Origin of the sequence: Polaribacter aestuariivivens (assembly GCF_005885675.1) — a bacterium.
Taxonomy (GTDB): domain Bacteria; phylum Bacteroidota; class Bacteroidia; order Flavobacteriales; family Flavobacteriaceae; genus Polaribacter; species Polaribacter aestuariivivens.
In genome coordinates, this window is record NZ_VANR01000001.1 from 173015 (window position 1) to 288357 (window position 115343).

At 30.2% G+C, this 115343-nt stretch carries 102 protein-coding genes and 1 tRNA gene (2 of these 103 running past the window's edge); 53 read left to right on the forward strand and 50 right to left on the reverse strand.

Translation table 11 applies throughout. The annotated features are described in order from the left end of the window. The 5 genes in view from FDT66_RS00730 to FDT66_RS00750 are tightly spaced (at most 59 nt apart) and all read left to right on the forward strand, a layout consistent with a single transcriptional unit that may run on beyond the window. Positions 1-4 carry the 3' portion of a M14 family metallopeptidase gene (locus FDT66_RS00730; RefSeq protein ID WP_138534235.1) on the forward strand. 1742 nt of this gene lie to the left of the window's left edge, so the window shows 4 of its 1746 coding nt (coding positions 1743-1746); its start codon lies off the left edge, out of view; its stop codon occupies positions 2-4. Between the two features lie 2 nt (positions 5-6). Then, positions 7-1125, forward strand: coding sequence for a lactonase family protein (locus FDT66_RS00735; RefSeq protein ID WP_138534236.1), 1119 nt, complete (start codon positions 7-9; stop codon positions 1123-1125). A 47-nt stretch (positions 1126-1172) separates the two neighbouring features. After that, positions 1173-1637, forward strand: coding sequence for a (2Fe-2S)-binding protein (locus FDT66_RS00740; protein ID WP_138534237.1), 465 nt, complete (start codon positions 1173-1175; stop codon positions 1635-1637). Then, complete coding sequence (locus FDT66_RS00745) at positions 1634-3850, forward strand: xanthine dehydrogenase family protein molybdopterin-binding subunit (protein ID WP_138534238.1); 2217 nt, start codon at positions 1634-1636, stop codon at positions 3848-3850. The genes FDT66_RS00740 and FDT66_RS00745 overlap by 4 nt, the downstream gene beginning before the upstream one ends. 59 nt (positions 3851-3909) lie before the next feature. Next, positions 3910-4674: an Eco47II family restriction endonuclease gene (locus tag FDT66_RS00750; RefSeq protein ID WP_138534239.1), complete on the forward strand. Its 765-nt coding sequence runs from the start codon at positions 3910-3912 to the stop codon at positions 4672-4674. Here the strand turns inward: FDT66_RS00750 and dcm are convergent. The 3 genes from dcm to FDT66_RS00765 form a co-directional block, all read right to left on the reverse strand. After that, on the reverse strand, positions 4647-5891 hold the full coding sequence (gene dcm, locus FDT66_RS00755) for a DNA (cytosine-5-)-methyltransferase (protein WP_138534240.1): 1245 nt from the start codon (positions 5889-5891) through the stop codon (positions 4647-4649). The two genes, FDT66_RS00750 and dcm, sit on opposite strands and share 28 nt — an antisense overlap. A gap of 77 nt (positions 5892-5968) precedes the next feature. Further along, entirely contained in the window at positions 5969-7861 is a 1893-nt protein-coding gene (locus tag FDT66_RS00760; RefSeq protein WP_138534241.1) for a SulP family inorganic anion transporter, read from the reverse strand. Positions 7862-7915: 54 nt separating this feature from the next. Then, positions 7916-8512 (reverse strand): NUDIX hydrolase, encoded by a 597-nt coding sequence (locus FDT66_RS00765; RefSeq protein WP_138534242.1) that lies wholly within the window; start codon positions 8510-8512, stop codon positions 7916-7918. 7 nt (positions 8513-8519) lie between these two features. Here FDT66_RS00765 and pyrE point away from each other — a divergent pair, with 7 nt between their 5' ends. After that, positions 8520-9161, forward strand: coding sequence for an orotate phosphoribosyltransferase (gene pyrE, locus FDT66_RS00770; protein WP_138534243.1), 642 nt, complete (start codon positions 8520-8522; stop codon positions 9159-9161). Positions 9162-9174: 13 nt separating this feature from the next. Continuing rightward, positions 9175-9564, forward strand: coding sequence for an SRPBCC family protein (locus FDT66_RS00775; RefSeq protein ID WP_138534244.1), 390 nt, complete (start codon positions 9175-9177; stop codon positions 9562-9564). Here FDT66_RS00775 and FDT66_RS00780 read toward each other — a convergent pair. After that, the gene (locus tag FDT66_RS00780; RefSeq protein WP_138534245.1) at positions 9561-10292 is read right to left on the reverse strand and encodes a biotin--[acetyl-CoA-carboxylase] ligase; all 732 of its coding nucleotides are present in this window, start codon (positions 10290-10292) and stop codon (positions 9561-9563) included. The two genes, FDT66_RS00775 and FDT66_RS00780, sit on opposite strands and share 4 nt — an antisense overlap. Before the next feature lie 87 nt (positions 10293-10379). Here FDT66_RS00780 and rsfS point away from each other — a divergent pair, with 87 nt between their 5' ends. From rsfS to FDT66_RS00825, 10 genes are all read left to right on the forward strand, one after another. Further along, positions 10380-10748 (forward strand): ribosome silencing factor, encoded by a 369-nt coding sequence (rsfS, locus tag FDT66_RS00785; protein ID WP_138534246.1) that lies wholly within the window; start codon positions 10380-10382, stop codon positions 10746-10748. 30 nt (positions 10749-10778) lie between these two features. Beyond that, a complete protein-coding gene (gene ftsH, locus FDT66_RS00790) occupies positions 10779-12767 on the forward strand; it encodes an ATP-dependent zinc metalloprotease FtsH (RefSeq protein ID WP_138534247.1) in 1989 nt (662 codons plus the stop codon). A 21-nt stretch (positions 12768-12788) separates the two neighbouring features. Further along, positions 12789-13373: an LUD domain-containing protein gene (locus tag FDT66_RS00795; RefSeq protein ID WP_138534248.1), complete on the forward strand. Its 585-nt coding sequence runs from the start codon at positions 12789-12791 to the stop codon at positions 13371-13373. 1 nt (position 13374) lies between these two features. Further along, positions 13375-14169 carry a phosphatidate cytidylyltransferase gene (locus FDT66_RS00800; protein ID WP_138534249.1) on the forward strand — a complete coding sequence of 265 codons (795 nt, stop codon included), beginning with the start codon at positions 13375-13377 and terminating at the stop codon, positions 14167-14169. A gap of 2 nt (positions 14170-14171) precedes the next feature. Further along, positions 14172-14828: a phosphatidylserine decarboxylase family protein gene (locus tag FDT66_RS00805; RefSeq protein WP_138534250.1), complete on the forward strand. Its 657-nt coding sequence runs from the start codon at positions 14172-14174 to the stop codon at positions 14826-14828. Then, on the forward strand, positions 14829-15104 hold the full coding sequence (locus FDT66_RS00810) for an acyl-CoA-binding protein (RefSeq protein WP_138534251.1): 276 nt from the start codon (positions 14829-14831) through the stop codon (positions 15102-15104). Further along, a complete protein-coding gene (locus FDT66_RS00815; RefSeq protein ID WP_138534252.1) occupies positions 15101-15724 on the forward strand; it encodes a YceI family protein in 624 nt (207 codons plus the stop codon). The genes FDT66_RS00810 and FDT66_RS00815 overlap by 4 nt, the downstream gene beginning before the upstream one ends. Positions 15725-15834: 110 nt before the next feature. Beyond that, on the forward strand, positions 15835-19416 hold the full coding sequence (locus FDT66_RS00820; RefSeq protein WP_138534253.1) for a T9SS type A sorting domain-containing protein: 3582 nt from the start codon (positions 15835-15837) through the stop codon (positions 19414-19416). 14 nt (positions 19417-19430) lie between these two features. Next, entirely contained in the window at positions 19431-19595 is a 165-nt protein-coding gene (locus FDT66_RS13965; protein WP_171032286.1) for a hypothetical protein, read from the forward strand. Positions 19596-19649: 54 nt separating this feature from the next. Continuing rightward, positions 19650-20123, forward strand: coding sequence for a hypothetical protein (locus tag FDT66_RS00825; RefSeq protein ID WP_138534254.1), 474 nt, complete (start codon positions 19650-19652; stop codon positions 20121-20123). 85 nt (positions 20124-20208) lie between these two features. Here the strand turns inward: FDT66_RS00825 and FDT66_RS00830 are convergent, their stop codons facing one another. After that, positions 20209-21084 (reverse strand): TIGR01777 family oxidoreductase, encoded by an 876-nt coding sequence (locus FDT66_RS00830; protein ID WP_138534255.1) that lies wholly within the window; start codon positions 21082-21084, stop codon positions 20209-20211. 63 nt (positions 21085-21147) lie between these two features. After that, complete coding sequence (locus tag FDT66_RS00835; RefSeq protein WP_246034718.1) at positions 21148-23691, reverse strand: zinc-dependent metalloprotease; 2544 nt, start codon at positions 23689-23691, stop codon at positions 21148-21150. Between the two features lie 314 nt (positions 23692-24005). On the opposite strand from FDT66_RS00835, the gene FDT66_RS00840 reads away from it, so the two are divergent. Together FDT66_RS00840 and FDT66_RS00845 are read left to right on the forward strand one after the other, a co-directional pair. Next, entirely contained in the window at positions 24006-25130 is a 1125-nt protein-coding gene (locus tag FDT66_RS00840; protein ID WP_138534257.1) for a vWA domain-containing protein, read from the forward strand. 92 nt (positions 25131-25222) lie between these two features. Continuing rightward, positions 25223-26689: a MoxR family ATPase gene (locus tag FDT66_RS00845; protein ID WP_138534258.1), complete on the forward strand. Its 1467-nt coding sequence runs from the start codon at positions 25223-25225 to the stop codon at positions 26687-26689. A 39-nt stretch (positions 26690-26728) separates the two neighbouring features. Here the strand turns inward: FDT66_RS00845 and FDT66_RS00850 are convergent, their stop codons facing one another. The 6 genes from FDT66_RS00850 to FDT66_RS00875 all read right to left on the reverse strand — a co-directional run bounded on the left by FDT66_RS00850 (position 26729) and on the right by FDT66_RS00875 (position 31549). Continuing rightward, positions 26729-27217: a YdeI/OmpD-associated family protein gene (locus FDT66_RS00850; RefSeq protein WP_138534259.1), complete on the reverse strand. Its 489-nt coding sequence runs from the start codon at positions 27215-27217 to the stop codon at positions 26729-26731. A gap of 2 nt (positions 27218-27219) precedes the next feature. Continuing rightward, positions 27220-27795 (reverse strand): YdeI/OmpD-associated family protein, encoded by a 576-nt coding sequence (locus tag FDT66_RS00855; RefSeq protein ID WP_138534260.1) that lies wholly within the window; start codon positions 27793-27795, stop codon positions 27220-27222. A 125-nt stretch (positions 27796-27920) separates the two neighbouring features. Then, positions 27921-28520, reverse strand: a complete 600-nt coding sequence (locus FDT66_RS00860) for a hypothetical protein (protein ID WP_138534261.1) — start codon at positions 28518-28520, stop codon at positions 27921-27923. Between the two features lie 129 nt (positions 28521-28649). Next, positions 28650-29450 (reverse strand): M23 family metallopeptidase, encoded by an 801-nt coding sequence (locus tag FDT66_RS14195; protein ID WP_138534262.1) that lies wholly within the window; start codon positions 29448-29450, stop codon positions 28650-28652. Beyond that, entirely contained in the window at positions 29451-30776 is a 1326-nt protein-coding gene (locus FDT66_RS00870) for a M28 family peptidase (protein WP_138534263.1), read from the reverse strand. A 137-nt stretch (positions 30777-30913) separates the two neighbouring features. After that, positions 30914-31549 (reverse strand): hypothetical protein, encoded by a 636-nt coding sequence (locus tag FDT66_RS00875; protein ID WP_138534264.1) that lies wholly within the window; start codon positions 31547-31549, stop codon positions 30914-30916. A 252-nt stretch (positions 31550-31801) separates the two neighbouring features. On the opposite strand from FDT66_RS00875, the gene FDT66_RS00880 reads away from it, so the two are divergent. Then, positions 31802-32242: an FKBP-type peptidyl-prolyl cis-trans isomerase gene (locus FDT66_RS00880; RefSeq protein ID WP_138534265.1), complete on the forward strand. Its 441-nt coding sequence runs from the start codon at positions 31802-31804 to the stop codon at positions 32240-32242. Between the two features lie 15 nt (positions 32243-32257). Further along, positions 32258-32785 (forward strand): hypothetical protein, encoded by a 528-nt coding sequence (locus FDT66_RS00885; RefSeq protein WP_138534266.1) that lies wholly within the window; start codon positions 32258-32260, stop codon positions 32783-32785. On the opposite strand, the gene FDT66_RS00890 is transcribed toward FDT66_RS00885, so the two are convergent. Further along, positions 32758-33006 (reverse strand): hypothetical protein, encoded by a 249-nt coding sequence (locus tag FDT66_RS00890; protein ID WP_138534267.1) that lies wholly within the window; start codon positions 33004-33006, stop codon positions 32758-32760. The two genes, FDT66_RS00885 and FDT66_RS00890, sit on opposite strands and share 28 nt — an antisense overlap. 76 nt (positions 33007-33082) lie before the next feature. Between FDT66_RS00890 and FDT66_RS00895 the strand changes: the two genes are divergently transcribed. Continuing rightward, complete coding sequence (locus FDT66_RS00895) at positions 33083-33628, forward strand: sigma-70 family RNA polymerase sigma factor (protein WP_138534268.1); 546 nt, start codon at positions 33083-33085, stop codon at positions 33626-33628. A gap of 89 nt (positions 33629-33717) precedes the next feature. Here the strand turns inward: FDT66_RS00895 and FDT66_RS00900 are convergent, their stop codons facing one another. Together FDT66_RS00900 and FDT66_RS00905 are read right to left on the reverse strand one after the other, a co-directional pair. After that, positions 33718-35685, reverse strand: a complete 1968-nt coding sequence (locus FDT66_RS00900; RefSeq protein WP_138534269.1) for a YgiQ family radical SAM protein — start codon at positions 35683-35685, stop codon at positions 33718-33720. Between the two features lie 228 nt (positions 35686-35913). Beyond that, on the reverse strand, positions 35914-36672 hold the full coding sequence (locus FDT66_RS00905) for a DJ-1/PfpI family protein (RefSeq protein ID WP_246034721.1): 759 nt from the start codon (positions 36670-36672) through the stop codon (positions 35914-35916). A gap of 184 nt (positions 36673-36856) precedes the next feature. Here FDT66_RS00905 and FDT66_RS00910 point away from each other — a divergent pair, with 184 nt between their 5' ends. From FDT66_RS00910 to FDT66_RS00940, 7 genes are all read left to right on the forward strand, one after another. Continuing rightward, positions 36857-37459, forward strand: a complete 603-nt coding sequence (locus FDT66_RS00910) for a hypothetical protein (RefSeq protein WP_138534270.1) — start codon at positions 36857-36859, stop codon at positions 37457-37459. A 57-nt stretch (positions 37460-37516) separates the two neighbouring features. Further along, positions 37517-38056 carry a hypothetical protein gene (locus FDT66_RS00915; RefSeq protein ID WP_138534271.1) on the forward strand — a complete coding sequence of 180 codons (540 nt, stop codon included), beginning with the start codon at positions 37517-37519 and terminating at the stop codon, positions 38054-38056. A gap of 66 nt (positions 38057-38122) precedes the next feature. Beyond that, positions 38123-40048, forward strand: coding sequence for a CocE/NonD family hydrolase (locus FDT66_RS00920; protein ID WP_246034722.1), 1926 nt, complete (start codon positions 38123-38125; stop codon positions 40046-40048). A gap of 16 nt (positions 40049-40064) precedes the next feature. After that, on the forward strand, positions 40065-41882 hold the full coding sequence (locus tag FDT66_RS00925) for a Xaa-Pro dipeptidyl-peptidase (RefSeq protein ID WP_138534272.1): 1818 nt from the start codon (positions 40065-40067) through the stop codon (positions 41880-41882). 44 nt (positions 41883-41926) lie between these two features. Beyond that, complete coding sequence (locus tag FDT66_RS00930) at positions 41927-42343, forward strand: DUF4174 domain-containing protein (RefSeq protein WP_138534273.1); 417 nt, start codon at positions 41927-41929, stop codon at positions 42341-42343. Positions 42344-42354: 11 nt separating this feature from the next. Then, positions 42355-43422, forward strand: coding sequence for a VOC family protein (locus tag FDT66_RS00935; protein WP_138534274.1), 1068 nt, complete (start codon positions 42355-42357; stop codon positions 43420-43422). Positions 43423-43426: 4 nt separating this feature from the next. Then, positions 43427-43888, forward strand: a complete 462-nt coding sequence (locus FDT66_RS00940) for a DMP19 family protein (RefSeq protein WP_138534275.1) — start codon at positions 43427-43429, stop codon at positions 43886-43888. Here the strand turns inward: FDT66_RS00940 and FDT66_RS00945 are convergent. Then, the gene (locus FDT66_RS00945; RefSeq protein WP_138534276.1) at positions 43876-45093 is read right to left on the reverse strand and encodes an MFS transporter; all 1218 of its coding nucleotides are present in this window, start codon (positions 45091-45093) and stop codon (positions 43876-43878) included. The genes FDT66_RS00940 and FDT66_RS00945 overlap by 13 nt on opposite strands. A 260-nt stretch (positions 45094-45353) precedes the next feature. Between FDT66_RS00945 and FDT66_RS00950 the strand changes: the two genes are divergently transcribed. Next, positions 45354-45968, forward strand: coding sequence for a DUF1684 domain-containing protein (locus FDT66_RS00950; RefSeq protein ID WP_138534277.1), 615 nt, complete (start codon positions 45354-45356; stop codon positions 45966-45968). Between the two features lie 122 nt (positions 45969-46090). Here FDT66_RS00950 and FDT66_RS00955 read toward each other — a convergent pair whose 3' ends face one another. The 4 genes from FDT66_RS00955 to FDT66_RS00970 are packed head-to-tail and all read right to left on the reverse strand — an operon-like array spanning position 46091 to position 48742. After that, positions 46091-46792: a crotonase/enoyl-CoA hydratase family protein gene (locus tag FDT66_RS00955; RefSeq protein WP_138534278.1), complete on the reverse strand. Its 702-nt coding sequence runs from the start codon at positions 46790-46792 to the stop codon at positions 46091-46093. Between the two features lie 55 nt (positions 46793-46847). After that, the gene (crcB, locus tag FDT66_RS00960) at positions 46848-47219 is read right to left on the reverse strand and encodes a fluoride efflux transporter CrcB (RefSeq protein WP_138534279.1); all 372 of its coding nucleotides are present in this window, start codon (positions 47217-47219) and stop codon (positions 46848-46850) included. After that, positions 47216-48181, reverse strand: a complete 966-nt coding sequence (locus FDT66_RS00965; protein ID WP_171032287.1) for a BT_3928 family protein — start codon at positions 48179-48181, stop codon at positions 47216-47218. Before FDT66_RS00965 ends, crcB begins: the two co-directional genes overlap by 4 nt. Before the next feature lie 24 nt (positions 48182-48205). Then, the gene (locus FDT66_RS00970) at positions 48206-48742 is read right to left on the reverse strand and encodes a DUF1599 domain-containing protein (protein WP_138534281.1); all 537 of its coding nucleotides are present in this window, start codon (positions 48740-48742) and stop codon (positions 48206-48208) included. Positions 48743-48830: 88 nt separating this feature from the next. On the opposite strand from FDT66_RS00970, the gene FDT66_RS00975 reads away from it, so the two are divergent. From FDT66_RS00975 to cdaA, 4 genes are all read left to right on the forward strand, one after another. Beyond that, on the forward strand, positions 48831-49412 hold the full coding sequence (locus tag FDT66_RS00975) for an LOG family protein (RefSeq protein WP_138534282.1): 582 nt from the start codon (positions 48831-48833) through the stop codon (positions 49410-49412). After that, entirely contained in the window at positions 49412-50236 is an 825-nt protein-coding gene (gene folP / locus FDT66_RS00980; RefSeq protein WP_138534283.1) for a dihydropteroate synthase, read from the forward strand. The genes FDT66_RS00975 and folP overlap by 1 nt, the downstream gene beginning before the upstream one ends. Before the next feature lie 233 nt (positions 50237-50469). Continuing rightward, positions 50470-51075, forward strand: a complete 606-nt coding sequence (locus FDT66_RS00985) for an ExbD/TolR family protein (RefSeq protein ID WP_138534284.1) — start codon at positions 50470-50472, stop codon at positions 51073-51075. Positions 51076-51129: 54 nt separating this feature from the next. Next, positions 51130-51900, forward strand: a complete 771-nt coding sequence (gene cdaA, locus FDT66_RS00990) for a diadenylate cyclase CdaA (RefSeq protein ID WP_138534285.1) — start codon at positions 51130-51132, stop codon at positions 51898-51900. Between the two features lie 27 nt (positions 51901-51927). On the opposite strand, the gene FDT66_RS00995 is transcribed toward cdaA, so the two are convergent. Next, positions 51928-53643: an ABC transporter ATP-binding protein gene (locus FDT66_RS00995; protein WP_455430481.1), complete on the reverse strand. Its 1716-nt coding sequence runs from the start codon at positions 53641-53643 to the stop codon at positions 51928-51930. A 54-nt stretch (positions 53644-53697) separates the two neighbouring features. After that, on the reverse strand, positions 53698-54423 hold the full coding sequence (gene truA / locus FDT66_RS01000) for a tRNA pseudouridine(38-40) synthase TruA (RefSeq protein ID WP_138534287.1): 726 nt from the start codon (positions 54421-54423) through the stop codon (positions 53698-53700). Positions 54424-54520: 97 nt separating this feature from the next. Here truA and FDT66_RS01005 point away from each other — a divergent pair, with 97 nt between their 5' ends. Continuing rightward, positions 54521-55018, forward strand: a complete 498-nt coding sequence (locus FDT66_RS01005; RefSeq protein ID WP_138534288.1) for a metallophosphoesterase family protein — start codon at positions 54521-54523, stop codon at positions 55016-55018. Here the strand turns inward: FDT66_RS01005 and FDT66_RS01010 are convergent. The 4 genes from FDT66_RS01010 to FDT66_RS01025 all read right to left on the reverse strand — a co-directional run bounded on the left by FDT66_RS01010 (position 54993) and on the right by FDT66_RS01025 (position 59098). Next, positions 54993-56795, reverse strand: coding sequence for a tetratricopeptide repeat-containing sensor histidine kinase (locus FDT66_RS01010; RefSeq protein ID WP_246034725.1), 1803 nt, complete (start codon positions 56793-56795; stop codon positions 54993-54995). The two genes, FDT66_RS01005 and FDT66_RS01010, sit on opposite strands and share 26 nt — an antisense overlap. Positions 56796-56813: 18 nt before the next feature. Then, positions 56814-57524, reverse strand: a complete 711-nt coding sequence (locus FDT66_RS01015; protein WP_138534290.1) for a hypothetical protein — start codon at positions 57522-57524, stop codon at positions 56814-56816. Positions 57525-57689: 165 nt separating this feature from the next. Next, a complete protein-coding gene (locus FDT66_RS01020; RefSeq protein WP_138534291.1) occupies positions 57690-58355 on the reverse strand; it encodes a response regulator in 666 nt (221 codons plus the stop codon). A 311-nt stretch (positions 58356-58666) separates the two neighbouring features. Continuing rightward, the gene (locus FDT66_RS01025) at positions 58667-59098 is read right to left on the reverse strand and encodes a DUF4293 domain-containing protein (protein WP_138534292.1); all 432 of its coding nucleotides are present in this window, start codon (positions 59096-59098) and stop codon (positions 58667-58669) included. A gap of 198 nt (positions 59099-59296) precedes the next feature. On the opposite strand from FDT66_RS01025, the gene rho reads away from it, so the two are divergent. Continuing rightward, on the forward strand, positions 59297-60982 hold the full coding sequence (rho, locus tag FDT66_RS01030; RefSeq protein ID WP_138534293.1) for a transcription termination factor Rho: 1686 nt from the start codon (positions 59297-59299) through the stop codon (positions 60980-60982). A 158-nt stretch (positions 60983-61140) separates the two neighbouring features. Here rho and FDT66_RS01035 read toward each other — a convergent pair whose 3' ends face one another. The 6 genes from FDT66_RS01035 to FDT66_RS01065 form a co-directional block, all read right to left on the reverse strand. Continuing rightward, positions 61141-63231 (reverse strand): peptidylprolyl isomerase, encoded by a 2091-nt coding sequence (locus tag FDT66_RS01035; protein ID WP_138534294.1) that lies wholly within the window; start codon positions 63229-63231, stop codon positions 61141-61143. 123 nt (positions 63232-63354) lie between these two features. After that, positions 63355-64620 carry a hemolysin family protein gene (locus FDT66_RS01040; RefSeq protein ID WP_138534295.1) on the reverse strand — a complete coding sequence of 422 codons (1266 nt, stop codon included), beginning with the start codon at positions 64618-64620 and terminating at the stop codon, positions 63355-63357. Between the two features lie 225 nt (positions 64621-64845). After that, positions 64846-65409, reverse strand: coding sequence for an LPS export ABC transporter periplasmic protein LptC (gene lptC, locus FDT66_RS01050; protein ID WP_138534296.1), 564 nt, complete (start codon positions 65407-65409; stop codon positions 64846-64848). A gap of 4 nt (positions 65410-65413) precedes the next feature. Next, the gene (locus tag FDT66_RS01055; RefSeq protein WP_138534297.1) at positions 65414-66733 is read right to left on the reverse strand and encodes a tetratricopeptide repeat protein; all 1320 of its coding nucleotides are present in this window, start codon (positions 66731-66733) and stop codon (positions 65414-65416) included. Positions 66734-66749: 16 nt separating this feature from the next. Further along, positions 66750-68036, reverse strand: coding sequence for a hypothetical protein (locus FDT66_RS01060; RefSeq protein ID WP_138534298.1), 1287 nt, complete (start codon positions 68034-68036; stop codon positions 66750-66752). Positions 68037-68038: 2 nt separating this feature from the next. Then, positions 68039-68761 carry a type III pantothenate kinase gene (locus FDT66_RS01065; protein ID WP_138534299.1) on the reverse strand — a complete coding sequence of 241 codons (723 nt, stop codon included), beginning with the start codon at positions 68759-68761 and terminating at the stop codon, positions 68039-68041. 100 nt (positions 68762-68861) lie between these two features. Here FDT66_RS01065 and FDT66_RS01070 point away from each other — a divergent pair. Next, a tRNA-Phe gene (locus FDT66_RS01070) sits at positions 68862-68934 on the forward strand. Positions 68935-69033: 99 nt separating this feature from the next. Here the strand turns inward: FDT66_RS01070 and FDT66_RS01075 are convergent. From FDT66_RS01075 to FDT66_RS01105, 7 genes are all read right to left on the reverse strand, one after another. Then, complete coding sequence (locus FDT66_RS01075) at positions 69034-69432, reverse strand: heavy-metal-associated domain-containing protein (RefSeq protein ID WP_138534300.1); 399 nt, start codon at positions 69430-69432, stop codon at positions 69034-69036. A 35-nt stretch (positions 69433-69467) separates the two neighbouring features. Further along, positions 69468-71240: an efflux RND transporter periplasmic adaptor subunit gene (locus tag FDT66_RS01080; RefSeq protein ID WP_138534301.1), complete on the reverse strand. Its 1773-nt coding sequence runs from the start codon at positions 71238-71240 to the stop codon at positions 69468-69470. A 1-nt stretch (position 71241) separates the two neighbouring features. After that, positions 71242-71979, reverse strand: a complete 738-nt coding sequence (locus FDT66_RS01085) for a heavy-metal-associated domain-containing protein (RefSeq protein WP_138534302.1) — start codon at positions 71977-71979, stop codon at positions 71242-71244. After that, positions 71979-73205 (reverse strand): TolC family protein, encoded by a 1227-nt coding sequence (locus tag FDT66_RS01090; protein WP_138534303.1) that lies wholly within the window; start codon positions 73203-73205, stop codon positions 71979-71981. The genes FDT66_RS01085 and FDT66_RS01090 overlap by 1 nt, the downstream gene beginning before the upstream one ends. Continuing rightward, entirely contained in the window at positions 73202-77026 is a 3825-nt protein-coding gene (locus tag FDT66_RS01095; protein ID WP_138534304.1) for an efflux RND transporter permease subunit, read from the reverse strand. The genes FDT66_RS01090 and FDT66_RS01095 overlap by 4 nt, the downstream gene beginning before the upstream one ends. Positions 77027-77296: 270 nt before the next feature. Beyond that, complete coding sequence (locus FDT66_RS01100) at positions 77297-77710, reverse strand: HYC_CC_PP family protein (RefSeq protein WP_138534305.1); 414 nt, start codon at positions 77708-77710, stop codon at positions 77297-77299. A gap of 367 nt (positions 77711-78077) precedes the next feature. Beyond that, positions 78078-78956, reverse strand: coding sequence for a LysR substrate-binding domain-containing protein (locus tag FDT66_RS01105; protein WP_138534306.1), 879 nt, complete (start codon positions 78954-78956; stop codon positions 78078-78080). An 81-nt stretch (positions 78957-79037) separates the two neighbouring features. On the opposite strand from FDT66_RS01105, the gene hutH reads away from it, so the two are divergent. From hutH to hutG, 4 genes are read left to right on the forward strand one after another with little or no spacing between them, the layout of a single operon-like run. Then, on the forward strand, positions 79038-80528 hold the full coding sequence (hutH, locus tag FDT66_RS01110) for a histidine ammonia-lyase (RefSeq protein ID WP_222927906.1): 1491 nt from the start codon (positions 79038-79040) through the stop codon (positions 80526-80528). A gap of 7 nt (positions 80529-80535) precedes the next feature. After that, positions 80536-82533, forward strand: a complete 1998-nt coding sequence (locus FDT66_RS01115; RefSeq protein WP_138534308.1) for a urocanate hydratase — start codon at positions 80536-80538, stop codon at positions 82531-82533. Beyond that, the gene (gene hutI / locus FDT66_RS01120; RefSeq protein WP_138534309.1) at positions 82533-83774 is read left to right on the forward strand and encodes an imidazolonepropionase; all 1242 of its coding nucleotides are present in this window, start codon (positions 82533-82535) and stop codon (positions 83772-83774) included. The genes FDT66_RS01115 and hutI overlap by 1 nt, the downstream gene beginning before the upstream one ends. Positions 83775-83776: 2 nt before the next feature. Continuing rightward, positions 83777-84742, forward strand: a complete 966-nt coding sequence (hutG, locus tag FDT66_RS01125; RefSeq protein WP_138534310.1) for a formimidoylglutamase — start codon at positions 83777-83779, stop codon at positions 84740-84742. A 76-nt stretch (positions 84743-84818) separates the two neighbouring features. Here hutG and FDT66_RS01130 read toward each other — a convergent pair whose 3' ends face one another. From FDT66_RS01130 to FDT66_RS01160, 7 genes are read right to left on the reverse strand one after another with little or no spacing between them, the layout of a single operon-like run. Next, positions 84819-85673 (reverse strand): pseudouridine synthase, encoded by an 855-nt coding sequence (locus tag FDT66_RS01130; RefSeq protein WP_138534311.1) that lies wholly within the window; start codon positions 85671-85673, stop codon positions 84819-84821. A 30-nt stretch (positions 85674-85703) separates the two neighbouring features. Further along, a complete protein-coding gene (locus FDT66_RS01135) occupies positions 85704-86621 on the reverse strand; it encodes a geranylgeranylglycerol-phosphate geranylgeranyltransferase (RefSeq protein ID WP_138534312.1) in 918 nt (305 codons plus the stop codon). A gap of 7 nt (positions 86622-86628) precedes the next feature. Next, on the reverse strand, positions 86629-87555 hold the full coding sequence (locus FDT66_RS01140) for a mevalonate kinase family protein (protein ID WP_138534313.1): 927 nt from the start codon (positions 87553-87555) through the stop codon (positions 86629-86631). A gap of 55 nt (positions 87556-87610) precedes the next feature. Continuing rightward, on the reverse strand, positions 87611-88012 hold the full coding sequence (locus tag FDT66_RS01145; RefSeq protein WP_138534698.1) for a toxin-antitoxin system YwqK family antitoxin: 402 nt from the start codon (positions 88010-88012) through the stop codon (positions 87611-87613). Between the two features lie 23 nt (positions 88013-88035). Next, entirely contained in the window at positions 88036-89115 is a 1080-nt protein-coding gene (locus FDT66_RS01150; protein ID WP_138534314.1) for a diphosphomevalonate/mevalonate 3,5-bisphosphate decarboxylase family protein, read from the reverse strand. Positions 89116-89148: 33 nt separating this feature from the next. Further along, positions 89149-89865: a LytR/AlgR family response regulator transcription factor gene (locus tag FDT66_RS01155; protein ID WP_138534315.1), complete on the reverse strand. Its 717-nt coding sequence runs from the start codon at positions 89863-89865 to the stop codon at positions 89149-89151. Between the two features lies 1 nt (position 89866). Further along, positions 89867-90796 (reverse strand): sensor histidine kinase, encoded by a 930-nt coding sequence (locus FDT66_RS01160; RefSeq protein WP_246034727.1) that lies wholly within the window; start codon positions 90794-90796, stop codon positions 89867-89869. A 319-nt stretch (positions 90797-91115) separates the two neighbouring features. On the opposite strand from FDT66_RS01160, the gene FDT66_RS01165 reads away from it, so the two are divergent. The 7 genes from FDT66_RS01165 (at position 91116) to FDT66_RS01195 (ending at position 94595) form a co-directional block, all read left to right on the forward strand. Beyond that, complete coding sequence (locus FDT66_RS01165; RefSeq protein ID WP_138534317.1) at positions 91116-91457, forward strand: MotA/TolQ/ExbB proton channel family protein; 342 nt, start codon at positions 91116-91118, stop codon at positions 91455-91457. Between the two features lie 62 nt (positions 91458-91519). After that, a complete protein-coding gene (locus FDT66_RS01170; RefSeq protein ID WP_138534318.1) occupies positions 91520-92125 on the forward strand; it encodes a thiamine diphosphokinase in 606 nt (201 codons plus the stop codon). Between the two features lie 4 nt (positions 92126-92129). Further along, positions 92130-92369 (forward strand): hypothetical protein, encoded by a 240-nt coding sequence (locus FDT66_RS01175; protein ID WP_138534319.1) that lies wholly within the window; start codon positions 92130-92132, stop codon positions 92367-92369. Positions 92370-92505: 136 nt separating this feature from the next. After that, positions 92506-93189: a tetratricopeptide repeat protein gene (locus tag FDT66_RS01180; protein ID WP_138534320.1), complete on the forward strand. Its 684-nt coding sequence runs from the start codon at positions 92506-92508 to the stop codon at positions 93187-93189. Beyond that, positions 93189-93728 (forward strand): YfiT family bacillithiol transferase, encoded by a 540-nt coding sequence (locus FDT66_RS01185; RefSeq protein WP_138534321.1) that lies wholly within the window; start codon positions 93189-93191, stop codon positions 93726-93728. The genes FDT66_RS01180 and FDT66_RS01185 overlap by 1 nt, the downstream gene beginning before the upstream one ends. 60 nt (positions 93729-93788) lie before the next feature. Next, positions 93789-94253: an Mpo1 family 2-hydroxy fatty acid dioxygenase gene (locus tag FDT66_RS01190; RefSeq protein WP_138534322.1), complete on the forward strand. Its 465-nt coding sequence runs from the start codon at positions 93789-93791 to the stop codon at positions 94251-94253. A gap of 3 nt (positions 94254-94256) precedes the next feature. After that, a complete protein-coding gene (locus FDT66_RS01195; protein WP_138534323.1) occupies positions 94257-94595 on the forward strand; it encodes a tRNA-binding protein in 339 nt (112 codons plus the stop codon). Positions 94596-95024: 429 nt separating this feature from the next. On the opposite strand, the gene FDT66_RS01200 is transcribed toward FDT66_RS01195, so the two are convergent. Beyond that, on the reverse strand, positions 95025-102947 hold the full coding sequence (locus FDT66_RS01200; RefSeq protein WP_138534324.1) for a choice-of-anchor D domain-containing protein: 7923 nt from the start codon (positions 102945-102947) through the stop codon (positions 95025-95027). 231 nt (positions 102948-103178) lie between these two features. Between FDT66_RS01200 and FDT66_RS01205 the strand changes: the two genes are divergently transcribed. Continuing rightward, positions 103179-105275, forward strand: a complete 2097-nt coding sequence (locus FDT66_RS01205; protein WP_138534325.1) for a hybrid sensor histidine kinase/response regulator transcription factor — start codon at positions 103179-103181, stop codon at positions 105273-105275. Positions 105276-105491: 216 nt separating this feature from the next. Here FDT66_RS01205 and FDT66_RS01210 read toward each other — a convergent pair whose 3' ends face one another. The 3 genes from FDT66_RS01210 to FDT66_RS01220 form a co-directional block, all read right to left on the reverse strand. Further along, entirely contained in the window at positions 105492-105650 is a 159-nt protein-coding gene (locus tag FDT66_RS01210) for a YqaE/Pmp3 family membrane protein (RefSeq protein ID WP_138534326.1), read from the reverse strand. A 68-nt stretch (positions 105651-105718) separates the two neighbouring features. Continuing rightward, positions 105719-107374 (reverse strand): arylsulfatase, encoded by a 1656-nt coding sequence (locus FDT66_RS01215; protein ID WP_138534327.1) that lies wholly within the window; start codon positions 107372-107374, stop codon positions 105719-105721. Between the two features lie 161 nt (positions 107375-107535). Next, entirely contained in the window at positions 107536-110031 is a 2496-nt protein-coding gene (locus FDT66_RS01220) for a M14 family metallopeptidase (protein ID WP_171032288.1), read from the reverse strand. Between the two features lie 81 nt (positions 110032-110112). Between FDT66_RS01220 and FDT66_RS01225 the strand changes: the two genes are divergently transcribed. The 4 genes from FDT66_RS01225 to FDT66_RS01240 all read left to right on the forward strand — a co-directional run. Next, positions 110113-111216: a bestrophin family protein gene (locus tag FDT66_RS01225; protein ID WP_138534328.1), complete on the forward strand. Its 1104-nt coding sequence runs from the start codon at positions 110113-110115 to the stop codon at positions 111214-111216. 115 nt (positions 111217-111331) lie between these two features. After that, positions 111332-111985 (forward strand): porin family protein, encoded by a 654-nt coding sequence (locus FDT66_RS01230; protein ID WP_138534329.1) that lies wholly within the window; start codon positions 111332-111334, stop codon positions 111983-111985. Positions 111986-112147: 162 nt separating this feature from the next. Next, positions 112148-112681, forward strand: coding sequence for a dihydrofolate reductase family protein (locus FDT66_RS01235; protein ID WP_138534330.1), 534 nt, complete (start codon positions 112148-112150; stop codon positions 112679-112681). Positions 112682-112904: 223 nt separating this feature from the next. Further along, positions 112905-115343 carry the 5' portion of an FAD-binding and (Fe-S)-binding domain-containing protein gene (locus FDT66_RS01240; protein ID WP_138534331.1) on the forward strand. 459 nt of this gene lie beyond the right edge of the window, so 2439 of the gene's 2898 nt are visible here — the first part of the coding sequence; it begins with the start codon at positions 112905-112907; its stop codon lies beyond the right edge, outside the window.

The window sequence follows — 115343 nt, forward strand, 5'->3', positions numbered from 1 at the left end:
TTAATCATGAAAAAAATTGTACTATTTCTTAGTTTAATAGTAGCTTTTGGATGCAAAAATGCTAAAAAGGAAACTGAAATAAAAAATGAGACAAAAAACATGACTTTTTACGTTGGAACCTACACTAAAAAAGACAGCAAAGGAATTTACAAATATGCAATTTCACCAGAAGGAAAATTATCTAAAATTGGGTTGATGGCTGAAGTTATAAACCCTTCTTTTTTAACAAAATCAAAAGATAATAAAACACTTTTTGCTGTTGGAGAAACCGATATTAATGGAACAGGTTTTATCAGTGCTTTTAAAATAGAAAAAGACACTTTACAACTCATAAATAAGGCTGAAACTGGTGGTGCAAATCCTTGTTTTGTTGCAATCAATAATGACAATTATATTGTTACTGCAAATTATTCTGGTGGTAATGTTGGTTTGTTAAAAGCAGATAATTCTGGAAAATTAGCGCCTTTATTATTTGTACAACAACATTCTGGAAAAGGAACAACAAAAAGACAAGAAAGTCCACATGCACATTCTGCATGGTTTCATCCAAATAAAGAAAAGATAATTTCAGTAGATTTAGGAACCAACGAACTATGGTTTTCAAAAATCGATACAAATAAAAATGAATTGGTTTTCACAAATCAGAAAACTTTAAAAATGGCAGATGGAGCTGGCCCAAGGCATTTAACCTTTCATCCAAACAACAAATGGATCTATGTTTTAAATGAATTGAATAACACAGTTTCATTAGTAAAAGAAAAAAATGATGTGTACTTTGTTGACAGCTCAATTACAACGCTACCAAATGATTTTACAGATTTTAGTAAAGCAGCAGATATTCATATTTCTGATGATGGTAAGTTTGTGTACGCTTCCAACCGCGGACACAATTCCATCGCAATTTTTAAAGTAAATTCAGAAAACGGAAATTTAGAAATTACAGGCTATGAAGACGTTTTAGGAGATCATCCAAGAAACTTTTCTCTATCTCCAGATAATGATTTTTTAATAGTTGCAAATCAAGATACCAACAACATCATATCTTTTAAAAGAAATACTACAACAGGAAAACTAACCTTTGTAGATGAAGTTTTTGCGCCAACACCAGTTTGCATTTTATTTTAGATTTTCTAAGTATGTTTCCGTAACTTGTAGTTTTAAAATTTCTACAAGTGGATGTAAATTTATCAATTAACGGAAAATCTTATGCGATACAAGCGCAAGAAGATATGCCTTTACTTTGGGCTATTAGAGATATTGTTGGTTTAACAGGAACAAAATTTGGCTGTGGCGTAAGTCAATGTGGTGCGTGTTCTGTTTTAATTGATGGAAATCTCACAAAATCTTGTGGAACTCCAGTTTCAGCTGCCATTGGAAAAGAAATTTTTACGATAGAAGGAACTTCCGAAAATTTAGAACTTTTAAGACAAACTTGGAATGATGGAAATGTTCCACAATGTGGTTATTGTCAATCTGGGCAACTAATTGCAGCGACTTTTTTATTAGATAAAAATGAAAATCCTTCAGATGAAGACATAGATAACGCCATGAGTTCGAATATTTGTAGATGTGGAACCTACTCGCGCATTAGAAAAGCAATTCACGAAGCAGTTGCACTTAAAAACGAAAAAATATGAGCAAAATTCAGCAAATAAACAGACGAGATTTTGTAAAAATATTTGGTTTAGCCTCAGGAGGAATCATTTTAGGGTGTAATGCTTCAACAGTTGAAAAAAAGTTCAAACCAACTATTCATAAAGATTTTTTTGAACCAAATTTATTCATTCATTTAGAAAAAAACGGAAACGTAACTTTAATTGCTTCGCGATCAGAAATGGGACAAGGAATTAGAACTTCTTTAGCTTCTGCAATTGCTGATGAAATGGAAGCAGACTGGAAATATATTTCAGTAAAACAAGCCATTGGACACGAAAAATATGGAAACCAAAATACGGATGGCTCTAGAAGTGTACGCACAAAATTAGAACCCATGCGTAAAATGGGTGCAACAGCAAAATTAATGTTGATTTCTGCTGCTGCAAAAAAATGGAATGTCGTAGAAAGTGCTTGTAAAGCTGAAAATCATTATATAATTAACACCAATAATAACGAGAAAATTTTCTTTGGCGATTTGGTGGAAGAAGCCTCAAAAATTGAAATACCTACTGAAGAAAACATACAACTTAAAAAAGTTGAAAATTTTAAATTCATTGGAAAAACCTTAAAAAGTGTCGATTTAAAAGATTTCACGCATGGAACAGCAACTTACGGAATTGACGTTCGCATTCCAAATATGAAATTTGCTGCAGTTGCAAGATGTCCTGTTACTTTTGGAAATGTAAAAAGTTTTAACAAAGCCAAAGCTGAAAAAGTTACGGGTGTAGAAAAAATAATTCAATTAGACAGATTGGTTCCTCCAACAGGAAAGTTCTTTGGAATGTTGGGTGGTGTTGCTGTAATTGCAAACAATACATGGTCCGCTTTTCAAGGAAAATTAGACTTAGACATCGAATGGAATTATGGTGAAAATAAAACATTTAATTCTGAAGAATTTACAAATACACTAAAAGAACGTGTAAAAAAAACAGGAAAATTAGTTCCTGGAAGTAGAGGAAATGTAAGTTCTGCTTTTAATGATTCAGAGCAAACTGTGGAAGCTACATATACAGTTCCTTTTTTGGTTCACGCTCCAATGGAAGTACCAAATGCGACTGCTTGGTTTCAAAAAGATACAATTGAAGTTTGGGCACCAGTACAAGATCCACAAACTACCAGAAGTGAACTTGCTCACTTTTTTAATATTCCTGTTGAAAATATTACTATCAATGTTACTTTTTTAGGTGGTGGATTTGGAAGAAAATCAAAATCTGATTTTGTTGTAGAAGCTGTTGCTTTGTCCAAAGAAATAAATGCGCCAGTGCAAGTAGTTTGGACACGCGAAGACGATATAAAACATAGTTTTTACCACGCAACAAGTGTGCAATATTTAAAAGGTGGATTAGATAAAAACGGAAACGTAACTGGTTGGTTGCAAAGAGTGGGCTTCCCTTCTATTGTCTCTTCTTTTAAACCATTATCTGATTATGCATCTGGTTTTGAATTAGGCCAAGGTTTTACCAACAATCCTTATCCTTTAGAAAATTTTCGATTAGAAAACGTAAAAGCCGAAGCAAATTTAAGAATTGGCTGGTTGCGTTCTGTAGTTCATATTCATAGTGGGTTTGGAATTAATTCTTTTGTAGATGAATTGGCTTTTGCAGCCAAAAAAGATCCAGTTCAGTTTCATTTAGATTTGTTAGGAAAAGATAGAATTATCAAAGGAAAATCCAATTATCCTTTTAATTCAAGACGTTTAAAAGATGTTTTAAACAACACTGCTAAAATGGCAAATTGGGGGAAAGAATTACCAAAAAACCACGGTTTAGGAGTTTCGATTCATTATAGTTTTTATAGTTATGTAGCAACTATTGTAGAAGTTTCTGTAAATGATGAAAAAGTAAAACTAGAAAATGTTTGGACCACCATAGATTGTGGATTGGCTTTAAATAAAGACAATATTAAAAACCAATTAGAAGGTGCAACCATTTTTGGAATGTCCATTGCTTTGTACGGAAAAATTTCTACAAATAATGGTGCAGTTGAACAAAATAATTTCTTCGATTACCAAATGACACGAATGAAAGATGCTCCAAAAATTCACATCGAAATTATGGACAAAATGCACGAACCACCTACTGGAGTTGGCGAACCTGGAGTTCCTTTAATGGCTCCAGCAATTTGTAATGCTATTTTTAATGCAACTAGAAAACGCGTTCGAAGTTTGCCTTTGGTAGATTTGGGGATGATTTAGATATCGTTACTTAAAATAAAAATTATTGATTAAATTCGTTGATTCTAAGAAAAGGAAAAATGGCAAACAATTATTTAAGTTATATTTCAGATGAACATCTTTTATCTTGTATAGGAAACCTTCATAATTCTTATTTAAAAGCGAAAGCCAACGTAAGCAAAAAGAAATTTTATAAAAATAAAATTGACACCATAAAACTTACATTTGATGCTAAATTCAATGATTTAGATGAAGAAACTTTAATTAAAACTGAAATAAATCGACAGATTGATAAATCTATTAATAACTCAATTGGAACTTTTCATGAGCAAATTTTAGGTGGTATTAATAATTTTGAAATCGGGAATTCAAGCGGTTTCGATATCAAAGCAAAAGACGATACACTTTTTGCTGATATAAAAAACAAACATAACACCATGAACAGTAGTTCTGCAGAAAGTTTGTTTCAAAAATTAGCATATTATGCAGACACTTATAAACAAGCGAAATGTTATTGGGTACAAATCTTAGCTAAAAATAGTTTTTGTGAAAAGTGGTTTGGAGAAATTAATGGAAAAGAATACAGCCACAGTCGAGTTTATAAAATTTCTGGCGATCAATTTTATAAATTACTTTCGGGCAAAGAAAATGCTTTATTTGAACTTTACGAAGTTTTGCCAAAGGCTATTTCAGACTATTTAAGTTTACAAGAAAATAAAGCTACTCAAGCAAATTCGGCTCTCGATGAAATTTCAGCAAGTTCTAATATCTCAAAACGAAGTATTTTAGATGAAATTACTTTTGAAAATTATCCTTATTATTTAGGTTTTGATAAATTAGAATAATATTCGTTTAAAAATTTAATAATAGAATATCCAATTTCTTCTCCTAAATTACAAGGAACAGCATTTCCTATTTGTTTGTATTGCTGTGAAACAGAACCTAAAAATTTCCACTCATCAGGAAAAGTTTGTATTCTTGCATATTCACGAACAGTAAATGGCCTTGTTTCTTCTGGATGACATCTTTCTGTTTGTTTTTGAGCAGGACTACAAGTTAAGGTTAAACTTGGTTCGTCCCAACCAATTCTTCTTGCGATTCCCGTTTTTCCACCACCCAAATAAAAGCTTTTTCCCATATATTCTTTTTGAATATCAATAGGTAAATTTCTCCAATATCCTTTCTGAGGGACTAAATCTAATACAGCTTTTTTATGTTCAGGATATTTAGAACCTTCAGATTTAGGAACATTAGAATCATACAATTCTCCTTTTTTGAGCGCATCAACTAAATTATAAATTTTATTATGTGGCTTTGGATATTTATATTTTAGATCGATATCTTTTCTAATACCAACCAAAATTACACGCTCTCTTTTTTGAGGAACTCTATAATTAATGGCTTTTAAGACCTGAACAGGAACAACATTGTATCCAATTTCATCTAAGATTGAAATCATTCCTTCAATCGTTTTCCCTTTTTCGTGGGATAATAAACCTTTTACGTTTTCCCCAATACAAATAAGTGGATTCACTTCTTTTACGACTCTAGCGAATTCGTAAAAAAGCGTTCCTCTTGCATCTTTAAAACCTAATTTTTTTCCTGCATAACTAAATGCCTGACAAGGAAAACCGCCAGTAACAATGTCTACTTTATTATTGTATTTAGTAAAATTAAATGAAGAAATATCTCCTTCTAAAACATTCCAGTTTGGTCGATTTTCTCTTAAAGTTTGGCAAGCCCATTTATCAACTTCATTTAAAGCAACACACTTAATACCGGATTTTTCTAAACCAACAGCCAAGCCTCCAGCCCCTGCAAATAATTCTAAAACTTTAAATTCTTTTATTGGCTTCACAGAATTATCTACTGTATCTTCGTAATCGATGGATAGTTGCTTTAACAAATCGTTTATTTGCTCTTTTTTGTAGATTCGATATTGACTAATAGGTTCTCTTACAGCTGTAAATTTCCCATCTCTGTCCCAACGTCTTAGAGTTTCTTTACTTTTTCCCAAAATTTGAGAAACTTCATTTAACGAATAATAATCTTTTGTAACCATATTATACAACCTTATACAATGGTTACAAATTTAATTAAAAAAAGAATATGAAAAATTATTTTTTTTAGTATAAAATTCTAAAACTTATAATCTCCCAAAGGTTTCGGAAATTTCTCCGGGTTTGCAGCTAAATGATATCTTGGGTCGTCAATATCTTCAATAATTATGTCTGCAAAAATTGGAGAAGCTTTGTATAGTAAAACTTTACAATCTTTACTCAAATGTTTTAAAGTTACTTTTTTACCTGCAGCTTGGTATTTTTCTACCAAACCAAAAATCGCTTCAATCGCAGAATGGTCGGAAACACGTGCTTCAACAAAGTCGATTTCTATAGTATCTGGATCGTTTTTAACATCGAATTTTGCATTAAAATCGGTAATACTTCCAAAAAATAATGGTCCCCAAATTTCATAAATTTTTGTTCCATCTTCTTTAAAACGCTTTCTTGCTCTAATTTTCTTTGCACTCGTCCAAGCAAAAGATAAAGCAGAAATAATAACCCCCACAAAAACCGCAATTGCCAAGTCAAAGAAAACGGTTACTGCTGAAACGATAATTAAAACAAAAGCATCTGAAACCGGAATTTTCTTTAAGATTCTAAAACTCGACCAAGCAAAAGTTTCAATAACCATCATAAACATTACTCCTACAAGGGCTGCAATGGGTACTTGTTCTATATATTTATCTGCAAATAAAATAAAAGTTAAGAGCGTTAACGCCATCATAACACCAGATAAACGTCCACGACCACCAGCATTAATATTAATAACGGTTTGCCCAATCATTCCACAACCACCTGTTCCTCCAAAAAGACCACTAAAAATGTTTCCTGCTCCTTGTGCAACACATTCTCTATTTCCATTTCCACGAGATTCTGTTAATTCGTCTACCAAATTCATGGTCATTAAGGTTTCTATTAAACCAACAGATGCTGCTAAAAACGCATAAGGAGCAATAAATTTTAAAGTATCTAAATTAAAAGGAAGACTGCTCCAAAGTTCTAAAATGTTTAGCTTGCTTGAAATTTCATCAATTCCATTTAAACCTGCTCCTCCACCATCTCTAATAAAATCACCTACATTTATAGAACTCAATCCACTAAAAATAGAAATTAAAGTTACAATTAAAATAGCAGTTAATGCTGCTGGTACTTTTGTTGTTAATTTAGGTAAACCCCAAACAATTAGCATAGTTAGCAATACCAAACCAATCATTATATACAAGGTTTCGCCTTCCATGGTCGTTTTTACAACTCCTTTATCTTTTACAGAATAAAAACCTTCATCAGTAGCATTAAAAACAACTTTTTTCGTTTTTGCATCAAAAACCTGTCCTTCTGAAAGAATAAACACTTCTTCACCTGTACTACTATTTTTTATAGAATTACCTTCAATAGTAAACAAAACTGTATTAGAGGTAATGTCTTTTACTTTATTATCAGAAACATTATATACTAACTCTTTAGACTGTGTTTTACGCATATTTTGACCGAAAAAATCTTTCTTATTTTCTTTAAACATGCCTAGTTGCGCCATGAAAATTACAATAGCCAAACCGTTTACAAAACCCATCATTACTGGATGAGGAATTAAACGTACAAATTTTCCTAATTTAAAAACACCTGCAAAAACTTGAATAATTCCCATTAAAACAACAGCTGCCAATAAATAAAAATATCCCATATTTTCTACAGGTGTATCAAAAAGTAATCCTTTTGCATGCCCTTCTTGAATCATGGTAACAAAAATTACAGCCACAGCACCTGCAGCTCCAGAAATTAAACCTGGTCTACCTCCAAAAAGAGCAGAAATAATACCTACCACAAAGGCTCCAAATAAAGCTACAATTGGGCTAATTTGTGCAACAAAAGCAAATGCTACCACTTCTGGAATCATTGCAAGAGATACAGTAATACCTGCTAAAACATCGTCTTTTGCATTCGGAGTAATTTTTTTAATAAATTCAGTCATAATATTTTGGCACTTATTTTGAAGTCGGCAAAGATAGTATGTTTTTTTAGAAAACTACCCTTCTTTGAAACTATCATATACCATTTGTATATTCTTGTAAGAGTTTTGTAAAGCAATTTCAATTGCTGAACTATTTTTAAATACAACTTTAGTGATACCTTCTTCTAATTGAGGAGTTAAAACACCTTTAAAATCAGAAGTCATTAAAAACCAAAAGGTTTCTTTTAGTTTAATTTCATCTTCAAAATAAATATGATATGTGGTTAGTAATGGTTTTACCAACTTTAAATTTGTAATTCCGCATTCTTCTTCTACTTCGCGGACAGCAGTTTCTGGTATTGTTTCACCTTTTTCAATTCTTCCTTTTGGTAGGTCCCAAGTACCATTTCTAAAAATGAACAATACTTCTTTTTTATCATTTAGCACCAAACCACCAGCTGCAGAAACTATTTTAAATGACTCTAAAAAAAGTTCCCAGCCTTTTTCTAGATCTGGGGTATATAAATTAACCCCTTTTATCTTGCCATTTCTTAATTTATGAACAATCTCTTCAGAAACTGTATTCTTTAAAAGATGAACAGGAAAATTATTTTCTTTTTTTTGAGAAGAAGTAATAATTATTGGTTTATCATTTACAAAAACTTTATACATTTGCGCTATGATTTTGAACAAAGATACTGCAAAAAAAACTGCTGAACTTTTACTGCAAGTAAAAGCGATAAAGTTAAATCCAAATGAGCCTTTTAATTGGGCTTCAGGTTGGAAATCTCCTATATATTGTGATAATAGAGTAACACTTTCTTATCCTCCAGTGCGCGTTTTCTTAAAAGAAGAAATTGCAAAAATTGTAGAAAATAATTATGGGAAACCAGATGTAATTGCAGGTGTTGCAACTGGTGCTATTGCCATTGGTATTTTAGTGGCACAAGAATTGGGTGTTCCTTTTATTTATGTGAGACCAGAACCCAAAAAACACGGAAGAAAAAACCAAATTGAAGGCCATTTAGAAAGCGGACAAAATGTTGTGGTGATAGAAGATTTAATAAGTACAGGAAATAGTAGTTTAAATGCTGTAGATGCTTTAAAAGAAGCAGGTGCAGTTGTTAAAGGTATGGTTGCTATTTTTTCGTACGGATTTGATATCGCTGAACAAAACTTTAACTCTAAAAATGTAGCATTGGCTACGTTAAGTAATTATGAAAATCTTTTAGAGCAAGCTTTAGACAGTAATTATATTACTGACAAAGAACTAATAATGTTGCATGAGTGGAGAAAGAATCCAAGTACATGGAAACAATAAAAATTAAAGTTATATGAATATAGAAGGAAATACGGTAATTGTAAATAAATCTCAAGAAGAAACATTTAATTTTTTCAGTGACTTAAATAATTTTGAAAAAATTATGCCAGAAAACATCAATAAATTTGAAGTAGATGGAGATTCTTTTATATTTGGTTTACCTGGAATGCCTGAAATTAGATTGGTCTTAAAAGAAAAAACACCTTTCTCTAATATCACATTGGGTGCTGCAAGTAGTAAATTACCTTTTACATTATCAGCAGACATTTCTATGTTTGAAGAAAATAAAAGTGAAGTATCGTTAAACTTTAATGGCGATTTTAATCCAATGATGGCAATGATGATTAAAAAACCATTGACAAAGTTTGTAGAAACTTTATCAGAAAATATTGGTAAACTTTAAGCAAAAGAAACCTCTTTTATTCCAAATTCTTTTATGGTTTCGTCTTCTAATTCAATTTGAAGCAAACCATCTTTTGAAATTCCACAAATTATTCCCATAAATAAACCATCGCTACTATTTTTAAACATAGTTGGGGTGTTTTTTTTATACAATACACTTAAATAATTATCTTCTAACTTTTTAAAATCCTGGTTTTCTAACTCCCGTATTCTACTTTTTAATTTCAAAATAATTGAATTCAAAAAAACATCTAAATCATATTTTTTTTGAGTAATCAATTTTACGGAAGTTACTTTATCAATTGCCTCTGAAAAATTAGTTTGATTTACATTTAAACCAATTCCTATCACAGAATATTTAATTTTTGTTTTCTGAATGCTATTTTCCACTAAAATACCACATAATTTTTTATTTCCTGACAGAATGTCGTTAGGCCATTTTATAAAAACATCATGTTTTATCTCTTCAATAATAGCCTCATAAACCGCTAATGAAACAGCAAAAGTCAAGTATTTTTTGTTACTAATTTCAAAATTTTTAAATGATACAAAAACACTAAAAGTAAGGTTTTTAGAGGGTTCAGATAACCAAACACTACTTTGTTGCCCTCTACCTTTTAATTGACTTTCTGTAGTTACAATAGTAAAATTTTCTAAACAAGAATCTTGTGCCAAGTCCTTTAAAAAAGAATTGGTAGAATCAATGGCACTAAGTTTGATTATTTTCAATTGTTAAATAATGTGTAAAGTAGTTCAATAATACACAAAATACTCGCAAAAAAATAATAACTTTGCGATTAAATTAGAAAAAAATTAATGGCTAAAAAACAAGTAAGCACAGACGATTTAATCGCTGTTATAATTCAAGGAATTGAAGATGTTAAAGGAGAAGATATCCAATTACTAGACTTACGAGAAATAGAAAACACCGTTTGCGATTATTTTATAATTTGCTCTGGTAACTCTAACACACAAGTAAATGCAATTGCTGGTTCTATTCAAAAAGTAGTTAGCAAGCAAACAAAAGATAAACCTTGGCATGTTGAAGGACAAGCAAACTCTGAATGGGTTTTAATGGACTATGTAAATGTTGTAGTACATGTTTTTCAAAAACATATTCGTGATTTTTACGACATAGAAAGTCTTTGGGGTGATGCAAAAATCACCGAAATAAAACCTGCTTAAACAATATTCAAAAAACATTATTCATAAAAGATGAAAGAATCTAATAAAGATAACAACTCTAACAATGCGCCCAAATTTAAGTTTAATGCTTATTGGATTTATGGTGCTATATTTTTACTACTAATTGGTTTTCAGTTTTTTAGCAGTGGAGACTTAGCTTCTAAAAGTATTTCAAAAAATGAATTTGGTGAAGTATTAAGAGAAAATGATATTGATAAAATTATTGTTGTCAACAAAAATATCGCTCAAATATTTATTAAAGAAGAGGCAATAAAAAAACCAAGATATCAAAAACTAGTAAATTCTGCATTTTACAGAAAAGGTACAGCTTTGTATGAATACAATTTTGGAGATCTTCAAAATTTTGAAAATGATTTAGAAGAAGCCAGAAAAGAAAATGATTTAACATTCGACTTAAAAAACGAAAGTAGAACAAGCATGTTAGATACTTTTATAGGCTTTTTACCATTTATAATTTTAATAGCTATTTGGCTGTTTTTTATGAGAAGAATGTCTGGTGGCGGTTCAGGTGCTGGTGGTGGTGGACAAATTTTTAGCATCGGAAAATCAAAAGCAAAATTATTTGATAAAGACACTAAAGTAAAAACCACTTTCGAAAATGTTGCTGGTTTAGAAGGAGCAAAAGAAGAAGTACAAGAAATTGTAGATTTCTTAAAAAGTCCAGAAAAATATACTGCTTTAGGAGGTAAAATCCCAAAAGGAGCTTTATTAGTAGGACCTCCAGGAACTGGTAAAACCTTACTAGCAAAGGCTGTAGCTGGTGAAGCAGAAGTCCCTTTTTTCTCATTATCTGGATCCGATTTTGTTGAAATGTTTGTTGGTGTTGGTGCTTCCAGAGTAAGAGATTTATTCAAACAAGCTGCACAAAAATCACCTTCTATCATTTTTATAGATGAAATTGATGCCATTGGAAGAGCTAGAGGTAAAAATAGTATGACTGGTGGAAATGATGAGCGTGAAAACACACTAAACCAACTATTAACAGAAATGGATGGTTTTGGTACAGATACAAATGTAATTGTAATTGCTGCCACTAACAGAGCAGACGTTTTAGACAGCGCATTAATGCGTGCAGGACGTTTTGACAGACAAATTTATGTAGATTTACCAAACATTAATGAACGTAAAGCAATTTTTGAAGTACACATAAAACCTTTAAAATTGGCAGACGATGTAAATGTTGAGTTCTTAGCACAACAAACTCCTGGTTTTTCTGGAGCAGATATTGCCAATATGTGTAACGAATCTGCATTAATAGCTGCAAGACAAAGTAAAAAAGCAATTCATCATCAAGACTTTTTAGATGCTGTTGATAGAATTGTTGGTGGTTTAGAAAAAAAGAACAAAGTAATTACACCAAAAGAGAAAAAAGTAATTGCTTTTCATGAAGCTGGTCACGCAACTATCAGTTGGATGCTAGAACATGCTGCTCCATTAGTCAAAGTTACAATCGTTCCAAGAGGGCAGTCTTTAGGTGCTGCATGGTATTTGCCTGCAGAAAGATTAATCGTACAAACAGAGCAAATGTTAGACGAAATGTGTGCAACTTTAGGTGGTAGAGCTGCAGAAAAAATTATTTTTAATAAAATTTCTACAGGAGCTTTAAGTGATTTAGAAAAAGTAACAAAACAAGCTAGAGCCATGGTTACTGTGTATGGTTTAAATGACGAAGTTGGAAACATAACGTATTATGATTCTTCAGGAAATGATAGTTTCGTAAAACCTTACAGTGAAGATACTGCCAAAAAAATTGACGAAGAAATTTCTAAAATGATTGAAGCTCAATATCAAAGAGCAATTGATTTATTAGAAAAAAATAAAGAAAAACTAACTACTTTAGCTGAATTACTTTTGCAAAAAGAGGTTATTTTTAAAGATGATTTACTAAAAATATTTGGTAAAAGACCTTTTGAAGCATTAGATGCAGAGATTAAAGATGAAAAAACAATTGAAGAAGAAGTAAGTGTTCCACCAGTTAAAAATGAAACTGAAGAATAATTAAAACTCTTTAATTAAAAAATGAATTTTTTTAAAAAAATATTTAATATAAATACTAAAGAAACAAAAGAAATCCAAAGACAAGAGGTAGAGTTGTCTTTGGATGACCTTTTTGTGCATAATTTTATTGAAAAAGGAGGGAAATTCTTGTATTGCTTAAAAAAAGAAGAGATTTCTGAAAGTTTAGATAAAATCTTATCTGAAAACAAATGGGAATCTTTGGTCCTTTTAAATGATAAAATTGCCTCTTTTATTAAAAATAAAAAAATAAAAACCAAAATTACATTAGATACTAATACTCCTGTTTTTACAACTTGTGAACATTTAATTGCTGATAAAGGAGAAATCCTTTTTTCTTCCAATCAATTAAAAAGCACAAAATTATCTGAACTTTCTGAAGACTTTATAGTGTATGCCAAAACAAGTCAACTAGTTAAAAATACTGGACAGGGGCTTACAGGCATTAAAACAAACAACAAAGGCAAATTACCAACCAATATTTCTTCAATAAAAAATTATAATGTTCATAATAATGACGATAATTTTTTAAACTACGGTAACAGTAACTCAAAAAACTTATATTTGCTCCTGTTTGAAGATTTATAATATGCGTAACCTTTTAAGAAGGAGTTTTTCTGGAATTATTTATGTGCTAATTTTTATAGCCGCAATTCTTTTCTCTAAAGAATCATACATTACACTTATTTCATTATTTGGTGTTTTGTGTATTTGGGAGTTTTCTAAAATGATACAATATAAAAATGTTGTACCCTATTTATTTTTCGGGTTAACATTATTTTTAATGATTAAGAGACCTTTTAGCTATGCAATTACAGGAATTTTAGGCATTACTATTTTATCATCAATAATTTTAATCTATCAACTTTTTTCAAAAAAAGAAATCACTTTTTCTAATGAAAGATCAAAATTAGGTTTCACCATTAGATATCCTATATTTTCTATTTGCTTTTTGGTTTTATTACCTTTTTGCACAACAGGATATTCGCCTTATTTAATGATAAGTATTTTAGTTTTAATTTGGGTAAATGATAGTTTTGCCTTTTTAGTTGGTAAAAACCTAGGACGCAGAAAGCTGTTTGTTTCTGTTTCACCAAAAAAAACACAAGAAGGTTTTTTAGGTGGTTTAATTTTTTCATTAATCGCAGCATATGTTATTAGTAAAATAAATACCGATTTTACTTTATTAAATTGGTTAATTATTGCTGCTATCATTTCTATAATAGGTACTATTGGCGATTTGGTAGAATCAAAATTAAAAAGACAAGCCAATATTAAAGACAGTGGAAATATCATGCCAGGTCATGGAGGTATTTTAGATAGACTTGATAGCTTGCTTTTTGCAGCTCCATTTGTATATTTGTATATTAACTTTATAATTTAAAAATGATTCGTTTTCATAAAGAAGGGTATAAAATTATTGTAATTGCCTTTATATTAGCCATTGCTGGTATTTTATTAGCAGAAAAATTATTAGAAACTAATTGGTTGATTAAATCGATACAAGTAGTTATTGTTTTCTTATTAATAATCATTTTGCAGTTTTTCAGAAACCCAAAAAGAGCCACTAATATTGATGAAACAACAATTATTGCTCCTGTAGACGGAAAAGTTGTAGTGATAGAAGAAGTTGAAGAACCAGAATATTTTAAAGATAAAAGACTACAGGTTTCAATTTTTATGTCACCTATAAATGTACATGTAACAAGATATGCTATGAGTGGTTTGATTAAGTACAGTAAATATCATCCAGGAAAATATTTAGTTGCATGGCATCCAAAAGCATCAACTGAAAACGAAAGAACAACTATTGTTATAGAAAATGATTCTTTTGGTGAAATTTTATATAGACAAATTGCTGGGGCTTTGGCTAAGAGAATTGTAAATTATGCTATAGAAGGCGAAACCGTAATTCAAGGTACTGATGCTGGATTCATAAAATTTGGCTCAAGAGTAGATTTATTTTTACCATTAAATACAGAACTAACCGTAAAGTTAGGTGATAAAGTAAAAGGAGGTATACAAGTTATTGCCAAAAAATAAATGAATAACGAGTTAGATATAGAATTTTCTGAGGCGTTTGAAAAAATATCTTGTTTAAAAGAAGCTGTTGCTCCTGATATTATGCTAAAATTTTATGCCTATTACAAACAAGCTTATTATGGAAGCACTTTTTCTTTTAATAATGAACTAGATGTTAGAAATGCGTTTAAAGCAAATGCTTGGATGCAATTAAAGGACATGTCTTCGCAAGAAGCTAAGAAAGAATATATAAAATTAGCCAAAATTGTTTTAAATAATAAAATAAATAAAAAATGAAAAAAATAACGCAAATATTCTTATTACTAGCATTTGTAATAAACTTTACTGGTTGTAAATCAGAAAAAAAAGAAAACACAACAACTATTGATACAAAACCAAAAAGTACTGCTGCGTATTCTTTAAAAGAAGCTACTAATGAGATAAATTTTACAGCATACAAAACAACTGAAAAAATACCTGTAGGAGGTCAATTTAAAAAAGTAAATATTATTTCTGGAGGTGAAGGAAACTCCATTAACGAAGCAGTAAACAATACAGAATTTTCAATTCCTGTAAGTAGTATTTTTACTAAGGATTCTAGTAGAGATTATAAGATTAAGAAATTCTTTTTTGGGGTAATGGATGAAACAAAACTATTATCTGGTAAGTTAACTATTGAAAATGACTCTATTGGATATGCAAATATAAAAATGAACGGAGTTACAGAAAAAGTACCCTTTAAGTATACAATTACAAATAATACATTTGCAATGAAAGCAACTATGAATGTTACAAATTGGAATGCTACAAAAGCCTTAGCTTCTTTAAACAAAATTTGTGAAGCTTTACATACTGGTTCAGATGGTGTTTCTAAAACGTGGAGTGAAGTAGAATTAAATATAACTTCAAAATTTTAAGAATTTTATTTCTTAATTAAAAAAAAAAACTATATTTGGCTATTGACAATTTGTTGATAGCCATTTTTTGGTTTCAATAAAGAATCAAAAAACTTTTTAACCCCTAATAAATGACTAAAAAAATTACCCCTAATTTTTTAAGACATGTTCTTGTCTTAATTATTTTTTCAAAATCATTAACTTTCTTTTCGCAAAACGTAGATGTTACCATAACTGTAGATTGGAATCAATGGTCTACTGAAAACAAAATTGAATTATTTTCTCCTTCAAACGTTAAACTCTTAACTATTCAGCATCCTGACGGTTATATTGCAGGAACTTCTGGAGCAACATATGATGCAACTTTACCAAATCCTGCTTTAAACTTAGAAGTGAATGATAATGTACCAGCAAACTCTGGCTACTATTTTATTTTATATGATAGATATGGAGATGGTTGGAATGGTGGTGGTAATATGTCAGTAACTATTGATGGTGTTGCAAATGCATTTACTTTTGATGGTAACTTTTCTACAAGTGCTACAGATTCTGAAATAACTCAAACAGAATACTTCGCAGTAAATAAGGCAGTAGTTTTAGACGATGCTTCATTTTCTTATGCGAATAGCTCCTATTCAATTTCAGATGCAGACCCAATTCCTACAATTACAGGAGAAACTGGTGGTAGTTTTTCTGGAACTACTGGTTTGGTAATTAATACAACAACTGGTCAAATAGATGTTTCAGAGTCTACTATTGGTAATCATACAATAACTTATACTACAACTGCACCAGATCAAAATAGTGCGCAGCAAAACGTAAATATTACGTTTGCAACATCACAATATTTTAACTCTAGTAAAAAGTATATCGAATATATTCCTGGAACAATGCCAGTAATTATTTCTGCACCACATGGAGGTGTTTTAAATTCAGGTAAAACTTTTGGTGGAGTATTTTATCCTGATAGTGACAGCAGTATGTCTGATAGAAATTGTGGTACTAGCGAACAAGATGACAATACAGATGTATTAATAAGAGAAATTCAAAAAAGATGCTATGAGCAATTTGGTGTTTATCCTTATATAATTATTAATAATTTACATAGAAGTAAGTTAGATCCAAATAGAAATAAAAGTGTTGCAACTTGTGGAAATTCTAATGCAGATCCATACTTTGATGCATATCATGGTTTTATTGATCAAGCAAGTGCAGATGTAAATAATAAATTTGGAAAAGGATTGTACATTGATTTACATGGACAAAGCCATACAATTCCAAGAGTAGAAATAGGGTATAATTTAGCAAGTAATTCTTATGATGAAAATTTGAATAATACTTCTACAAATGCTTCTGAATTAGCAAGTGTAACTATAAAAAATTTAATAGAAAATAATTTACAAAACTTAACTTTTGAAGATTTAATTAGAGGCTCTCAAAGTTTTGGAGGCTTATTACAAACTACTGGAGGGAGTGAATACGCAGCCTTTGGATATGCAGGTTGTAGTAGATCTGAAGGATATAGAGCTGTACCAAGTCATATTTCTTCAGGAACAAGTCAAGGTAGTTGTGACGATACAAATCCTGGTAGTAATGCTTATTTTGCAGGAGATTATTATAGCAATATAAGACATGGTTCTGGAAATACAGCTACAGCTAACACTGTTGTAGAAGGTGGTGGAACCGTAAATGGTGGTGGTGGAACTATAGATGGTATTATGACAGAAGTAAATAGAAGAGTTAGAGATTTAGGAAACACTTTAACTGAATATGATGGAAGACAAGATACTCGTTCTGGAAGTGCAGGAACCATCCCTCCTTTTTCAAGAGATTACGGAAAAGTAATTGAGAAATATATTGATTTACATTACAATGATTTTTCTAACTTTTCTTACGCTGAAAATACACATTCAATTTACGGGGTTGATGTAACACCAACAATAACAGGTATTTCTGGAGGTTCTTTTGCGAGTACAACAGGTTTATCAATAAATACCACAACTGGAGCTATAGATGTTTCAGCTTCTACTCCAGGTACATATACTATTAGTTATACTGCACCAAATGTTGGTAATTATTACAAAAAAGATTTTCAAATAACAATTAATACAGATGAAGTAACTAATGAATTTACAGCCAATTCTGGTAATTGGTCTGTAACGTCAAACTGGAGCTTAAATAGAGAGCCAATTGCGACAGACAATGTTTTAATTCCAACAGGAAAAACTGCTCATTTAGATGGAAATCAAAAAACAATTAACAATTTAACAGTAGTTGGTAATTTTATTATTGATGCAGATAAATCTTTAACCGTAAGTGGAAATATAAGTAACACAGGAACTTTTACTATAAACTCTGGAGGATCTGTAATTGTAAACGGAACTTCAACTGGAAATTTAATATATAAAAGAAATTTAGATGCTAATAAATGGTATTTAATTGGTGCGCCACTTTCAAATCAATCTGTAGCAAATTTTGCTTTAGCACACCCAAACATAACAAGAGGTTCTGGAACTGGAAACGATAGAAATATTGCTTTGGCAGAATTTGATAATACAAAATCTTCACAAAAGTGGAGTTATTACAAAGTAGGACAAGTAAACGGAATTGATGGAGATGATACTACTGACGAAATGAGCTCTGGTTTAGGTTACACTACAAGGTTAACAACTGCTGGCGATGTTTCTTTTACAGGAACTTTACAAACGGAAAATGTAGCAAAAGCTGTTTCTCAAGGTGCAAATTCATTCAACTTAATTTCAAATCCTTATCCTTCTTATATTAATAGTGCTACTTTTTTAACTGAAAATACAGGAACAGGAAAAAGCTTGAAAACGCAAACTCTATGGGTTTGGGATCAAAGTTTAAATGGTGGCGCAGGAGATTATGATACAAGAATTACCATACAAAATTTTAAAATTGCTCCAGGACAAGCATTTTTTGTGGAAGTAGATGATAATATTGACGTTAATTTTTCTGAATCTTCTCAAAGTCATCAAAATACAGATACTTTCTTAAAAGAAAATAGACCAGAAATTAAATTAAATATTACTGATGGTACCAATAGCAAATTTACAGAAATATACTATATAGATGGAGCTACAACAGGATTTGATGATGGTTATGATGGTGAGATATTTAATGGAATTGCCTCGAGCTTTCAAATATTTTCAGGTTTAGTTTCTAATGAATCAAACAAAAAACTTAGCATACAATCCATCCCAAATTCAAATCATGAAGCCATGATTATTCCAATAGGAATGAATGCAAAATCTGGATCGGAAGTTGTTTTTTCTGTAGAAAGCAAAAATATTCCAAATGGTTTAAATATTTACTTAGAAGATAAAGAAAAAAATACGTTTACAAAACTAAGTGAATCATCAAAAAATTATAAAGTAATTTTGAATGAAGATTTTAATGGTTTTGGTAACTTTTACTTACACACAAAATCAAATGTATTATCAACAGATAGTGAAAATTTAAAAACAGCAACTATTTTTAATAATGATAATAATGAGCTTGTAATTTCTGGTGTTATTGCTAACGAAAATCAAATTCAATTATTTAATATTTTGGGTAAAGAGGTATTTACTACAACATTTTCATCAAATGGAAATTCTAAAGTTCAGTTGCCTAAATTACCTTCTGGTGTTTATTTTTCGAAATTAAAAAACAATACAACAGAAATTACAAAAAAAATAATCATAAAATAAACCCCTAATTACAAATGAAATCAATCAAGGAACAAAATAAAATCAACAGAAAAGAAGCAATAAAAAAAATTGGAAATTATGGTAAATATGCAGCGTTAACAGCATTGGGTACTTACTTAATTTTGAATCCTCAAAAAGCGCAAGCACAATCTCCTGAAGCACCAGGAACAGGTTTTTAAGTTGTTTTATTGTAATTTAATACCCCTAAATATTTAACCCCTAAATAAATAACAGTGAATACAATTAAAAAAAAGTTAAGCCTATTTATTATTTTAATTAGTTTGTATGCAAATGCACAAAACCCTTTAATGAAACTTGGTTTTCAGTCTGCCAATATAGAATTGACGGAAAACGAAACAGTGTATCAGGAAGAGCCTATTATTAATAACCAAACATTTACCTACAAATATAAAGGTGGAGATGTAGTGGTTACCTTTAATGGTGATGAGCACGTAGAAATGTACAACAACAAAAGAAACCACATAAAATCTAGTATTGTTTGGATTAGTAAAAATGAATGTATTATTACTTTAGATGAAATAACTTTACCAGATTTTCCTTTCTCACCTGGAAATAGCTTAAAGATGAAAATTACTGAAGTTAAAGGAAAAACAATTTATTACGAATCTACACTTGCAGGTAGAACTTGGGAAGGTAAGATGACTCAAATAGAAAATTTACAAGAAGATATGATAGCTTCTAATTAAATAATTCTTAATATTTTAAAGTTAAAAAACCCCAGATGCTTTAAATTTAAAGAGTAAAAAGACGAACTGTATGTTCGTCTTTTTTTTATAAATTTTCTAAAGCTTCTTTTAAATTGGCATACTTAAAATGAAAATTATTTTCTTGTATTTTGTTTGATGATAATCTACTACCTTCTAAAAGTATTACTGCCAATTCACCAAATATTAGTGTTAACAGAAAACCTGGTACAGCAATTGGTAAATACGGTCTTTTAATTGCTTTTGCTAAGGTTTTAGAAAAGGTTTTACTCGTATGGAATTCTGGAGCAACTGCGTTGTATACGCCTGAGAAATCATCTTCTACGGCTTTTATATAAGCTGCACACAAATCGTTAATATGAATCCAAGACATGTATTGCTGTCCAGAGCCTAATGGTGTAACTATAGGTGTTTTCATTCTATCTAAAGCACCACCTTTTTCAGATAAAACAACACCAGTTCTTAATATGGTTACTGGAATATTTAAAGTAGAAAACTGGTTTGCAGCAGCCTCCCATTTTAAGCAAACCTCACCTAAAAAATCATTTCCTGCAGTATCAGTTTCTTTAAAAATTTTATTTGTAGTTTTTGCTCCGTAATAATTACTTCCAGAAGCAGAAATAAACCCTTTTAAAACAATGTTTTTTTCTTTTATTTTGTTAAATAATAAGTTGGCTGTTTCTACTCTACTATCAATTATTATTTTTTTACGTTCGTCTGTCCAACGTTTATCAGCTATTCCAGCACCAGCTAAATGAATAACATAATCAATATTTTCTAGGGCTTTCTCATCAATATAATTCTTAGAAACATCCCACTTAAATTCATTTTTTCCTTCAGGATTTCTTGATAAAATTCTTGCTTCGTGATTTCTTTCCGTTAAAAATTGAGTTAATTTAGTTCCTACTAAACCTGTACCCCCTGTAATTAGTATTTTTGCCATATTGTAAAGATAAAAAAACCGCAATCTATTAAATTGCGGTTTGTATAAATAATATTGATTTTATTATTTAATTTCCTTTAATGCATTTGTTATTAATGTTTTCAAATGAGCTTTGTGGGCTCTAGTTGCAGTATCTCCTCCACTTCTACTAACCCAAGATTTAATTGTGTTTAAATTGTAAATTGCCATAGACTGTGCTGCAATAGAATACCTACTACTTGCTCTACCAGTTACAATACCAATTAAACCTTTTGTATATGCTGCTTGTAAATTTTGACGGAATGAATTTACGTTTCCATAAATATCTGCTTTAAACATTGTATTGTTTAAATCTGTCATAAATTCAGACAACTCATATTTATTACCATATAACTCAGAATTAGAAATTCTTTGCAGTGTATTAGGATGCATAATATGAGCTAAAACTCTTGTTTGATAGCTTAAAACTTGTTCATGAATTTTTGGATCTTCTGGTCCTCCAAAAAAGTTATAACCCCTTCTTTGTCTTGCCAAATAATTGTACAAGTCATTTGGAGCTGTAAAAGCATCTGGAGCAAAAACATATTTCTTTAAAGCATCCATTGCTCTTTTTTGATCTTTTAAACTTACAGGTGTGTAAGGTTGTGTTCCTCCTTGTTGGTTTGGTGCAGCTCTATCTACATAAACCCCACCAATAAATCTTGAAATAACTCCTGCTGCAGTTGCAGATTGTCCACTTAAAATATAATAAGCTTGTCGTAATTGTTCATAAGATTCTCCTTTATCACCAAAACGAGTTTTAATATCTTTCATCATTTTGTTAACCAACTCAATTCTATCAATAGAATATCCTATTTGATCATTAGATAAATCTCCAATCATTACTCTTGGGTCAATTGCTTTTCCAGGAGCTCTCATATCGTCTGCATCATTACCAAAAATTAATTCTGGTTTTGTAGACTGTGCTAATAAAGCATTTTTTTCTGCAGCTGTTTTAAAAGGTGTATACCCAAATTGAATTGCCCAAACATCATAAGGTCCAACAGCCATGTCATAATATTGCCCTTGCTTAGATCTGTCTGAAGTAAGGTTTATACCTGCATAATCCATTACAGAACCTGTTAATGCTTTTCCTTTAATAAAATCTGCATCTGCTAATTGTTCAGGAGAAAATAACTGACTTGCTTTCATGTTATGGTTTAATCCTAAAGTATGACCAACTTCGTGCATTATTAAAGATTTCATACCTTCTTTTTTCATACCCTCCATTTCTAAATCAGATGCTCCAGCGGCTGCTAAAACTGTTTGTCCAAATAATGTGTTTTCATGCATTAGATGTCCCATAGAACAGTATAAGTGATTTTGTTTATTTTGAAAGAATTTTGCCTTTTCTTCTTCTGCTGTTAAAATATTTAAATTTAATGCTGCTGCATTGTCAAAAACTCTGTCATAATATACTCTGTTTGTAAAATGCACATATTCTAACATAATATCTGCCCCTAAAATTTCACCAGTTCTAGGGTTTACAAAACTTGGTCCGTAACCACCAAAAGGAGGATTTGGAGAAGATGTCCATCTTAAAACATTGTAACGTACATCTCCAGCATCCCATTTAGCAGTGTCAGATTGTACCTTTACAACCATCGCGTTATTAAAACCAGCTTTTTCAAAAGCTTTGTTCCAAGCTAAAACACCTTCTTTTATGGTTTCTCTAAATTCTACTGGTGTTGTATTTTCTATCCACCAAGTTATTGGAGTTACAGGATCAGACATGGTTGCATTCGGGTTTTTCTTTACCAACTTCCATCTGTGAATAAAATCTCTGTAGTTTACAACATCTGTAGATGTCATATCATTAGTTTCTGTAGTAAAGTAACCTACTCTAGGATCATCAAGTCTTGTTTCGTAATCATCTTCTGGCATATTCATAAACGTGTGAAAAACCTTTATAGAAACATTTCTTCCATCTGTAACTTCTCTACCTCCACCACCTAAAACTGATGGATTACTATAAACATACTCTGTTTTAATATTTGTATTTTCTGGATAATTTTTAATTTCATTTACTTTAGATTTTGTTTTATCTAATCTTCCTAAAGTAAAAGCGAAAGGAGACTGACCTGGAAATCTCGGATTTTTTACTCTTGTAAATGTTTCCGACAAAAACAAACCATCTGCATCAATTAAAAATTGTCCTTCTTTTTCATCTTCTGCTAAAACTTTTCCTGAAGCTACTACAGCATCACTAATATTTGCTTCTGAAGATTTAGAAATTGCATTATTCTCATCAAAATAGAAAGAAGTATTTGGTGCTATAAATTCTATTCTGTTAAAATATTTTTTAATGTTAAAAACAGATGAACCCATATAATTACCTCTAAAACTTCCAATAGGTGCAATACCATCAGCAATTTGAGAGAAATAAATAAAATCTTTATCTAATTGATCTTTTTTTACTAATAATTTTAAAGAACCTGTTACAGTATCTTGATAAATAGTAAATAAACCTTCTATTTTTTTACTGCTTTTTGTTAAGTCTTTAATAGACTTCCCTTTTTTCTTTGGAGGTGTTTTTTTTACCTCCTTTTTTACTTCTTTCTTTTTCTTTTTCCAAAATTGGGCGTTCATATCTTGTACTCCCAAAAAAGCGAGTGTCAAAAATAAAGAACAAAATACTTTTACTAAACTAAGTTTGTTTGCTTTCATAATGATTTTGAGTTGGTTAAATAATTTTGCTAAAATTAATTATAGAAAATTAATTTCTTGTTAATTTATTAATAAAATTAGTTTTATTATACTAATGACTTGAAAAATTAAATAACGTTTCATTTTATATTTAAAAAATTACGAATTATTCAATTATAAAAATTCGCAATCATTCCATACATTAAAGCTATGTTAATCTTTTTTTAAGTGTATAATAAAGCCGTATTTTTATAGTGATGAAAAATAATAAGAAAAGAAAAGGCTTTGTTTTTAAAACGTTTGAAGCTGAAAATCAATCTCCGTTTGAAATGCTTTTTGAAATTTTCAAAGAGTTAATTACTCATACTTCTGGAGATTTTGATGAAGCTATAGACTGGTTACGTTCTTTGGACAAAGAATATAAATTAACAGATGAAAATTATACCATTGATGATTTTATTGAAGACCTAAAAAAGAAAGGCTACATCAAAGAAGAAATTAATGGTGATGGAATTGGAGGCACAAAAATTACCTCAAAAACAGAACGCGCAATTAGGCAACAAGCTTTAAACCATATTTTTGGAAAAATAAAAAAAAGTGGTGCAGGAAATCATAAAAGCAAATCTCCTGGAATTGGAGACGAACATACTGGCGACTTTAGAAATTACCAATTTGGTGATGCTTTAGACAAAGTATCCATCACAGAAAGCATTAGAAATGCACAAATTAATAATGGAATAAATAATTTTAGTTTAACAGAAAATGATTTGGTGGTTGAAGAAACACTTCACAAAAGCCAAATGAGTACTGTTTTAATGATTGATATAAGTCATTCTATGATTTTATACGGTGAAGATAGAATTACACCTGCAAAAAAAGTTGCAATGGCTTTGGCTGAATTGATTACTACACGTTATCCAAAAGACACGTTAGATATTATTGTTTTTGGAAATGATGCTTGGTCCATTAAAATCAAAGATTTACCTTATTTGCAAGTGGGTCCATATCATACAAATACAGTTGCTGGTTTAAATTTAGCGATGGATTTATTGCGAAGAAAAAGAAATACCAACAAACAAATTTTTATGATTACAGATGGAAAACCAAGTTGTTTGCGTTTGCCTGATGGACAGTATTATAAAAACAGTAATGGTTTAGACAAATATATTGTTAACAAATGTTATGCTATGGCACAACAAGCTAGAAAATTACACATTCCTATCACCACTTTTATGATTGCTCAAGACCCTTATTTGATGCAATTTGTTAGAGCTTTTACACAAGCAAACCAAGGAAAAGCATTTTATACAGGTTTAAAAGGCTTAGGAGAAATGATTTTTGAAGACTACGAAACGAATAGAAAAAAGAGAATTAAAGGATAAGGAAAAAAAGCTTTTAGCTATTGGATTATAGCTATTAGAAAACATAAGAGTAAAAGCCAAAGGCAAAAAGCTGATAGCAAAAAGCAATTTACATGAATTTAGAAAATATAAAAACATTAGGAGAATTAAAAGAATCAGGATATCAAACAAAATCTATTAAAGATGAGTTACGTGAAAACTTAATCAGTAAAATGATGAGTAAAGAAACCATTTTTAAAGGTGTACATGGTTATGAAAACACCGTAATTCCTGAATTAGAACGCGCCATTTTAAGTAAACATAACATCAATTTACTTGGTTTACGCGGACAAGCAAAAACACGTTTAGCAAGATTGATGGTTGATTTATTAGATGAATACATTCCAGTTGTAGAAGGTTCAGAAATTAATGATGATCCGTTAAATCCGATATCGAGATTTGCTATTGAAACCATTAAAGAAAAAGGTGATGAAACACCAATTTTTTGGTTGCATAGAAGTGAGCGTTTTGCAGAAAAGCTAGCCACTCCAGATGTTACTGTTGCTGATATTATTGGAGATGTAGATCCTATAAAAGCAGCAAATTTAAAATTGAGTTATGCAGATGATAGAGTGATTCATTATGGAATGATTCCTCGTGCAAACAGGTGTATTTTTGTAATTAACGAATTACCAGATTTACAAGCCAGAATTCAAGTTGCCTTATTCAATATTTTACAAGAAGGCGATATTCAAATTAGAGGATTTAAACTTCGTTTACCTTTAGATATGCAATTCGTTTTTACAGCGAACCCAGAAGATTACACCAACAGAGGAAGTATTGTAACTCCTTTAAAAGATAGAATTGGTTCGCAAATTTTAACACATTATCCAATAAATATTGAAACTGCTAAAATAATTACGCAACAAGAAGCTAATAAAGTAAGTTCTCAAAAAGATTTTATTGCAGTACCAGAACTAGCAAAAGATTTATTGGAGCAAATTGTATTTGAAGCCAGAGAAAGTGAATATATAGACGCTAAAAGTGGTGTAAGTGCTCGTTTAAGTATATCTGCTTTCGAGAATTTATTAAGTACAGCAGAAAGGCGTGCTTTAATTTCTGGAGATGAACAAACCATGATTCGCTTGAGTGACTTTGATGGAATTATTCCTGCCATTACAGGTAAAGTAGAATTGGTGTATGAAGGTGAACAAGAAGGTGCACACGTAGTAGCAGAAACATTAATTAAAAATGCCATTAAAACCTTATTTCCAGATTATTTTCCAGAAATTAAAAAATTAGAAAAACAAGATGCAGAAACACCTTATGACAATATAATTTCGTGGTTTTTTAATGCTGAAGAAGATTTTGAATTGCTAGATGAATATACAGAACAACAGTACAAAAATGAATTGGATAAAATAAAACCTTTAGATGATTTTATAAAAAAACAGCAACCAAATATGAATGATGCTGACACTTATTTCATGAAAGAATTCGTGTTGTGGGCTTTAGTGGAGTTTAAGAAATTAAGCAAACACAGATTTACAGAAGGCACACAATTTAAAGATCCTTATGGAAGTTTTATAAGTGGGTTATAAAACGATTATAAAAAAGAAGTGAGAAATCACTTCTTTTTTTTATGCTAGTTTAAACATTTTCATAGGTTCATGATTTCCTCGTTTTAAGTTCTCACACATAATTAATGCTTTATCAATTTTTTGCTGGCTACTTTTAAAACGAAGAACACCATAAATTATACTTCTTTGTTTTCCTTTGGTAAACGATTCAAAAATTTGATATGCATCATAATCACTCATTAACACAGCTTCTAATTCTTCTGGCATTTCAACTCCGTATTTAGAAGTATCCTCAAAAAGTTGTATTTCAAATTCATCACCCAAAGACAAACCCAATTCTTGTTGCTTCTGTTTGCTAATCATCATTTTATAATCTCCAGAAATTTTGTCTTTTTTTACAGCCGCATAAAAATCAAGTTTGGTATTATTAAATAGAAGTTCCACTTTTACACGACTCATTTTTTTATCAGCAAAAGGTTTAAAAATTTCGTTCGAAACAAATATATTATGCTGATTTGTGTGGATAAGTTTAAATTTTTCTGTTTTCATAATTATCTATTTCCTCTCGATTTTACATTTTTTTCACAAAGAGTAATAATTTCTGCAATTCTTTTTTCTCTCGTTTCTTTTCTTTTAGCTTGATTAAGCCAGTACAAATAGCTCTTTCTATAACTTGGAGCAAAATTATTGTAATTGGTAAAAGCTGTTTTATTTTTATCAAATTCTAGCTGTAAATCATTTGGAATTATTCCTTTTTCAACATTATCTAAAGCTGTCCAAGAACCATTTTGTTTACCAACTTCAATTATTTTTAGTCCACTTTCGTGCATTAAATTTTGTGCTAACAATTCTTTGATGTATTTTTTATTTAAAGCACTCCAAACACTTTTAATATTTCTAGGGCAAAAATATTGTCTTCGTTTTCCATTACCTAAACTTTTCACTGTGGAATCTATCCAACCAAAACAAAGCGCCACTTTTACAGCTTCTTCCCAACGCATGGATTCTTCATCATTTTCTACTTTATAAAAAATGAGATAAACACCAGTAGAAGAATCATGGTTTTTAGACAACCATTTTCGCCATTCTGCATCATTTTTAAAATAAAATTCTTTTACCTGGTTCATTCATCTAAATTGTAGATATTTTATAAAAATAGAAATAAAAAACAAAAATTGACACCTTAAAAAAATAAGATGCCAATTCTACAATCAATCAACCAAATAATAATAAATTAAATATTTTAATGTTGTTAGAAATTTATTGCCAATAGATTCAAGCTATTTTGTAATGTTCTATCCAATTCTGTTTTGTTTATTTTTTTCAAATAATTATTCAAATTCTTACCTATTTGAATTTCAATTATAGAGTTTAATGAATATGTTTGGTTTAAAACATCTTTATCAACAGTAATAATTGATTGTTCGTCATTTAAACTATTTTTTATTTGAAATTCTTTAACGTACGTAATATTGGAGTTGTTTTCTTTAATCTTTTTAATAATTAAATTTTCAATAAATTCAATTTGTTTTTGAGCTAACAAAGAATTTGTTTCTAAGGCAATTTTATCTTGTTTAGACCTTGTATCTTTTAATTTAAAATCTTTTGTAAACTCCGTTTTCAATTGCTCATTATTTAATGTGTATAATGGAAACTTTCCTTCAGAGTTATTTGTAGGTTTTAATATTTCTTCGAATTTTATTTCAAAAGTAGTTTGTAAAGAGTTATTACCAAATTGGTAATGATTTTCTTCAATATTAATTACAGTTTGTTGTAAATTAATTTTATCTACTTGTGCGTAAGAAATGTGAACAATCAAGATAAATACGGATAAAAAAATAGTAGCTCTCATAATTAAAAGTTTGTTTCTCAAATATAATAGTAAAACTATTAAATAAGAAGCAAAAGCTATTGTTTTATCTTATTAAATAATAATTAAGATTTATAATACACTGATAGTTAGAGTAAAAAGAATTACAGCTTATTTATTAACTGCATATTTTCCTTTTTTATAATTTTTGGAAGGAATGGAGTCTAAAATAAAAGGTATAGAAATCAAACCATCTTTTGAAGATTTATAAAGTACAAAATGTAAATGTGGTTGTGAAGAATACCCTGTATTACCTGAATAGCCTATTGGTTGACCCTTTTTTATAGAGTCTCCTTTTTGTACCAAAACGCCATCTTTTTTAAAGTGTGCATACTGCACGTAAGTTCCGTCTTTGTGAAAAACAAATATTTTATTTGCTTTATCCATATATTTCTCAGAATTACCTCCTTCATCAGAGTCGCTTTTTGTTTGAATTACTACGCCATCTCTTATTGCACAAACTTCTTGACCAATTTTCATTTTAAAATCTATAGCGTATCTAGAAGTCGGCTTTCTATGACTAAAACTGCCATTATTTCCTTGTAAAACTTTATAACGTTTTCCTTTTAAAAAAGGGAGACCATAATTGTACAACGTATCGTAAGCTTTAGGTATAGAATTACCATATTGCAATTGAAATCTGTAGTGTTTATCTAACGCTATTGTATCAATTTCTGATTTATGAAACTTTAAAACGGTTAAAGTATCAGGTTTCGTGAAATCTATAAATTGGGTTTTATTTTTATTTAAATTTTCTATTTTTAAAAAAGAAGTAGAAATCACATTATTGTTAATTATCACAAAAACAGAATCTTTTTCAGTTTTAAATTTTATATAATTTGGTCTTTTATAAGCTTTTTTTTGAGCACAAGAAATTAATAAAAAACAGATTAAAAGAGCTCTAATATACATTTACCTCATAATTTTATTTGGAAAAACAACTACACTTTCATGTCCGTTTTCACCAACTGCAGCAACCCCAAAAAAGAAATTATCTATTACAATTCCCTCTAACGTAAATTCTGTAGTTTCTACATATCTAGAGTTGTCCCAAGTTGGTGAAGTTGTATCTCTCCAATAAATTTTATACCCTTTTGCACCCTCAATTTTATTCCATTTTAATTTTGCTGAAGCCTCTACAATACCACCAATAGCAACTTCTTTTGGAGCTTCTGGAGCCCAAGCTAAACTTGCTAAATTTATGGCATTTACAGCTGTTAATTTTTTAGCATAACCAAAATTTACATGCTCAAAAGTATCACCGTATTTAATTCCATTTTCTGTTCTAATATCTTGGTGTTGTTGCGTGTAATTTTCATGCGCTTCCATAATTCTGATGCCTGCAAAACCTAGATCATTAAAAGGTCTGTGATGACCTCCTCTACCAAATCTATCCAATCTGTAAATCATCATTGGGTTCATTTCTGGCATATATGTTTTTGTTGTTTTGTGAATATATCTTGCTAATTGACGTGAAATTCCATCAACTTCTCCACCATAAAAACGACGCATTCTTCTTTGTCTTTCTGTTTCGTTTGCTGGCACTGGTTCAGAAAAAATTCTAAAGCTTCTATTATCAATAACACCATCTACACCTTCAATATTTCCAATCATATCGTTATTTAAAACTCCAATAATTTCCCAGTTTTTATCTTTTGCATATTTTGCTAATCCTGCTCCACCAAAAAGACCTTGTTCTTCACCAGACAAACCAACATAAATAATACTACTTTCAAACTTATATTTGCTTAAAACTCTTGCAGCTTCAATAGTTCCTGCCATTCCAGAAGCGTTATCATTGGCACCTGGAGCATCTTTTGTAAAGTCTGAACCATTGCTGTTTCTAGAATCAATATCACCACTCATAATCACAAATCTGTTTGGATATTTTGTTCCTTTTTGAATTGCTACTACGTTTACAACATACGCATCATGAGGTACTCTATTACTCATTTTTGTTGTTACCAAATCTTTTTGATAAAAAACATTGATACAATTGTTACAGTTTTTAGAAATGGTTTCAAATTCAGATTTTATCCAACGTCTTGCAGCTCCAATTCCACGAGTATTAGAAATGGTGTCTGAAAAAGTATTTCTTGTACCAAATTCTGTTAATGTTTTTACATCTGCCTTAATCCTATCTGCAGAAACTGCGTCAATTATATCATAAATTTTAGCATCTGTTTGTGCAAATGTAACTGCTGTAAATAGTGTAAGTAAAAAAGTTATTTTTTTCATTTGTAGTGATTTTTTCTTTTATTTAAATACCTTTAGAAAGGTTTTAGAAAAACTTTGTATTTATTTCAATAAAGATAATAACTTTAAAACGTTTATAAATAGTTTATACTCATTTTTTAGAGTTGAAATAATAAAACTTAATATTTTTTGTAGGTAGTTTTTCCAGACTGTAAAAAGTTAATAATATGATTTATAGACCTTTCTTTAGCTTTTAGTAACGTTTTTGTAAAATCGAATAAGAAAACTGATTCTTCACCTATTGAAACAAAATCTAAAATTTCTTTATCCGTTTTTGCATCAAAAACCTCTACTTTTACAGTAACAACACAATATTCTACAGATGTTGGAGCTTGCATTCCCATTCCATTCATATTCATTCCTCCAGCAGAAGTCCACTCTACTCTATTAGAAATATGAACATTTGAAAAGTAGATAATATAGTCTGCATTTTCCTTTTTTAATGAAGTATAGCTTGTGTTTTTTGTATCAATAAAAACTTCAGAAAATAAATTGCTGGCAATTGCTTGTTGCTTAAAATCATTTAAATAGCTTGATGTAAAGTCATTTGTAGTTGTAAAATTTTTATCAAATGTTTTTGTAAAGTTACTTACTTGAACATTTTCTGTAGAAAAAGCGAGAACTTTTTTTGTTTTTGGTGCTACAATATCTTCTTTTTTAGAAATAAATTGCACATAGTTTTTTGAGACCTTGCAAGAAGTCATGTTAAAAATGAAACTACTTAAAGCGATTACTAGAATAATTTTTCTTTTCATGTTTTTATATATAAATAACAAAACTAGTTAATTGAATATAATTAATTTGAAATGAAGTTACATACTTTTAATTTATAAACACAGAAAAGAAAACTACACTCATATAAATCCAAAAAAGTGTAAATAATATGTGCATTATGGTCTCAAAGTTTTTTCCTTTCCAAAGTTTTTTGGAATAAACAATTCAATAAAAAACCAAACCAATTTCTACTTCTTTTAAGAAAGATTTATATTTACAAAAATATTTATTTTATGAAAAAATTACTTTTTACGTTACTTTTAATAATTGGTTTTTCTTGTTCTAGTGAACAAACAGATTTTAATGCAGAAAACATTGCAGAAATTGAGGCATACATATCAAAAAATAATTTAGATGCTAAAAAAACGGTTTCAGATTTGTACTACATTATTAATTCTTCTGGCAATGGTAATTTTCCTACTTTCAACTCAAACGTAACAATAGCGTACAGAGGTTACTTCTTAAATCAAGAAACTTTTGATGCTTCAGACAATGCAACATTTAACTTACAGGGTGTAATTCCAGGATTTAGTGAAGCTGTTACCCTTTTAAAACCTGGTGGTTCTGGTACGTTTATTTTACCTTCTAAAATTGGCTATGGAAATAGTGGAGCTGGTAAAATTAAAGGTGGTCAGGTTATCATTTTTGATATTACTTTAAAAAGTATTAATTAAATAATATAGTAAACAATGAAATTATTAGGAATAGGCTCAAGAATTAATCATGATGAGTATGGTTTTGGTGTTGTAACAAATGTAGATAGCAAACAATATTGGGTAACATTTCAAAAAAACGGATTGGAAACAATTCCTTTAAACGATGGTTTTGAAGTTATTGAGGCTGTTGAAAACGAAGTAGATTCAGTTTCGTTTATGGATGTAGAAAGTAGTTTGAAGAAAATTTTAAGACAATGGTCTGACGTTACTGAAATTGCTCCAATTGCAGATAAATGGAAAAATGGTACTTTAATTTTACAACCAGCAGATTCTAATTTATCCAATAAAGAAATTCCAATTGATACTTTTTTTCATAAAATCGTAATGGTTAGAGATAGAGTTCGTGTAATGGAACAAAAAATAAATTCGAGCAAAACTTTAAACGATCAAGATAAAATTGATTTGCAACAATACATCACCAGAATTTATGGGAGTTTAACTACTTTCAACGTGCTTTTTAAAGTAAAATCAGATCAATTTACAGGAGTAAAATCAAAATAAATACCATTAGTTTGATTGATTTTTATTGATTGAAAAAAATTTGTTTTAAAATTTTGCATCTTTTTTGATACTTTTTTGTCTACTATATGAACATTAAAATAAATATCATGAAAAATAATAATTGTACTTGTAACTGTGAAGGTTGCAAAACTGGAGATTGTAAAAATTGTAGCTGTACAAACTGTACTTGTAGCAATTGTAATTGTTAATATTTCTGTCATTTCGAGCGCAGTTTAAAAATCTTTAGAGTAAAAAGACCTTGCGACTGCGCTCAAGGTGGCAAAGTAAAATTTAAACATGACTACAAACCAAGTTTGGATAAAATATCACTTAGATTTACAAAAATTTATCATCAGCAAAGTGCAAAACAACACGATTGCTGATGATCTTTTACAGGATACCTTTTTAAAAATTCATACAAAACTGCATACTTTAAAAGATGATAGCAAACTAAAATCTTGGTGTTTCTCTATCGCTCGAAATTCGATTTTGAATTATTGGCGAGAAAACAATAAAACAATAGAAATTGCCAATCTAGAAACTGAAACTGCTTCAGATATAACGAAGAACGAACATACAGAACAAGATTGTTTACGAGGTATTTTAAGTAATTTACCAAAAAAATACAGAACTCCTTTATTTTTATCAGATATCAAAGGTTTAAAACAACAAGAAGTTGCAAACCAGTTGAATCAAACTTTATCTACAACAAAATCTCAAATTCAACGTGCGCGAAAATTAATTGCTCAAGGTTTTATGGATTGTTGTGGTTTTGTAATGAATGAAGATGGAAATTTGGTTGGCGAAATTCAAGAAAAAGAAAACTGTAAGGTTTGTAATTAAATTTACTTCACTTTTTTATTTGTCTTGGTTGAAAGTATATGTTTAAATACTTATAAAGATATCCTGTAATTTTGAAAATCGCAAAATATTTACCTCCTCTTCTTACTCTTAGGAGCTCTACTTGCTTTCTTTTTTCTTCTATTAAAAGGTATTGCGTCATCAAAAGTGTGTTGCGCAGTTTTATGAGTTGTTTTATTCTTTTTCCAAGAGTTGTTTTCTGGCAAAAGTTTTTGCAATAAATCTTGTCTTCCAACTTTGTTTAAGGTGTTGCGAATCCAATCTTTGTTTTCTTTTTTATACCAGAAGAAAAATTTATGTTGGTCTTCACGTTCCTTTTTCGTTTTTGGAGTTCTAGTAGGTTTTAGCGTATAAGGATGATAACCAGAATAATAAATAACAGTGGCAACTGTCATTGGAGTTGGCGTAAACCCTTGAACTTGTTCTAATTGAAAACCCATATCTTTGGTTTCAGCAGCCAAATTTGCCATATCTTCTACTTCACTTGCAGGATGACTAGAAATGAAATACGGAATCAACTGTAAGTTCAATTTCTTCTTGATATTTATCTTATCAAAACGTTCTTTAAACTTATGAAAATAGGTAAATGATGGTTTTCGCATCAATTTCAAAACAGGATCAGATGTATGTTCTGGAGCTACTTTTAAACGCCCAGAAACGTGTTTGGTCATTACTTCTTCTGTATAATCATCGAGCTCTTTGGCATCTGCATTTTTATTGAATTCTGGCACTAACATATCATGTCTAATACCACTTCCAATAAACGATTTTTTAATTTTCGGATGCTTATCAACAGCTTGATATAATCCCGTTAAAGGTTTGTGAGAAGTATCTAAATTAGAACATATTACAGGCGAAATACAACTTGGTGCGACACATTTATCGCAGATGGATTGTACTTTCCCTTTCATTTGATACATGTTTGCAGAAGGTCCACCAATATCAGACAAATAACCTTTAAAATCTGGCATATTTGCCACTTTATCAACTTCTCTTAAAACAGATTCTTTACTTCTACTTGCAATAAATTTTCCTTGATGTGCGGAAATAGTACAAAAACTACAACCACCAAAACAACCTCTATGGATATTGATAGAAAATTTTATCATTTCAAACGCAGGAATTGAACCTCGCTTATCATATTTTGGATGAGGAAGCCTTGTGTAAGGCAAATCAAAAGAACCATCAATCTCCTTTTCTGTCATTGTCGCAAAAGGTGGATTAATAACCAACGTTTTTTCACCTACTTTTTGAAAAATTCTTCTTGCTTTTAATTTGTTTGATTCTTGTTCAATCGTTTTAAAATTCGATGCAAACGTTTTTTTATCCTTTAAACACGCTTCATGAGAGTTAATGGTAACATCTTCCCAATCGTTCACAACTGGTATTTTCTCTATTTTAGTATCAATTAAAACAGCTGTTTGCTTAATGTTTTTTAAACTAGAAAACGGAACTCCTTTTTGTAATAACTGAACTATTTCACGCAAAGGTTGTTCTCCCATTCCATACACCAACATATCTGCTTTAGAAGTTTCTAAAATGGTTGGTAGTAATTTATCTGACCAATAATCGTAATGCGTTACACGTCTTAATGATGCTTCAATTCCGCCAATCAACACAGGAACATCAGGAAACTTTTCTTTCAGTATTTTAGAATACACAGAAGTTGCATAATCTGGTCTAAAACCCTTATCACCATTTGGTGTATAGGCGTCTTTGTCTCTTCGTTTTTTACTGGCTGTATAATTAGAAACCATTGGATCCATACAACCACCTGTACAACCAAAAAATAATCTTGGTTTACCTAACTTTTCAAAATCTTGTAAATTATCATTAACATTAGGTTGTGGCACAATTGCCACACGTAATCCGTAACTTTCTAAGATTCGTCCTATTACTGCAGGACCAAAAGACGGATGATCTACATAAGCATCTCCACTAAATAAAATCACGTCTAAGTAATCCCAACCACGAATTTTAACTTCTCTGTTTGTAGTTGGTAACCAATCCGTTAACTGATGTTTTTTAGTTTCTTGCATAGTTTGCAAATTTAAGGAGAAAAAAAATTATAAAATTGTTTTTTAGAAGCTATTTCCTGCTTTTCGTTATATCTTTTTATGCTGAATTTATTTAAATAGCTTTTATATTTAAAAGTAAGCGATTTTTTTGTTGTAGGTGCTAGTTCGAATTAAGCATAAAAAGGATGCCACTTCAATCAGGGCTAGACTTGTTTGCTAGCCAATAGCATTAAAAATAAAGTATGTAAGTTATTTAACAACCAAATGCGGAACTTCATTAACATTCCAATCAATTACCAAACCTCCAGCTAAAGATTTTGCAATTTCTTTTCCGTATAAAAATTCACACAAATACAAAGCAGCTTCAAAAGATTTTGCACCACCAGCAGAAGTAATGTATTTTCCATCGTGTACAAACAATACTTCTTTTCTAATATCTAAATCAGGAAACATTGCTCGCATTTTATCTATATCACTGGGAAAAGTAGTAGCAACTTTATCCTTTAACAATCCTGCTTTTGCCAATACAAACGCGCCATCACAATGTGAAGTTACAAATTGTGCTTCTTTATCTACTTTTTGCACAAAATTTATCATAGCTTCATCTTCTAAATCAGAATCTAAATGATGTTCTGCAGAGGGAATCACCAAAATATCAATCTTCGGCAATGAATCTTTCAGATAATTAAAATCTGGTAAAATTCGCATGCCTTCAAAAGTGGTAATGGGTTTATCTGTATTGGCAACAGTAAACACATTCATTGCTTTGATGTTTTCTCTAAAAATAGTATGCTGAAAAATATCAAAAGGAGCAGTTAATTCGGTATTGTACGTGCCATCCATAATTAAAAAAGCAACATTGTACCTGTCTTTTTCTAATTTTGGAAACACCTTTTTCTCTTTAGTTAAGTCACCTTTAACAGAGTTAAAAAGTCCTTTATCTTCCTTTTTAGACTGACAACTCAAAACAGTAATCATCAATAAGAAAAACAATTTATATTTTATCATTTCTATTTTCTTTTAAAGTTTAAAAGTATACATTTTACGTGAATTTTCTTTCAGGCTATTCTACTTAAGTAAAAACCCTCATTTTAGCTTTTACGTATTCACGCTCTAAAATACAGTATATCAACAACATATCTTTACACCATCAAACTAAAGTAAAAATTATTAATCTTTAAAACTATTTATTATGAACACAAATTTAGCAATGGTGGCTACACCAATGGCAGGAGCTCAAGGTGAAGACACATCTTACAAATCTGCAAAAATTACAAACGGTTATGGTTTAATTTCTAAAGCAGGAGTTTCTGTACAAAGAGGAATAACTGCACATTTAAATGTAAACATGAATGTTAAAACATTAACACAAAACACAGTAACTTCTTGGTTAAAAGACAATAAAAGTGCTTTTTCTAACGAACAATGGTCTAGTGTTTCTGATGGCTTTTCTGCTAGTGGTGCATTTGGATGGCTATTTGGTGGTTCTGCTGGAGCTTACCACAATACACACAATAAACAATTGACTGCGAGTTCTTCACAGCAACAAGGTTTCTTAAAAAGTTTGCATCAGCAACAAGAAACCAATGTAAATATTAATGGAACTTTGGATGCTGTTGGTACAAGTTTTATACCAACTGAAGGCTTTGTATTTGTAGAAGTTACTACTATTACCTTTGACGATAACACTTCTTTAAATGTAATTAACTCTTCTAATAGTACAGTTGCAGATGCTTCTGGAAGTACAAATGGCGTTAAGAAAACTGGTGGAAAATTAAATATTGTACCACTATAAAAAACCAAATAATAGCACTGATTTACAAATTAAATTAGTGCTATTTAAATTAAAAAAATGTCTACAACAAAAACTCAACTTACTACAGGATACATTCCAATTGATAGTTTAACTATGACCATTATTGGTAATGCAACTGCTGATATCAATTTTAATTTTGATGCTGAATTATCTACTATAACAGATTTTAAAAACACATTAACTAACAAAAAATTTATTTGGACGATACTAATTCCTGATATTTTAATATTTGTTGCAAGTTTTTTAATTGATGTATTTACAAAATCTTCTGTACCTGTTATAAAGCAAGTAAAATCTTTTGAGATACCTGACACATTATTAAACGATATCTTTCAAATAGAAACCACCAAAATACATATAGATGGCTCAATTAGCATGACTAATAATAGTAATGCTCCAGTAACAGCTAAAGTTTTTGCTGAGACATTAACTGTTGAAGGAAATGGTCAAAAAAAACATATTATTAATCCTGAAAAATTATTTATTGGCTACATAAATAAAAACTTACAAGCTAAATCTGCAACTCAAAAAATTACTCTAATAAAAGGGGCTAAAGTCAACTCTAAAGTAATTTAACAATCTTCATCTTTCACAATACTTTTTGTTTTGTAAATTTACTTCTCAAATTTTACTAAACAAATTATGAAAAAACACATTTTTTCCTCAATTACATTTCTATTAATATCATTCTTTTTATTTAATTGTACTCCAACTGCAAAAAATGATATAGAAAAAAAAGACACATTTGTTGCTGACAATTATACAAAACAAGAAGTGGATATTGAAATGCGAGATGGCATAAAACTCCACACTACTATTTATTCGCCAAAAGATACTTCAAAAAAATATCCAATTTTAATGCAAAGAACACCTTACAGTTCTGCACCTTATGGCGAAGGAAAATTAAAACCAAAAATTGGTCCTAACGTACATTTGATGAAAGAAGGAAACATTATTGTGTACCAAGATGTTCGTGGACGTTGGATGAGCGAAGGTGTTTACGATAACATGCGCGCTTACATTCCAAATAAAAAAGAAAACCAATCTGATGAAGTTTCAGATACGTATGACACTATTGATTGGTTAGTAAAAAATGTAGAAAACAATAACGGAAATGTGGGAACTTGGGGAATTTCGTATCCAGGACATTATGCAACCGTTTCTACAATTGATGCACATCCTGCTTTAAAAGCAGCTTCTCCACAAGCATGTATTGGCGATTTTTTCTTTGATGATTTTCATCACAATGGTGCATTTTTATTGAGTTATTTTAGAGCAATTTCATTGTTTGGAACGTATAAAGACACACCAACAGATTCTGCTTGGTATTCTTTCCCAAAAATGAATACGCAAGATCAATATCAATTTTTCTTGGACAAAGGTCCTTTGAAAAACTTGAACGAATATTTTCAATATGACAAATTAGATGTTGCTGGCACAGAGAAAAAAGACAGAATTGATGATTTTTTCTGGAAAGAAATTGTAGAGCATCCAAATTATGATTCGGTTTGGAAAAGTAAAGGAATTATTCAGCATTTAGATAAAGTGCCAAGTTCTGTTGCCACAATGATTGTTGGTGGTTGGTTTGATGCAGAAGATTTATATGGCCCTTTAGAAACCTACAAAGCCATTGAAAAACATGGAAAAGAAAATTACAACACGTTAGTTTTTGGACCTTGGGATCATGGAAAATGGGCAAGAAATACCGTTAAAAATACGGTTGGGAATTACTATTTTGGTGATTCTATTTCTTTAAAATTTCAATCTGAAATTGAAACGAAATTTTTTAATCATTTCTTAAAAGGAAGTGGAGATAAAAATTCTGGTTTGCCTGAAGCGTACGTTTTTGATTCTGGAAAATTAGAATGGAAATCTTATGACTCTTGGCCTCCAGAAAATGCAACTAAAGAAAGCTGGTATTTATCTGATAATCAAAAATTAACTGCTGATAAAAAATCAAATTCAGCCATAAAATTTATTAGTGATGTAAAAAGACCTGTTCCTTATTCCGAAGATATAAAAACAGTATTTACACCTCGTAAATACATGACAGATGATCAACGTTTTGCAGCAAGAAGGCCAGATGTTTTAGTCTTTGAAACCGATATTTTAACTGAAGATTACACATTAGCTGGCGATATTTTAGCAAAACTAAAAGTAGCAACTACAGGAACTGCTGCAGATTGGATTGTAAAAGTAATTGATGTGCATCCTGCTGATGTAAAAGAAAATAACGAAGGCTTGCAAGATCATTTAAAAATGAGTAATTATCATTTAATGGTAAGAAGTGAAGTTTTACGAGGACGATTTAGAAATAGTTTTGAAAACCCAGAACCTTTTGTTTCAAACAAAAAAACAGATGTAAATATCAAATTACAAGACGTTTTCCACACGTTTAAAAAAGGACATAAATTACAAATTCAAGTGCAAAGTACTTGGTTTCCGTTGATAGATTTGAATCCGCAAACGTATGTGGACAACATTTACAAAGCAGACGAAAAAGATTTTAAAACGCAAACACACACCGTATTTACAGATTCATCCATAGAATTTTCTGTATTAAAATAACAATCAAAAAACACAAATGAAAAAAACAATTTTAATTTTATTAATTGCTTTTATTGCTCAAATTCAAGCACAAGAAAAAGCAACACCTATTTTTAAAGATGGAGAAGCACAAATAGTAGAAGCATTTAACGACCCAAGTAAATGGATTCGTCATGATTTATGGGTAGAAACTACTTTCGATTCTGATGGAGATGGAAAATTAGACAGAATGCATGTAGATGTAACTAGACCAGCTCAAACTGAAACAGAAGGTTTACAACTACCTGTGGTTTATGAATCAAGTCCTTATTATTCTGGAGTTGCTTCTGGTGGACAAGAGTTATTTTGGAATGTAAAACATGAATTGGGTGAAAAAGTTCCAAATCCTGTACATCCAAATGTTATCAGAAGAGGAAAACGTCCAATAATTTCGAATTCACAAATTAAAACTTGGGTTCCAAGAGGCTATATTGTTGTACATTCTTCTTCTCCAGGAACTGGTTTATCTGATGGATCGCCAACTGTTGGTGGAGACAACGAATCTCTAGCACCAAAAGCTGTAATAGATTGGTTAAATGGACGCGCAAAAGGTTTTAAAGAAAGAGAAGGAAATGAAGAAGTAAAAGCTTATTGGACTACAGGAAAGGTTGGTATGACAGGAACTTCTTACAATGGAACAATTCCCTTAGCAGCAGCTACAACTGGTGTTGATGGTTTGGAAGCAATAATTCCTGTTGCGCCAAATACTTCTTATTATCATTATTATCGCTCAAATGGTTTGGTACGTTCTCCTGGAGGATATTTAGGAGAAGATATTGATGTTTTGTATGATTTTATCCACAGTGGAAAAGAAGAAAACAGAGCCAGAAATAATAAGATTGTTCGAGATACAGAAATGGCAAACGGAATGGATAGAGAAACTGGAGATTATAATGATTTTTGGGCAGGAAGAGATTACATCAACGATATGAAACCTATGAAAGCCGCATTGTTAATGTCTCATGGTTTTAACGATTGGAATGTGATGCCAGAACATAGTTATAGAATCTATAAAAAAGCATCTGAAATGGGTTTATCAACTCAAATTTATTATCACCAAAATGGACATGGAGGCCCACCTCCAATGAAAATGATGAACAGATGGTTTACACATTATTTACATGGTGTAGATAATGGTGTAGAAAATGATGCAAAAGCCTGGGTGGTAAGAGAAAACGACAAACAAGATGAGCCAACTGCTTATGCTGAATATCCAAATCCTGCAGCACAAAATGTTACTTTTTATTTAAATGCAGGCGCTCCAAAAGCCGGAAGTTTATCAATAACAAAACCTTCAAAAAAAGAAAAAGAAACTTTGGTAGATAACTATTCTTTTTCAGCAGAATCTTTAGCCAAAGCAGATTATACAAACCATCGTTTGCTATATGTTACTCCAATATTAAAAGAAGATGTTCATATTTCTGGTTTGCCATCCATAACTATTAAAGCTGCAAGCTCTAAAGAAGCTGTAAACTTATCTGTTTACTTAGTTTCATTACCATGGAATTCAGGAAGAAGAACCAAAATTACAGACAATATTATTACACGTGGTTGGGCAGATTTACAAAACTATAAGTCTCTAACAAGCAGTAAGCCATTAAAACCTGGTCAATTTTACGAAATGACTTTTGAATTACAGCCAGATGACCAAATCATTAAAAAAGGACAACAAATAGGTTTGATGATTTTTTCGAGTGATTCTGAATATACTCTGCTACCTAAACCAGGAACAGAATTAACTGTAGATTTGTCTGAAACAAAAATTACGATTCCTATTGTTGGTGGAGAAAATGCATTTAAGAAATCTGTCGAATAAAACAAAAAGGTCTTGTTCTTTGATGAGCAAGACCTTTATTAATTATGAGAAGAATAACAATTATTTTTTTATTTATTTCAATGGTTTCTTTAGGTCAGAATATGGATAAACACCAATGGAAAAATAGAGTTCTTTTAGTTTATACTGATAATATTAATAGTGAAGATTTTAAGAATCAAACTTTAATACTTGAAGAACATGAGAAAGAACTTCTGGAGAGAAAACTTCTTGTATATCGTTTTTCGAAAGATATTTATAATTTTAATTTTGAAAAAAATTGGAAAACCTCAAACTCTTTGTATAAAAAATACGTACATAATTTAAAGAATTTTAAAGTGTTGTTAATTGGTTTAGATGGTGGCATTAAATTAACACAAAATTCAGTTTTAAAATCTGATAAATTATTTACCATTATAGATGGAATGCCCATAAGAAAAAGAGAACTAAAAAATAAAAATTAGCAGTTTTATAAATGACAGAAAAACTAATTTACGGAATTCAACAAATAGGAATTGGTGTAAAAAATGCAGACGAAGCTTTTAAATGGTATGCTACAAGATTAGGTGCAGACGCACTTATTTTTGATGATAATAATGAAGCCACATATATGGCAAAATATATGGGTGGAAAACCGAGAAATAAAAGAGCATTACTGGGTTTAAACATGCAAGGTGGAGGTGGTTATGAAATTTGGCAATATTTAGATAGAGAACCTTCTGCACCAAAAAAAGAATTTCAACTTGGCGATTTAGGGATTCATTTTCCTTGTATTAAAACAAAAAACATTACTGCTACTTTTAATCGATTAAAAGTATTAAACGAAAATATCATTTCAGAAATCTGTACAGAGCCAAATGGTTCAAAAAGTTTTTACGTTAAAGATCCTTATCAGAACATTTTAAAAATTAAAGAATTTAATTCTTGGTATGCGAATAACAAATTTGATGTTGGTGGAATTTTTGGTGCTGTTATTGGCGTTTCTAACATTGCAAATGCATTACCTTTATATTCCGATGTTTTAGGTTATGACAAAGTTGTATATGATAAAACTGGAGTTTTTAAAGATTTAGCTGCATTAAAAAACGGAAATAAAAAATTTAGGCGCATACTATTAACACACTCAAAAAAACGAGTAGGTGGTTTTTGTAATCTTTTCGGAGAAAGCGAAATTGAATTAATTGAAGCAATCGACACCAAACCAAATACCATTTTTGAAGATAGATATTGGGGAGATTTAGGCTATATTCATTTGTGTTTCGATATTAAAAATATGGAAAAACTATCTCAAGAATGTAAAGCAAAAGGGTTTCCTTTTCAGGTAATTAGTGCGGAGTCTTTTGATATGGGTGATGCAAATGGACATTGGGGTTATATTGAAGATTGTGATGGAACCTTAATCGAATTTATTGAAACACATAAAGTTCCGTTGATTAAAAAATTAGGTATCAATATTAATTTGAAGAATAGAAATCCTAAAAAACCATTGCCCAATTGGATGATAAAAGGAATGAATTTAAAACGAGTAAAGAAATTTAAGTAAAAAAATGACATCTACAGAAATTGCTTTGCTCTTAAATGACGATTCAGAAAAAATTACCAGAATTGGAGAAATTATTGGTAAAAAAATTTCCAAAAAAGATCATTTCGAAACTTTAAACGAATTCGAAAAAAACTTTATTTACATCGATATTTTAGAGCAAAATGTTACTGAGGGTGGTTTTATTCAGTTCTTTTTTAATTCTTGTGGACAATTTACTCATGAAGTTTTTCATGCTTATGTAGCAATCAAAGCAGAAAAAACTGTGGATATTCTTACCAAAGCCATTTTTTTATTTCCTGAAGTTCCTGTTCCAAAAAATTTAAAAGTCCGTCAAGCATTGTTAATGCAAAAAGAATCGAATATCGATTTGTGGGACGAATTAGACCTTCAATTCGAAAAGTATGAAGATGATATCGTACAACTTACACTTAATTATGTTCGAGAAAATATTGCTTATTTCGATTGAGTTTCTTTTTCTTTCTTTAAAATTTTCATCAAAACCCACAAAATAAAAACACCTACTAAAGCAAAAATTGTAAGCATATTTAAAGTTGTTTCAAAACCAAGCTTATCTACCATTTGCATTCCTGAATTATGACTGAAAATATGCGATAACGAAAATGCAATTGCATACAAAGCCATATATTCTCCTTGGTTTCCTTTCTTAGCTCTTTCTACAGCGAAAGCGTTTGAAAACGGAAAAGCAATCATTTCTCCAATTGTCATAAATAACATGCCTATCACTACAATCCAAATCCAAGAAGTTACATTTAACAGGAAAAAGCTAATAGCCACTAAAAACAATCCAATTGCTATTAATTTTATTTTAGAGTTTTTAGTTTTCTGCAACCAATTTATCAAAGGCATTTCAAAAACAAAGATGAAAAACCCATTAAAGCCCATTAGCAAACCAATGTCTAATTCAGACATCATTCTTACATCTTTATAATACAAAGGCATGGTAGAAAAATATTGTAAAAAGGTAAAACCGAAAATAAACATTGCGATAAAAAACACCCAAAAAGCTTTGTCTTTATAAGCTGAAACAGGATTATCAACCTTTACAACATCTAAAATTTTTGCTTTTTTAGGATGCAAAACATTTAACAATAAAATTCCTGCTAATGCGCATGTAATTCCATCTACCCAAAACAAACCTTGATACCCAATACTTACAATAATAATTCCTCCAATTGCTGGTCCAACAGAAAAACCTAAATTAATTGCCAAACGAATTAAGGTTACTGAACGTGTTTTGTTTTCTGGTTTGCTATATGCGTTTAAAGCAACAAACATTGCTGGTCTAAAAGCATCTGCTACCAACATTACTATAAAAATACCAAAACAAAATTCATTAAAAGTAGTGGCATATTGCAATAAAACAAAGAAAACAGCTGTAAGAAATAAACTGAAAAACATTACTTTATAATACCCAATTTTGTCTGTCAACTTTCCTCCTACCCATGTTCCCACCAAAGACCCAATTCCGAAAAAAGACATTATCCAGCCAATATCTGGTTTTGTAAACTGAAGATCTTCGTCTAAATAAATAGTTAAAAACGGAATTACCATTGTTCCTGCTCTATTAATTAAGGTTATCAAAGCAAGCCACCAAACTTCTGTAGAGAGTCCTCTAAAAGTATTTATGTAGTTTTTAAATAAGGCATTCATGGTTGGTTGATTTTAAAACTGAACGCAAATTCAGAATTATGTAAAAATAAAAAGTCCGACTTTGAAGTCGGACTTTTTATAACTGTTAGATTTTATATTAATATCATCAAAACAAATATACAGACCGATTTTCTCGTAATAAATACGATTGCTTGGTGCTATTTGTAATGACTTTCTTCATTTTTTATAATTCTTATGTGTCGTCAAATCTACATAAAATAATTGAAAGTTGTATTTTTGATTTTTAAACTATTTTTCCGATGAAAAAAATTGTCTTATTCTTATGTATTTCTTTAATAACCTCTTGCAATTCTCAAGGTAAAAGAGCTTTAGTTGGTGAAACTGAATACCAACAGAAAGAAAATGCTCGATTTAAAGATGCTTCAAAATCACCTTTAAAAAAGAAAGATTTAAAAAAATTCAAAGGCTTAGATTTTTTTCCTGTAGATTCTGCTTTTGTAGTAACAGCAAAACTTACTCGCACCAAAAATGCACCAGTTTTTGAAATGGCAACTACTACCGATAGAAAACCATTGTACAAAGAATATGGTACACTAAACTTCACTATTAAAGGAAAAGATTTGAAGTTGACAATTTATCAAAGTCAAGATGATACGCGTGATGAAAAGTACAAAAACTACCTATTTTTACCTTTTACGGATGATACTTCTGGCAATGAATCTTATGGTGGTGGACGCTACATGGATGTAATGACCACTGATATTTCCGAAGAAAATACGGTTATATTAAATTTTAATAATACTTACAACCCTTATTGTGCTTATAATGATAGATATTCTTGTCCATTAACACCAAGAAAAAATCACTTAAATATTGAAATAAAAGCAGGAGTTAAAGCTTTTGAAAAGCATTAATTTTATCGTTGTCATTTCGACTTTATGAAGAAATCTCAAAAAAAGTTTCATAAAAAGATTTCTCAACTTAATTACATTGCCTTTTAAATAAAAAGCATTTTGTTTGATTATTAAAGTTTGTATTAAGTATTTATAGAAATATCTCCAGCCAAATCTAACTCAATAGCTTTTTCTAAATTTTCTAAATGTTGTTTTCTAACTTTTAATTTAGTTTCAGCATGTGCCTTTTTGTTTAATTTAGAAAACATTCCTGCAACTTTAATTGCTGTTGGTAACAAATGACTTTCTGAAACTACCATATCTAAAAAACCAGCATCTATTGCTTGTTTCGGATTATAAATTTCTGCATTGTTCACACTTCTATTCAAATACACTTCAGACAAACGAGCTTTTGCAATGGCAATTCCTGCATTATGCATAGTCATACCAATCATTACTTCGTTTAAACCAATTTTAAAATCGCCTTCTACTCCAATTCTGTAATCTGAAGAAAGTAATAAAAAGGCTCCTTTTGCAATTGCATGACCTGAACAAGCCACAATTATTGGCTGAGAAAAAGACAACATTTTTAATGATAATTTAGAACCTTTTGTAACTAATTCTTTGGCAGATTCTGGTGACTTGGTCATTACTTTTAAATCGAAACCTGCAGAAAAAATTCCAGTTTGCCCACTAAGAATTACTACTTTATTTTCTTTTTCTGCTTTGTCTAAACTATCGTTTAAACCATCTACAACTTCGTGTGAAATTGCATTTGCTTTACCATTATTAATGGTAATTATAGCGTAATTTTCTTCTGATTTATAGGTTACAAATTCATTCATAGGTTAAGGTTGTTTGCTATCGTTCTCAAGTGTGTTCGAACTGACATTTTTTAAATTAAATAAACTTCACCAAGTACATTCCTGTAAAAACTGCTAAAAAACCGATTACAAAACTGGCAATGGTATACAATGCGAAACTGGTAAAATCTCCTGATTTTAAAAATACGTGATTTTCATAAGCAAATGTAGAAAACGTTGTAAATCCGCCACAAAAACCAGTAGCTAATAATAATGTGTGATTTTGAGAAAGTGCTTCATTTTTTGCTGCATAACCCAATATTAAACCAATTAATAAGCTTCCTAAAATATTGGCTAAAAAAGTTCCGTAAGGTATACCTGTTTCAGAATTATTTAAAAATTTGCCAATTAAATAACGTAAAACACTACCAAAACCTCCACCAACAAAAACGAGTATTAATTGCTTCATTTTAGTTCTAATTCACTTACATCAACCCAATTTTTCTTTTGAGTAACAGTTCCTTTATTTAAAATTACAAGTCCTGGATTTGCTCTAATCATTGTTTTTAAAGTGGTTTCATCACAAAATAAAAACTCAAAAGGCAAATTATATTTTTTTTGAGCTAATAATAAATCATCTGTAAAAGAAGCTGATGCACCATAAACAGTATATCCGTTTTTAATTGCTTTTTCTGCTGCAGCTTTTATTGCAGGAAATCCGTTTTTATCTGCTTTTGCTAAATTGTAAACAACAACCAACATTACTTTTTCTTTTTCTAGTAAAACAGGAGCCAAATCTTGTTGTGCATCTTCCAACATAAAATCATGTACTGGTGGAATACTTCCATCTTCAGGATACTTCATTCCTTCTTTTAAATTTTTACCAACAGCATAAGCTCTAAAGTCGATAATTGGTAAATGTGTTAATACATGTTGTACAATAAATAAGAAAACTCCTAATGATAAAAATGTAATTATTTTTGGAATTTTTCCTTTAAAAATTGGTTTGATATATTCAACTTTTATCAATAATAAAAGAATTAAAACAATTAGAATTACGTTCTTATAAAAAGTTTCCCAAGGTGTTAATTTTATAGCATCTCCAAAACAACCACAATCTGTTACTTTATTATAAAAAGCAGAATACCATGTTAAAAACAAGAAAACCAGCGTAAGAATTAACAAACTCCAAACAGTAAATTTAGGCTTGTAGCCAATTAAAATCATAACTCCTAAAAGAATTTCTGCTACAATTAGCAACACTGCAAATGGCAACGCATAAGGAATTAAAAATTCCATATTTAAAACGCTTTCAGAAAAGTACTCTTGAAACTTGTATTGAGAACCTATTGGATCTACCAATTTCACAAAGCCCGAAAATATAAATAAGGCACCTACTATTATTCTTGAAATTTGAACTACTACTTTCATAATCAAAATTATATTAAACTTAAATTAAGCACCTAAATGAATCATCGCAAAAACAGCATAGTTAATCATGTCTTGATAATTCGCATCAATTCCTTCAGAAACTAAGGTTTTTCCTTTATTATCTTCTATCTGTTTTACGCGTAATAATTTTTGTAAAATTAAATCTGTTAAACTAGAAACACGCATATCTCTCCATGCTTCACCATAATCATGGTTTTTATTCAGCATTAAATCTTTGGTGATTTTACTGTGTTTATCATACAAAACAGTTGCATCTTCTGTGTTTAAATCCGGGTTTTCTACAACACCATTTTCTAACTGAATTAATGCCATAATAGAATAATTGATGATTCCAATAAATTCTGATTTTTCTCCCTCATCAACTTTTCTTACCTCATTTTCTTGTAATTGACGAATTCTTTGTGCCTTAATAAAAATTTGATCTGTTAAAGATGGTAACCGTAAAATTCGCCACGCAGAACCATAATCAGACATTTTTTTAATGAATAAACTTCTACATTCATCTATAACTGCATCGTATTGTTTTGAAGTATCTTGCATTTTCTCTTGTTAAAAAGTATTTGCTCAAAAATACTAAATCCTATAGGCTTTTCATTTATTTTTACAAAAGAATTTTAAAATCATACTATTGAATAAAATTGTTGTTTTTTGTGGATCAAGTTTAGGTTATAATCCTATTTATAAAAAAAGTGCTATTAAATTAGGAAACTATTTTGCCGACAATAATATCAGTTTGGTTTTTGGAGGAGGAAAAGTAGGAATGATGGGTGTTTTAGCAGACACAATTTTAGAAAAAAAAGGAGAAGTAATTGGTGTAATACCTAATTTATTACACAAAGAGGAAGTAATTCATGTGGGTGTAAAAAACATGACCGTTTGCAAAACCATGAGCGAACGCAAAGTAATAATGAGCAAATTAGTAGATGGTTATATTACACTTCCAGGAGGTTTTGGAACATTAGACGAACTTTTTGAAGCCTTAACTTTAAACCAATTACAAATTGAACAAAAACCAGTTGGCTTACTAAATGTGAATGGTTTTTTTGATGCTGTTTTGTTGCAATTAGATAAAATGGTAGAAGAAGGCTATTTAAAACAAGCCAATAGAAATATGCTAATAGTTGGTAACTCAGTGATTGAATTAATGGAAAAAATGGACAATTACAAAGCACCAGAAGTTACACATATAATTAATAAAGTTGTAAATTAATGACTATAAATTGCAAAGGAACTTTAGTGGATTTGTCATCACCAAAAGTGATGGGAATTTTAAATATTACACCAGATTCTTTTTATGATGGTGGAAAATATAAAAACGAAGCCGAAATTTTAAAGCAGACAGAAAAAATGATTTTAGAAGGTGCCACTTTTATAGATGTTGGTGCATATTCTTCTAGACCTGGAGCTACTCATATTTCTGAAGAAGAGGAACTCAACAGAATAATACCTGTGATAAATTTATTAGTAAAAAACTTTCCCGAAATTATAATTTCTGCTGATACTTTTAGAAGTAAAATTGCCAAAGAAAGTGTAGAAAATGGAGTGGCAATTATAAACGATATTTCTGGCGGAAAAATGGATACAAATATGTTTAAAACAGTTGCCAAATTGCAAGTTCCTTATATTTTAATGCACATGTTGGGTACTCCACAAAACATGCAAAAAAACCCTATTTATACAGATGTAACTCAAGAAATTATTTCATTTTTTGCAGAACAAATTTACAAATTACATCAACTAAAACTAAACGATATCATAATAGATGTAGGTTTTGGTTTTGGAAAAACTGTTGCTCATAATTTTGAAATTTTAAAGAATTTAAACCTTTTTAAAAGTTTAGACGCGCCAATTTTAGCCGGAATTTCACGTAAATCTATGTTATATAAAACTTTAGATATTTCTGCACAAGAAGCTTTAAATGCAACCACTTCTGCAAACACAATTGCACTTTTAAATGGCGCAAATATTTTACGCGTACATGATGTAAAAGAAGCTGTTGAGGCTGTAAAAATTGTAAATCAGATTTCTTTTTAGGAGCTATTTCCAGCTTTACACTATATCTTTTTGTAAAAACAAAAAGGATGTCGCTTCAATCTGGGCTAAACTTGTTTGCCAGCTTTCTGCAATCTAAATTTTATGGCATCAATTTTGTTAAATAAATGTTAACGCCAAAAATCTACTTAATTAAACTTTAATAATAAATGACTTCTCGACTGCGCTCGAAGAGACATTTAAAATCTAAATTATTAACTTTTAAAACGAAAATTATGAGTAGAAAACAATCTCCAGAAATTAATGCTGGTTCTATGGCAGACATCGCATTTTTATTATTAATCTTTTTCTTGGTTACTACAACTATGAATATAGATGCAGGAATTGCAAGAAAAATTCCTCCAAAAGAAGAAATTCCTTTAGACATTTTGGTAAACGAACGAAATGTTTTAGAAGTAAACATTAACAAAAACAACGAAATTTTTGCAGATGGAAGAACAATTCCATTGAGTGAATTGAAACAAATTGCCATTGATTTTATAGATAATGGTGGTGGATTTGATAGTGACAAACAAAAATGTGATTGGTGTGAAGGTGCTCAATCAAAAATATCTTCAGATCATCCAACAAAAGCAATTATTTCTATAAAAACAGACAGAATAACAAACTACGAAACCTATATTACAACATTAGATGTTTTAAATTCTGCTTATACACACTTAAGAAATAAGTTGTCGGTAAAACTATATAAACGTAATTATGAGAGTTTATTAGAAGATTTTAAAAAATCAAATAGTAGCGATAAGAATATTCAACATAAAATAAAACTGATTCGTGAAAAATATCCATTATTATTATCTGATGCAGAAATAAATAATTGATTCTCTTATCAACAAATTTATTAGTATTTTAGCCTAAAATCAGTTTGTTTTTTTATGTTCGATTTTATTGAATTTTCTTTATTAGATGTATTAGATATTTTGTTGGTAGCAACACTACTCTATTATATTTACAAACTTTTAAAAGGAACTGTTGCCATTAATATTGTTATTGGAATTGCGTTTATTTTTCTAATCTGGAAAATTACGCAAGCTTTAAAAATGGAAATGTTAAGTGGTATTTTAGGCTATTTACTTTCTGGTGGAGTTATTGCACTAATCATAGTTTTTCAACAAGAAATTCGTAAATTTTTATTGATGATTGGTACCACAAACTTTACCAACAAACGAAGCTTTTTAAAGCAGCTTAAGTTTTTACAAACCGAAATTAGTTCTGAAATTGATACTGAAACCATTTTAGAGGCTTGTAAAAAAATGTCGAAGACTAAAACTGGTGCTTTAATTGTTATTGAAAGAACTAATGCTTTAGATTTTTTAATAAATACTGGTGATAAAATGAATGCTCAAATAAACGAAGCTATTTTACAAAGTATTTTTTATAAAAATAGTCCATTACACGATGGTGCATTAATTATTAGAGATAACTTTATTGTAGCTACAAGAGTTGTTTTACCCATTTCTGATAGTACAAAAATTCCTGCAAGATTTGGTTTAAGACACAGAGCAGCAATTGGAGTTTCCGAGAAAACAGATGCTGTTTGCTTATTGGTATCTGAAGAAACTGGTGAAATTTCTTTTATAAAAGATGGTGGTTTTGAATTGTATAAAGATTTTGATGATTTAAGCGATAAATTGAAGAAAATTTAAAGGACTATTTCATCTTAAATAAAACTTTTAAGAAGCTACATCTAAACTAAATTGTTTATCGTATAAGTTTTTATAGTATCCGTTTTCTTTTTCTAATAACTCTGTGTGAGTTCCTTCTTCTACAATAAAACCTTTATCCATTACAATAATTTTATCTGCTTGTTTTATAGTAGCTAACCTATGTGCAATTACTATAGAAGTTCTATCTTTTGTAATAGTTTCTGTAGCATATTGTATCATTTGTTCTGCATGTGTATCTACAGATGAAGTTGCCTCATCTAAAATTAAAATACTTGGTTTACTTACATAAGCTCTTAAAAAAGCTATTAGTTGTCTTTGACCTGAAGATAACATTGCACCACGTTCTTTTACATTGTAATTATACCCTCCTGGAAGTGTTAAAATAAAGTCGTGAATTCCTATTTGTTTAGCGGCTTTTTCTACTTCTTCTAATGAAATACTGTCATCTTTTAAAGTGATGTTGTTTAAGATCGAATCTGAAAATAAAAAAACATCTTGTAAAACAATAGCTACTTGATCTCTTAAACTTTGTAAAGTATATTGGTCTATGGAAGTTTCATCAACAGAAATTAAACCACTGTCAATTTCATAAAAACGATTTATTAAATTTATTATGGTAGATTTTCCTGCGCCAGTTGCACCAACAATTGCGATGGTTTGTCCGCTTTTTACATCAAAAGAAATACCTTTTAAAACTTCTTCGTCTTTTATATAACTAAAACGTACATCTTTAAAAGAAATATTTCCTTCTAAATTTCCAGCTGTAATTGTTCCATTTTTTGTGATAGAACTATCTGTATCTAAAACTTTAAAAACTCTTTCTCCAGATACAATACCCATTTGTAGTTGGTTAAATTTATCGGCAATTTGCCTTAATGGTCTGAATAACATTTGTGCCATTTGTACAAAAGCCATTACTGTTCCTGGACCTGGAACTGTACCACCAATTATTTGTTTGCTTCCAAACCAAACAATTAGTCCAATTCCTATTGATGATAAAATTTCTGCAATTGGAAAAAAAATTGAAAAATACCAAATTGTTTTTATGTAAGCTTTTTTGTGTTTTTCGTTAATATCTTTAAAATTTTTGTATTCAATCTTTTCTCTATTAAAAAGTTGCACAATTTTCATTCCTGTAACTCTTTCTTGAACAAAACCATTTAAATTTGCAACTTGATTACGAACTTCTTGAAAAGTTGCTTTTATAGCCACTTGAAAAACTTTGGTGGCATAAACCAATATTGGAAGAACTGCAATGGCTACCAATGCCAATTTCCAATTTAAAACAAACATTAAAACTGTAACTGCAAACATTTGCAACACATCACTTACAATTGTAAAAACACCACTACTAAAAAAAGCGGCTATGGTTTCAATATCAGAAACTACTCTTGTAACTAATTTACCTACAGAGTTTGTGTCAAAATAAGACATTCTGAATTGTAAAATATGTCTGAAAGTTTTGGCTCTTATATCTCTAATAATATGTTGCCCAACCCAGTTTGCGAAATAGATAAAGCTAAAACGCAATAATACTTCTACTAAAAGTATGCCTAACATTAATAGCACACTGTTTATTAAACCTTGTGTATCTTTATCTACAATATAAAAATCTACTGTTTTCTTTAAAATATATGGATTTAAAAGTGCTACTATTGCTAATAATATGGTAGAAATAGATGCTATAAAAAAATTAAGTTTGTATCTTTTTGCGAAACTCATAAGTCTCAAAAAGATTTGCATATCAAAAGCCTTTCCTGTTTTATCTGCCAAAACTTAGTATTTTATTTGTGTTAAAAATAATCCTTTTGCAGGAACTGACAATCCTGCATTGCTTCTATTTTTACTTTCTATAATTGCTCTAAAATCTTTTTTGGTAATTTTGCCCAAACCAACATCCACCAAAGTTCCAACAATAGCTCTTACCATGTTTCTTAAAAACCTATTTGCTGAAATATGGAAAACTAGTAAGTCACCTTCTTGTTTCCAAAAAGCTTCTGAAACATCACAATTAAAGGTATAAACTTCTGTTTTTACTTTAGAAAACGTTTGAAAATCTTCATATTCTAACAATATTTTTGCAGCATCATTCATAGCAGCTATGTCGAGTTTTTGTGAATGAATTTGCCAAGAAAAATCTAATAAAAAAGGGTTTCTACCCAACCAAATTCGATATTCATAGCTTCTGCTAATTGCATCAAATCTTGCATGCTTATCATTATCTACCTTAAAAACTTGATACACTACAATATCGCTTGGTAAAATAGAATTTAATTTGTGAACAATATCTCCTTCAATTTCTTTTACAATATCAAAATGTGCAAACATTTGTGAAGCATGTACTCCAGTATCTGTTCTTCCTGCGCCTACAACTTCTATATTTTTTTGTAAAACAGTACTCAAAGCAAAGTTTAATTTTTCCTGAACAGACATAACGTCTGGTTGAACTTGCCAACCATGATAGTTTTTTCCGTTGTAAGAAAGTTTTATAAAATATCTCAAGAAAATTATTTTTTTGGAGATACCAAAATTACGGAATTTATTTTGTTATCATTACTTTTGAGTATTTAACAGGCGTTAAACTTTTCTTACTTTTTTTATGAAAAAAATATTACTACTTTCTGACACCCATAGTTTTATAGATAATCAAATTTTAAAGTTTGTAAAACAGGCTGATGAAGTTTGGCATGCTGGAGATATTGGCGACTTAAAAGTAACTGATACTTTAAAAAAACACAAGCCTTTACGTGCTGTTTTTGGAAATATTGATGGAAAAGATGCTAGAGCAGAATTTCCTTTAGATTTAAAGTTTGAAGTTGAAAATGTTTCTGTTTGGATGACACATATTGGTGGTTACCCGAATAAATACAATCAACGAATTCGAGAAGAAATTAAAACAAATCCACCAAAAATTTTTATTTGTGGTCATTCTCATATTTTAAAAGTACAATATGATAAAAAATTAAACTTATTGCATTTAAATCCTGGTGCAGCAGGAAATCATGGGTTTCATAAAATTAGAACCATGTTGCGTTTTAAGATTGAAAAAGATGAAATTAAAGATTTAGAAATTATAGAGTTGGCTGCACGTGGATAACTTTTTCTTTTTTAACAATTGGCAACACTACCTTAATTTTTGTACCATTTGTTTGTGATGAATTTATTTCAAAAAAACCTTTCATAATTTGAATTCGAGCATCAATTTGGTTAAGCCCCAAACCATCTTTTGATGTTATTTTCTTTTTATCGAAACCTATACCATCATCTGTTATATGAATGCAAATTTTATGATTTTCTTCATAAACTTTTATCATTGCATTATTTGCTTTACTATGTTTTAATATGTTATTTAAAAATTCTTGAATAATATTATAAACTTTAATTTCAAAATCCTGACGATATCTATGTAAATCTTTAATATCTGTTTCTATATTTAATTGTGAGTTTGAGTATTTGCTAGCCAAGTCTTTTATAGCATAATTTAAACCAAATTTTAGCAAAACAGATGAAACTAAGGTGTGTGATAGGTCTCTAATTTTCTCAGAAGCTTCTGCAATAATTTCTTGCGTTTTACTTATTTCTAAAGGTACTTCTCCTTTAAAATTAGTTTTTGTGGCTATTAAGTGCAAATTTGCTGAAGATAATAATGCACTTACACTGTCATGTAAAGTTTCTGCTATTTCTTTTCGTTCAGTTTCTTTACCATCTATAGTTGCGTTTAAAATTCTAACCTGTGACTCAGATCTTATTTTTTCTAAATGTTGATTTTGAATTAACTGAGTTCTAGACAGTTTTAAACTTAAGTTTTTTTGTTTTAGCTTGTAATAATTTAGCCAATATAAAAGCGATAATATTATTATTAAACTTCCTATACCATATATCCAAAAAGTGGTTCTATCTTTTAATCGTTTATTTTCTGCTTCTTTTTTAATTGTTTCTACACTAAATTTTGCTGAAACTTCTTCAACCATTCTTCTAATTTCTTTGTCTCTAATGCCATCTTCTAAAATGTATGATTTTTCTTGAAAATCGTATGCTTTATAATCTTTTAAATTTCGCATTGCCCAAGCCAAATTGTAATATAAATCTGCTTTTAAACTAACGGCATTTTGACTATTGTCATTTTTTATAAGATCTATTCCTCCTAAGTAAGTTTCTTTAGCTATCTCAAAATTATTCATAGATAAATAAATATTTGCTAAATTCATTTTAGCCTTTGCCTCTCCTAATTTATCATTTTTCTCTTGAATTATATTTATTGATTTTTTTGCGTATAAAATGGCTTTATCGTAAACACTATCAATTTCATAAAGACCCGCTAAATTGGTATATGCAGAAGCTTTATATCTTAATGTTTCTGAGTTTATACCTGGAAGATCTTCTATTTTTTCATAAAAATATTTAGCACTATCTTTTTGTGCATTATTCTGAAAAGAACTTCCTAATCTTAAATAAATTTTTGCAAAGTTTTCGCTTAAATAGTCTTTCTTATTAAAATCTTTAAAATTAATATTTTCTAAAATATTTAAAGCTTCTTTATAATACTTTAGAGCTCTATTATGATTGTTTGTTTTATCATAAATATCTGCTAATAGAATTGATATAGAAATGGAATTTTCTACATTTTCTTTTTCTGATTGATAAAGATCTAGTCCTAATTTTAAAGCTTTTAAATAGTCTTCTTTTTTATATAAATCAAAAACTTTATCATATTCTTTTTGAAAAACAGAATCTTGTGCAATAAGAAATACTGAAGAAGTTTCAATTCTTGAAACTTCTTCAGTATTATTAAAACTATTGGGGGCAGCTTTTAGTTGATTGAAACCAAATAAGATACAAATTGTGTAAATTATTAGTCTTTTTTTCTTTTCCAAGTATTTTATATTTTTTTATTAACCTACAGTAGTTTGGTTTTCTCCACTTTCTCCATTATCAACTGCAACTCTTGGCTTTCTTCTTATTGTTAACTCTTCTTTTGATGCTGATTTAGATTGTGCATTCATGTGGTTTACAAAATCGATTCTTAACACTTTTCTTTCTTCTTTTGTTAAGGTTCTATTATAAGTTGTTTTTGAAGTTTTACCAGCTTCTAAATGAACCTCATGAATGTTTAATTCTTCATTATAAACGAAATCTACCTTAACATTTTTATTTACTTCAAAATCTAAAGTAAAAGTTCCATCTTCATTTGCAGAAACGCTATATTCCGATAACATGTTTTCGTTTTTTCCTTTTGCTAAAGAAATATTATCATCTTCAATTAATAAGTATGGATTGTTGTTAACGTTTGTGTCAACAAAACTTACTTTTAAAGTATTACCATCGATAACTAAGTCCTGTGATTCTCTTCTGCTAACACCTTCTTCTGATGCATATAAGTACACTTCACTAATGTTTTTCTTATCATTTAAAATTGTTTCTGTTCTTACATTATCCGGTAAATTATAGTCTACAGAATATGAACCTTTTGCGTCTCTTTTAACTTTATAAGATTTTAAAAGTTTTGCAGATTCGGCTTCTGGTAATAATGTTTCGTTATTTGAACATGATGAGAAAGCAAAAGTAGTTAAAAGTGCTAAAGTAAATAATTTTAGAGATTTCATAATAATAGATTTTTTTTTGGGTTATATTTTAATTTACAATTTGGTTACTTAAATATTGTAGGTGAGCAATGCATGCATTTATAGTATGTATTGGGGGATTTTTCTTAAGTTTCTTTAGGGGTTTGATTTTTTTAAAAATCGAAAGCTTAAAAAAGAGGGTAGGTTTTATACTACTTTAAATTTTACCGCATACATTGCTAATCCTACTGATGATTTTACATTTAATTTTTTTAACATTTTTCTTCTATACGTTTCTACAGTGTGATGGCTAACACTTAGTGAATCTGCAATTTCACTTGTACTGTATTCTAACGTTACTAATCTTAAAACTTCTTTTTCTCTATCAGATAATTTTTCAAATAAAAAATCTTCTGGTGCATCTCCAACTGGTATTTTAGCACCCGTCATTCGTTTTAAAAGTAAACTTTGTATATCGTCACTATAATATAATCTTCCACTTGCCACTCTTTTTATTGCCTTTACAATATGCTCACCTGCGTTTCCTTTAGATATATATCCATAAGCGCCAAGTTTTATTGTTTCGTCAACAATTTTTATATCATCGTAACTCGAAAGCATAATTACTTTTTGATTACTTCGCTTTCTTTGAAAGTGTTTTAGTACTTCAAAACCATCTAATTCTGGCATTGTAATATCTAAAATTAAAATATCTGCATGGTTTCCTTTTGTTTCGAACCAATCAATTACTTGCTTTCCTGTTAAAGAATAACCACTAACTTCTAAGTTCTCTTCAGTTTTAATAACAGCTATCAGACCTTCAATTAATATTTTATGATCATCTGCTACGTGAACGGATATTTTATCTTTCATTTTACTTTACAAATTTAAATAACTATTAGATACTTCACTATCCCTGATGACCGTATATTTTTACTATCCCTGCTATCAGGGATAGGTATCCCTGACAGCAGGGATAGTGTGTTTCTAAAATACTGTATATCAGGTTTTTAAAAATTGGTTTTTTCACCTTAATTTTCTATGCAAATTTACGTTTTTAAAATTTTCTGAAATTCAAAATGCGTAAAAATGCGTAAAAATGTATAATCCTTATTTTTTGAAATAAAAAAACCGAGAATAAATTCTCGGTTTTCTTTCGCACTAATATAACTAAGATGTTAGTTTTATCGTAATCTATCTACAGATTTTACAAGATCTTCATCCTTTTTAATAGCTTTGTTTGCCAAAACAAGAAGCAAAATAGCTAAAATTGGTATGAACATCCCAATACCATTCTCCGAAATATTAATTCCTCCAGGTAAAGTTAGAGATACATAAACCGATAATCCTAATAAAATAAGGTTTACCAAAATTGCTAAACGACCTATAACAAACTGTAGTTTTCTATTTTTAAATAAAAAAATAGCAATAAGTGACAAGGTTGCCGAAACTAAAAACAATATAGGAATAATTTTTAAACTTAAAGATTCTGCACTTAATAAATCAAATGCAAAAACTTTATTTTTTAAATTTTCCCAAAGATTGAAAACAAATATAAGTCCGCCAGAAATAACTGAGGCTAAAAATAAATAAATGCTTTGTATTCTTTGAATCATATTGTAATTATAATATTACAAAAGTAGAACATTCTTTTTTAAAAAGAAAATTGAGAACTAAAAAAAAAAGTATATATTTGTTTTATAATTTAACCGCACAAAAGCTATTTTATAGTACTATATAAGTAGCTACAATCAAAAAAAACTCATACAAATCTTATTAAAATTTAAGATTCATTTTAACTTAACAAATACATAATGTTCGAAATCTCGGAACTAAAAGCAAAAACGCTTGCTGAATTGCAAGTAATTGCAAAATCTATTGGGCTTATCAAAACAAGCCAACTTAAAAAATTAGATTTAGTGTATCAAATATTAGATACCCAAGCCGCTAACCCTTCTTCTACAAAAGCTACAATTACCCCTAAAAATAAGGACTTGGTAAAAACTGAAAAACCAAAAAGAAAGCGTGTTAGTAAAAATCCAAAAAAAGAAGAAAGCACTAATACTACAGAAATAAAAACTAGTGAAGCAGTAAATAATGAAGTAAAAACTGTTGAAAAACCGAAACAAACAAATAGGCCTAAGCCAAAAGCATCACCTAGAAAAGATGCTACACCTACTTCTAAAAAAGAACCTACTGTTAAAAAGAACGATTCTACAGAACAAAAATCAATAAATCGTCCTCAAAAACAACAGAAAAACAATAATCAAAACAGTAATTCTCCACAGAAATCTAAAAATAACAATCAAAATAGAGATAAAAATAACTCTAGTAGAAGCAATGGAAACAAATCTGGAAATAGATATAGAGATCCTGATTTTGAATTCGATGGAATTATAGAAAGTGAAGGTGTTTTAGAAATGATGCCAGATGGATATGGTTTCTTACGTTCTTCTGATTATAATTATTTATCATCACCAGATGATATTTATGTTTCACAATCACAAATTAAATTGTTTGGTTTAAAAACAGGAGACACTGTAAAAGGAAATGTTAGACCGCCTAAAGAAGGTGAAAAATATTTTCCTTTAATTAGAGTATCAAAAATAAATGGTTTAAATCCTAACATTGTTAGAGATCGTGTTTCTTTTGAACATTTAACACCTTTATTTCCTCAAGAAAAATTTGATTTAGCCGAAAAAGGAAGCTCTTTATCTACAAGAATTATTGATTTATTCTCACCAATTGGAAAAGGACAACGTGGTATGATTGTAGCACAACCTAAAACTGGTAAAACCATGTTATTAAAGGATGTAGCTAAAGCAATTGCACACAATCATCCAGAAGTATATCAAATTGTTTTGTTAATTGACGAACGCCCTGAAGAAGTTACAGACATGCAAAGAAGTGTTCGTGGAGAAGTTGTTGCTTCAACATTTGATGAACCTGCAGATAAACATGTACGTGTTGCAAATATCGTTTTGGAAAAAGCAAAACGTTTGGTAGAATGCGGACATGATGTTGTAATTCTTTTAGATTCTATTACACGTTTGGCAAGAGCTTACAACACAGTTGCTCCTGCTTCCGGAAAAATACTTTCTGGTGGTATAGATGCCAATGCTTTACACAAACCAAAACGTTTCTTTGGAGCTGCAAGAAATATTGAAGGTGGTGGATCTTTAACTATTATTGCTACTGCTCTTACAGAAACTGGTTCTAAAATGGACGAAGTTATTTTTGAAGAATTTAAAGGTACTGGTAATATGGAACTACAATTAGATAGAAATATATCTAATAGAAGAATTTACCCAGCTATTGATTTAATAAAATCATCTACCAGAAGAGACGATTTATTACTAGATGCTAAAACTGTACAAAGAATGTGGGTTTTACGTAAATATTTAGCGGATATGAACCCAATTGAGGCAATGGAATTTATCAACGAAAAAATTAAATTTTCAAAAAATAATGATGAGTTTTTAATTTCTATGAACGGATAAAAACGAGTTACAATTCATAAAAAAAAGACCATCTTGATTAATCAAGATGGTCTTTTTTTTCAGTATTTATTGATTTAAATATAAACTCGAAGTAAGTTGATAGCAATAAAAAATCCGTTCATTTTCATGAACGGATTTTTAAATTATAATTGTACTGTTTAATTAGAAACGTACATATTGGCTCTGTTATCTTCAATATCTGAAGATTCTTTTAAGGCTTCATACATTTTAAATGTAAGTCTTTTTCTTGCTTCTGCAATTTTCTTTCTGTTTGTTTCGTAGTTAGGTAAAGCTGTAGGTAATTCTCTGCTTGTAACTGTGAAAGCAAAAACACCTCTACTACCTTCTATATCATTAAATGTTTTGTTTAAAGGCGCTGCATACATCGCTCCAACTACTTTTGGTTCTGCTCCAACACCGCTTAAAGTTGCATTTTTTAAATTTACATTTGTAGCAGTTCTTACAGTTGTATTGTTTGCTTTTGCAATTTCCTGTAAGTTATCTCCTTTCATTTTCTCTGAGATTAATGCTGCTTTCTTTTCATTTAATAAAATTGGCCTTACTCTATTAATTGCTTTTTCAACAGGCATTAAACCTTTTTCAGTTTTATTTGTAACTACTGCTACTACATGACTTCCTTCTAAATCAAAACGCTTAAAATCGCCTTCTTCAACATCTCTACCAAATGCCCAAGAAACAATTGGTCTTTGATTTCCTAAACCTGGTACGTTTTCATCTAATACTTTTAAACCAATTGCAGGTCTTAAGTTATAGTTATTTTCTTTTGCAACTTCTGTATAATTTGAGTTATTTGAAATTGCTAAAGCAAATTGTTCTGCTTTTTGAAAAACTTCGTTTTCAGTTTTTTCTGAAGGAACTATATTTCTACTAAATGTTGCTAATTTTAAAACTTTTTGCTCATTTTTAGTCTCATCAATTTTCACAACATGAAAACCAAAAGGAGTTTCTACAACATCTATTGTTCCTTTTTTATTGGTAAAAGAAAAATCTCTAAAAGCTGGTGTCATTCTATTGTAGTTAAACCAATCTAATTCACCACCTTTATCTGCGTTTGATTTGTCTGAAGAAAATTCTTTTGCTAAGTCTGAAAACTTACTACTTCTTGCCTTTACAACAGTTAAAATACTGTCTGCTAAAACTTGTGCTTCTTCCTTAGTTCTTGTAACATCTGGAGTTGCTCTTTGTGCACCCACAAATGGAATTAAAATATGACTCGCTTTTACTGAATCTGGCATTTTAGAAACTTCAACAATTTTAGATATTTTAAATTTGTTTTGGTCTTTGTATGGTCCGTAAACATCACCTTCATTACCTGCAAAAATTTCGTTTGCAACTGTTTGGTTAATATTTGCGTTGAATTTGTATGATAAATCTAAATTATCATCTGAACCATTTAAGTCTAAAAATTCTTTATAATTTGAAGTGCTTTTTAAATCGTTTACTAATTCAGCAATATCATTTTTAATAGCTTCTTCGTCTTCTGGAGTTGCAACAATATCAAACTTTACGTAAGAAATATCACGTGAAGCATCTACTTGAAATTGAGATTTGTTGTTTTTAATATACGCCTCAACTTCAGATTTTTTAATTTTCACTAAACTATCTGAAATAGTTGTGTATGGTACGTATACAAATTGAGCATTCATTTTTGTATTCTCAATCATATACTCATTTTCTCCTTCTTTTAATGAAGCTCCTAAACCTGCAGTTACTAATTTATTATACGTATTCGTTTCTGCATTGTTTTTTATTTGGTTCATGTAGTTTGACCAAGCTGACCATAATTGATCATTACTATTTTTTGTATCCGCTAAGAATTGTTTGAATTTTGCTTCATCAAACATACCTGCTTCATTTTGAAACTGTGGACTTCCACTAACGGAAGGTGAGTTGATTACTTCGTTCCAAACATCTTGTTCACCTACTGTAATTCCAGCTTCTTCTAATTGATTTTTGTAAATCTTTTTTCTAACAATGTTATCCCAAACAGTTTTTGCTGCTTGCATTTCAGAAACTCTACCTCCTGTTTGTTGCTTGTAAGCTTCTAGTTCTTTTGCAAATTCTTGAGTAGAAATAGCTTCGCCATTTACCTCACCTACTTCATTTACCTTATTTGAGTTAAAAAAGTCACCTAAAGTTGAAGGGTCTAAAACAAAAGCAAAAAGTGCTAAACCAATAATAATTATTAAGAACATTGAACGTTCTCTAATTTTTGATAAAATTGCCATACGTAATTTAATTTATTTTCAGGTGGCGAATATACGATTTGGGTTTTAATATTGCAACCCATTTTAAACATATTAATTGTAGGAGAAATAGGAATTTATGAGAAAAAATTTATGGAGTTTCTTTTAATTTTCTTCTGTTTGAATTTTAAGACGAACATCATCAATTTTTGAGCTGCTTACTTTTAATATTCTAAATTCAAAACCTTGAATTTCAACTACTTCATTTTCTAGTGGAATATTTTCTGTATGATTTATTATAAAGCCACCTAAAGTTTCGTAAGCTTCTGACTTTGGAATATTTAAAGCGTACTCTTCATTTAAATAATCTACTTCTAATCTTGCAGAAAAGTTAAACGTGGTTTCATTTATTTTCTCTTCTAAAAATTCTTGAGAATCGTGTTCGTCTTCTATTTCACCAAATAATTCTTCTACAATATCTTCCACTGTAATCATACCTGAGGTACCTCCATATTCATCTACAACAATGGCTACACTTTTACGTTTTTTCATTAAATTATTTAAAACGTTGTTAATCATCATTGATTCTGGGGCAAACTCAACAGGTAATAAAATAGATTTTATTGTTTTTGGTTTCTTAAAAAGTTCAAACGCGTTTACGTAACCAATTACATCGTCCATAGAGGTTTTGTAAACTAATATTTTTGACAAACCTGTTTCAATAAACATTCTTTTTAAATTAGAAACTTTTTCGTGAATTTCAACAGCAATCATTTCGGTTCTTGGTACCATAACCTCTCTTGCTTTTACGTTGTGAAATTCTAAAGCATTTTGAAAAATTTGAATTTCTGAATCCATTTCTTCATCTTCACTCCCTGTTTCTAACTGTTCTGTGATGTAGTTTCCAAGTTCTTCTTTGCTAAATTCAGTTTGTTGCTCATCTGCATTAGTTTTGAAAAAAACACGTAGTAAAAAATCGGAAATAACTGTAATAAATTCAGAAAAATAATGGAATAACACATAGAATATATATGCTGGTACTGCAAATAGTTTTAGAACTTCATTTGCATAAATTCTGAATATTGCTTTGGGTAAAAACTCTGCAGTTACTAAAATAACTAATGTAGAAATTATGGTTTGAATTAATAAAATGGTAAACTCGTTATAACTTTCTATAGGTAAAATTCTTATTAGAAAAGCTCCCATGTAGTAACTATAAACTACTAGAGAAATATTATTACCCACTAACATTGTGGTAATAAATTTTGATGATTTTTGGGTTATTCTATTTAGTATTTTAGGTATAAACCCATCTCTTTTTTTTTCTAACTCAATATGAAGTTTATTTGCAGAAACAAATGCAATTTCCATCCCCGAGAAAAAGGCGGAAAGTATTATTGATATTAAAATAATAATAAGTTCAATTTCCATTCAGAAATTTATAAACTATTTGTTTTGGTTGTTTCTTTTTTCTACTTTTTTTCTAAAATGTCTTTTGAAGAAAAACACTAAGATAATAAAAATAGCAAAACCTAGAAATAAATAGGCTCTGTCTCTGTTTAAGCTCCACTGCATGCAGGTTTCAATTAAACAAATAAATGCTACCATTAAATATCCGTACTGGAAAAATTTCCAAATTCTATTCATCATTATAAATTATTCTTTTGTTTCTAATTTTCCTACTGTTTTTTTCGCCAAGTGTTTGCTTAGATCTTCTTTACACTCAAAACCAATACCTATTACTGTATCTTTTTCTTGATAGAGTGTAAATGGTTTTTCTGAAACGAAATAACTGGTTTTTTGATCCCAAAAAAGTTGTTCAGTTTCTAACCTAGATTTATCGGTATGATTTATCACCACAACATTTCCTTTAATTTCTGAAATTTCTGTTTTCGAGTATGTTAATGCATAATCGCCAATTACGGTTACAGAGTCTTTTCCATTATTTTCAAAGTTAATGATTTTTATTCCTTCTGGAAACTCGTTATAAGGGTGTGCTTTTCGATTACTAAAATCTAACAATAGTGGTGTTATTAATTTTGAAGTAATTCTACCAGAATCTTTATAAACATGGTAAGCGTCTTTTGCTTTACCTATTGGTAAATTTTTTTCTTCTAAAAAATTACGAACTTCTTCTGTTGAGTTAGAACAAGAAAAAAGCATTACTGTAAAAGTTATTACAGTAATGCTTTTTAATAATATTTGTTTGTAATTTATCACAAAATTATTTTGTAGGTATTTTTACGGTTTCTCCTATCCAACATTTTATTGTAAAATTAGCACCTGGAGTTTGACCAGCTGTAAAAATTACAGATTGACTTGGATCGTTTGCTCTAAAGTTCGCAACATATTGTGCTGCTGTAGAGGCAATACTAGGATCTACAGAAGCTGCTCTTTGTGCCATGTTTGCTGCTGCAACGTAAACCATTCTTTTTTCAAATTCGTTTTCACCACAAGAGTTTACACTTGCTTGATACAACCTTGCAATAAATAAATATGCTTTACCAAAATTTGGGTTGAAAGATAATGCTTCTCTCGCCAAACTTCTTGCTTTACTGAACTGACCTCTATCTTTAGCTGCTTGAGCAAACTTTAACTTGTACTTTGCCTTTTTTAATGGATCTGTTTCTAAGTTAAAAGATTTTTCTCTCATTGCTACTGCTCCAGCTTCATCACCATTGTCTTCTAAAACGTTTGCTAAGAAAGCATACGCTTCTGGAGATGGAGATGCTTCTGCATAAGCTCTTACCAATTCCGCATACAAAGGATCTGATTGACAACCTTTACTAAACATTCTTGATACAGCTCTTTTTAACCAAGTTGAATCTGACTTGTTTGCTTCGAAATCTCTTTTATATAAAGGAATTAATCTTTCACATGTTGCAATTTCAGAAATTATATTATCTAAACCACCTTCAACTTGACCTAAAGCTGTAGAATTTACAGTATAAGCATAAATTAATTTCTTATTTGCAATTGTATCTACGCTAAGTTCTTTCAGTTTTTTTGCGTAACCCTCTAACTTTAAGTTTACGTTTTCTAAAACATCATCATACTTATCAAAAACTTTTTGAGGATTTGTATCTTTATTTCTATCTGTAATTCCTTGAAAATATAAATATAGATTTTTTACACCCATTTTTGTTGGATCTATGTCATATCCTTTTTCTAAAATTGCAAAAACTTCTGCTTCAGATGCTAGCTTATTTTCTGATAAATAAGTTGCATAATCACTATGAACCTTTGCTGGATTTTTAGTAGGAAAGTACTCTAACCTTTGTTCATAAACTCTTTTTGCTAAAGCTGGGTCTTTTCTAACATCTTCTGCTAATATTGCTCCATACTGATATGTACTTACAGATAAATCTTTACAATTATCCATTAAGTAAATCCAGTTCACATAAGCATCATCGTATTTTTTCGATTTAAAATCACCTAAAAATAAATTATATTTTTTGGTACATTCTACTTTTTGATCCTGAGCATTTGTTTTTACAGTGTTCAAAAACAGCATTGCAGCTAATAAAAACGTTATTTTCTTCATTTTAATAGTTTTATAATTAATCAATTTTTCTTTTTATGAACCAACTTTCTGATAAGGAAAAACTCAATCTAAAGTTAAAATAGTTTTCTTCAATTAAGTTGTTTGTTGTACTACCTCTTTTACCATATTCGAAGCCTAAGTTGACATTCGATAATTGTTTCAATGGTAAACCTAAACCAAAAGATATGCCAAAGTCGTTAATTGAGGTAAAATTTGTGTTAGAACCAGAGCCATTTACAGCTAAACCTGTTTTTTCCAAACGAACTCCTGCTCTATAAGTAACTCTATCCCAATAACTTGAAATAGAATTTATTCTTGGTATGTAAAAACCTCCTAAAGAAAGTCTATTTGAATTTTCATACCTATATGATGCATTTGTATTTGATAAAGAGCCCAAAACTTCAATTGCATCTTGATTTTCGTAGTCTAAACCAACATACCATTTATCAAATTTACCAAAACCAACACCTAAAGTAGTTTTTAATGGCATTTTGTATTTACCATCTATTGCAGTATTAGAAATTGTATCTCTTGGAATATCTGCTCCAGATGAACTTACGGTTAAGGAGTATAAATATTCATTTCCAGTTACATTTAAATCGTTACCTAACTTAAATGTTGCACCTGCATTTAGGTATACATTATTTTTTAAAAGTTTTTGATATTGAGTTCCGAGTGTTACTGCACCACCTCTTACGATATTTTCTTCTTTATACTTGGTTGCTAAATTTACGTTATCTATTTGATTAGTTATGCTATTTTCTATATTTCCAAAACTATAATCTGCTTCAATTCCAATGGAAAAATTTTTAAAAAGTTTCATTCCAAAGCTTCCATATATTCTATTGATACCTCCTTCACCTTGATAAAGCGTAATTGCTTGTAAATCGCCATTAACGTCAAAAGTATTACTTCTTAAAGAATAACCTACAGAAGAAATAGGTTGTATACCCAAAGAAAAACCAGCTTTTTGTCCGATAGGAAAACCTAAAGCAATATAGCTAAGTGTTGTGGAATTTGAATCTTGTTTTTCTCCATCACTTTTTACTGTTAAACTATTATTTAAAGCTCCAAAAGCGTAAGTTGTATATCTAAGGTATGCATTCGCAGCAGGGTTTGTAAAATTTAAGTATTTGTAATGGTTGTAAGCTGCTCCTATACCTCCCATCGTACTTTGTTCTACAGTAGTAGGGCTAAATTCGTCTCCAATTCCAAAAAAAGAATATGGAGAAGAGTTTGTTCTCTGTGCCAATAAAGTTGTAGAAGTTATAAGTAAAATTACTACTAAAATCTTTCTATTCATTTCTATTTATTAAATATCAATATTTCATTCAATCCTTGTAGGAGCAAATTTTGATTGGCAAATATGCTACTTTTTAATTGTTTTGACAAGAAATTTATGTCTCCTCCTGTTAAAAGTACTGTTAAATCTAAATATTTATTCTTATAGTCTGTTATTACACCATCTATCTCTTTTAATACTCCATTTAAAACACCTGAAATGATACTTTCGTTAGTGTTTTTTCCTATAAAGTCTTCTAAATTTATTGAGGTAATTAAAGGCAAATTTGCTGTGAATTTGTTTAATGCTTTGTATCGAAGTTGTATTCCTGGAGAAATTGCTCCTCCTAAATATTCGGACTTGCTATTTACAAAATCAAATGTGATACAAGTACCAGCATCAATAACTAAAACGTTTTTTTTAGGAAATTGTTTTACAGCTCCAGCTACCAAGGCAATTCTATCTACACCCAAAGTTTTAGGAGTTTCGTATAAATTAGTAAAAGGGATTTTTATTGAAGATGAAACGAACTTAAAATCGACAATTTCTTGTAGTTTTTTTATTTTTTTTTCGGAAAGTGTCGCAACATTTGCTATTATTCCATTAGCAATAGAATATTTTTTTACAATTTTTTGAACTTCTGAAATAATTTTTTTTCTATCAAAAAAAAGCAATTCTACAATCTTATTTTGCTCAAAAACAGCTACTTTAACTCTAGTATTACCTATATCAATTGCTAAGTTCATTTTCTAAATTTGAATAAAAAACAAAAGTACAACAGAAATTTTTTAAATTTTCTTTAGTAGATGTAAAAAAACATTTTATATTTGCATCCGCTAAGGCAATGGTACCTTAGCTCAGTTGGTAGAGCAAAGGACTGAAAATCCTTGTGTCCCTGGTTCGATTCCTGGAGGTACCACAATTTAACCCTGTAAACTCAATGTTTATAGGGTTTTTTGTTTTTAATAATACAACATATTATAATATTTGAACCTTGAAACGCTATTGTAATTTTTACTTATTGATTCACAGCCATTTCGTGGTCGTATTGGCAACAACCAGGTAAATTTTTGTAAGCTTCTTCACTTCCTGCAACTTTTTCGGTATCGTAACCTGAAGCTGCTATTGCCTTATGTATTGCCATGGCATCTGTTTTGGTAACATCAAAAGAGACATCAATTTTCTTTTTATCGACATCCCAATTAGAACTTGCTACACCTTCAACACTATTGGCCGCTTTTTCAATGGTATTTTTACACATACCGCAATTACCTCTTACTCCAAAAGATAGGTCTGTCATTGCGATTTCTTTTGATACTTCTGTTGTTGTAGTATCTTCAACTTTTTTGGTTTCATTTTTACAATTTGTTAAACCTAATGCTGCTATTGCAACTACACTTAAAATTACTTTCTTCATTGTTTAAAATTTAATTGTTATTACTTGATTTATTATTATTCTATTACTTGTTTTACTTCTCCACAGGTTAGCATAGCGCTACCAAAATAAGGATTGATTACTTTTTCTTCTTTACTCAACCAGTATGCGCCATTGTTGTTATCTGCCATTGGACAAAACTCCACATACACTTTTTCATTGATACCAAATAATTGAACCGTATTGATTAGATGTGTTGATAAATTCTTGAATTGGCCTCTTTGTTCTTTTATTTCTGACGTTTTAGAAATAGAAGTTGCAGAAGATTTTATGTCGCCTACTAATGACATCCAATGTGCGTGAGCATTATTGTCTGATAATAATTTCATATCTACTTTACCTAAATTGTTTAATAGACTTGTTGCATTATCTGAAGTATTTTTTGAATCTTCTTTTACTAAAGCATCTTTTAAATTAATATAATCATTGTAAAGAACTTTTAATTGTTCTTGAAATTTCTCTGATACTGGTAATCTTTGGTTCATATTAGTATGGTCACTTTCTTTTTTTGATGCATTATTATCCATTCCTAAATGTCCTTCGTGACCAGTCATTACTTTACCACCATCTTTATTCATCATAGACTTTTTACCTCTTAATTGAGCTGCTGCATCAACCGTAAATGTTCCATTGGTTACGATTTCATTTCCAACAAATAAGCCTTCTAAAACTTCATATCCATTACCAATTTGATTGCCTAAAACAACTTCACGCATTTCAAAAATAGTTTGGTCTGGATTGGTTTTTAAATAGACCACAGAACGCTCACCTGTCCAAAGTACAGCAGATGCTGGAATTGTTAATACCTCATTATTACTACTTGAAACTCGTTCAATATTTGCGGTTACAAACATTCCTGGTTTAAATACATCGTTTTTGTTAGTAAGCACCACACGCAAGGTTACTGTTCTTGTTTTGGTATTTAAAATAGGTTCAATAAAATCTACTTTCCCTTTAAACTTCTCATTAGCATAAGCATTTGTAGTCACTAAAACTTCTTGTCCCTTTTTAAATAAATCGATTTGATTTTCATAGACATCAAAGTTTGCCCAAACTGTATTAAGGTTGGCAATTTTTAATAAAGGTTGACCTTGTTTGATGTAATCGCCTTGTTCTACTAATTTTTCGGTAACTGTCCCAGAAACGGTTGCATATACTGGAAAGTTCTCTTTTACTTTTTGGGTTTCTTCAATCTGATTGATTTGTGTTTCAGAAAGTTTCCACAACTTCAATTTATTACGAACTGCCTTATATAATGCAGGTTGCGATTCTTTTAATGATGAAGCTGTAATCAACTCTTGTTGTGCCGCATACAATTCTGGCGAATAAATAGTTGCTAATAGCTGACCTTTACGTACTTCTTCACCTGTAAAACTGATATATAATCGTTCTATTCTACCCGAAAAATAACTGACTTGTACTGCGTTTGCTTCTTCATTTTCAGCAATTTTACCAGATAATTTAATCGTGTTACCATCAATATTTCCTTTGCCAACAACAGTCGTTTGAATATTGGCTAAGGCCATAGCATTTTCAGTTAACTTGAATTGGTCTGCTAATAAGCCATCTGCGCTACTTTCTGCAGGAATTAAATCCATTCCACAAATAGGACAATCACCTGCTTCTGGTTGCATAATTTGTGGGTGCATTGAACACGTCCACATTTGATTGGTTTCTGTTGTTTCCGTATGATTGTGCGCTTTACTTTCATTAGACGAACCACCAAATAGCAACCAACCCAAGAGTAAACCAATTGCTAATATTCCTATATAGATTATATATTTTTTCATTTTAAAAGATATTTAATAACATTAGTATTGCCATAACAATCATAATAGCATTTTCTATAAATGTGGCTTCTGTCATTGGCAGTTTTAGAGCTGTACCTAAACAAGCACATCTTATTGCTTTTTTGTCTAATAGTGTTTTTGTAACCCCAATGGTTGTAATGCCTAAAACAATAAGTGTGACAATTAGTGCTATATTTATCTCAAAGCGCATTAGAAACATAATACCTAAAGCAGTTTCAATAAAAGGATAGATTTTACCATAAATTGGCAGACGCTTTGCTAATGGGTCGTACATACTAAATGAATCTGGAAACCCTTTTAAGTCCAACATCTTAAAGAAACTAAATACAATGTAGAATAAGCCCATAAAATCGAGCATAAAGTCACTCCAAGACCAATTTTTATAATGAAGTAATATACTTGCTGAAGCGATATAAAAAATAATAAGTAAAAGAGGTTTTAATTGTTGCAACTTGCTTTTTTCTTCTTCTATTGGCATTGCCGAAATACTTGAAGATGCAAAAACATTCTTCTCTTTCTTTTCAGATAAGGTATACTTTTCTGGTAATGCATTTTGTAATATTTCAGTTGAAATATGGGTATTCATTTTTACCTCTGCTTCACCTTTTTCAAGATTAACAGACACCTCCGATACTTGGTCTAATTCACTTAAATATTTTTCTACGGAAGCCTTACAGTTATTGCAGGTCATTCCTGTTATATTATAGGTATGTTTCATTATTGTTGTGTTAAATAATTAATAATTGTTGATTGCACATAGTAGTCCTTAACAGAATCTATTTGGTTCATTTGAAACTTGAATTGTAGTTCTTGAATATCTAAAACATCATTAAAATCAATCGTTCCTGTTTCGTAGCTTTTGATTAAGATGTCCTCTGCATCTTTAGCTTGTTTTAAGTTCTTGGTTTGCGTTGCATAACTTATTCTTGCAGAAATACGTTCATTAATCGCCTTGCTTAAAAGTGTTTCCAAAGTATTTAAGCGTTCCTGTTTTTTTGCTATTATTTCTTGCCGCTCTAACTCATTTTGCTTGGTTTGAGATTTATATTTTTTATTAAAAATTGGAATGGACACCGAAACCATAGGCATCACAATATCTTTTCCGTTATCCGAGAAGTTCATATCTGGCCTTTCAGAAACGTTGATATAGTCCAAGCCAAAACCAATCATAGGACTACTTTCTTTTTGGTTTAGTAATTCTGATTGTTCTATGGATTGAAATAGTTTATCGTACTTTAACAATTCAGGATGCAATGCTAAATTTTTAGTTGCGATTTCAAAGTCTTCTGAAGGCATCATTAAACTATCTACCACACTAACAGCAACATCATTTTCTCTGTTCAAAAGGTTATTCAGATTCGTTTGTTCTGCTAAAAACTGTTGACTTAAAACATCTTTTAGTTGTTGCATTTCATTTTGACGCATTTGTAATCGCAACACATCTACAGCAGATGCTTTACCAACCTCAACAGAGGTTAGTGCTAATGTCTCATAGGTTTTCAATAGTTTAATATTTTCTATTAACACCTCTTGTTTCCCTTTGTTGGCGTATAAATTATAATAGGATTGTGATACAGAAGCCATCAATTTTCGCTTTGCAATAACAATGTCTTCATATTTTGCATCAGCCAATGAACTCACATAATTTTCTCGTGAAGTAATTGTGCCAAACCACGGTAACATTTGTTTAGCCGTTACTTTAAATCGTTGCGCACCTGTTCGTGTTTCTGGTTCGCTCACAAAGTAACCTACACCAAATTCAGTATTAGGAATAGTATTGACTTCGTTTACTTTTTCGGAAACTCTTTTGTATTGTAACTCAATTTTTTGAATCTCTGGATTATTAGCTAATGCTTCATCAATTAAAGTTTCTAATTGTTGTGCATTTCCTTTGAGAGTAAAGAGAATAGAAAAAAGAAAAAAGACGGTTTTTATATGTTTCATTTTGATGCTCTTTTAAGTTGAACTTCGGATTTCCAGCTATATAATACTGGAACTACAAATAAGGTTATTAAGGCTATAAGCATTCCACCAAAACTTGGTATTGCCATCGGAATCATAATATCGCTTCCGCGTCCTGTAGAGGTTAGTATTGGTAATAATGCTAATATGGTGGTTGCTGTTGTCATTAAACAGGGTCTGATTCGTTTTTCTCCTGCTTCAACTATGGATGCCCTAACTTCTTTTTTATTCTCTGGTGTGTTTCTATCAAAGGTTTGTGTTAAATACGTTGCCATAACCACACCATCATCGGTTGCAATACCAAAGAGTGCAATAAAGCCTACCCAAACCGCTACACTCAAATTAATGGGATGCATCTGAAATAAATCACGCATATTTTCCCCAAAAAAGTTGAAGTTTAAAAACCAATCTTGACCATAAAGCCATATCATTATAAAGCCACCTGCAAACGCTACTGCGATACCTGTAAACACCATCAATGAGGTTGCCACAGAACGGAATTGGAAATACAGTATCAAAAAGATAATTACCAAGGCTAATGGTACAACCACCGATAAGGTCTTTTCTGCTCGCAATTGATTTTCATACGTTCCTGTGAATGCATAGTTGATACCTTTTGGTACTATTAATTCGCCTGAATCTATCTTTTCTTGAATCAATGCTTGTGCATTTTCAACAACACTTACTTCTGCAAAACCATCTAATTTATCAAACAAGACATAACCTACTAAAAAGGTATCTTCACTTTTAATGACTTGTGGCCCTTGTTCGTAACGAATGGTTGCCAATTCGCTTAATGGAACAGGACTACCTGTTGAAATTGGCACATAAATCTGTTGTAAGTCTGTTGGATTTGCCCGTAATTCTCTTGGGTATCGCACACGAACACCATATCGCTCACGACCCTCAACCGTTTGTGTTAAAACCATTCCACCAACAGCTACTTTTAATACGTCTTGAACGTCTTGTATAGAAATGCCATAACGTGAGATTTTCTCTCTATCAATATCAATCAACAAATACGGTTTGCCAACAATTCGGTCTGCAAAAACAGCTTCTCTTTTAACGCCTTCAGCTTCCTTGATAATGTTTTCTAATTGTACTCCAAACGCTTCAATTTGTTTTAAGTCTTGGCCTTTCACCTTAATTCCCATAGGTGCGCGCATTCCTGTTTGAAGCATTACCAATCGGGTTTCAATGGGTTGTAGCTTTGGTGCTGACGTAACACCTGGCAATTTGGTGACTCTTACAATTTCATTCCAAATATCGTCTGGTGATTCAATTTCTGGTCGCCAATTGCGATAGTATTCACCATCGTCATCTTCGATTAGTTGAGAGCTTTGGATATTTAACAAAGTTGATTTGATAATCGCTTTGTTCTCGACTGCGCTCGAACTGACAGCTATATTTACGTTATGAATTAATCGACCATCTTTTAATTCAAATAAGCCATTTTCATTGACTTTATAGCGTTGTCTTTCTCCATCTGCATTCAGCATATATTCTGATTTATACTGAATGATGTTCTCATACATTGATAGAGGTGCTGGGTCTAACGCTGATTCTGTCCTTCCTGCCTTACCAACAACCGTTTCAATTTCTGGAATACTGGCTACTGCCATATCTAATTGCTGTAAAACTCGTTTGTTTTCTTCCACGCCAGAATGAGGCATTGAAGTTGGCATTAGTAGAAATGAGCCTTCATTTAAGGATGGCATAAACTCTTTGCCTGTATTCTTCATAATGAAAAACCCTGCAATTACAATAGCTGTTGGTACAGATAGAAACAATAATTTATTATCTAAACACCACCTTAAAATACGTGTGTAGTATTTGATGAATAGCGAAAAAACACCTAATAAACCAAAGCAAATTACACTTACAAAAATGAGATTCCAGAAGATACTTTTATCAACGCCTAATGGTCGCCAATATTCAGCTAACAGAAATATGATTGCAGATGCTGAAATAATGATATTGATAAGATTAGTTTGTTTATCTGTTATCTTATTCTGAAGATTGAGACCTGCTGTAATTCCAAAAGCTATCAAAATCAATCCTAACCAATACCCAAAGACTATTGCTAAGATTCCTGAAGCTATTAAAACACCATTTAAAGTATATTTAAAAGTGTTTTTAATGCTTTTCTTTCTGAATAAAAATGCGGCAAACGGCGGTATTAAAAATAACGCAACAATAATGGATGCTGTTAAGGCAAAGGTTTTTGTAAATGCCAATGGTCTAAATAATTTTCCTTCTGCACCAATCATTGTAAAGACTGGAATGAAACTAATTATTGTTGTCATTACTGCGGTAACGATTGCACCAGATACTTCGGCTGTGGCGTTATAAACTATTTGGTTTATTGAACGTTTGTCATTCTGAACAGCGTGAAGAATCTCATCATGAGATTCCTCGTCGCTCGTACCTCGCTCTGTCGGAATGACATTTTTGTTTTCATCCAAGTGCCTTATAATGTTTTCTGAAAGTATGACACCAACATCAACCATTGTTCCAATAGCAATTGCAATACCAGATAAAGCGACAATGTTTGCATCTACACCAAAAAACTTCATAGCTATAAAAACCATTAAAACCGCAACTGGTAGTAGTCCAGATATAAGTACCGAAGCCCGAAGATTAAAAACCATAATGATAATGACCAAAATGGTAATTAGTATCTCTAATGTTAAGGCTTCATTGAGTGTACCTAACGTTTCTTGAATTAATACGGTTCTATCATAAAATGGCACTATGGTTACTTGCGATATTCTACCATCTGCTAATACTTTTGAAGGTAATCCTGCACTCAATTCATTAATTTTTTCTTTTACATTATTAATGACCTCCATTGGGTTTGCGCCATAACGCGCTACTACAACAGCACCTACAACTTCTGCACCTTCTTTATCTAATAAGCTACGTCTGGTTGCAGGACCTAAAGAGACTTTTCCAATGTCTTTAATTCGTATTGCTGTATAATCTTCGGAAGTAACTACTGCATTTTCTATGTCTTCAATAGATTTCACATAACCTAAACCACGTACTAAATATTCTGCATTATTAATTTCAATAGTTTGTGCACCAATGTCTTTATTACTTTCCTTAACTGCTTTTACAACGTGATGTAATCCAATATTATATTGACGCATCAATTCAGGATTAACATCTACTTGGTATTCTTGAACATAACCACCAATGGAAGCTACTTCAGAAACACCACTTGCAGATGATAAGGCATATTTTACATAGTAATCTTGTATGCTTCTCAATTCTTGTAAATCCCAACCACCAGTTACGTTTCCGTTTTCATCACGTCCTTCAAGTGTGTACCAAAATATTTGTCCTAAACCTGTGGCATCCGGTCCCAAAGCAGGATTAACACCTTCGGGTAATAAACCACTTGGTAATGAGTTTAGTTTTTCGAGAATACGACTTCTACTCCAGTAAAATTCTATGTCTTCTTCAAAAATGATATAGATGCTTGAAAACCCAAACATTGAAGAACTACGAATGGTTTTTACTCCAGGAATTCCAAGCAATGAAGTGGTTAATGGATAGGTAATTTGGTCTTCAATATCTTGTGGTGAACGACCCTCCCACTTTGTAAATACAATTTGTTGGTTTTCGCCTATATCTGGAATGGCATCTACAGCTACAGGATTGCTTGGTAATCCCGATAGCCATCGGGACTGTTCCCAATTAAAAGGTGCATTTACCGTTCCCCATCCTACAAAAAGGACGAGTAGTAGTACTGCAACGAGTTTATTCTCTATAAGAAATTTGATTGCTTTATTAAGCATATAGTTTGATTATTAAACAGTTAGACATTGGTGGAATACCTAATAAACCTCAAAATAATCGATTGAATTCGTTTCTATTTCCTTTATATTTCAAGATAAAATAGAACCGTAACTATGGCTATGCTTATATTTTCTATTTCATCTAAAGAAAATATAATTCAAATTCAATATCAATCATTTTGAAATTCATTCGGTATATGAAAACACCGAATACAGCGATTTACCCTTATGACACAATGCCATAGGATAGAACAGTCTATTGTTTAAAAATCAAATTAAATAAGTCTCGTCAATCTTGTAGATTTGCCTGACGACGAGTGGTGGTTTGTATTCTTCGTAAGAAGATACATTGTTATCTAAACCCTCAAAAAGATTAACATAAGCGTAAACAAATGAAGCAATGAATACTTGTTGTTCAAATGAAATTTTGTCAACTTGTAATTGTAGTTCGTCTTGACCTTCAATTGCTAATTGTTTGTCATCGCAACAATTTTTCTTGGTAATAGAACATCCTTCAGTAGAAGGTTTTTCCATTTCCATACCGCAACCTTTGGCTTTATTAAAAATAGCCGTTTCTACTAAAGTATCTCCACAATAATGCATATTCAAAGTAAATGACATTGTAGAGAATAACACTACAAAAGCCAATGACAAAGACATTATTTTATGGAATACTTGATTCATACTAATTGCGAAGTTACGAAATTTTTACAATTCCGTATTTTGTTTAACAGAAGTTTAAACAAAAAGATATAATTCAATTTTTACTTTTAAAAGATATAATCATTAAAAATTTAAAGCGATTGATCTCTTGATTTTTTTTAATATTAAAATGTATATCTTTCGATTTGTATTTAACAATTCCAAAGTAAATTTTACTATTTTTAAATACATACTACTTTATATAAGACTCATAAAAAAAAGTAAAACCGTATTCTTGATCTATTATAACATAAAATAGCTTAATTACAGATAAAAATAAAAAAGCTCTAAAGATACCAATTAAAACCCGAACTTTTGTTCGGTTTTTTTTGTGTCTTTTTTTTAAAAATTATAGAAGCCTGAGAAAATCATTCAATATCAAATTTCCATTCTTTTTATTCCAAATTACAGAAAGTGTTGTTTTCTGCGGAATCATATCCAACTCAATAAACTTAATTTTATATCCTCTTTTTTGGGCTAATGATTTTGGCACAATAGAAATTCCGAAGTTATTTTCAACCAATTTATAAATAGAATCAGAATGAATTGTATTATGAGATACAATAGGTGTATAACCAAAATCATCAAAAATTTGCATTACTTTTTCGTAATAAGACGCACTGTAATTTGAATCAAAAAGAATAAAATGTTCCTCTTTAAATTGTAATAAACTTTTAAAATTTTCTTTATTTATTGCGTGATTTTCAGGCAAAACCAAACAGAAACACTCTTTTAAAATTGTTTTAATTTCTAAGGTTCTTGGTACTCTCTCCAAACGAACAAAACCAACATCTAAAGAAAATGATAATAAATCTTCAATTTGTTTTTGATTATCAAGCTCTTTTAAATCAAATAAAATATCTGGGTGATTTTTCTCGAAATTCAATAACAAATTAGGAATCACATCTTGCATTGCAGAACCAACATAGCCAATTCTTAATTCTCCTTTTTTACCTTGATGTAATAGTTTAGCGTTTGTAAATATGTTGGACAATTCTTTTAATTGTAATGATAGTTCTTCCTTCAAGTACTTTCCTGCATTCGTTAAACTTACGTTTCTATTATTTCTTTCAAATAAAATCACACCTAATTCTTCTTCTAAGTATTTTATTTGTGTACTTAATCCTGGTTGTGAAATAAATAACTTTTCAGCCGCTTTTCTAAAATGCAACTCTTCAGCTACTGCCAAAAAATATTTAATGTGTCTTAATTCTATTTGATAACTCATAATTATTAATTAATATAATAAATAATATTATTAGTTATCAAAAGTAACGATAACTTTGTAATACACAAATTAAATATAATGATGTTTAAATACGGAGTAGATAAACTTACTACAGATAAAGTAATTGCCATTTCTAATGGTAAATTAAAGAGTATTATTAATGACGAAGCAAAAGAAAGAATTATTTCTTGCAGAAAAAAAGTAGAAACCATCACTAAAAATAACAAGGCGGTTTACGGAATTAATACTGGTTTTGGTCCTTTGTGTGATGTGCAGATTTCTCCTAAGGAAACAAACCTACTTCAAACCAACTTATTAATTACACATGCAGTTGGTGTTGGTGAAAATATTGATAAAAACATTTCTAAAATAATGATGATTTGCAAGGTTCATGCTTTGTGTCAAGGGTATTCTGGAGTTCGATTAAAATTAATAGAACGCATTATTTATTTTATTGAAAACGATTTACTTCCAACAGTTCCTAAACAAGGTTCTGTAGGTGCTTCTGGAGATTTAGCGCCACTTTCTCATTTATTTTTACCTTTAATTGGTGAAGGCGATTTTTGGATTGATAACAAAATTGTTCCCGCAAAAGAAGTTTTAAAAAATCATCATTTAGAGCCTTTAGAATTGCATGCAAAAGAGGGGTTAGGTTTAATTAACGGAACACAATTTATATTAGCACACACCATAATCGGACTTAAAAAAATGGAATATTTGTTAGATTTAGCAGATGTTTCTGGCGCAATGAGTATCGAAGGCTACAAAGGAAGCGCTTCACCCTTTAAAGAAGAATTGCATAAAATTCGTCCTTTTAAAGGGAGTTTAAAAGTAGCAGAAAGAATGAGAATGTTGTTTGAAAATTCTCAAAACATTACTTCTCATGAAAATTGCGAACGCGTGCAAGATCCTTATTCGATGCGTTGTATTCCGCAAGTTCATGGCGCAAGTAGAAACGCTTTTTACCATTTGCAAGAATTGGCAGAAATAGAAATGAATTCTGTAACCGACAACCCTATTGTTTTAAGTGAGACTGAAGCAATCTCTGGAGGGAATTTTCATGGACAGCCTTTGGCAATGGCTTTAGATTATTGTTCAATTGCTGCATCCGAATTAGGAAATATTGCAGACAGACGTTGCTATCTATTGTTGGAAGGAAAATACGGCTTACCACGATTATTAACTAAAAGTGGTGGCTTAAATTCTGGCTTTATGATTCCTCAATACACCACAGCAGCGTTGGTTACAGAAAATAAATCGTTGTGCTTCCCTCCTTCTGCAGATAGTATTCCTACTTCTTTAGGACAAGAAGACCATGTTTCTATGGGAAGTATTTCTGGGCGACAATTCAATGAAATTTTAGAAAATTTAGAAAAAATATTAGCAATTGAATTAATGTATGCTGCACAAGCTTTAGAATTTAGAAGACCGAATACCTTTTCTTCAGTAATTGAAAAAAATCATGTAATTATTAGAGAAAAAGTTGATAAACTAGAAGATGACAGACTTTTAAAAGACGACATCAATAACATGGTTGAGTTAGTAAAAACACAAAAATTAATTGTAAAATAGCAATAAGATGACATTTAAAGAACAAATTTTACAAGGAATTCCAGCAAAACTTCCAGCTAAAAAAAACTATCCGAGAGAAGCAAATAGAGCGCCAAAAAGGAAAGATATTTTGTCGTTAAAAGAAAAACAATTGGCAATTAAAAATGCGTTGCGTTATTTTCCAAAAGATTGGCACAAAGAATTATCTGTAGAATTTGCGGATGAATTAAAGGAATTCGGTAGAATTTATATGTACAGATTCAAACCAGATTATAAAATGCTTGCACGAGATATTTCAGAATATCCTGCAAAAACCCAACAAGCAGCAGCCATCATGCTAATGATTCAAAACAACTTGAATCCAGATGTTGCACAACACCCTGAAGAATTGATTACTTATGGAGGAAATGGTGCCGTTTTTCAAAATTGGGCACAGTATCTTTTAGTGATGCAATATTTAGCGGAAATGACAAATGAACAAACTTTGCATATCTATTCTGGACATCCAATGGGTTTATTCCCATCTTCAAAAAATGCGCCAAGAGTTGTAGTTACAAACGGAATGGTAATTCCAAATTACTCTAAACCAAATGATTGGGAAAAAATGAATGCGTTAGGTGTTTCTCAATATGGACAAATGACAGCTGGTTCTTTTATGTATATTGGCCCACAAGGAATTGTACACGGAACCACCATTACTGTAATGAACGCCTTCAGAAAAATTTTGAAAAAGAATGAAAATCCGAATGGAAAAATATTTTTAACAGCTGGTTTAGGAGGCATGAGTGGTGCACAGCCAAAAGCTGGAAATATTGCTGGTTGTATTACAATTTGTGCGGAAGTTAACCCAAAAGCAGCCACAAAAAGACACGAACAAGGTTGGGTAGATGTTTTAATTGATGATATTGATTTCTTAGTTGAAAGAACTTTAAAAGCACAACAAAATAACGAAGTTGTTTCCATCGCATTTATTGGAAATATAATTGATGTTTGGGAACGTTTCGACGAAGAAAACATTTTTATTCATATTGGTTCAGACCAAACATCGCTTCATATTCCTTGGACTGGTGGTTATTATCCTGCAGATGTATCTTATGAAGAATCGAATATTTTAATCAAGGAAAACCCAGAACTTTTTAAAGAAAAAGTACAAGCATCTTTACGAAGACATGCAAAATCCATAAACAATCACACCAAAAAAGGAACCTACTTTTTCGATTATGGAAACGCTTTTTTATTGGAAGCTTCCAGAGCTGGAGCAGATGTAATGGCAAAAAATAATATCGATTTTAAATATCCTTCTTACGTTCAAGATATTTTAGGACCTATGTGTTTCGATTATGGTTTTGGCCCTTTTAGATGGGTTTGTGCTTCTGGAAAACCAGAAGATTTAGATAAAACAGACAAAATCGCTGCCAATGTTTTGCAAGAAATCATGGAAAATTCTCCAGAGGAAATTCAGTTGCAAATGCAAGACAACATCACTTGGATTAAAAATGCAAAAGACAATAAAATGGTAGTGGGTTCGCAAGCAAGAATTTTATATGCAGACGCTGAAGGTCGTGTAAAGATCGCCACAGCTTTTAACAATGCTATTAAAAATGGTGAAATTGGTCCAGTAGTTTTAGGAAGAGACCATCATGATGTAAGTGGAACGGATTCTCCTTTTAGAGAAACTTCCAATATTTATGACGGAAGTAAATTCACAGCAGACATGGCTATTCACAATGTAATTGGCGACAGTTTTAGAGGAGCAACTTGGGTTTCCATCCATAATGGTGGTGGCGTTGGCTGGGGAGAAGTAATTAATGGTGGTTTTGGAATGTTGTTAGATGGCACAAACGAAGCCGAAGAAAAATTAAAAAATATGCTTTTTTATGATGTAAATAATGGAATCGCAAGAAGAAGTTGGGCAAGAAACGATGAAGCTATTTTCGCCATAAAAAGAGAAATGGAAAGAACGCCAAATTTAAAAATTACTTTACCTAACTTAGTGGAAGAAAATCTTTTAAAAGAATTATTTTAATGAACATCCTATTTAAAAATATCAAAGAATTAATTCAGATTAGAGAAAAACATGTCAATTTTCTCTCAGGAAAAGAGATGGGCATTTTACCAACCATAAAAAACGCTTATTTATTGGTTGAAAACGGACTGATTTCAGATTTTGGTGATATGAGAGATTGCCCAAAAATTGATGTAAAAACGATTGATGTAACAGGGAAAATGATTTTACCTTCTTGGTGCGATTCACACACACATTTAGTTTTTGCGGGCAATAGAGAAGATGAATTTGTTGATAGAATAAAAGGGCTTTCCTACGAGGAAATTGCGAATAATGGTGGTGGAATTTTAAATTCAGCAAAAAAATTACAACAAACTTCGGAAGAAGATTTATACAATCAATCTAAAGTTCGTTTGGAAGAAATTATCCAATTAGGAACAGGTGCTGTCGAAATTAAATCGGGTTATGGTTTAACGAAAGAATCCGAATTAAAAATGCTAAGAGTCATTAAAAAACTAAAAGAAAATTATCCGATAGCAATAAAAGCGACTTTTTTAGGAGCACACGCTGTTCCATACGAATATAAAAACAACAAAAGCGGCTATTTACAAATGCTGATTGACGATATTCTACCAACTATTCAAAAAGAAAATTTGGCTGATTTTATAGATATTTTTTGTGAAACTGGGTATTTTTCTGCGGAAGACACCCATCAAATTTTGGCAGCTGGTAAAAAATATGGATTGGCTGGAAAAATACACGTCAACCAATTTACTGCTATTGGAGGCGTACAAATTGGCGTGGAAAATGAGGCACTTTCTGTAGACCATTTAGAGGAAATGAGAACAGAAGATATCAATATTTTGAAAAACACCAAAACAATGCCAGTAGCTTTGCCTGCTTGCTCTTATTTTTTAAGCATTCCTTACACACCTGCTAGAAAAATGATAGATACTGGTTTGCCTTTAGCTTTGGCTACAGATTACAATCCTGGTTCTTCGCCTTCTGGAAACATGAGTTTTGTAGTTTCAACTGCCTGTGTAAAAATGAAAATGACACCAGAAGAAGCCATAAATGCAGCGACAATTAATGGTGCTTATGCTATGAATTCTCAAAATGAAGTCGGTTCTATTACCAAAGGGAAATTGGCGAATTTAATTTTGACAAAAGAAATAAATTCTTATCATTTTATTCCTTATTCTTTTGGAAATCACACAATTGAAAAAGTTTTTTTAAAAGGAAAAGAAATTTTAAAATCGTAATTATGAGTTTTTTCAGTCATTTAAAAGTTGAGTATACTGCTGGGAACATAAAAGATTGGACTGGCAGAAAGACAGCACTTGAAAACCAATATTGGCATCAAAACATAAAGGTTTCTAATATTGAAAAAGAAAACTTTGATAATAATATACACATTGGATTGATTGGATATTCTTGTGATGAAGGTGTTCGAAGAAACCAAGGTAGAGTTGGCGCAAGAAAAGGACCTGCAAGCGTTCGAAATAAATTAGGAAAAATTCCAATTCATTTTAGTGATAAAAATATAGTTGATTTTGGAAATATTATTTGTGTTGATAATCATTTAGAAGATTGCCAAAAAGCACTTTCAAAAACCATTAGCAAACTAATTTCCAAAAACGTTTTGCCAATTGCCATTGGTGGTGGCCACGATATTGCTTATGCTAATTTTTCAGGTATTAAAGATGCTTTAAAAAATTCCACAAAAAACAACATAGGAATTGTAAATTTCGATGCGCATTTCGATTTAAGAACTGTTGAAACTGCTACAAATTCAGGCACTCCTTTCAATCAAATTTTATCAGAATTTAAAGAGACTTCTTATTTCGCAATTGGAATACAACAACAATCCAATACCAAAAAACTGTTTGAAATTGCTGATAAAAACAATGTTTCTTATGTGTCTAATTTTGAGTGCGAAATATTTACCGAAAGTTTAAAAAACAAACTGAGTTCCTTTGTCGAAAAAGTAGATTATTTATACATTACCATCGATTTAGATGGTTTTTCATCTGCATATGCAACTGGTGTAAGTGCTCCTTCTCCACTTGGTTTTAGTCCAAATTTTGTTTTCAAAACTTTAGCCTTTTTATTCAAAAGTAAAAAAGTAATTTCTTGCGATATTGCAGAATTAAATCCAGATTTTGATGTAGATAACAATACTGCCAATTTAGCAGCGAAATTGGTGGATTTTATGGTTTTAAACGCATAAAAAAACCTTTTAGAATATCATTTCTAAAAGGTTTTCATTTGATTAATTGATTTATTACAAGTCATTTACAAATTGTCTATTGCATCTTTTGTAAGTTTGCAACTTCTAAATTCGTTAGTTCTCTCCATCTACCTCTTGGTAAATTTTTCTTAGTTAATTCAGCAAAAATTACTCTATCCAGTTTATTTACTTTATAGCCAACGTGCTCAAAAATTTTACGAACAATTCTATTTCTACCTGAATGAATTTCGATTCCGACTTCACTTTTTGGTTCTCCATCTACATAAGAAACAGCATCAATAAACACTTTTCTTCCCTCAATAACAACATCTCCTCTAAGTTTTTCTAAATCTTTTAAATCTAGTTTTCTATCTAAAGTTGCATGATATAATTTGCGTACATTGTGTTTTGGATGGGTTAATTTCTTTGCCAAATCTCCATCATTTGTAAACAACAATAAACCTGTAGTATTTCTATCTAAACGTCCAACAGGATAAATTCTCTCTTTGGATGCATTCGCAATTAAATCCATAACCGTTTTTCTACCACGATCATCATCCATTGTTGTAATATAATTCTTTGGCTTGTTTAAAAGTACGTACTTTTTTTGCTCTGGAGTAATGGAAGTTCCATCGAACTTAACAACATCATCTGGCTGTACTTTATACCCCATTTCTGTGACCAACTTTCCATTTACCTCTACACTACCGTGTTCAATATAAGTATCTGCTTCACGACGTGAACAAATTCCTGAATTTGCAATGTATTTGTTCAAACGAATTCCAGAAGATTCATCTTTTTTTGAAACAGAATTTGTTTTTGGAGTGGTTTTTTTGATAGGTTTTCTATCTAAAGGTTTTCTTTTTCTACTAAGAGGAGTACTTTTTTTTCCTTCTTGTCGTCCTCTCGACGAGTTTTTATTTGGTTTCATTTTTAAAATTTTTGCAAAGATACTTATATTTTAATTCAATCTATTAATTACTTTATCTAATAATAAAGAAGTATCAATAAAAATCAAACATAAAACACCTATTAATAACAGTAATTTTAAAATATTATGTAACAACCTGTACTGATTTCTTGTTGATGATTTCCAAAGATAAAAACCAATAAAAATTAAAACAATTAGAGCGAAATAAAAGTAATATCGCATGTAACTCAAATCTGGAAAACTAAATAAAATAGCAACAGGAAAAACTGTAAAAATTAATAATAAAATTGACAATTGTTTGGTTTTCTTTTCACCATAAACTACAGGAAATGTCTTGTAATTGTTAGCAATTGCTCCTTTCAAATTTTGCAAATCTTTAACCAATTCTCGAACCATAATCACTAAAAACAAAAACATTGCATGTACAAATATTATTTTTGAAAAGTTTCCAAAATAAATAAATACTGCAAAAAAAGGCATGATTGTTAAAACTGTTGCAGAAAAAACACCTAAAAACGGATATTTCTTAAGTTTATGAGAATACAACCAGATTCCAAAAATATAAATAGCAAAAAACAGTGCAGCTCTCCATGAGATTAAAACACCGAAACTAAAGCCAATAAAATTCAATAAAAAATAGAGCCTTAATTTTGTTGACTGTTTTACATAGTTCTCCAAACCAGTTTTTACAGGCCTGTTTATACGATCTACTTTTGCATCGTAAAAATTATTTATGATGTAGCCTCCAGCCACCACAAAAACACAAGCTAAAACTAAGAAAAGTAGGTGTAAGTCAAAAACTACATCTCTTAACGATTTTGTTGGTGAAAAAATAAAAATTGCTGCTAAATATTGGGCAATTACTAAAACTAAAATATTATAACCTCTTACAGCAGAAAATAAACTAAAAAACTTAATTGTTATTTGTTTTGCTTTGGAGGAATTCATAAAAGTGTTAGAATCTGTAAACGAGTTCTAATTTATAGTCTTTTAAGGTTTTTTGAGCTTTTTCATAATCTTCAGTAAAACCTAAAATATAACCTCCACCACCAGAACCACATAATTTCAAATAGTAGTCATTTGTAAGAATACCATTTTCCCAAATTTTATGAAATGCAGCAGGAATCATTGGTTTGAAGTTTTTTAACACTAATTTTGATAATGATTTTACATTACCAAATAACGATTTTACGTTACCATTTAAAAAATCATCTATACAAGCATCTGTAGTTGTTGCAAACTCTTCGCTTATCATTTTTCTAAAACCTTCGTTTTTCATCTTATTCATAAAGATGCTTACCATTGGTTCTGTTTCACCAATTTGTTCAGAATCTAATAAGAAAACAGCTCCCTTTCCTTCTTTTTGTGAAGGTATTCCAGCTGGTTCTAAATTATTTTTTGAATTGATTAAAATCGGTAAACTTAAGTAACTATTTAAAGGATCTAAACCAGAACTTTGTCCGTGGAAAAAAGATTCCATCAAAGAAAAAATTTGTTTTAAATTTAATAATTTATCTCTCGTTAAATTTTCTAAGACTGTAATTTTATTTGCTGCATACTTATCGTAAATAGAAGCTACTAAAGCGCCTGAACTTCCAACACCATAACCTTGTGGTATTGAAGAATCAAAATACATTCCGTTTTCGATATCTTTTTTAAATTCGTTTAAATTAAACGAAACCAAATCAGTTTTTAAAGATGCTAAATATGTATAAAAACGATTTAAATTATTGTTAGAATTTTTTGCTTTTCCTGTTAGCTTTTTAGAAGATTTTAAAGCGCCTCTGTAAGCATTGTATGGTATTGCTAAACCTTTAGAATCTTTTATAATTCCATATTCTCCGAAAAGTAGAATTTTAGCGTAAAATAATGGTCCTTTCATTTTCCTTTAAAATAGTTGTACAAAAATACGAATTAAAAATTTAATACAAATTTTGTTAATCATTTTTGTAATATATCTTCCAAACTCCTACTTTTTCTCCTTTATTATATCTTCCTTTTTCTTTTATTTTTCCGTTTTTGTAATAAGTTTTCCAGGTTCCTTCTTTATATCCATCTTCAAATTTACCTGTAATTTTTACTTCACCAGAATCATAAAACTCGGAATATTTCCCATCAGGTTTTCCTTTTATAAAATAGAATTCTTTAGCCTTTTTTCCTGAAATATAATAATCAATAATTAGTTGTTTTTTGCTTTTGTTATCATTAGAAACCCTATAGTAAACCGCTTTTTCTCTGTTAGATAAATTTCCGTTTTCATCTAGCCAAATTTTTTGTTGTGCCGTTAACGTAACTGTTGAAAAAATACTGATAAAAAATAAGGTGAAAAAAAATCTCATAACGCTATTATAAATTTGAAGTTTTAAAGTTGTTTCGCTCCAAAACCTGCACTATCGTAAATATACTGTTTTTTTTGACAGTAGTTAGATAACTCACTTTTAATAAATTGATTAACAGCTTCTTTTTCAGAAAAAGGATACAATACGTGTACGTTTGCTCCAGCATCTAAAGTGAAACATATATTGCTATCATTTTCTTTGCGATAACTCCAAATTTTATTAATGATTTCTAAGGTATTTGGCTTCATTAAAATGAAATAAGGATTGCTAGTCATCATCATTGCATGCAACGTTAACGCTTCACTTTCTACCAAATTTACAAATGATTTCACATCTCCATTTTGAAGGATTTTTGATAATTTCCCTAAATGATTATTTGCTTGTACAAATCTGTTTTCTGCATACGGATGATTTGTCATTAAATTATGCCCAACAGTACTAGAAACTTGTTTTTCTCCTTTATCTACCAACAAAATTGCGTCTTGATAATTTTCAAAAACAGGATGTACTTTGTGTGGAAATTTCACCCCAAATAAATCTGAACTTCCTTCAATTTCTGGATGATTTCCCCAAACAACCAAAGGTCCTTCTACACTTCTACTTGCACTACCTGAACCTAATCTTGCCAAAAATGATGCTTTTTTATTGATAAATTCTGATGACAAACCCGAACTCAATTCATTTTCTAAACTCATTAAACACATGGCAATGGCACTTAAACCACTTGCAGATGATGCAATTCCACTTGAATGAGGAAAAGAATTTTCTGAATTTATTGTCATTTTATATTCAAAAATATACGGACAATAATTTGCTACTCTTTTGAAAAATTCAGCTATTTTAGGTTTGAATTCGTCTTTTTGTTTTCCTTCAAAAAAAAGATTAAAATCTACATTTTCAGAGGCTTTTTTCTTTTCAAATTCAATTGTTGTAATTGTATGACAATTATTTAACGTAAAACTGATAGAAGCATTTTTAGGAATTTGCGGATTGCTTTTCCCCCAATATTTTACCAAAGCAATATTACTAGGTGTTTGCCATGTAAAAGTGGCTTTTTCAATACTTTTAAGAGCCGATTTTGGAATAAATTGTGTCGTATTCAAAGTCTATAATTTGTGTCAAAGATAAAACTATTTCTACGAATTTTCTGCCAACTTTGTGAGTACATTTTCTTTGTAAGTTCTGCTGATAGAAATTGAGTTTTTTCCAATTTCTACAAACTCATTTGTGTACGAATCTATACAATTAATATTTACTACATATGAGCGATGGATTCTTAAAAAACGTTGTGTTGGTAGTTTCTTTTCAATATTTGTAATGGTTTCTCGTGTTACAATTATTTTGTCTCTCAAATGAATTTTAATATAATCTGATAAACTTTCGATATATAAGATTTCATCAAAAATAATTTTAATCATTTTTCTTTCTGAACGCACAAAAATAAATTCATTTTTACTCGTTTTTGGAATAACTCCTTGATTTGGAACATTATTTTTAAAAACTCCAAATGATTTATTTACTGCTTGAAAAAACCGTTCGAAAGAAATTGGTTTCAACAAATAATCAATTGCTTGTAAATCGAAACCTTCCAACGCATATTCTCTATGTGCTGTTGTGAAAATTATTCTAGTGTTTTTATTGATGGATTTCGCTAATGACAATCCTGAAATTTCTGGCATATTAATGTCTAAAAAAACCAAATCTATTTTTTGTTGATGCAAAACTTCAAATGCTTCTATGGCATTTTTGCAGGATTTTATCAATTTTAAATTGGGGATTTTCGCTACGTAAGTTTGCAAAATTTCTCTTGCAACAGGCTCATCATCAACAATAAGACAATTAATATCATTCATTTTAAAAATTGATTTCTAAAAGTATTTTAAAAGTATTTTCTTTCTCGATAATTTGTAAGGAATGTTTTTCTGGATACAGCATTTCCAATCTTTTTCTGCTATTTTCTAATCCAATGCCTCCTTGAATAGTTTCTTTTTCTTTATCGAAATTATTTTCGAGTGTAAAATACAATTTTGTTTCAGTAACTTTTAAATTGATATTTATTGTAAAAAAATCGTTTACAATTATACCATGCTTAAACGCATTTTCCACAAAAGGAATTAACAACATTGGTGATACCTCTACATTTTCATTTTGAATATCTTTAATAAAATTCACTTTTAAAGTGTCATGAAAACGCATTTTTTCTAACGAAATATAATCTTCTAAATGTGCTACTTCGTCTTTTAAAAATACTTTAGGCTTGTCTACTTGGTATAAAATATAATCTAATAAGTTAGATAGTTTTAAAATCATTTCTGGCGCATTTTCGTTTTTCTGAATCGCCAAACCATAAATAGTATTTAGCGTATTAAACAAAAAATGTGGCTGAATTTGCATTTTTAAAAACCGTAATTCTTGGTCTTTTAATGCTAATTCTGTCTTTAAAAACTTATTTTCTATTGTTTTCTTTTCTTCTAAAGATTGGTAACTGTGTTTTAAAATTTTAAAACCACTTGCCAATGCAATAATTAGTAAAACAGTTACCAAAATTACAGACGGACTTTTAATTAAGGTGGGCATTTGTGTATATTCTAAATTAAAGAAAAACACAAACCCTAAAGCAACCGTCATTAAAACGGCTGTAGTAACAAAAACTGCTGTATAAAAAGAGTACAGAACAAAAAGTTTGTATTTTTTAATTAGTAAGTATTTTGGTATTAAATTATACACAAAAACAAAAGAAGATACAATAGAAATGGCACTTAGAATAGATGAAAACCAAAACAAAAAGCCTTTACTGGAAGTACCAACACTAAAAAAAAAGTAAAAGAAAAACCACACCAAGAACCAACAAAGTAGGTGAAGTGTGATTTTTTTAAAATTAAAAAAAAGAATATTTTGCACGTCTAAAAATATACAATATCTTATAAATTATCTATTAAATGAGACAAAATACTGTTTTAGATAGCTAAAAGACAAAAAGAATACTTTTTAATGTTTTACCTGTTAAAATTGTAGAAAAAGGTTTTGAATTTTACATTCGTCGCAATTCAAAAACTTAAAAGTAAATCTCTACTATATTTGAAACGAACTTTAAAAAAACAATATGCATTTAATTAATGAAGGAGGTCCTTTTTTTATGATCTCATTACTTATCTTACTAGCTTTAACCTTTTTTTTAGTGGTTAAAGGGTTAAAGAGCAACACCCAAAAAAACTTAGAACTTCTAAAAGCAATAAGTTTATTCGCCTTAGTTTTTGGTTTTTTCGGATTTATTTTAGGTCTAATAGCAGCTTTAGACGCATTAGATTCAATGAATGGAGATATTGCAACACCAGTTTTAGCTGGCGGAATTAAAAGAGGAATTTTACCACCTACTTTAGGAATTTTTACTTTTTTAGTGGGCAGATTGGGTGTTATTGTAATTACTTGGTTAAAAAAACAATAAACACATATTTCTTGGTTTAAAATACCCATTTCATTAATTATGAAATGGGTATTTTTGTGTTTATGAAAACGAATAGAGTTTTTTTATTGTTAAATGGCGAAAAACCTAACCAGTTACCAAATTTATCTAATTATGATATGATTTGTGCTACAGATGGCGCTTATCAATATTTAAAAAATAATGAAATAATTCCCGATTTTATTAGTGGCGATTTTGATTCAATTAAAGATATTCCTGATACCATCGAAATAATTTCGACTCCAAATCAAGATTTTACAGACTTTGATAAAATATTACAAATACTTTTCGAAAAAGGTTTTTATACAATTGATGTTTTTGGCGCAAGTGGAAAAGAACAAGATCATTTTTTAGGAAATTTACACACAGCACTTCAATGGAAAGAAAAATTAAAACTTACTTTTTTTGACAATCATGGGAAGTATTTTTTAGCTCAAAAAACCACAACTATTTTTGATGTTTTAGACAAAACTATATCATTAATCCCTTTTCCTAAAACTACTAATATTGTTACTAAAGGTTTAAAATATTCACTCAATAATGAAAACTTAGATTTTAGTAAAAGAATAGGAACCAGAAATAAAGCAATTGAAAATAACGTAAGCATCACTTTTAAAAGTGGAAATTTGTTAATTTTTATAAATCATTAAAAATATGGAAAGAAAAATAAAATTATTGTGGGACTTTAGAGGAGAAGATGCCAAAGAAACTGCTAAACATCATACCATTCATTTAAAAGAATTTGCAGAAGCAGAAAAACTTCCGTTCTCAGAAATTAACATTGTCGAAAAAAATCCAATGCTATCTTCAGCATTTATTATTGTTAATGAAAATAACATGAAAACTTATAGAGATGCTTTAAAACCTCATCGTGGAGAAATTGTAACAACATAATAGTACGTTTTTAAAGTCTTTAATAATTAACAATGTTATTCAACATATAAAAATGAATAACTTAATTTATAAAATAAATTGTAACAAAACCTTTAAATTAGTCGTCTAAATAGAGAATCCTATTAAGAAACTAACCATGAAAACCTACTTTTACCCATTATTTCTTTTTATACTGTGCATTGGTTGTACTTCTCAAGAAAACTCAGCATCTTTTATTGAAAATACAGAAGGTCGTTATTTATTTAACGATAACGAAGTGATTGAAATTTATTTTAAAGATCAAATATTACATGCAAAATGGCGTGGTAATGATGATATTGAATTGTTGAAAGTAAATGACAGTTCGTTTTATATGAAAGAATTAAATGAAAAAATGATATTTGTTAGTTCACCAGAAATGCATATTGAATTAGCTCCAAAAACCGAACACAAAGGAGTTATTTATCATTTTAAAAAACTAAATAAAAACGAAAAAACTCCAAATGAATATTTTGAAGCTGGAGAATATGACAAGGCTTTAGAGGCCTTTTTAAAAATTAAACAACAAGATTCATTAAGTCCAGTTATTAGAGAACGAAGAATTAATAGTATTGGTTATAATTTTTTAAGAGATAAAAAATATGATGAGGCATTACAAATTTTTAAAATAAATACTGCTTTGCATCCTAAAAGTTCAAATGTTTACGATAGTACTGCAGATGCTTATTTAATAGTAGGAGATACTACAAGTGCTAAAGAATATTACAAAAAAGCGCTAGCCATAAATCCAGAAAATAGAAATGCTAAAAGAGCTTATAACAAGTTGGTAGAAAAAAAATAATGACTTTAGAGCAACTAAAATATCCTATTGGAAAAACCATTATTCCAAAAGAAATTTCTAAAAGAGATATTGAAGAATGGATTTCTGTCTTAGAAAAATTTCCTCAAGAACTTGAATTTTTAACCAAAAATCTTTCAGAAAATCAGCTAGATACCCCTTATAGAGAAAACGGCTGGACAATAAGGCAAGTTATACATCATTGTTATGATAGTCATCATAATTCGTACACTCGTTTTAAATGGGCTTTAACTGAAGATGAACCCGTTATAAAAGCCTATTTTGAAGAACGTTGGGCAGAATTATCTGATTCTAAAGCTGCACCAATCTTTTTTTCTATTGATGCTTTAAAAGCATTACACACAAAGTGGGTTTATTTGCTAAAAAACGTATCTGATAAAGATTTGGCTAAAAAATTCATACATCCTTCAAACAATAAAAAAACGAGCTTAAAAGAAAATATTTGTATTTATGCTTGGCATTGCAATCATCATTTTGCACATATTGAGCGATTATTAATTCGAAAAGGCTGGAAAGTTTAATTATTATTTAATTTTATATTGCCCAAATTACTCATATATTTAAAATTTAATTTTTACAATATGAAAACGGCACAACAATGGTTTGATGAATATGCTGTAAGCCATCAAAACGAAACCAATAAACTTGTTCATTACATTTGTGTTCCCTTAATTTTTTTTAGTGTAATTGGTCTGTTAATGACTATTCCATCCACATTATTAAAAAGCACTTTTGGTTTATACAATCCGCTCTTAGAAAATTGGGCAGCAGTTGTTGGAGTTTTTATTTCTATTTTTTACCTGCGTTTGGGTTTTTGGTATTTTATAGAAATGCTTTTTGTAATACTACTTTGTATTGTTGGTAATTTTTGGTTAGGCAACAATACCAATTTACTTTATGCCTCAATTATTATATTTATTTTAGCTTGGATTGGTCAATTTTGGGGACATTCCATTGAAGGGAAAAAACCATCTTTTGCAAAAGATTTACAATTCTTATTAATTGGACCACTTTGGGTAATTCAAAAATTAGGAAAGAAAAAATAAACTATGAAACCAGCAATTACTTTTGATGATTTTTTGAAAGTTGATATTAGAATAGGAACTATTATTGAAGTTCATGAGTTTCCTAAAGCAAAAAACCCTGCATATCAATTAATTATAGATTTTGGTTCTTTAGGAATTAAAAAATCTAGTGCACAAATAACAGATTTATATACTAAAGAAACATTATTACACAAACAAGTTTCTGCAATTGTAAATTTTAAACCTAGACAAATTGCTAATTTTATTAGTGAAGTACTGGTTTTAGGTGTTTATAATTCAAACGGAAATGTTGTTTTACTTCAAGCCTCAAAAAAAATAAAAAATGGAGAACAAATTAGTTAGTAGTTTGAAGAACATTTAATCGACATTTCGCAAGAAGTTTTGGGTAAAGAAAAGTTATTGTAGTTGAAAGCAACTGGATTTATTAGAGGTCAATTCAAATTAGAAATTATCACAACCGTAATAGCTGCCTTATTGCCAATGTTCTTAAATAATTTACAAAAAATAACCAAAAGTAAAATTAATTATTAAAGAATTTACGAACTAGAAAATTATTAGAAAGTTAACTAACTGACACTAGATAACGCAATTACAGTAACTCCTTTAGAAAATGAAGCAATAAAAGAAAGATCTTTATATTACGAAACTTTTGTTGGGTTAATTCCGTAAAATCATATTCCTTTGAATCAGAAATAAAAACTATTTTTTTCATAAAAAAAACCAAAAGTGCTTTTGCACTTTTGGTTTTTTACTTTTAATAAATTCTTCTTTTTAATTCTTTATAATTCTTTTAAAAACAGATTTAGAATTTTCTGAAATAATTTTCACAAAATAGATACCATTTGGAAACTTCTCTATATTTATTTTCTCGAATAAACTATTTATATTTTTCGTCAAAATTTCTTTTCCATTTACATCATAAAAAATCACTTTTTTAAGTTTAACAAAATTAGATTTAATCGTAATATTTGCTGATGCTGGATTCGGATATAAGGAAATTGTTTTTTCTAAAGCTTTATCCTCTTCAATACTTAAAGCACTGCCTTTTACTTTAACTGTGGCATTTTTAGAGCTAACATTGTTATTAGTATCTGTAACTGTTAAGGTTACAATATTATCTCCAACATCTGTTGCTGTAAAGTCTGTTTTAGATAAAACTATCGATTTTATTCCACAATTATCTGTAGAACCATTGTCGATATCTCCTGTTGTTACAAACGCTTTTCCATCTTTATCTAACTCAATTTCAAAATCTTTAGTAAGTACAATTGGTTTTGTAACATCATTAATAACCACTTTTTGAGTTGTTGTGGCGATATTTCCATTTCCATCGTCGAATTTCCAAGTAATAATATGCTCTCCTTGTGTATTATACGTCAATGCATCTATAGTTGTTCCTGTGATAACTCCTTTACAAGCATCGTTTGCTGTTGGAATTTCTGTAATGGTTACTGTACATTCTGAATTCGTATCTGCAATTGTTGGAACAACTGGCATGGTTTCATCATTAATAATCACTTTTTGAGTTGTGGTGGCAATATTTCCATTTCCATCATCGAACTTCCATGTAATTACATGCTCTCCTTGTGTATTAAAAGTCAAAGCATCTGTAGTTGTTCCATTAATGACTCCTTTACATGCATCGTTTGCTGTTGGAATTTCTGTGATGGTAACTGCACATTCTGAATTGGTATCTGCAATTGTTGGAACAACTGGCATGGTTTCATCATTAATTACTACTTTTTGAGTTGTGGTGGCAATATTTCCATTTCCATCGTCGAATTTCCAAGTGATTATATGTTCTCCTTGTGAATTATAGGTCAGTGCATCTGATGTTGTTCCTGTAATGATTCCTTTACAAGCATCGTTTGCTGTAGGAATTTCTGTAATAGTAACTGCACATTCTGAATTGGTATCTGCAATTGTTGGGACAACTGGCATGGTTTCATCATTAATAACTACTTTTTGAGTTGTAGTGGCAATGTTTCCATTTCCATCGTCGAACTTCCAAGTAATTGTATGTTCTCCTTGTGTATTATAAGTCAATGCATCTGTGGTTGTTCCTGTAATGATTCCTTTACAAGCGTCATTTGCTGTTGGAATTTCTGTAATGGTAACTGCACATTCTGAATTGGTATCTGCAATTGTTGGGACAACTGGCATGGTTTCATCATTAATAACTACTTTTTGAGTTGTGGTGGCGATATTTCCATTTCCATCATCGAATTTCCAAGTAATTACATGTTCTCCTTGTGTATTAAAAGTCAAAGCATCTGTAGTTGTTCCTGTGATGATTCCTTTACAAGCATCGTTTGCTGTAGGAATTTCTGTAATGGTTACTGCACATTCTGAATTGGTATCTGCAATTGTTGGTGCAACTGGAGCTACCTCATCTACATTAAAAACTGTTATTGTATAAGATTTTTCATCCTCTCCTCCATTTGAATCAATTACTTTAACAGTTACTTTGTTTTTTCCAAATTGTGTGTTATTTGGTGTCCAAGAGATATTTCCGTTAGAAGAAATTGTCATGCCAACTGGAGCCTCCTCTAAACTATATGTTAACACATCAGAATCTGGGTCTGTAGCGTTTATAACTGCACTATATGTAGAACAAGCATCATTTTTAACAGGTAAACTTGTGGTTGTAATTTCTGGAATATTATTTTTATTTGTACTAACATAATTAATGGTTTCTATATTAGAAAAGTTAGATTCTTCGCCAGTTGCATTTAATGCTGTAACAGAAAAGTTATAAGTTCTACCAGGTTTGATGTTTGGAAAATCGAAAGAAGTTGTAATTCCTACTCCTTGACTTGGACTTATTTTAGAAATTGGCTCTTCATCGATATAAACGTAATAATCCTCTGCTTCATTTATTTTTGTCCAAGATAATTTTACAACGTCGTTTTGTAGTTCTGCAACCAATGTTGGAATGGCAACCTTCGTTTCGTTTTGTACTGTGAAAGTTTGAGTAGCATATTTTACTACTGGCTGATTTACACCATCATTTATACTTCCGTACACATAATAAGTACCATTTTCTAACTTACTTGTATCAAACGTTAATTCGTCTGTTGCATCGTCTTCAGAAATATCGGTTTGTATGGCATTACCATCGAAACCATTATTATCTGTGTCGTAGAAAAAAGAAACTTTCGCATCTGAATCTACATCAGAATCTGTCCAATTTATTTTTAACTCTTTTGTAGTTTGGTTATGGTTTATACTCGTAATATCTATATTTCCTGTAAACTCTGCTCCAAAAACGTCTACCTGATAAGTATCTGAACCAGTAATGTTTATTTTATAAGTTCCTACTGGAGTATTTTTTAACACATAATAGCTTGCTTTTTCTACACTTATTTCAGCATTTTCTTGTAAATACCCTAAACTTTTAGCATTTACTGGTGTTAAAGCTGTTCCATTTGGCAAAGTTATTGTGTAGCTTGGTGTTTCTGTAGTCCCTTCTACTTTTACAATTATGTTTTCGTAAGATTGGTTTAATGTAAACTCTGTACTAGTTTTAGATTTCCCTTTACGTTGCTTTCCATTTGGTCTTAAAATTAAACTTTGTCCATCTAAATGATCTCTTATTTGGTTTTCTGGTAAATTTTCGAATTCTAAAGGTGCTACATAAATACCTTTTGCCAATTTTAATTTAGCGGCTTCTTTAAAACTAAAATTAAAAACCCCTAAATTTGCACCAAACTTTATTTTATTTTGCTTTGCTTCTACCATTAATTTTAGAATATCTAAAACAGTTAAAGATGCTTTCATAGAAGTATTGTTAAAAAACACATCTACATCTGCAACTTTTCTAGGCAGTCCTTTATTTACTAATCCACAAACAGAACAATCTTTAATTTTAGGAATAGTTACAGCTAATTTTGCGGAAGATTCAAAATATAAATAATTTTCATTTTCTGATTTTTTTCGGCTTTCCACTAACATTTTAACATCGCCTTGAAATACATCAAAAACATCTGCAAAAACACTAATACCAACACCTTTATTACTTATTTTAACACTTCCTTTTCCTATATCGTCTCCAAATAATTGAATGGTTCCAGATGCAGAAAACGAAGTCCCAAAAGTATATTCTAACGTCATGTTATCTAAACGTACAGTTTCTACTGGTGTTATAGGTCTAATATCTACTCCTAAACCTATAGAAATTGGTGGTTCTTGGATGTTTTTTATAAAACCATTTCCACCAGAAAGTTCCCAACCTGTACTTGCAATTGGAATTCCAGGATCTACTTCTATTTCTAGCTCCACACTATTTAAACCTCCATTTTTAATGGCGATTGCAGCAGCCACTGTTACTCCTTTTTTCATTAATTTGAACCCTATTTCTCCTCCACCAGCAAAAGAATTGGTAAACGTATCGAATTCGATAAATGCATTGTTAAGTGTAAAGGTTCCTAAAACCTTCATTTCTGGGTTTATTTCAGCGCTTCCTATTACATTTACACCTTTCGAAGCAGATATTTCTAAAGTTTCAATGGTAATGTGTGCATCTGGTCCAAAAATTTCTTCGGGTAAAGTTAATTTTCCACCTATTTGAGTTCCATCTTCTATAATTGTAAATTTTGTAATTTCAAAAGGAATTTCCATTAGTTCTAATCCCTTATTTAAAGGCTTAGCACCTGGACTTAAATTGAAAGTTGGGTTAGATGGTCCTGCAGTTAATTTAATATCATCTCCTTGAGAAATAACCACCTTATCTCCACCAAAATCGCCGACTTTAGGTACATCTTTCATGTACATTTCTCCACTAGTTTCTATTTCTCTAGTTACCACGTTTACATTTACATCGTCTGAAAACAATAATTTCCCTGCTCTAACATTTCCTTGTAGTAAACGCCAATCGCCACTTTCTGTAATTTTATCGGCCTCGAAAACCATGCCTCCTGCAACTACTTCTACAGGTTCTACAGCCAAACCAGAAACAGGAATTTCTACAATTTTTTGTTTGGTTTTACCATCTTCAAAAAATATGATATTCGTTCTTAATTTTATAACTCCTAATTTATTACCAACATTTCCTGTTGGCCTAAATTGAACTGTAATTTTTTTAGTTTCAAAAGGCTCTATATCTATAATATGTATGCCTGTATTTGTTCTATCATCTACATGAAAATCACTCCCATCATGTCTAACTTCAAATAATTCTAACTTACTAGTTCCTGTGTTTTTTATTTCAATTTCTTTTACGCTTTCTCTACCTAAACTTGTGTCGTCCATTATTGTAGAAGAAACGACCTCGACCTTTGGTCCTTTAGAATCTGAAACAGCCACAAATTGATTTACATGGCTATTTACATTCTGTCCTAAAACAAAACCAGATTGATAAAAACCAGAAATAGTTTTATTTGTTTTTAAACCAATACCTCTACTATCTTCTCCTAAAGCAACACCAAAACTTGTTATAATTAAATCTCTTTGTTCTCCTGGCTTTACAATAAAAGGAAATTGATCACCAGAAATGTTCATTCCGTTTTTGTTGAGTCCGAAATCATAAATATAGTAGCCATTGATAATTAAATCTGCAGTTCCTGTATTAGTTACTGTTAATGGTGTATTTGTACTTTCTCCAATAATTACTGGTTGTAAACTCAGTATTTTCGAAGCAATGCTAAAGTTTGGTAAACTAATTACTTCTGCAGATAAATCTTTAACAACTACATTATTGTTAGTATCGTCTGTTGTAAACGTTAATGCCATGTTTTTAGAGCCTACTTCTACAATATCAGTAGGAATATTAAAAGTAATTTCTATTTTTTTTGAAACTCCTTTTTCTAAAATTAACGGCAGTGTTACATCGCTTAAAGTAAATAAATCTTTATCTGGCCCAGATTTTTCAATGGAAGAAATGGTTAAATCGCTAGTTCCACTATTCGTAATTGTAATTGTTTTTTTAGGATTTTCTGTTGTAATTGCTTGCTCTCCAAAACTATCTATATTACTAAAAGACGCTATTGGCGCAACACTACTACCTAATAAAGGAATAGAAATATTGTCTAAAACTTCTGTTTCAAGTACTAAATTTGCAACTCTGTTCCCTGTTTCTTGCGGTGCAAAAGTTATTTTGATTGTTTTATTTTCATTTTTCTTTATTATCAAAGGAAAAGTGAAAGTTTCAACTTGATAATCTGCATTATTAGTTCCTGAAAAAGCTATAGAATTGATAGTTAAATCTGCATCTCCATCATTACCAATTGTTAGTAATTTTACTCTAGTTTCTTTTTTTGCTATCGTCTTATCAAAAGAAAACATGGGTTGGGAAAGTTTTATTTTTGGGGAAATTGCTTTACCTAAAACAGTAATACTTTGGGGCGATTTTTCATCATTACTTATCATTTCTAAAGTGGCAGATTTATCTCCAGAAACTGTTGGACTAAAACGTATTTTAAAAGTAGTTTCTTCCCCTTTATTTATAGTGGTAGGAAAAGTAATATCTGAAACTGCAAAACTTGAAACATCTGTTCCTGTAATATTTATTGCAGAAATAGTAACTGCATCTGTACCTGTTGTGTTTGACAAGGTAACTTCTACTTCTTTTGTTTTTGTGATTACTGTATCATCAAAAGTAACGTTTGTTTCACTAACGATTAAATCGGAATTTATAATTGTACCTGTTAAATTTACTGTTTGCGGACTGTTTTCTGCATTAGAAGTAATTATCAAACTTGCCGATTTTGTACCTAAAGTTGTATCTGTAAAATCTACTTTTATATTTGTAGTAGACCCAGGAATAACTGTTGCAGTAGTAGTACTTTTCAACTGAAAAGAAGAAGCATTGACACCAGTAATTTCTATATTAGAAATGGTTACATCTGCTCCATTTATTGCATTTAAAGAAAATGTTTTAGACACTGTTGTACCCTTTCGAATTTCTCCATAACCATAATCTTCTTCCAAAGTAGATAATGTTCGTTTTATACCATTTCCAGTAACATCTACAAAAGCTAATCGCCAAAATAATGGTCTAAAATCTTCGCTTTGTACAGCTATTTTATTTGTTTTAACTCCTAATTCTGTAGGCGTAAAAGTGATTTGTAGCTGTTTAGATTCTCCAGGTTTTATTTCTAAAGGAAAAGTAGTGGTTGCAGAAACTTCATAAATAGCATCTGGATCTGCAGTAATTTTACTTGGCTTTGGTAAAATTAAGGTTCCTAAACCAGGGTTTGAAACTGTTACCGTTTTTACGGACGATTCTCCTACTAAAACATCTCCAAAATCTAAAGTATTTGTACTAACAGCTAAATCTGGTAAGTGAATATTTGCATTAAAACCAACTGGTCTTGTAGATGTAGCACCTGTTTCACTATTATCATCACTAGTAATACTTATTTGAGCACTTCTTCTATCATATTGATCTGAAAAAGAATATATTGGCGAGAAATCAACCGTTATTTCTTTACTACCTCCTTGTGGAATTTCAAATGGAAATGTAAGTCCGCTTTCCAATGAAAACTGTGTGAAATCTGATATGCTTTCAAAAGCTATAGCACTTACTGTTAATTTTGTATTTCCAGTATTATTTAAAGTTAATGTTTTTGTAGTTGTGGTATTAATGTCTTTTGTGCCAAAATCTAAATTCGGTATTGGTGCCAAAACAGGAATTAACGGAACTTCACTTGTACCAATTAAGGGGATTTCTGTCGGACTGTTTGGACCATCGTGATTTATTTGCATTGTAGCAGATTTATTACCAGAAGTAACAGGCGAAAAACCAACTTGTAATTCTATTGGAAATCCTTGTTCGTAACCAAAAGGACTTAAATTATTAGAATGAAAAAAATCACTTGCATCTGCTCCTGCAAAAGTAATACTGCTTATGTTTAACATTTTACTTGGGTTCGAGCTATCTAAATAAATCAATTCTATAAATTCGTCTTTAGAGTTTCCGGTATCTAAATCTCCAAAATTTATGCTTGTTACATTTGCTGTAACCCCATTATTAAACGCATTTCCAGAAAGTACTATTTCTAGTGGACTTCCATTTCCTGTGTGGCTAATTTGTAAAGTAGCCGATTTTGCACCAGCCGTAGTTGGATTAAAATTGATATTAAAATTGTCTTTTTCGTTATTATTATAACCACTAGCATTAGGTGTAAAATTATGACTGAATTCAGAAGAGTTTGTTCCAATTAAAGCCACATTTGTGACAGAAACAACTGTATTTGAAATAAAAGTTAGTTCAATAGGGTTTGAATTATTACTACCAACTGCTTTGTTGCCAAAATTTAATGTAGGAATATTTGCAAAAACCCCTGCTTCTGTAGATTTACCAGAAATGTATATATCTAATCTTTTTCCAGAATAATCTATTTGAATAATGGCATTCTTATTTCCTAATGATGTAGGATTAAACGAAACTTGAAAACTTGTACTAGCTCCATCTGTATAACCAGTAGGATTTGCTACAAAATTATGTGAAAACTCAGATGCGTCTGCTCCAGCAATATTAAAATTATCGATAGTAATATTATTACCTGTTGTACTTATATTTAATTGAAAAGTATTTTCTTTTGTTTTCGTATTTTCTACAAAACCAAAATTTGAGACACTGTAATCTTGTAAAGAAATAGTTTGTGAAAAAAGTGTTTCCGTAAAAAAAACGATACAAAATACAACCATTATATGTAAGTATCTGTTTGACGAGTTTGTGTAAAGTTGTTTCATAGTTTGTAATTAAAATATTGGCTGATAGCTATTTATTATACAAATAAAGGTAAAAGTAGAATCACAAATCGTTCAATCGACATCACAAATCAGTCAATTTTTAAAAAGTGGATATTTTAAAATCACAAATCGTTCAATCGAACTCACAAATCGTTCAATTTTAGGAAAACAATTAAATACATTAAAAAAAAGTATACTTTTATTCCATATTAATTACTAAAAAGATTTAATATGTTTAAATGGTATAACAAAATACTTGAAATTGGTATCGATAAAAATCTTGATAGAACAGAGGTAAAAAGAGTACGCCTTTTAAATTTATTTTGGAGCCAATGGATAATTATACAATTGGTTTTAATTACAGAAGATGCCATTAGAAATCCAGAACCATTTTTACCTATATTAATTCATACGATTACTTTAACGGGCGTTATTTCTATTTACTTTTTTCAGAAAAATAAAAAATTTAATACTGCAAGAATACTCTTTTTTCTTTTGATGCTTTACAGCAATGTTGCTTTTGCAAATTTTATTGAACCTGGTAAAAATATCGAATATTTTTATATCATAATTCCTCCTTTTTTATTGCTTTTTACAAATAATAGTAAATTAATATATGCCACATTTATTGTTTGTTATTTACTTTTTACTGTACCAAAAAATATTTTAGATATCTATCCAGAAAACACACAAAACTCTAGTGTTTTAGGCTTAATTCTTTTTGTTATTATATTTTTATTAGTCAATTATTTTAAAAGCACCAATGTAAAAAGTGAAATTGCTTTAGAAGAACAAAGAAACCAACTAGAAAATTTAAACAGACAACAATCGCAGTTTTTTATAAATGTTTCACACGAAATAAGAACACCTTTAACACTTTTAAAAGGGCAATTAGATAAATTAAAAATTCATAAAAATGATGATCAAATAGAACATATTCAAGAACAAGCAAACTATCAGATTCATAAAATTAAAAAAATTATAGACGATGTGATAGATCTTGCAAAAATGGAAACTTCTAATTTTTCTTTAAATTTAAAAGAAAACAATATTGTAAATCTTGTTCAAAAAATAAAAATATCTTTCGAGCCTTTATTTGAAAGAAAAAAAATTGACTTTACGTTTCATAGTAATTCCAATGAAATACATTGCTCTTTAGACACTTCTTTTTTTGAGAGAGCTATTAACAATATTATATTAAATGCGTTAAAATACACCCCAGAAAATGGCAAAGTTTCAATAACAATAGAAACCCAAGACAATCACGTAATTTTAAAAATTAGCGATACTGGAATTGGAATAAATAGCAAAGATTTACAAAAAATATTCAAACGCTTTTATCAAGTAGAAAACGATATAAATAAATCTGGTGGAAGTGGTGTTGGCTTATCTTTTAGCAAAGAAATTATAAAAAAACATGCAGGAACTTTAAAAGTAAAAAGTAAATTAAATGAGGGAAGTGAATTTATTATTAAAATACCAACTAAAAACTTGCAACAAGAAACTATTTCGTTAAAGAATAAAATTGAAATTGAAAGTAATAATGCTATTGACAACTCTCAAATTAATCAAAGTGAAAAAATTAACAAAAATATATTGATTGTTGATGATTCTTATGAAATGAGAGATTACCTAAAAGAAATTCTAAGTAATTACAATTGTTTTGAAGCAGAAAATGGTTTAGAAGCTCTTAAAACGGTAAACGAACAAAAAATTGACTGTATTATTACAGATTACATGATGCCAAAAATGAATGGCTTAGAACTGATTAAAAATTTAAACAAAATCGGTTATAAAAACCCAATTCTAATGTTAACTGCAAGAACAGATTATTCCAGCAAATTAGAAGTTTTACGATTAGGTATCGACGATTATTTACACAAACCTTTTGAAGCTGAAGAACTTTTAGTAAGACTTCAAAACAGACTTTCGAACGCAAATAAAAGAGATGTATATATAGAAAAAGAAAAAATAGCGGATGCACATACAACAGATACAGACCAAAATTGGCTCTTAGAAATAAAAGAGTACATTCATACAAACTGTGGAAAACAAAAACTAAATCAAGAAGACCTTTCTGTTTATTTTAATATGTCTAAAAGTTCCTTTTATAGAAAAATTAAAGCATTAACAGGTTTAACTCCAAATGAATTTATCACAGAAATAAAATTGCAAAAGGCAAAAATATTAATAGAAAAAAGAGAAGTACATTCTTTAAAACAATTAACTTTAGAAGTTGGTTTTAGCCATAGTTCTTACTTTTCTACGAAATACTTTAAACGATTTGGTGTATTTCCCAACAAAGAAATTGAAAATAACTTTCAATAATCTAAAAAATATACACTCTTTTTATTCTGATTTAATTACGTTCGTTCTTTATTGATTTTAAAAGATATTTACGAACATTGAATTGAAATTGCAAAAAATCATGGAGCCAACAAATAATTTATAATTGCTAAAAAATTTTAAATTAAAAAAACTACCTATTGCCATTTCGACTTTGTAGAGAAATCTCAACTCTAAAATCTTTAAATTTTTAAATTTTTAGTTCTTCGGATTATTCAATATAATTAACGCTCCTATTACTCCAGGAATCCAGCCACAAAGTGTTAATAAAAAAATAATCACAAAAGAACCACAACCTTTATCTATAACAGAAAGTGGAGGAAAAAATATAGCAAAAAAGACTCTAAAAATACTCATAATATAACTCTTGGTTGGTATATTATAAAACGATTAATGACTGCTTTTGTTACAATAAAATCTTTTGATTACTTACTTTCTGTTGTTTTTACTCCTTCTGGGTTGTTTATTTTTTGATACCAGCCACGTCCGTCAATTGGCAATACATTTGTTCTTTCTGCCCAAGCGTACCATTTTTTACTTAATTGCTCTATTTTTTCTGGGTATTTAGTTGCTAAATTATTTGTTTCAGCCCTATCTTCTTTTAAATTATACAATTCCCAATCTTTAAAATACGGGTATTGTTGCATGTTTAAAGAAACCAGTTTCCAATCTCCATCTCTCATTCCTCTTGCTCCAGTATGCTCAAAATAAATAGCTCTGTTATGCGTTTTATCTCCATTAAAAGTTGCGACCAAACTTTCTCCTTCCAAAGGTGTAATTTTGTTTTCTTTGTATGTTTTTGGGTATTCTACTTCCGCCAATTCTAAAATGGTTGGCATAAAATCAATTACATGCCCCATTTGACTTTTTAAAGTTCCTTTTTCTTTGATTCCTTTTGGCCAATGTGCAATTAATGGTGTAGAAACTCCACCTTCATGTTCCCATTTTTTGTAATTTCTAAATGGTGTATTACTCACGTTTGCCCATGCTTTTCTGTAACTTTCAAAAGATTTTTCAGTTCCTAAATCTTCCAATTCTTTACTTTCTCCTCTAGAAACTGGTTGCAAACAACCACCATTATCAGAGAGAAAAAGAATTAAGGTATTCTCAAATTGATTGTGTTTTTTTAAGGTTGAAATAATACGTCCAATTCCTTGATCCATACAATCGATTTGCGCTGCATAAATAGCCATTCGCTTGTCCATATCAATCTTTTCTGCTTGTGAAAGAGAATCCCAATCTGCAATATCCTTATCTTTTTCAGAAAGTTTTACGTTTTCATCAATAACGCCCAATTCTTTCATTTTATCGTAACGTTTTTTTCGTAAAACGTCCCAACCTTCCATATATTTTCCTTCGTATTTTTTTATGTCTTCAGGTTTTGCTTGAATTGGCCAATGAGGAGCAATATGAGCAACATACATAAAAAACGGATTATTTTTTTCCTCTATGTGCTTTTCAATAAAATTAGATGAAGCATCATTTACAGCATCAGTAAAATAAAAATCTTCATCTGGCTGAATATGTGTATTACCAGCATATAAATTATCTGGATTAAAATAATCTGAAGCACCTTTTAAAATTCCAAAAAAACCATCAAAACCTCTTTGTAAAGGCCAATTATGGTTTGGACTATCTTGATCACTTTCATCATCTTTATTTACATGCCATTTTCCAGAAACATAGGTAGAATAGCCAGAATTTTTTAAAGCTTCTGCAACTGTAACACAGTTATTATTTAATTCCGCTGTATAACCTGGGTTTCCTAAATCTACTTTTGTCATCCACCCCAAACCTGTTTGATGTGGATATAAACCTGTTAATAAAGAAGCTCTTGTCGGGCAACACCTAGATGTGTTGTAGAATTGTGTATAACGAATTCCGTTATTTGCTAAAGCGTCTAAATTTGGTGTTTCTATTTCTCCTCCGTAACTTCCAATATCAGAAAAACCCATATCATCTGCAAGAATTACAATAATGTTTGGTTTTGATTTTTCGATTGTTTTTTCTTTTTGCTGACAAGAATTAAAAGTGATAATAATTCCTAAGAATAAAATAAATGAGAGTTGATTGAGTTTCATAAAATGGTTGATTGAGTTGAAAGCACTTCTTCAACCAAAGATAATAAGGAAAACGAATAAAAAAGTTTGCTAATAATTATTTGAAGGTATAGAAATTGTCAAATAAATAAAAAAAATCCCACAAAAGTGGGATTTTAAATTTTAGATTATTTTTTTTTGATTTACATCTTATCTCCAAAGAAAATTGCATTCATTAACAACTTATTGGTTCCGTACCAAAATGCTCTAAAATTTGTATTGTCTGTAAAAACAATTACTTTTCCTCTTCCCATTCTTTGTACTTTAAACGGAACTGTGTTTGGTATTATTTTCGCATTTTCTTTTGAAATATAACCACTTAATAAAGGGTTAGACGTGTATTGTATTGGGTTGTTATAACTTCTTTTATCTGGTTTTATAAACATTGTAGAGTTTCTAAACAATGCTATTTTATCGTTTTTGTAACCAAAGTTTACTGGGTGTGAACGATCTATATTTGCTTCAAAAATTGCTCCTCCAATAACTTGTGCTCCAGACTGTAAACCTCTATTTTCAAAAGAAACATTTTTTACAGTATCCATTTTTGCAGTATCAAAACTTAAATTGATAAACTTTTTACTAGACAACCATCTTGCAGTATTCTTATATCCAATTAAAATTCCACCATTATTTACCCAAGTTCTTAATTTTTCTTCAGCCGATTTTCCTAAATTGTAACTACTTGGAACTATAATTGCAGAATACTTACTGATATCTACTCTCGTAAAATAGCTCATATCAATACGTGTTAAAGCCATATCAAAACGTTGATCTAGCAAATGCCAAATTTCACCAGAATCATTTCCTGCAATACCATCTCCAACCAACATTGCTACTTTTGGTTTATCAATTGCTCTAAAATTATTAGAACCTAAATCAATTCCGTCATTTAAACCAGTTGAAACTCCATTTATAGAAACGTGACTTTCATTAGCTGTTTTTTGTAAAAATTGATACATTTCTAAAGCATTCAATTTTTGATTTTGGACAGGTATAAATATTGTTCCATAATCATAAGAAACGCCTCCATTATTAAAATTTTTCATGGATACTTTTGCTCTTAACCCTTTTTGTAAAATTGCATTTAAAGCTTTAGGAGCATAATATTCGTTCCAAGGCATTAAATACCCATAATCACTTTTCAATGAAACTGTTCCTGTTTTCATTTTTAAATCATCAATTTCATTTCCAGCTTTCGAAATAGAAACATTCTCAGCATAATCAACACCAAAAGCGTGATTAAAAGTCCATGCAGAAACATCGTAAAATAAACTATCTTTAAATGTTTTACGTACATCAAACATCGCTTTCACCAAACGTTGATTCTTCTGATTCATTGGAACTACATAACTGTATCCTTTTTTAAACGTTTTTCCATTTGCTGTAAAATCAGATTTTACGTCATGAATTTTTACTTGATGACGTTTTAAAACTTCTGCCAAATGATAACTTTTTGCAGCATCTTTTTCATCACCAAAAACAATCGCTTTATTGCTTCCTGAATTTCTAGATTCTTTATAAAAGTCTTGTTGATATTGTAAAATTTTAGTTCTCATTTTTCTAGCAGCTTCTAATGTAGAAAATGCTGCTGTGGCTTGGTTTCTAATAGTAAAAGGAAATGTTAAAACTCCATTTACTGTTTCTTGAGCATGACCTCTTGAGCTTCCTTGCTCAAATAAAATACCTATACTTCCATTTATATCTGGAAAAGTAGAACCTTTTCCGTAATAAAAATCGTCATAACTTTCTTCAGAATAATATAAAGAGCCTATTTTATCTAAAGCTTTTGCGTGATAGGTTCCTATTTCTTTGGTTAAATCTTGATTTAATTGTGGTGTTAGCGGGTTTGTTCTACTTGGAATTCCTGGTTGAAAAAAGAAACTAGAATTGCTTCCCATTTCATGATGATCTGTTAAAATATTTGGCAACCATTTATGAAAAGTTTCAATTCTAACTTTACTTTCTGGTAATTGCACTGGCAACCAATCTCTATTCATATCAAATTGATAATGGTTGGTTCTTCCTCTTGGCCAAATTTCAGTATATTCTCTATCGTTAGGATCTGGATTTATATTTTTACTTCTATTTGTATTTGCCCAATAAGCAAAACGTTGTAACCCATCAGGATTAAAGGAAGGGTCAAATAAAATAACTGTATTTTTTAACAAATCAAGGGTTTCTGATTTTAAAGATGCTGCCAAATAATACGCAACTGCCATTGAAGCATTAGAACCACTTGGCTCATTACCATGAATAGAAAAACCTTGGTAAACTACTATTGGATTGTTAGATACATCTATAGAACTATCATTTGTTGCTGCAATGTGGTTTGTTCTAATTTCATTTAAGTTTTTATGATTTTCTGGAGATGTTATTGTTAATAATAAAAGTGGCCTTCCTTCATAAGTTGTACCTCTATTTTCTATGGAAATTCTATCGGAAGCTGCTGCTAAAGCCTTCATGTATTCCACCAGTTTATCATGTGTAATATGCCATTCACCTACTTCATGCCCAATAATTTCTTTTGGTGTTGGAATATCTGTATTATATCTTTCGTTTGGCAAATAATAAGATAAATCTATTTGTTGACTATTTATTGCGAAGGTTGAGAATAAGAATAATAGTAGTAATTTTTTCATTAATATTAAAATTTGGTTACCTAACAAATATATGAATTCAAAAAGTTTATATTTGGTTCTTTAACATTGATTTAAGATTTTATGTACATTAAGAGAATATTTCCTGTAAAAACAGTTTTAAAATGGACAAGAAGAGATATTTTTCTTTTTGTACTAATAGGTGCAATACCTGTTATTCTATTTGACCTTTTGGGCTTAAAGTGGCTACATGTACCTTGGTTACCATTAGGCGTTTTGGGTACTGCAATTTCTTTTTTAATCAGTTTTAAAAACAATGCTTCTTATGACAGATTGTGGGAAGCTCGAAAAATTTGGGGAGGTATTGTAAACACCTCAAGAACTTGGACAATTATGGTAAAAGATTTTATAGATTTTAGACATGCCAAAACTCCAATTTCTGAAACAGATTTAAAAGCCATTCAAAAAGAATTGGTTCATAGACATGTAGCTTGGCTTACAGCTTTGCGCTATCAATTAAGAGCTAGCAAACCTTGGGAAGACCATGTGAAAAATCAGAAATCTAACAAAGAATTTAAAAAGAATTACTTCTTAGTTTGTGAAGATACTATTGATATTAAAGAAGCGATTTCTCCTTATATTTCTAAAGAAGAATACAAAGAAATTTTCGCAAAAGGTAATAAACCCTCTCAATTATTAGGAATTCAATCCAAACGTTTAAAAGAGTTGATGAATGCTGGCTTGATAGAAGATTTTAGACATATGGAAATGATGAATGTTTTAAAAGAACTTTACACATTACAAGGAAAATCTGAACGCATTAAAAACTTTCCTTATCCAAGACAATATGCCACTTTAAACTATATGTTTGTTTGGGTATTTATTATTCTATTGCCTTTCGGAATTATGGAAGGATTTGAGAGTATAGGGCAACACATAGTAGAAGATTTAGCTACTCACCAATCTAAAACCAATTGGGGGCATTTAACACAAGAATTTATTGCAAAGCATTTTGTTTGGTTTTCTATACCCTTTAGTACTTTATTAGCTTGGGTGTTTCACACTATGGAAAAAATAGGAGAAAATACAGAAAACCCTTTTGAAGGAAGCCCTAACGATGTGCCAATTACAGATTTAAGTAGAGGAATAGAAATTGATATTCGCCAATTAATTGATGACACAAACATCCCAGAACCTTACGTTTGGAAAAATGACATTGTGATGTAGTTTGTTTTATTTCTTAACGTATTTTCTAATAACTTCGCTAACGTCGATTATAAGTCATTAAAGCAGAAGTCATAATCGTTTTAAGTTACAAATAATTAAATACGAAAATCTATAGATGAAAAAAAACTTTTTGATTATTTTAATATTATTAGCTAATATTTCAATAAATGCTCAAACGACTGAAATAAAATTTGGTCTTAAATCAGGAATCAATATGTCAAAATATACACCAGATGTGTATGTTGGGAATTCAAGAATTTTAGACTACCAAGGGAAAATTGGATTTTATATTGGAGGTTATTCAAATATAAAAATTTCTGAAAAGTTTAGAATACAACCTGAATTACTTTTTTCTAACCAAGGAACTATAGCTGTTTTTGAAGATATTACCTTGACTGACTCAAATGGAACACCAATTGGAAACGAAGAGGATATAAAATATAAAATAAATGAATCTGTAGTTTCACTACCAATTCTTTTACAATATTTTGTTAGTGAAAAATTTAATTTAGAAGGAGGAATTCAATTAGGTTATATAATAAATCGAAAAGAAGAAGTTCTTGAAAACCCATTTAATCAATTTTTAGGAAATAATTTTCAAAACAATAATATGGAAAATGACAAATTTGATTTAGGATTTAATATAGGTTTAGGTTATAAAATACTTGAAAATATGAGAATTAATACAAAATATTTTCTTGGAATTATTGAAAGAGATAATGTTATTAAATCTTCAATTTTCAGTCTAGGAATTGAATATGAAATATAAACTGTTTGTAACACCGTATATAATTTATTGCTGGCTTATTGCTTACTTACAAAAATCCTCTCGGATTTTCTATTCGGTTTGTATATACTAAATTAGTTGCTTAAACCACACAACTAACCACACGTAAAACCGTTGTGACTAATACAAAAAAAGACGAAATAAATGACAAGAATAATTTACTACGTAGCAAGTTCAATTGATGGATTCATAGCAGGTCAAAATGACGACATAAGCGATTTTGCAGTAGGAGGAAAAGGCGTGGACAAATATTTAGCTGACCTGCAAAATTTTAAGACAGTGATTATGGGTCGAAGAACCTATGAATTTGGATATCAATATGGACTTGAACCAGGTAAGCCTGCATATCCGCACATGGAACACTTCATTTTTTCGAATTCAATGAAAATTGAAAACTTAGCTCAAACAGTACATATTGAGAAAAAATCAATAGACCGAATTAAAGAAATAAAAGAGTCAGCTGAGTCTGACATTTACTTATGTGGTGGTGGAGAATTTGCGGGTTGGCTTTTGGACAACGGACTTATTGACCAGTTAAAACTGAAATTAAATCCAATTATTCTTGGAAAGGGTATTCGACTTTTTGGTAACTCAAAAACTAAGGCAAAATGGAACTTAAAAGGAACCGAATCATTTGACGATGGGCTGAAAATCTTAACTTATGATTTAGAAGAATAAGAACTAATCACAACATGGTGTATAGTGTATACACTTCAGGTTACACAACATACACAAGCCGTAAGCGAATATTAAAAATCATAATATTTTATACTACTCTCAAATATTCAATTACAACCTTTATAATTTACCAAATTCGTAAAAATTCAGAAACTCTTTAATGTTTCAGTATTAATGAAAATATTATTCAGATATTTGTAATTAGACTCTTTTTCATTTACAAATGATTGACAATATCACTTTAAAAAACTTAAACGATTCACTTCTAGGTGATGTACTTTATGATAGTTTACACAAAACTTTATACGCAACAGATGCTTCTGTTTACAGGAAAATTCCTTTAGCAGTTGCGTACCCTAAAAATAATGATGATATAAAAATATTAATCAACTTCGCTACCAAAAATAACATCACGTTAATACCAAGAACTGCTGGAACTTCTTTAGCAGGACAATGTGTGGGAGATGGAATTGTAGTTGATGTTTCCAAACATTTTACAAACATTATTTCTTTTGATGAAAAAGCAAAAACCATAAAATTACAACCAGGAATTGTAAGAGACTCTTTAAATGTGTACTTAAAACCTTTTGGCTTGTTTTTTGGTCCAAACACATCAACTTCAAACAGATGCATGATTGGTGGTATGGTTGGTAATAATTCATCAGGAAGTACCTCCATAAAATATGGCGTAACTCGTGATAAAGTTTTAGAAATTGAAGCTATTTTAAGTGATGGTTCTACTGCAACTTTTAAAGAAATTACTTCGAATTCATTTTTAGAAAAAACAAAATTAGAAACCCTAGAAGGTGATATTTATAAAAGTATTTATTCGGAATTAATTTACGATTCTGCTCAGGAAGAAATTAAAAAAGAGTTTCCAAAACCAACAATTCACAGAAGAAATACTGGTTATGCTGTGGATGAGTTTTTAAAATCAGATTTATTTGGTGGCACAGAACCCACCATAAATGTGGCAAAATTTTTATCTGGAAGCGAAGGAACTTTGGCTTTTTCAACTTCCATCACTTTGCAATTAGACGACTTACCTCCTACTGAAAGTATTATGGTTTGTTCTCATTTTACAAGTATAAATGAGAGTTTAATTGCGACGTTAACTGCCATGAATCATAATTTGTACAATTGCGAATTAATGGACAAAGCCATTTTAGATTGTACAAAAAACAACCGAGAATTGGCAAAAAACCGTTTCTTTCTACAAGGAGATCCAGAGGCTGTTTTAATGCTAGAAGTTGCTGCAAATACATTACCAGAAACAGAATTATTGGCAGACAAATTAATTGCTGATTTGCAAGAAAATAATTTCGGTTACCATCATCCAAAAGTGTATGGAAAAGACATTGCTAAAGTCCATTATTTAAGAAAAGCAGGTTTGGGTGCTTTAGGAAATATGGTTGGCGATATGAAAGCAGTTGCCTGTATTGAAGATACTGCTGTGGCTTTAGAAGATTTGCCAAATTATATTGCCGAGTTTACCCAAATTATGGATAAATACCAACAAGATGCCATTTATTATGCACATGCTGGAGCTGGAGAATTGCACTTACGCCCAATTTTAAACTTAAAAAAGAAAGCAGATGTTGTTTTATTTAGAAAAATAACCACTGAAACTGCTGAGTTAGTAAAAAAATACAAAGGTTCTTTTTCTGGAGAACATGGAGATGGAATTGTACGTGCAGAGTTTATTCCATTAATGATTGGTGAAGAAAATTATCAATTATTAAGAAGAATAAAAAAGGCTTTTGACCCAAATAATGTATTTAACCAAGGAAAAATTACAGATGCTTTTCCTATGGATAAAAATCTGCGATATGAGGTGGATAGAATTGAACCTGAAATAAAAACCATTCAAGATTTTTCTGATAGTGAAGGTATTTTAAAATTAACAGAAAAATGCAATGGTTCTGGAGATTGTAGAAAACCTGTGGAAGCTGGAGGAACCATGTGCCCAAGTTATAGAGTTACAAAAGATGAAAAAGACACCACAAGAGCAAGAGCAAACACATTGCGTGAATTTTTAACAAATTCCGACGAAGCAAATAAATTTAATCATAAAGAGCTAAAAGAAGTTTTCGATTTGTGTTTAAGCTGTAAAGCATGTGCTTCTGAATGCCCAAGTAATGTGGATATTGCTACTATGAAAGCCGAATTTTTGTATCAATATCAAGAAACAAATGGCTATTCTTTTAGAAGTAAATTATTTGCGAATAATGTAAAATATAATAAGCTAGGTAGCATTGCTCCTGCTTTGACAAATGCAATTTTAAATACACCATTTGCAAAAGCTGCAATGGGTGTGGCACAAAAAAGAAGCGTACCAAAATTAGCTTCAAAAACATTTAAAAAATGGTACCAAAAGCAACCAACTTCTAAAAACAAAAAAAATGTGTATTTGTTTTGTGATGAATTTACTAATTTTTATGATGTTGAAATCGGAAAAGATGCGCTGTTTTTACTAGAAAAATTAGGTTACAATTTAAAACTTATAGATCATGAAGAATCTGGAAGAAGTTTTATTTCTAAAGGATTTTTAAAAGAAGCTAAAAAAGTTTGTAATTTAAATATCGAAATTTTTAAAAATCTTATTACAGAGGAAACTCCGTTAATTGGTATAGAACCTTCAGCAATTTTAACTTTTAGAGAC

Bases quoted from the DNA above. Each gene is read 5' to 3' on its own strand.
- FDT66_RS00735 (WP_138534236.1), top strand. From the start codon at position 7: ATGAAAAAAATTGTACTATTTCTTAGTTTAATAGTAGCTTTTGGATGC.
- FDT66_RS00745 (WP_138534238.1), top strand. From the start codon at position 1,634: ATGAGCAAAATTCAGCAAATAAACAGACGAGATTTTGTAAAAATATTT.
- FDT66_RS00750 (WP_138534239.1), top strand. From the start codon at position 3,910: ATGGCAAACAATTATTTAAGTTATATTTCAGATGAACATCTTTTATCT.
- dcm (WP_138534240.1), bottom strand. From the start codon at position 5,891: ATGGTTACAAAAGATTATTATTCGTTAAATGAAGTTTCTCAAATTTTG.
- FDT66_RS00760 (WP_138534241.1), bottom strand. From the start codon at position 7,861: ATGACTGAATTTATTAAAAAAATTACTCCGAATGCAAAAGACGATGTT.
- FDT66_RS00765 (WP_138534242.1), bottom strand. From the start codon at position 8,512: ATGTATAAAGTTTTTGTAAATGATAAACCAATAATTATTACTTCTTCT.
- pyrE (WP_138534243.1), top strand. From the start codon at position 8,520: ATGATTTTGAACAAAGATACTGCAAAAAAAACTGCTGAACTTTTACTG.
- FDT66_RS00775 (WP_138534244.1), top strand. From the start codon at position 9,175: ATGAATATAGAAGGAAATACGGTAATTGTAAATAAATCTCAAGAAGAA.
- rsfS (WP_138534246.1), top strand. From the start codon at position 10,380: ATGGCTAAAAAACAAGTAAGCACAGACGATTTAATCGCTGTTATAATT.
- ftsH (WP_138534247.1), top strand. From the start codon at position 10,779: ATGAAAGAATCTAATAAAGATAACAACTCTAACAATGCGCCCAAATTT.
- FDT66_RS00795 (WP_138534248.1), top strand. From the start codon at position 12,789: ATGAATTTTTTTAAAAAAATATTTAATATAAATACTAAAGAAACAAAA.
- FDT66_RS00800 (WP_138534249.1), top strand. From the start codon at position 13,375: ATGCGTAACCTTTTAAGAAGGAGTTTTTCTGGAATTATTTATGTGCTA.
- FDT66_RS00805 (WP_138534250.1), top strand. From the start codon at position 14,172: ATGATTCGTTTTCATAAAGAAGGGTATAAAATTATTGTAATTGCCTTT.
- FDT66_RS00810 (WP_138534251.1), top strand. From the start codon at position 14,829: ATGAATAACGAGTTAGATATAGAATTTTCTGAGGCGTTTGAAAAAATA.
- FDT66_RS00815 (WP_138534252.1), top strand. From the start codon at position 15,101: ATGAAAAAAATAACGCAAATATTCTTATTACTAGCATTTGTAATAAAC.
- FDT66_RS00820 (WP_138534253.1), top strand. From the start codon at position 15,835: ATGACTAAAAAAATTACCCCTAATTTTTTAAGACATGTTCTTGTCTTA.
- FDT66_RS13965 (WP_171032286.1), top strand. From the start codon at position 19,431: ATGAAATCAATCAAGGAACAAAATAAAATCAACAGAAAAGAAGCAATA.
- FDT66_RS00830 (WP_138534255.1), bottom strand. From the start codon at position 21,084: ATGGCAAAAATACTAATTACAGGGGGTACAGGTTTAGTAGGAACTAAA.
- FDT66_RS00835 (WP_246034718.1), bottom strand. From the start codon at position 23,691: ATGAACGCCCAATTTTGGAAAAAGAAAAAGAAAGAAGTAAAAAAGGAG.
- FDT66_RS00840 (WP_138534257.1), top strand. From the start codon at position 24,006: ATGAAAAATAATAAGAAAAGAAAAGGCTTTGTTTTTAAAACGTTTGAA.
- FDT66_RS00845 (WP_138534258.1), top strand. From the start codon at position 25,223: ATGAATTTAGAAAATATAAAAACATTAGGAGAATTAAAAGAATCAGGA.
- FDT66_RS00850 (WP_138534259.1), bottom strand. From the start codon at position 27,217: ATGAAAACAGAAAAATTTAAACTTATCCACACAAATCAGCATAATATA.
- FDT66_RS00855 (WP_138534260.1), bottom strand. From the start codon at position 27,795: ATGAACCAGGTAAAAGAATTTTATTTTAAAAATGATGCAGAATGGCGA.
- FDT66_RS00860 (WP_138534261.1), bottom strand. From the start codon at position 28,520: ATGAGAGCTACTATTTTTTTATCCGTATTTATCTTGATTGTTCACATT.
- FDT66_RS14195 (WP_138534262.1), bottom strand. From the start codon at position 29,450: ATGTATATTAGAGCTCTTTTAATCTGTTTTTTATTAATTTCTTGTGCT.
- FDT66_RS00870 (WP_138534263.1), bottom strand. From the start codon at position 30,776: ATGAAAAAAATAACTTTTTTACTTACACTATTTACAGCAGTTACATTT.
- FDT66_RS00875 (WP_138534264.1), bottom strand. From the start codon at position 31,549: ATGAAAAGAAAAATTATTCTAGTAATCGCTTTAAGTAGTTTCATTTTT.
- FDT66_RS00880 (WP_138534265.1), top strand. From the start codon at position 31,802: ATGAAAAAATTACTTTTTACGTTACTTTTAATAATTGGTTTTTCTTGT.
- FDT66_RS00885 (WP_138534266.1), top strand. From the start codon at position 32,258: ATGAAATTATTAGGAATAGGCTCAAGAATTAATCATGATGAGTATGGT.
- FDT66_RS00890 (WP_138534267.1), bottom strand. From the start codon at position 33,006: ATGACAGAAATATTAACAATTACAATTGCTACAAGTACAGTTTGTACA.
- FDT66_RS00895 (WP_138534268.1), top strand. From the start codon at position 33,083: ATGACTACAAACCAAGTTTGGATAAAATATCACTTAGATTTACAAAAA.
- FDT66_RS00900 (WP_138534269.1), bottom strand. From the start codon at position 35,685: ATGCAAGAAACTAAAAAACATCAGTTAACGGATTGGTTACCAACTACA.
- FDT66_RS00905 (WP_246034721.1), bottom strand. From the start codon at position 36,672: ATGATAAAATATAAATTGTTTTTCTTATTGATGATTACTGTTTTGAGT.
- FDT66_RS00910 (WP_138534270.1), top strand. From the start codon at position 36,857: ATGAACACAAATTTAGCAATGGTGGCTACACCAATGGCAGGAGCTCAA.
- FDT66_RS00915 (WP_138534271.1), top strand. From the start codon at position 37,517: ATGTCTACAACAAAAACTCAACTTACTACAGGATACATTCCAATTGAT.
- FDT66_RS00920 (WP_246034722.1), top strand. From the start codon at position 38,123: ATGAAAAAACACATTTTTTCCTCAATTACATTTCTATTAATATCATTC.
- FDT66_RS00925 (WP_138534272.1), top strand. From the start codon at position 40,065: ATGAAAAAAACAATTTTAATTTTATTAATTGCTTTTATTGCTCAAATT.
- FDT66_RS00930 (WP_138534273.1), top strand. From the start codon at position 41,927: ATGAGAAGAATAACAATTATTTTTTTATTTATTTCAATGGTTTCTTTA.
- FDT66_RS00935 (WP_138534274.1), top strand. From the start codon at position 42,355: ATGACAGAAAAACTAATTTACGGAATTCAACAAATAGGAATTGGTGTA.
- FDT66_RS00940 (WP_138534275.1), top strand. From the start codon at position 43,427: ATGACATCTACAGAAATTGCTTTGCTCTTAAATGACGATTCAGAAAAA.
- FDT66_RS00945 (WP_138534276.1), bottom strand. From the start codon at position 45,093: ATGAATGCCTTATTTAAAAACTACATAAATACTTTTAGAGGACTCTCT.
- FDT66_RS00950 (WP_138534277.1), top strand. From the start codon at position 45,354: ATGAAAAAAATTGTCTTATTCTTATGTATTTCTTTAATAACCTCTTGC.
- FDT66_RS00955 (WP_138534278.1), bottom strand. From the start codon at position 46,792: ATGAATGAATTTGTAACCTATAAATCAGAAGAAAATTACGCTATAATT.
- crcB (WP_138534279.1), bottom strand. From the start codon at position 47,219: ATGAAGCAATTAATACTCGTTTTTGTTGGTGGAGGTTTTGGTAGTGTT.
- FDT66_RS00965 (WP_171032287.1), bottom strand. From the start codon at position 48,181: ATGAAAGTAGTAGTTCAAATTTCAAGAATAATAGTAGGTGCCTTATTT.
- FDT66_RS00970 (WP_138534281.1), bottom strand. From the start codon at position 48,742: ATGCAAGATACTTCAAAACAATACGATGCAGTTATAGATGAATGTAGA.
- folP (WP_138534283.1), top strand. From the start codon at position 49,412: ATGACTATAAATTGCAAAGGAACTTTAGTGGATTTGTCATCACCAAAA.
- FDT66_RS00985 (WP_138534284.1), top strand. From the start codon at position 50,470: ATGAGTAGAAAACAATCTCCAGAAATTAATGCTGGTTCTATGGCAGAC.
- cdaA (WP_138534285.1), top strand. From the start codon at position 51,130: ATGTTCGATTTTATTGAATTTTCTTTATTAGATGTATTAGATATTTTG.
- FDT66_RS00995 (WP_455430481.1), bottom strand. From the start codon at position 53,643: ATGAGTTTCGCAAAAAGATACAAACTTAATTTTTTTATAGCATCTATT.
- FDT66_RS01005 (WP_138534288.1), top strand. From the start codon at position 54,521: ATGAAAAAAATATTACTACTTTCTGACACCCATAGTTTTATAGATAAT.
- FDT66_RS01015 (WP_138534290.1), bottom strand. From the start codon at position 57,524: ATGAAATCTCTAAAATTATTTACTTTAGCACTTTTAACTACTTTTGCT.
- FDT66_RS01020 (WP_138534291.1), bottom strand. From the start codon at position 58,355: ATGAAAGATAAAATATCCGTTCACGTAGCAGATGATCATAAAATATTA.
- FDT66_RS01025 (WP_138534292.1), bottom strand. From the start codon at position 59,098: ATGATTCAAAGAATACAAAGCATTTATTTATTTTTAGCCTCAGTTATT.
- rho (WP_138534293.1), top strand. From the start codon at position 59,297: ATGTTCGAAATCTCGGAACTAAAAGCAAAAACGCTTGCTGAATTGCAA.
- FDT66_RS01035 (WP_138534294.1), bottom strand. From the start codon at position 63,231: ATGGCAATTTTATCAAAAATTAGAGAACGTTCAATGTTCTTAATAATT.
- FDT66_RS01040 (WP_138534295.1), bottom strand. From the start codon at position 64,620: ATGGAAATTGAACTTATTATTATTTTAATATCAATAATACTTTCCGCC.
- FDT66_RS01055 (WP_138534297.1), bottom strand. From the start codon at position 66,733: ATGAAGAAAATAACGTTTTTATTAGCTGCAATGCTGTTTTTGAACACT.
- FDT66_RS01060 (WP_138534298.1), bottom strand. From the start codon at position 68,036: ATGAATAGAAAGATTTTAGTAGTAATTTTACTTATAACTTCTACAACT.
- FDT66_RS01065 (WP_138534299.1), bottom strand. From the start codon at position 68,761: ATGAACTTAGCAATTGATATAGGTAATACTAGAGTTAAAGTAGCTGTT.
- FDT66_RS01075 (WP_138534300.1), bottom strand. From the start codon at position 69,432: ATGAAGAAAGTAATTTTAAGTGTAGTTGCAATAGCAGCATTAGGTTTA.
- FDT66_RS01080 (WP_138534301.1), bottom strand. From the start codon at position 71,240: ATGAAAAAATATATAATCTATATAGGAATATTAGCAATTGGTTTACTC.
- FDT66_RS01085 (WP_138534302.1), bottom strand. From the start codon at position 71,979: ATGAAACATACCTATAATATAACAGGAATGACCTGCAATAACTGTAAG.
- FDT66_RS01090 (WP_138534303.1), bottom strand. From the start codon at position 73,205: ATGAAACATATAAAAACCGTCTTTTTTCTTTTTTCTATTCTCTTTACT.
- FDT66_RS01095 (WP_138534304.1), bottom strand. From the start codon at position 77,026: ATGCTTAATAAAGCAATCAAATTTCTTATAGAGAATAAACTCGTTGCA.
- FDT66_RS01100 (WP_138534305.1), bottom strand. From the start codon at position 77,710: ATGAATCAAGTATTCCATAAAATAATGTCTTTGTCATTGGCTTTTGTA.
- FDT66_RS01105 (WP_138534306.1), bottom strand. From the start codon at position 78,956: ATGAGTTATCAAATAGAATTAAGACACATTAAATATTTTTTGGCAGTA.
- hutH (WP_222927906.1), top strand. From the start codon at position 79,038: ATGTTTAAATACGGAGTAGATAAACTTACTACAGATAAAGTAATTGCC.
- FDT66_RS01115 (WP_138534308.1), top strand. From the start codon at position 80,536: ATGACATTTAAAGAACAAATTTTACAAGGAATTCCAGCAAAACTTCCA.
- hutI (WP_138534309.1), top strand. From the start codon at position 82,533: ATGAACATCCTATTTAAAAATATCAAAGAATTAATTCAGATTAGAGAA.
- hutG (WP_138534310.1), top strand. From the start codon at position 83,777: ATGAGTTTTTTCAGTCATTTAAAAGTTGAGTATACTGCTGGGAACATA.
- FDT66_RS01130 (WP_138534311.1), bottom strand. From the start codon at position 85,673: ATGAAACCAAATAAAAACTCGTCGAGAGGACGACAAGAAGGAAAAAAA.
- FDT66_RS01135 (WP_138534312.1), bottom strand. From the start codon at position 86,621: ATGAATTCCTCCAAAGCAAAACAAATAACAATTAAGTTTTTTAGTTTA.
- FDT66_RS01140 (WP_138534313.1), bottom strand. From the start codon at position 87,555: ATGAAAGGACCATTATTTTACGCTAAAATTCTACTTTTCGGAGAATAT.
- FDT66_RS01145 (WP_138534698.1), bottom strand. From the start codon at position 88,012: ATGAGATTTTTTTTCACCTTATTTTTTATCAGTATTTTTTCAACAGTT.
- FDT66_RS01155 (WP_138534315.1), bottom strand. From the start codon at position 89,865: ATGAATGATATTAATTGTCTTATTGTTGATGATGAGCCTGTTGCAAGA.
- FDT66_RS01165 (WP_138534317.1), top strand. From the start codon at position 91,116: ATGCATTTAATTAATGAAGGAGGTCCTTTTTTTATGATCTCATTACTT.
- FDT66_RS01170 (WP_138534318.1), top strand. From the start codon at position 91,520: ATGAAAACGAATAGAGTTTTTTTATTGTTAAATGGCGAAAAACCTAAC.
- FDT66_RS01175 (WP_138534319.1), top strand. From the start codon at position 92,130: ATGGAAAGAAAAATAAAATTATTGTGGGACTTTAGAGGAGAAGATGCC.
- FDT66_RS01180 (WP_138534320.1), top strand. From the start codon at position 92,506: ATGAAAACCTACTTTTACCCATTATTTCTTTTTATACTGTGCATTGGT.
- FDT66_RS01185 (WP_138534321.1), top strand. From the start codon at position 93,189: ATGACTTTAGAGCAACTAAAATATCCTATTGGAAAAACCATTATTCCA.
- FDT66_RS01190 (WP_138534322.1), top strand. From the start codon at position 93,789: ATGAAAACGGCACAACAATGGTTTGATGAATATGCTGTAAGCCATCAA.
- FDT66_RS01195 (WP_138534323.1), top strand. From the start codon at position 94,257: ATGAAACCAGCAATTACTTTTGATGATTTTTTGAAAGTTGATATTAGA.
- FDT66_RS01200 (WP_138534324.1), bottom strand. From the start codon at position 102,947: ATGAAACAACTTTACACAAACTCGTCAAACAGATACTTACATATAATG.
- FDT66_RS01205 (WP_138534325.1), top strand. From the start codon at position 103,179: ATGTTTAAATGGTATAACAAAATACTTGAAATTGGTATCGATAAAAAT.
- FDT66_RS01210 (WP_138534326.1), bottom strand. From the start codon at position 105,650: ATGAGTATTTTTAGAGTCTTTTTTGCTATATTTTTTCCTCCACTTTCT.
- FDT66_RS01215 (WP_138534327.1), bottom strand. From the start codon at position 107,374: ATGAAACTCAATCAACTCTCATTTATTTTATTCTTAGGAATTATTATC.
- FDT66_RS01220 (WP_171032288.1), bottom strand. From the start codon at position 110,031: ATGAAAAAATTACTACTATTATTCTTATTCTCAACCTTCGCAATAAAT.
- FDT66_RS01225 (WP_138534328.1), top strand. From the start codon at position 110,113: ATGTACATTAAGAGAATATTTCCTGTAAAAACAGTTTTAAAATGGACA.
- FDT66_RS01230 (WP_138534329.1), top strand. From the start codon at position 111,332: ATGAAAAAAAACTTTTTGATTATTTTAATATTATTAGCTAATATTTCA.
- FDT66_RS01235 (WP_138534330.1), top strand. From the start codon at position 112,148: ATGACAAGAATAATTTACTACGTAGCAAGTTCAATTGATGGATTCATA.